Origin of the sequence: Paraburkholderia sp. OAS925 (assembly GCF_040543975.1) — a bacterium.
In the GTDB taxonomy this organism is placed as follows: Bacteria; Pseudomonadota; Gammaproteobacteria; order Burkholderiales; family Burkholderiaceae; genus Paraburkholderia; species Paraburkholderia graminis.
This window is the reverse complement of the sequence record NZ_JBEUNO010000002.1, coordinates 2,183,840-2,298,657: the sequence shown is the minus strand read 5'-3', so window position 1 is coordinate 2,298,657 and position 114,818 is coordinate 2,183,840. Positions and strand designations below refer to the sequence as shown.

The window sequence follows — 114,818 nt, the reverse complement described above, 5'->3', positions numbered from 1 at the left end:
GTGTAGGTGCCGGTGCCGATGTCGGCGGTTGAACTGGAGACGGTCACGCGTCCATCGCGCGTGAGCACCGCGCGCGCCGACGCTTCGTTTTGCATCGCGTCCCACGCGCCCGTCGCCATGCCCCAGCCGATCAGTTCGGTGCCCTCGCGCCGCGCGCGTGGCGCGAGCGGCCGCTTGTCCCAGCCGAAACGCGCCGCGCCTTCGCGATAGCAGTCGCGCAACGCCTTGCTGGAGAACGGCAGATTCTTGTTCGCATCGCGTTCGGCGTAGTTGATGAGGCGCAGTTGCAGCGGGTCCATCCGCAATGCTTCCGCGAGTTCGTCCATCGCGACTTCGAGCGGGAAAAGACCTTGCGCCGCGCCCGGCGCGCGCATGTCGGCGGGCGTCGGCACATCGAGCCGCGCAACCTTGTAGCCAAGCGTCACGTTCTCGCATCGATAAAGCTGGCCGGCCCAGTTCACCACGACGTCGCAGTAATCCTCGTACTGCGAGGTCTCGGATACCGCCTCGTGAATCACCGCCTGCAAGCGGCCGTCCGCATCAGCGCCGAGCGCCACGCGCTGAATGGATTGCGGCCGATGCGCGAACGTGAACATCTGCTGGCGCGTCAGCGTGACACGCACCGGCCGCTTCAATTCAAGCGCGGCCATGACCGCAAGCGCAAGGTGATACTGCGGCCTCAAACCCGAGCCGAATGCACCGCCGACGAATGGCGAGACGACCTGCAATTCATCATCTTTCAAACCGAATACGGCCGTCAGGTACGACTTCGTATTGACGACGCCCTGAGTCTTTTCATACACGGTCAAGTGCCCATGCTCGTCGGGCACCACCGTGCAACCATGCATTTCCATCGGATTGTGATATTCCGCGGGCGTGCTGTAGAACGCATCGACGCGCGCCGCGGCGTTCGCCAACGCGGCGTCGGCATCGCCGCGAGGTTCGGGCGGCGGATCGAAGCCGCCCTTCTCCGTGGATGGCGGCTCGGCGTTCATCAGCACTTCGCCCATCTCCGTTCGATGCGGCGCCGATTCATAACGCACGTCGACGAGCGATGCCGCGTGACGCGCGAGCTCGAGCGACTCGGCGAGCACCAGCGCGACAGGCTGGCCGCTGTACCACACGCGGTCGTCCCACAGCGGCCGGAGCGGGCTGCCGCCGGGCGCGACCATGTCCTTGTACGGCTTGTCCTCGCGCGGCAACTCGGGGCGGTTCTGCCAGGTCAGCACATGCAGCACGCCAGGCAACGCGAGTGCCGCCGATGAGTCGATCGACACGATGGTTCCCGCCGCGATCGTGCTCGATACGACGAAGCCATACGTCAGTCCGTTGGCGCTGAAGTCGGCCGCATACTGCGCGGCGCCGGTCACTTTCAGCCGGCCGTCGACGCGCTTGTGCGGCACACCGCTCGCACGCAACGCGGGCAAAGTCTCAATGCGGTTCATCGCGCGTGCTCCTCCAGTGAACGTTGCGCCGCCATCGCGAACGCACGCTCGATGGCGCGCGCCGTCAATTCGATCTTGAACGCGTTGCCGCGGCGGCCGCGCGCATCGCGCAGGATGTCGGTCGCGAAGTTGCGCACGGTGTCGGCATTCAGCGGCTTGCCGCTCAGCGATGCTTCGGCATCCGTATTACGCCACGGTTTGTGTGCAACGCCGCCGAGCGCGCAATGCGCATTGACGATGATGTCGCCGTCCAGCTCGAGCCCGAGTGCAACGGAGACCAGCGCGAACGCATACGAAGCCCTGTCACGCACTTTCACGTAAGCGTGATGTTCCGCGAAGCCCTGCTTCGGCAACTCGACGGCGGTGATCAGCTCGTCGTCGCGCATGTTGGTGTCGATGTGCGGCGTGTCGCCAGGCAAGCGGTGGAAGTCCCCGAACGGCAGCACGCGCGAACCGTCCGGCCCTGACAGATGAACCGTTGCATCGAGCGCGGCCAACGCGACGCACATGTCCGACGGATGCACGGCGATGCAATGCTCGCTTGCGCCAAGAATCGCATGCATGCGATTCACGCCTTCCATTGCGGGACAGCCGGTGCCGGGCTCGCGTTTGTTGCAGCGCGTGCCCGCGTCGTAGAAATAGAGGCAGCGCGTGCGTTGCAGCAGATTGCCGCCGACGCTCGCCACATTGCGAATCTGCGGCGACGCGCCCGCGAGAATCGCCTTCGAGAGCAACGGGTAGCGCGCGCTTATCGTCGCGTCGTAGGCGGCCGCGCTGTTGGTCACGAGCGCGCCGATCTTGAGTCCGCCCGCGGCGGTCGGCTCGATTTGCCGAAGCGGCAAACGGTTGATGTCGATCACGAGCTGCGGATGCGCGACGTTCTCGCGCCACAGGTCCACGAGATTCGTGCCGCCTGCGATAAACGCAGCCGCCCGGTTCGCGCGATGCTGGTCGATGGCTTGCGGCACTTCGCTCGCGCGTGTGTACGAGAAGCGGTTCATGGCCGCGCTCCTGCATCGCCGACTTCGGCTGCTTCCGCCGCTTCCGCCGGTTCGGACACATCGAGAATCGCGGCGACGATGTTGTTGTACGCGCCGCAGCGGCATAGGTTGCCGCTCATCAGTTCGCGCACGTCGTCGGCGGTTTTCGCGTGGCCTTCCTCGAGCATCGCGACGGCGGAGCAGATTTGCCCCGGCGTGCAGTAGCCGCACTGAAACGCATCGTGATCGATGAAAGCCTGTTGAAGGGGATGCAACTGCTCGCCGTTCGCGAGTCCTTCGATCGTGGTAATCGAAGCGCCGTCGTACACAACCGCGAGCGCAAGGCAGGTATTAATGCGCTGCCCGTTCACAATCGCGGTGCATGCGCCGCATTGCCCGTGGTCGCAGCCCTTCTTGGTGCCGGTCAAATGGCAATGTTCGCGCAGCAGATCGAGCAGCGACGTCCAGGCTTCGACGCCGAATGCATGCTGTTTGCCGTTGATGTCGAAGCTCACCGGCACGCGCTCGACGTCGCTCGGCGCGACATCCAGCGGCGTATCCGCAGTGGTTGTATTCATGGGGAGGTTCTCCTGACGAGGGTGACGCACAGCGAGCGCTAGGAAGAACTAGTGGTGCGCGCAAACGCCGTGCCCGGCAGGAAGGCGCGTGTCGAAATATCGGGGACGTTCTCGCGCGAACCGCTGTCTGCACTAGCGCACAAACTGCGGTTCGCTTGCGTCGAGATTCAATCAATATGCCTAAATAATCGGCGAGCCGCCCGTGACTGCAATGGTTGCGCCCGAAATGTAGCTCGCTTCGTCGGAGGCGAGCATCACGTAAGCGGGCGCGAGTTCGGCGGGTTGGCCTGGCCGCTTCATCGGCACTTGCTGGCCGAATTTTTCGACCTTCTCAGGCGGCATCGTCGATGGAATCAGTGGCGTCCAGATCGGCCCCGGCGCGACGCAATTCACGCGAATGCCCTTCTCCGCGAGCAGTTGCGCGAGCCCGCCGGTGAAGTTCTGAATCGCGCCCTTGGTCGTCGCATACGCAAGCAGGCCGGGGTTCGGATGGTCCGCGTTGATCGAGGTCGTGTTCACAATCGCGCCGCCCGGCTTCATATGCTTGACCGCCGCGCGCGAGATCCTGAACATCGCGCCGATGTTGGTATCGAAGGTCTTGTCCCACTCGTCGTCGGTGATCGCGTCGAGCGACGGATACGTCATCTGGTACGCGGCGTTGTTCACGAGCACGTCGAGCCGGCCGAATGCCTGCACGGCCTTGTCGACGATCGCATTGCAATGCGCGCGATCGGTGATGTCGCCCGGCACCAGCACCGCCTTGCGGCCCGCCTCTTCGACCCAGCGCGCGGTTTCGCGCGCGTCGTCGTCTTCGTTCAGATACGCGATCAGCACGTCCCCGCCTTCGCGCGCGAACGCAATGGCGACCGCGCGGCCAATGCCGCTGTCACCGCCCGTGATGATCGCCGCCTTGCCGGCGAGGCGGCCCGAGCCCTTATACGATTTCTCGCCGTGATCGGGCTGCGGCTGCATCGGCGCGGTGCGGCCCGGCGTTTGATCCTGCTGCTGTCCGTCGAACGGTGGCGTAGGACGTTCGTTGTCGCTCATACGATCCTCCAGATTGCTGATGAACATGCGCGGCGTGCGAGACGCACGGCGTTGCAACAGGGTGAGCAACCCGCGGGCCTGCATACATGCGGTTTTTTACGGCGCATGCGTGCGGCGGTAGAAGATGTTGGGAAAAGATGAGGACAACGCGTGGATGAAGTGTGACGCTCGCGCCGCGATCTGCGCGAATAGAGGGAATCGGCAAGCATATGCAGCGAAACGGCAATCGCAGTTTTTTCAAAGGCCGCGCACGCTTTACGGCGGCCCCGCCGCATGCAGCGCAGCAGCCGATTCGAGCACGCGCAAGAGCCGTTCCGGCGTCAACGGTTTCGCGCAATGCGCGTCGAAACCCACGGCGCGCGCGCGGGCGCGGTCGTCGCGCGAGGCGAACGCGGTGCACGCAACGAGCAGCATATGCGCCGTCGATGGATGCGCCCGCAAGCGCCGCGCAAGTTCGAGGCCGTCGATTCCCGGCATCTTGATGTCAAGCACAACCGCAAACGGTTGCCACTCCGACGCCATATCGCATACCGCGTGCGGGTCGTCCAGCGCGCGGCATTCGAATCCGTCCGCGTTCAGCAGCATCTGCAGCGCATCGGCTGCTTCACGATAGTCGTCCACCACCAGCACGCGACGGTGCGACGCCATCGCATACTGGATCGGCCGCCATACGACCACGTCTTCGCTGTCGTCGAATCGGTTATCGAGCGTCACCTTCTTCTCCTTGATCGTCGCGTGCGCCGCTATGCGGCACCCGGCGCACGGCCGCAAGATTCGCTCCCGCGCCGCGTTGTTGTTGCTTACATGGTGTGGCTTAGATGCTTGGTGAATGACTGCGGCGCTTATGCGGCCCGATCGTCGATGAAACCCTTGAGCATCGCGAGCGTATCGGCGTCGTCGATATGCTTGTCCGTGCGCCAGCGCAGCATGCGCGGGAAGCGCACGGCCACGCCGGATTTATGACGCGTACTCGCCTGTATGCCTTCAAAGCCGATTTCGAATACGAGTGTCGGCGTCACGCTGCGCACCGGTCCGAACTTCTCGATCGTAGTCTTGCGCACGATTGCGTCAACCTGGCGCATTTCCTCATCGGTAAGACCCGAATACGCCTTGGCGAACGGCACGAGCGTGCGCACGCCATTGGCTTCGTCCCACACTGCGAACGTGAAGTCGGTGTAGAGGCTCGCGCGTCGACCGTGTCCGCGCTGCGCGTAAACCAGTACGGCGTCCACCGCATACGGATCGATCTTCCATTTCCACCACGTACCCGAAGCCTTCGTGCGGCCGACGCCATACAGCGACTCGCGCTCCTTCAGCATGAAGCCTTCGACGCCGCGCGCGCGGCTTTCTTCACGCAGTGCAGCCAACGTCTGCCAATCCGCGGCCGATACGAGCGGCGATACGCGCAGCAGATCGCGCGCAAGCGTGGTGTCGAGCGATGCCGCCAGCGCGTCGAGACGCGCACGCCGTTCGACGAGCGGCGTCATGCGCAAATCTTTGCCGTCCGCTTCGAGCAGATCGTAAGCGAGCAATGCAGCGGGCGAATCGGCGAGAATTTTTTTCGTCAGCGTCTTGCGCGCGATGCGCGGTTTGCAAACGCGCGAACGGCAATGGCGCGATTGCGCCCGGCTCCCACGCAAGAATCTCGCCGTCTATCACGAAGCCGTCGGGCAAGGCCTCGCCCAACGCGGTGACTTCGGGAAAGCGATCGGTAATCAGGTCCTCGCCGCGCGACCACAACCACACGCGTCCCGCACGCTTGACGAGTTGCGCGCGTATGCCGTCCCACTTCCATTCGATCAGCCAGTGCGACGGATCGCCGAGCGTCTCGGGATCGGCCTGCAACGGATGCGCGAGAAAGAACGGATACGGCAGGCCGAGATCGCTGTCGTGCCGCTCTGTTGGATGCTGCGCATCGTCGCCGGCGAGCTCGGATGCCTCGGGCGCGATCAGCCGCAGATAGCGCGCGGCGTCCGGCTTCTGCCGCGAATCGGTCCATCCGACCATGCGTTGCGCGATCCGCTTATGGTCGACACCGGCCACTTCCGCGAGCGCTCGCACGACGAGTTGCCGCGCGACCCCGACACGAAAGCCCGCCGCCGATCAGCTTCGTGAGTAAAAAGCGGCCGCTCCAGTCGAGTTCATCCCAATAGCTGAAAAGACGCGTGCGCAATTCATCCGGCGGAAGACCGCGCAAGATCAGCACGCGCTGCTCGATCCACTGTGTGAGGCCGAGTTCGGAGCTGCGTTGCGCGGGCGGCAGGATATGCGCGATGGTCTCCGCCAGATCGCCCACTGCGTGATACGACTCTTCGAAAAGCCATGCGGGCAAGCCGGCGCGTTCGCGCGCGAACTCGGTCAGAAGGCGCGTGGGCACCGATTGCCGCGGCTTGCCGCCCGCCAGAAAATACGATGCCCACGCGGCATCTTCGGGCTCGGCCACGGAGAAATAACTCGTGAGCGCTTCGAGCTTGTCATGCGTGGACGTGGTCGCGTCGAGCGCGGTGTAGAGAGCGGCGAAGCGTTTCATGAACGGCTCGCGGTATCGTGGGCGTCGAATGCGGGCGCGCGGGCTTCGTCGCCCGGTGCATGTGTCACCGTGTCTTGCACGACCGTTTCGACGCTGCCCAACGCATCGGCTTCGACCGTGTCGTCGCCGTATTGAGTCGCGAAGGCTCCCGCTTCGAGCCCCTGCTCGCGCAGCCAGCGCACCATCGGTTCAACCGATCCATGCGTGACGATGACGCGCTGTGCGCCGCTCGCGTGAATCGCCGTTTGCAGCGCGGGCCAATCCGCATGATCGGACAGCACGAAGCCGCGGTCGACGCCGCGCCTGCGGCGCGCGCCGCGCAGGCGCATCCAGCCCGACGCGAAAGCGTCGCTATAGTCGCCGAAGCGTTTGAGCCACGCGCTGCCTTGCGCCGACGGCGGCGCGACGATCAGCGCCTGTTTGAACGTGGCCTTCTCTTTCGGCGGAATTTCGCTGACGAGCCGTACCGGCGGCAAGCGCACGCCGGCCTCGCGATACGCGCGGTTGAGCGGCTCGACCGCGCCATGACAGAAGATCGGCCCGATGCCCGCGTCGACGCTCGCCAGCACCCGCTGCGCCTTGCCGAACGAATAGCAGAACAACACCGACGCGCGCCCCTGGGCCGCGTTGTGACGCCACCATGAATCGATTCCGTCGAACACGGTTTGCGGCGTGTCCCACCGGTAGATCGGCAGACCGAAGGTGGATTCGGTGATGAATGTATCGCAACGCACGGGCTCGAATGCATCGCAGGTCGGGTCGGGGTCCAGCTTGTAGTCGCCCGATGCGACCCACACGCGGCCACCGTATTCGATGCGCAATTGCGCGGAACCGAGCACATGTCCCGCCGGATGCAGCGACACGGTCACGCCGTTGATGTCGAGCCGCTCGCCATACGCGAGCGTTTGCAGCGAGATGTCGGGCAGACGCGAGAGCAGCACGTTCGCGCCCGCGCGCGATGCGAGATAGTGCCGATGCCCGAAGCGCGCATGATCCGAATGCGCATGCGTGATGACGGCGCGCTCGACGGGCTGCCACGGATCGATATAAAAATCGCCCGGCGGACAATACAAACCCTCGGGCCGTGCGATGACGAGGTCCCCGGGGCCGGCATTGTCCGCTGCGATATTCGAGGTGGGTTCGGATGCCATGTCGCCCGTATCAAGCAAAGGTTATTCCCGGGTGGACTGTCATGAGCATGGCGGCTTTCTTGCTTATGTTTGCGATCAGGCGTGTCGGAATGCGCCGCTCATCGGCGGCACGAAACGCGCTTGTTGCGAGGACCCATGCACTTCATCATCGATCGACGCACGCTGTACGTCGCGAAACATCCGGGCCGGTTTACGCTCGACGCGCTCAAAGCATTTCGCGCGAACCAGGGACTGCTGCTCGCCGGCGCGGTCGCGTATTACGCGCTGCTTTCCATCGTGCCGCTGATGATACTCATCGTCATCGCACTGTCGCGCATCGTGCCGCAACACGTTTTGCTGTCAGCGCTCGGGCATCTTCTGCAGTGGCTCGTGCCCGGCCAGTCGAAGGCGCTCGTGCATGAGCTCGCCAATTTCCTCGCGCATCGCGCGGTGGTCGGCTGGGTGCTGTTCGTCACCATGCTGTTCTTCAGTTCGCTTGCGTTCACCGTGCTCGAGAATGCGATGTCGCTGATCTTCGTGCATCGCGTGGTCATACGGCGGCGGCATTTTTTGCTCTCGGCGCTGCTGCCTTATTGCTACATCCTGTTCCTCGGCGTCGGCGCGCTGATCGTCACCGTTGTGTCGAGTGGACTCGAAGCGGTCGGCGCCGCCGGCATCGATCTGTTCGGCACCTATGTTTCGTTGCAAGGTGCGTCGCGCGTGCTGCTGTATCTGCTGGGTCTCGCCGGTGAGATTTTTGTGCTGACGTCGATTTATATGGTGATGCCGGTAGGACGGCCTTCGCTAAAGCACGCGCTGTTCGGCGGCATTGTCGCGGCCGTGTTGTGGGAGATCACGCGGCATGTTCTCGTGTGGTACTTCGCGACGCTTTCGCAGGTCAGCGTGGTGTACGGCTCGCTCACGATGGCGATCGTGATTCTGTTCAGCCTGGAATGGCTGGCGACGCTGCTGCTGTTCGGTGCACAGGTGATCGCGCAATACGAGCGCTTCGGCCTCGAGCCGCAAGACGCGCCGAAGCAGCCGATCAAGACTGGCTGAGTGTGTTCCTGATGCACGGCGCGGCACGGCGCTGCCAAAACGCTGCGGTAACATTACGCGCATTCGCCGCTTCCATTCCGGCGCACTTACGGGATTCGATCATGAGCGCCGTTCAGCGCCACAAGATAAACCCCTGTCGATCCAGCAGCGCACCCTATGCTCGATGAAGCGCTGATCGAAAACAGTCTCGCCGCGCGCGGCATCGTTGCCGATGCGAGGCAACGCGAGGCCATCGCGGCGCTCGCCGAATTACTCCGCCCGGCTGCGCGCGATTTTCACTCACGATACCAGGGCGTGTATTGCCACGGACTGCCTGGACGCGGCAAAAGCCTCGTGGTCGATACCGTGTTCGAACTCGCGGATTGCCGCAAGCGGCGTCTGCATTTTCACGAGTTTCTGCGCGAGATGAACCGGCGCCTCGTGAACGAACCGCGTGGCGACGACCGGCTCGGCTCCGTGTCGAAGCAATGGCTCGATGGCATCGAGCTGTTGTGCTTCGACGAATTCCATGTGCACGACATTGCCGACGCGTTTCTGATGGGCCGCTTTCTCGACACGGCCATCGCGCTCGGCACGCGCATCATGCTGACGTCGAACTACGCGCCGGAGCATCTATTGTCCGACCCGGAGTTTCACGAGCGCTTCCTGCCGACCATCGGGCAGATCAGGCAGCACTTTCGCGTGATTCATTTCGACGGCGCGCGCGATTATCGTTTCGGCGGTCAGGCGCATCCGTCGCCGCGTTTCTTTTCTCCACTCGATGCCGCGACCGGCGACGCGCTGCGCGATGTTTTTCTGCGCTACGAAAGCAGCGGCGCACTCGACGCGACGAAGGTCAGCGCAGCAAGCCGCCCGCTGATTGCGCGCGCGGTCGGCGCGGCTCTTCTGTGGGCCGACTTCGAAGCGCTTTGCGTGGCGAGCCGTTCACACCTCGACTACCTCGATCTCGCCGAGCGTTGGCGTGGGCTCATCGTCGACAACGTGCGTACCGAATGGCTCACGAAAGCGCATACGCTGCAGCGGCTCGTATGGCTCGTCGACATTCTTTACGACCGCAAGCGCGCGCTGTTCATTGCATCGGATCAACCGATTCATGCCGCGTTGGGCGGCCTCGAAGGCGCGCATGATCTGTCGAGAACGCTGAGCCGGCTCGCGGAAATGCAATCGCGCGGCTATCGGAATGCGCTCGACGATGCGATGGACTGGCCCGCGTAAACGGCCGACGAACGCTGAGCCAGCACGCTTAAAAACCCGCATCCGCTCGATGCAGGAATGCACCGTGCTACCGCCGTTGAAGTTTCATTCTTCAGCGGATAAACACCCCGAGATGATCAAAGCCGTTTCGGTCGCCGCCGCACTGTGCGCGGCGTGCCTTTCTTCTGCCTGCGTGCATATCGGCCCCGCGCGCCTGAAGGCCGATCAGGTCGACTACGCCCGCGCACTCGGCGATGCAAAAAAGCGCGAGATTCTCGCGGCCGTGGTCGGCTTGCGCTATGGCGACGCACCGGCGTTTCTCACGGTCAGCAGCATCATCGCGGCCTATACGTTCGATGCCGGCGGCGGCGCGACCGCGAACGTGGGCTCGGGTAGTCAGCCGAACTATGCGCTTGCCACCGGCAGCGTGTCGTACTCGAATCACCCGACCTTCACGTTCACACCGACCACCGGCGAAGCCTTCGCCTCCGCTTATATCCGGCCGCTCGCGCCGGCGCTCGTGCTGCCGCTCGCCGAAGGCGGCGTTCCGATCGATCTGCTGTTGCGCATTACCGCGCAATCGGTGGGCGGCTTGCAGAACGGCAATGCGCTCGGCGGTGAAAACAGCGCCGGCGCGCCGGGCTTTTTCGAATTGCTGCGCGCGTTGCGGCGTCTGCAACTCGCGGGCGAGTTGAATGTGGAATCGCGCAACACGGGCGACAAGAACGAGCCGATGCGCGTCTTTCTCGTGATGGGCGCAACCACCAGCGGCGACTCGCCGCAAATCACCGCCGACGTCGCGCGTGTGCGCAAGCTGCTGCATCTTTCGTCGAATACGCGCAGCTACGAAATCGTTTACGGACCGTCGTCGGCATGGCGGAAGGCCGACAAGATTCCGATGGTGACACGTTCGGTGCTCGGCATCCTGACCGATCTCGGCGCGCAGGCACAGGTGCCCGCCGAGCGCATCAGCGACGGTTCGACGAAGCCGACCGTGGGTCTGATCGGCGGCGAGACGAGGCCGACCATCGTCATTCATTCGGGCAAGACCGCGCCCGAGAATGCCTACGTGATGATCCCGTATGGCGCGTCGTCGTATTGGGTGGACCGCAACGACTTCGACTCGAAATACGCGTTCACGGTCGTGCAGAATCTGATGGCGCTCGCCGAAGCCGATACCAGCAGCAAGGCGCCCGTCGTGACGATTCCTGCGAATTGAGTTGACGATAAAAAAACCGGCGGTTTTTACGCCGCCGGTTTTTAGCCCATTGCTTGCGCGTTCATCACTCCTGGCTGCGCTTGCTCTGCACTCTTTCAATCTGCTGCTTCGCCGCTTCATAAACATGCTCGGGCGTGAAGCCGAACTTCTTCTTCAGATCCGCAAGCGGCGCAGAAGCGCCGAACGTGTGCATCACGACTTGCGCGCCAAGCCTGCCGACGTAGCGGTCCCAACCGAGCGTCGCGGCCTGCTCGACTGCGACTCGCGCGTCGATGTCCGGCGGCAAGACCTCATCCTGATACGCCTCGTCCTGCCGCTCGAACAGATCCCATGAAGGCATCGACACCACGCGCGCCGCAATGCCCTCGGCCTTCAGCTTCTCGTAGGCGTCGACGCAGAGCGAAAGCTCACTGCCGGTGGCCATCAGAATGACTTGCGGCTTCTGTCCGTCGGGTGCATCGGCGAGCACATAGGCGCCCTTCTTCACGCCCTCGGCGGATGCATAGCGGCTGCGGTCCAAAGTAGGCAGCGCTTGCCGCGATACGACGATGCACGCAGGACGGCGCTTTTGCGTCAGCGCGACGCGCCATGCTTCGGCCACTTCGTTTGCATCGCCCGGACGCAGCACGGTCAGGCCGGGCACGCCACGCAGCGAGGCGAGTTGCTCGATCGGCTGATGCGTCGGGCCATCTTCGCCGACGCCGATCGAATCGTGCGTGAAGACATAAATCGCCTCGACTTCCATGATCGCCGACAGGCGAATCGGCGGCTTCATGTAGTCGCTGAAAATCAGGAACGTGGAGCCGAACGGCCGCAGGTTCGACAACGCCAGACCGTTGACCACCGCGCCCATGCCATGCTCGCGAATGCCGAAATGCAGATTGCGGCCGCCGTAGTTGTCGTGCTCGAAACTGCCCGCGCCCTCGAATTTCAGATTCGTTTTCGTGGATGGCGCGAGGTCGGCCGCGCCGCCGATCATCCACGGCACGCGCGCGGCAATCGCGTTCAGCACCTTGCCCGACGATTCGCGCGTGGCTATGCCTTTCGGGTCCGCGTCGAAGGTCGGAATGTCGTTGTCCCAACCCACTGGCAATTCATGCGCTTCGATCAACGCGAATTCGCGCGAGAGCTCGGGATACTGCTTGCTGTAGGCATCGTATTTCGCCTGCCATTCTTCGCGCGCCGCCTTGCCGCGCGCGCCGATGCCTGCGGCGAAACGCTCGTGAACGCCGTCGGGCACATAGAAGAATTTGTCTTCGGGCCAGCCGTAAAACTTCTTGGTGAGCGCGACTTCCTGCACGCCGAGCGCCTCGCCGTGCGCGGACGCGGTGTCCTGCTTGTTCGGTGCGCCCCAGCCGATGATGCTATTGACCACGATCAGCGTCGGCCTGTCGGTAATACTTTTTGCTTCGACGAACGCGGCTTCGAGCGCGGCGACGTCGTTCGCATCGTTCACATGCAGCGTGTGCCAGTTATAGCCGCGAAAACGGCTCTCCACGTCGTCGCTGTACGCGAGATCGGTGTGCCCTTCGATCGTCACGCGATTGCTGTCGTAGATCCAGATCAGGTTCGAGAGCTTCAGGTGGCCGGCGAGCGACGCCGCTTCGTGCGAGATGCCTTCCATCATGTCGCCGTCGCCGCACAGCGCGTAGACGCGGTAATCGAAGAGCGGCGCGTCGGGCTTGTTGAAGCGGTTCTCGTACCAGCGCGCGGCCATCGCCATGCCGACGCTGTTGCCGAGACCCTGGCCGAGCGGACCCGTGGTGGTCTCGACGCCCGTCGTCATCCGGTACTCGGGGTGGCCCGGCGTCTTGCTGTCGATCTGACGAAAACGTTCGATGTCCTCGAGCGACACCGCGGGACCGCCGGTCGGTTTGCCTTCTTCGTCGACGGCCTTCACGTTCGCGAGATGCAGCAGCGAATACAGCAGCATCGACGCATGCCCGACCGACAGCACGAAGCGGTCGCGGTTCGGCCACAGCGGCTCGTCCGGGTCGTAGCGCAAATGGTTCTGCCACAGATGATAGGCAACCGGCGCGAGCGCCATCGGCGTGCCTGGGTGGCCGGAATTGGCTTTCTGCACAGCGTCCATCGACAGCGTGCGGATCGTGTTGATGCACAGCTGATCGAGGGCGGGATCGTTTTGCATGGGACACTCCTTGTTCGGCCGTTGGGAGATTGCCCGCGCGCGCTGCCGCGACGTCGCAGGGGAGCGGTGTTCACACGCAACGCATGAACATCGCCCAGGCGTTGACGATGATGCGCCGATGCGCGCAAATGTGCACGCGGCGTGACATCGCGGGGCGTTTACGGGGGGCTTGCACACGCGCTTGCGGATTCGGACATCAGCCGCACTTCGCGCACCGCTGATATCCGGTGCACTGAACGCACTAGCGGCATTCAGCCGCGCCAAGCCAGTGCTCGCAAAGCGGGCCGTGCTTGCCGTCGACGGGGTCCATCGGCGGAAACGGCAATGCGTGCATCGCCGCGAGTTCCTGCGGCGTGAGCGCGTCGCGGCGAATGTCCCACTGCTGGCCCGCCGGATAGCCGGCCACGACACGAAAGTGTCCCTCGAACGATTGCAGGCAATGGCCGGTGCCGGCGGGCAGCAGCAAGACGTCGCCGGCAGAAATGCTCACCACTTTCCCGCCCGGTCCGCCGACGATCACTTCGGCCGAACCCTCGCTGACGCCGAGCACTTCGTGCGCGGTCGAGTGGAAATGATGGTAGTCGAAGATGCCGTCGCGCCACTGCGGCGGCCACTCGTTGCGGCCGAACAGCACTTCGAACGCGGCGGCAAGATCGCCGATGGCCGGATCGACCGCTTGCCGGTAAATCACGACCGGCAGCTTGCGGTTATTCGGCACCCAGTCGTGCGGTTCGAGCATGAAGGCTTCGTACTCGGTTTGCGCTGCATCGAACGCGTGTATCGAGTCTTGGTGCGAACCTTCGGGCGAGTTTATGTGCGAACTTCCGTGCGGGTTTCGGTCCATACATGGCTCCTGTGCGTAGCGTGGCCGGTCCGGCAATCGCATGCCGGACACGGACGATCTTGCACTGCCGCATAAAGCGCGCCCGCTCGCACGGCGCGTTCAACCGCCGCCGATGCCTTGCAGCACTTTCCCCGTGCCGCCGCACACCGTGCATTGCTTTCCTTCCACTTTGCCGGTGCCGTGACACGCGCGGCAGATGTCTTCGCCGACGCCGGGCGCGTCGGGGGGCGCTTCATCGCCGGGATTGAGGGGTTCGTTGTCCTGTTGCATGTGTCTCTCCGTTCGGTTTGACGCGATCAGTTCTTGTGCGACGCGCGCCCGCCGCCGCCCGCGGGCTCGCCGTGCGTGCCGGTGCCGAGCGGCACCTCGGCGGTTTGCTCGGGGTGCTCGTTCGAGCGCGGCGGATTCGTTTGCCGATCGACGCCCGTCTGCACGACCGGTTCGATGCCGAGCGGACTCGGCTCGACGTATTGCTCGCCGCTCGGCTTGTTGCGCTCTTTGACTTCCGGCGCGAGGTCGGCAGTGGCGGAATCGTCGCGGCGTGCGTCGAGTTGCGGGTCACGTTGTGAATCGGCTTGCGGATCGCGTTGCGGATCAGGTTGCGTGTCTTGCTGCGTGTTGGGCTGCATGGCGCTCTCCATTTTTATCGGCTACTCCGCTATGCCAGCAACATACGGACCCCATCACGCGAAGCCCGCGTTCTCTCGACACACCGCACGCATGCGCGCGCGGGTTGGGCACGGCCATTGCATCGAACAGGCTGAAGCTTCGGATTCATCTTTGTAAAAAGGAGCGCCTCATGACAGTCACCACCATTCGCGTGTCCGATACGGAAGTGCAAGTCGAGCGAACGCTTTACACGTTCTCGCAAAAGAGCGACGCGGACGCATTCGCGCAATGCGTAATAAACGATTCCATCGACGTGTGTTATCGCAGCCATCCGCCGCTGTCGGCGCGTCCCGTGGTCCCGGACGAACATCCCGACGATCCGAACCGCGGCAGCACGATCTCGCCTTCGTTAGGCGGAATGCCTTGACGAGTGCGAGCGCGCTGTCGTCACTTTTCCGGCGAAGCCCGGTCGGCAGCGACGATCTGCTTGCCGTACTCGATGGCGGCGCGGCGCGCCTGGTCCGCCGTCTCGTAGGGCCCGATCTCGGGAGCGCCGTCGAACGGAAAAAGAATTCTCCTGTCCGCTTTGCGGACAACCTTCAGTCCACCTACGTAACGGCCGTCGCCTGTTCCGTGATAGCTGGCGAAAATCTCGAACTCGCCGTCGGCGACGTCGGCCTTGTGTCGCGCCATGTGTATTTCCTTGTCCCTGTACCCGCTGCTCGGGGAGCAGCCCACGCTGTGCCGCGTCATGCTCCGCGCATGCCGCGTGACGGAACGGAGCAACGTCCGTTCCACGCGCGAAAGCCGCTACGCAAAAGGCGATGGAGGAATCAGAGAGGCGTGCGCATTGCGCGCAAAACACGAACGATGACGGAGGTCACGATGATTCTATGGGAGCCGCACGACGCAGCCACTTTTGTCATGCACACGCCGACGCCGCCCGAGGTAGACCCGGAAGCGCCGCCGCCGCCGAACATCGATCCCGATCCGCCGCCCGCGCCGGACGACGATCCAGGCGGCCCGCCGCCGGGCGCACCCGAAGGCGATCCGCCCGCGGCGCCACCGCCGCTGCATGCGCTGCGGCCTGGCGTGCGGCGGGCTTGAATTCGCTTCGCGGTTCGTGTGTTTTGTGTGTTTCGCGTGGACGCGCGGACGCACAGCGCAACGTGAAAGCGGCGCGCTAAAAATCGCGCGCCGCTAACCCACATAGCAAATCAGAACTGATGCAGCATGCCGACGTAAGCGCCGGTCTGCGATTCGCCGACGAGCGGGTTCGTGTTGTTCGCCGCATCGCGCGGCGAAGCCTGCAGCGAAAAGTTCGAGTTGCCGCTGTTGCGCACATAGCCCACGGTGCCGTAGACGAACGTGCGCTTCGACAGGTTATAGGTGGTGCCGAGCACGTACATCATCGCGTGGCCGGACGGATCGTGCGCGGCATCTCCGGTGCCGTCGCCGACCTTCACGTAGTAGCCGCCCGCGGTCACCGCCCAGCGCGGCTGGAAGTTGTAGGTCGCGCCGAGCCAGTAATGGTCGGCGGTGTCGGCCACGCCTGCGGGCGAATCGGGCGCCGAGTAATGCGTATAGGCGCCCTGAATCTTCACCGCGTCGAAATGCACGTTCGCGCCGACAAAGTACTCGCGCGAACTCTGGAAGATATTCGAGAACCGGCCATTGCTGTCGCGCAGTTCGTCGTAGATGCCGCGTACGTCGAAGAGCTGCGAATGATAGGTCAGCATGATGCCGTCCGAGCGGCCGAACTCGCCGCTCGCGCCGCTGTTGAACGCGCCCGGCTGATTGCCGAATGCGTACTGCGCCTGCACGTCGAAGCCCCAGAAATTCGGGCTGTGATATTCGACGTTATTGCTGGTTTGCTGCCAGTTGCGTCCGCGCACGAGCGACGCCGACGAAAACGCCTGCTGCACGAAGGGATCGAATTCCCACACGCCGTCGCTGTCGATGAAAAGATTGCGGCCCGCTTGCAGCGTGCCCCACGTCTGGCTGCTCAGGCCCGCGAATGCGCGCCGCGACCACAGGCGTCCGCCGCTCGTGGTGCCGTCCATCACCTGCAGACCGGTCTCGAGATTGAAGATCGCCTTGAGTCCGCCGCCCAGTTCCTCGCTGCCCTTCAGGCCGAGCATGCTGGTGCCCCAGTCGCCGCCTTCGCCGCGCCAACGGCTCGAATTTCCGCCCGCGCCGTTGTCGATGTGATTCATGTATTCGATGCCCGCATCGAGACGGCCATATAGCGTGACGCTCGTTTGACCATATGCAAGCGGGCTTGCGACCGCGAGTGCGGCCACCAGTTTTGTGTGTAATCTCATTGTCTCGCCGTGAGTTTTTATGATGCTTCTTGTGATGCTGTACTGGGCAACGCGGGGGCAAAGCAGAGGCAAAACCAGGATTAAAACGAAGACACAATTGCCGCCGAACTATAGGCGATGCAGCGCCCGTTCACTATCCGTTTTTCGCAATAGATTTTTGCGGCGCGCTCAATGGAGGGCGGCTTATTTGCTCACCGCCGGCTGCATCGTCGCAATGGGAATGAGGAATTCGGAGAAGCCGGTCAGCATGATCTGCACGCCGATGCACAACAGCAGGAACGACGACACGCGCATCGCCACCTTCGTGCCTTCCGTGCCGAGATACCTGGCGAAGACGTCGGAGCGGCTATAGACCACGTAGACGGTAAGCGCGACCGCGAGCGAGATCACCACCGAGGCGATACCCGACAGCACGAATTCCGAGAGCTTATGCGTGCGGTTCGCGGTGAGCGCAATGGCCGTGGCAATCGAGCCTGGCCCGGTTGTGAGCGGGATGGTCAGCGGGAAGAAGGCGCGCGCCTTCGCGTTCTCGGCGTCGACGCGCTTCACGCCCGGCTGTTCGGCGGGCTGGGTGTCGGGCGCATTGAGCATTTGCCAGCCGCCCACCGCGACGGCCAGCCCGCCGCCGATGCGCAGCGCCTCCATCGAAATGCCGAAGAAATGCAGAATCGGCGTACCGATGAAAAACGCCACCAGCAGCACGCACACCACATTGATCGCGATCTTTCTGGCGAGCACCCTGCGCTCTTCGGTCGTCAGCGAAGCGGTCCGGTCCAGAAAGACAAAGGCGACGCCGATCGGGTTGATGATGCTGATGAGCCCCGTGAAGCCAAACAGAATGTCCGAGATCAGGCTTTCGATCATATGCGATCCGTGTTGTGCGGCGGCCCGGCATGGCGGCTGCTCAGCCGGAATCATATCGCGGCGCGATATAAGTTCGCGGAAAATGCGCGGACGCGCGGCATGCCGATGCGGCCTTTGCTCAGGAGCCTGGCGCATTGCAACGCAACAAGCCGATCCGCCGAGCGTGAATCGATGCGCGCGCAACTTTCAGACAGCCTACATTTATTTTGAACTGCTTTACGCGACCAAAGCATCCGGCATACAGTCGCCAGCGAAGCCGCAGTTTCAACGAGATCTACTCACCGTTCGAGGAGTTGCCCCATGTTGCTTCGTGTACTCGCCGCGCTGCCGTTCATCGGCATTCTGCTCGGTGTTCCGTTTGTGAACCGCGTCGAGCCGCTGCTGCTCGGCATGCCGTTCGTGCTGGGATGGATCGTCGCGTGGGTGGTGCTGAGTTCGATCATCATGGCGATCATCTACCGCCTCGATCCGTCGAACCGGCAGATCGCGGCGGACAGCGAGGAGGTCCGCCCATGAGCGCACTCGTCATCATTGCAGCGATTACGCTGTTTGCGCTGTTTCTGGGCGTGCGCGCCAGGCATGGCCACGACATGAGCCTCGAGCAGTGGACCGTGGGCGGCCGCAGCTTCGGCACCGCCTTCGTGTTCCTGCTGATGGCCGGCGAGATCTATACGACGTTCACGTTTCTCGGCGGCAGCGGTTTTGCATACGGCAAGGGCGCGCCTGTCTACTACATTCTGGCGTACGGCACGCTCGCCTACATTCTTTCGTACTGGATGCTGCCGCCCATCTGGCGTTATGCGAAACAGCAGCGCCTCGTTTCGCAGCCGCATTTCTTCACGCGCAAATACGAGAGCCCCGCGCTCGGCACGCTCGTCGCGCTGGTCGGGGTGGCCGCGCTGATCCCCTACCTGGTGCTGCAACTGAAGGGTTTGGGCATCATCGTCGCGACCGCTTCGTATGGCGCGATTTCGTCGACGGCGGCGATCTGGATCGGCGCGGCCGTGGTCACCGTGTATGTGATCGTCTCGGGCGTGCGCGGCTCCGCGTGGAATTCGGTCGTGAAAGATCTGCTGATTCTCGCCATCGTGCTGTTCCTCGGCATTTATCTGCCGCTGCACTACTACGGCGGCCTCGGCGAGATGTTCCATGCCATCGACACCGCCCGCCCCGGCTTCCTGACCTTCCCGGCGAAGGGCTCGAGCGTGACCTGGTTCCAGTCGACCGTGCTGCTCACGGCGCTCGGCTTTTTCATGTGGCCGCACACGTTCGGCTCGATCTTCACCGCGAAAGACGAGCGCATTTTTCGCCGCAACGCGATGGTGCTGCCGCTGTATCAACTGATTCTGCTGTTCGTGTTCTTCGTGGGCTTCGCGGCGACGCTCAAGGTGCCGGGGCTGAAAGGCGGCGATATCGACCTGTCGCTGTTCCGTCTTTCGTTGCAGACCTTCGACCCGTGGTTCGTCGGCGTGATCGGCGCGGCCGGCATTCTGACCGCGCTGGTGCCGGGCTCGATGATTCTCACGTCGGCGTCCACGCTGCTTGCCAACGACGTCTATCGCGGCATGGTGAACCGCAATGCGTCCGACGCTACGGTCGCCAACCTCGCGCGCGTGCTGGTGCCGGTCGTCGCGCTGGTCGCGGTCGCCTTCACGCTGCATGGCGGCGAGACCATCGTGGCCTTGCTGCTGATGGGCTACAGTTTCGTCACGCAACTCTTTCCTGCGGTGATCTGCAGTCTCTTTCCGCGCAACCGGGCGACCAAGCAAGGCGCGTTCTGCGGCATTCTCGCGGGCGTGGCCGTGGTCGCGATCACCACGACGATGCACCTGACCATCGGGCAATTAATGCCTTTCCTGCCCGACGCGATGAAAGACGTGAACATCGGTTTCGTCGCGCTGGCGGTCAACGTGATCGTCTTCGTCATCGTGAGTGCGATGACGCAAAGCGGACGCGTCGAGCACACGCACGCATCGGCGCATTGATACGGACGGCGCACGCCGCCTGCGAAAGCCGTCGCCTCGCGCGACGGCTTTTTTTATTGCGCTCGACGAACGGACGTCAAAAGTACACGCGCGTGAAAAATCGGCGGGAGCGCGACCGCCCTAACCGCTGAAACATTCGCATCGACGCTGCCCGCGAAGAACGACGTACTGGGCACAGCGTTTGCTGTTTTATGGCCCTGTGTTTCCGCCGCACTGCACAAGTGCATATCGCGTCCTCTGGGGGCCACCTTGCCGCTTAACGTTCTACTTGTCGCTTCCGAAGCCGTGCCTCTGGCCAAATCCGGCGGACTCGGCGACATGGTCAGCGCCTATGCCGCCGCGTTGCGCGACGCGGGCGTCGACGTCTCTATCCTGATGCCCGCCTATCCGTCCGCGCTGGAACGCGCTGTCGACATCGCCCCAGTTGCGCGCATGACCGGCCTGCCCGGCGGCGACGCGCGCCTGCTGCGCGGGCGCATGCCCGACACGGGCGTGACGGTGCTGCTGCTGCAAATGGACCATCTGTTTGCACGCGAAGGCTTGTACCGCGATCCGCAAGGACGCGACTACCTCGACAACCTCACGCGCTTTGCGTCGCTCGCCGCCGCGGCGACGCGCGTGGCGCGCGGCGTTCGCAATCTGAGGCGCCCCGACATCGTGCACGCGCACGATTGGCATGCAGGTCTCACGCCGCTTTATATGCGCCTCGCGGGCGTGGCCGCGAAAAGCGTGTTCACGATTCACAACCTCGCATTCCAGGGCAACCATCCGCTCGCAATGGGCGGCTGGATCGGCGTGCCGCCCGAGTTACTCGTGCCCGCGTTGAGCGACGAGCGCAGCATCGAGTTTTACGGATCGCTCAGCATGATGAAGGCCGGCATCGTACACGCGGATCGCGTCACGACCGTGAGCCGGCGCTATGCGCGCGAAATCCTCACGCCCTGCTTCGGTCACGGAATGGAAGGTGTGTTGCAGGCGCAGGCGGCGAAGCTCAGCGGCATCGTCAATGGCATCGACATGTCGGTGTGGAATCCCGCTCGCGACGAGTACATTGCCCGCTCCTATTCGGTCGACGACACCGCCGGCAAGCAGGCGTGCAAGCGCGAACTGCAACAGGCATTCGGTTTGACGCGCGAGCCGTTTGCGCCGCTTGTGGCGATCGGCAGCCGTCTCACGGAACAGAAACTCGCCGATGTAGCGATTCGCGCGCTGCCCATGTTGCTCGAGCAGCATCCGCGTTTGCAGTTTGCGATCCTCGGCCAGGGCGAGCGCGCTTTCGAACACGCGATGCAGGAACTGGCCGCAGCGTGGCCGGGCCGCGTGGGCGTGCAGATCGATTACGACGAGCGGCGCGCGCATATGCTGCACGCGGGCGCGGACATGCTGCTGCACGGCAGCCGCTTCGAGCCTTGCGGACTCACGCAGCTCTATGCAATGCGTTACGGCACGATTCCGGTGGCCTCGCGCGTGGGCGGCCTCGCGGATACGATCGTCGATTACGCGCCGCACGAAGCGCGCGACGAAGATTGCGCGACCGGCTTTCTATTCGACGGCCAGCATCCGCACGACATCGTGCATGCGGTAGGCCGCGCGCTTGCCGCATTCGCGCAGCCGTCGTCGTGGCATGCGTTGCAGCGCAACGCGATGAGCCGCGACTCGAGCTGGGAAGTGTCGACGTCGAACTATCTCGCGTTGTATGCGGATCTCGTCGATGCACGTCCCGCAGTACACGACACGCGCGTTCGCAAGACGCCGGGCCGCGCGAGAACGGCGAACGCTGCCGGCGCGCGGCAGGTTCGCCGCGGCCGCGATGAAGCGTTCAATGCGGGCGTCGAGGAGATGGTGAGAAGCGCGTGATGTAAGGCACAGCGGTGAAGCGCAGCGTTGCCTCACTGCTCACGGCCGCGTGATGCGAACGCGTAACCGTCCTTGCCGCTGCGCTTGACCTGGTACATGGCTTCGTCGGCGGCAACCACGAGGCGGCGATAGTCGTCGACGAGATCGGGATAACTCGCGATGCCGATGCTCGCGCGAACCATGCCCATGCCCATCTGTTCGTCGGTGCGAACCACGCAGCCGATCAGCCGCTGCGCGATGTGGCGCAGCTCGTCCTGCTCGGAGAATTCGCGCACCAGCACCGCGAATTCATCGCCGCCGATGCGCGCGACGACATCGTCCTTGCGCACCGATTCGCGAAAGCGCTTGGAGACCTCGATGAGAAACTCGTCGCCGACGCGATGACCCAGCGAATCGTTGACCTTCTTGAAGCCGTCGAGATCCATATACAGCACGGCGATCTTGCGCAGCCTCGCGCCGGTCGACACCTGAGTGGCGGCCTGCTCCAACGCGGCAACCAGCTTGCGCCGGTTCGCGAGGCCCGTCATCGGGTCGTGCAGCGCCGCGTGTTCGAACTCGTGCGACTGCCCGGCCAACAGACGATTGCGCTTCGCATACATGCCGAGCGCCGTCAGCAGCATGCAGAAAAGCAGCGCCGCGACGGCGAGCAACATACGCGCGACGAGCGTGATCCGCTTGCGCATGTCGGCGCTTTCGGCATCGCGTCGCGCGTGCCAATACGACGACGCGTCGTGGAGCAACGTGTCCATCTGCGCGAGCGTGGTATCCGGCAACAGCACCGATGAAGGAATGCGCGGCGAGCCCGCCGGACTCGCATTCACCAGCGCGGCAAGCGACGCGAGGCGCCGCGTCAGTTCGGCGCGCGCGTCGCGATAACCCGCGGCCGCGGACTCATGCGCGCCGGGCACCTCGTCCCACACGCCGACGCGCGCGCGCGCCGTCTCGGCCCGCTCGACCGCTTCGAGCACGAGACTCGCGTATTCCTGTTTGACGTGATCGGAGAACACGGTCCTGATCTGCATGGCCAGATACAGCAGGCCGACCAGCAGGCACAGCAGCGACGCCACGGCGACGGTGGCGGGACCGAGCGTGAGCCGCCAGCCGTTGGCACGCGGCAGGCCCGGGCGCGACCCGAACAGCGGCTCAGGGATGGGAGTAGAGGTCTTGCTGGCTTCCGCTGCCATGTTGTCGATAGCTTATGCGTCGAAAGAACGAACCCATCTTGGTGAAGAGATTGCCTTTGCGCCGCGCGCCGTTTGCCGACGCGCGCCGTTCCTGCGGTGCGTATTTCGCTTCGCGCGCGGGACGGCTCGAGGCAAGCTCCGGCGCGGGCGCTTCGGCCGGGCCCGCGGTGGCTTGCATCGCGGGACGCGCAGCGCCTCGCGCAGCCGCCAACGTCGAGGGCAAATCGGCGCCGTCGTCCGCGAGCACCTCTTCGACCTCGTCTTGCTGCGGACGTATGATCTGGCCGGCCCACGTCGACGGCTTGCGATTGTCATCGGCAGTGGATGCGGACGCTTGCGCCGGCATTGCCGGCAAGTCGAGCAGTGCGATGGAGTCGGCGGGCGTGTTGGGTGCAACGGCGGGTGCAGTGACAGATGCGGTGGCGGGCGCAGAGCCGGGACTTCGCGCAGGTGCGCCGATCGCGGACGTCACGAACGGCGTGGTCGCGACCGATGCTGCCGAGGGCGTGGTCGTCGCTGATCGCGTATCCGGCGCATTGCCATTCACCTCCGACGATTTCGCCAGCACCGTTGCCGCGTTGCCCGGCGCCGGCATGCGCAACGCCTGGCGCGCGCGGGCGATGGCCTCCGCATAAGTCTGCTGATCGCTATTGAACCAGACGCTATAAGCGACCGTGCCGACGACGCCGAACGCCAGCGCGCTCGCTGCCGCCACGCACAGCGCAAGACGTCCGAAGCGGGGGGCCGTGCCCGTCACGTCCGCGGCGTCGCTCTCGCGCGCTGCATCGTCGTAGTCTCCGCGAACAGGAGGCAAGTCAGGATCGTTGTACATCGTAATACGCTCCGCAATTCTTCCGTCTGACGCTCCATCAGGCCTGGATCACACAATTCGCACGGTCGATGCAAACGCTGCTGGAAGAATGTAACTCTCTCGTCCGATAGCGACAACACGACGGGCTCTGCTTCGAACGTCTGTTCGGCAGATCGCATTCGAGCCTGGAAAAGCAGGTAAAACGTTCAACGCCGCATGCATATGCGACACACTTTAGTGCCTCGATGGGGGCAAGTCCCGCTGCGAAAGCCCGCCGCGCATGGCGATGAAACCAGCGGCGGATGCGGGGGCTCCCTTCCATGCAAAAATCGGGGCCGGTCATGGCCGATTTCGACGAACGCCGCGCGGACAGACTTCAACGCTTCGCGCCACGACGCGCACGGAAATGGTTGCGCCCTCCACCAAACCGAGAAATTTTCTCGCGACGTCGTGCGTGAGCGCAAGCAGGAGATGCTGGCTGCGATGATGCAACGTCAATGCGACGTCGTTTTTGCGCCTCTCGTCTGGCGCGGCCAAACGATGGCGCGTTTCGACGAGGTTTCGGCACAAAAGCGCTATGGCGAAAACGGCACGCCTCGCGGTTCATCGACACGAGTTCCCAGTTACTGAACGGTGATCGTCTCCTTCATGTTCGGATGAATGCCGCAAAACACGTTGTAGACGCCAGGCTTGTCGAAGCGAAACTGATACGTGTCGTTCTGATCGAGTGCCGCGGAGCGGAAGATGCCCGCGTCGTTGACGACCGTGTGCGGCTCGCCGTCGAGATTCTTCCAGGTGACGGTGGACCCGGCTTTGACGGTGAGCGACATCGGCGAAAACATGAAGTCTTTGATGACGATCTGGTTGGGCGTTTCCGCCCAGGCCGACAGTGCGCCGGCACTCGCGATGACCGCGACGAACGTGACAGATGCTGCGCCGGCAGCAAGCCGAAACCATCCGCGGCGAATGAAATTGTTCTGCATGACTGATCTCCAGGGAGCGGACTTTGCCGTTACGAGACGAGCGTCGCGTCGGCGAGCGTCGCGCTGAGCGGATGACGCGCGATGGTGACGCTCGTCACGCCGAGCATCCTGGGCAACTGGTCTTCGGCGACCTTCATCGGGCCGGGACCCGAGCCCTGGCCCGCAGCCGGCTGCGGATAAGCCGTGGATCGCGCGGTATGGAACGTGACGTTGCCCTCCACCTTCGACACGATCTGATGGATATGTCCGTTCAATACGGTCACCGAGCCGAAGCGTTTCAGATAGCTCAGCGCCTCGCCAGCGTCGCCGGTGCCCCAGCCCCACGGCTCGTAAATCGTCCACATCGGCATGTGCGCGAACACCACGATCGGCGTGCTGGACGAGCGCGCCTTCAGGTCGTTTTCGAGCCACTTCAATTGTTCGTCGCCGAAACTGCCCAGGCCGTTCGGCTTGAAGTGCATCACATTGACGAGACCCACGAAGTGCACGCCTTGATGGTCGAAACTGTAGTAACCCCTGTTATTCGACGCCTTGCCGAAGCGCTGGAAGTACTCAGCTCCGGGCCCGTCGGTGACGTCGTGCTCGCCGGGCACGGTATGCAGTTCGGTGACGGGCAGTCCCGACAGCAACTGCGCGGCCAGATCGAATTCGGACGCTTTCGAAAGATGCGTGATGTCGCCGGTATGAATGGCGAGCGCAGGTTTGACGGGCATCGCGTTAACGAACTCGATGGTCTGCTTCAGCGTGCCCGCCACATCGGGGTTGGCTTCCTTGTTGAAGCCGATATGCGTATCGCTGATCTGAAGAAAGAGCGGCACGCCGCTCGCCGCGGCCGGTTTGCCGTCGGCGGCGAGTGCGAGTTGAACCGGCGCCAGCACGCCGCCGGCAAGCACGAACAGCGTGCCCGCGCCGCCGAACGCGAGACATTTGAGCGCGCCGCGGCGCGATGGATCGAAGGGATGGGACGACATGTTGGCCTCACGATGACGGGCCACCGACAGAGCGCCGGCTTATCCAGCGTTCTTCGGGCCCGGTTCGTCAGGCATGACTGCGGCCGCGCGGAATTTATTCCCGGCGGCCGCGAATCTTCAACATTGTCTTCAACATTGCAGCGCTACCGTGCAGTGGCCGGCATCGCGCGAACGACGCCGGCCATGCTGCGGATCGGCTTACTCGCCTTGAGCCTTCTGGCGCAGCTTGCCCTGGTAACGGATCGTCGGACGCAGCGATTGCGTGGTCGGCGCCGGTGCCTTCAGCAACTGACGGGCAACCATCGCATTCGACGAACTGAGCGAGCCGATGCTCGATTCACGCGACGGGTCCGCGAGACCATGCGCGACGAGCAGCTTGGCTTCGAGTTGCAGGCTCGTCAGCAGCACCGGGTCCTTCAGCGCGCTGCTTTGTGCGAGCAACTGGCTCCACGCGTTGTTGCTGTAGTTCGTCACGTAGTAGTCCAGGCCGCTCGGATCGGCCAGCACTGCGGAACAGCCGTTCAGCCGCACTTGCGTTTGCAGGTCCTTCATCGCGACCGTCTTGCGCGAGGTGAGTCCGTCGCCATAAGCAAGCGTCAACGGAATCGTCCACTGCGTGCCGGGATACTGGTTCTGATTCGGGAACGGCGACTGTTTCAACGTGACGATGGTCTGGTTCGTCGTCAGATCGCATTGCGTGTCGAGCGAGATCAGCGGTACCCCGGTTTGCCGCACGAAGCTGTCGCCGATCGCGACCATCGGCTCGCCGCTCGCCTTCGCGAGTTCGTCCCACAGGCGCTTGGGCGTCACGTTGCCGAGCGAATAGTCCGCGAGATACTGCTGCAGACCCTTGCGCATCGTTTCCTCGCCGAGATAGTTCTCGATCGTCTTCAGAACATGGCCGCCCTTGTCGTACGTGAAGGCGCTTGCGCTCAGCACGAAGTCGTTGGACGCCCAGCCGTTGAAGTTCGGCTGCACGGGGAACGATGTCGACTTGAGATCGGCGTTGATGACCGCGTACTTGTTCTTCACGTCGTCGACCCAGCTAAAGCGGTCGGGGAAGAAACGGACCTTGGTCTTGTTCTCGAAGAACGTCGCGAACGATTCGTTGAGCCACACGTCGTCCCACCAGTCGAGCGTGACGAGATCGCCGAACCACTGATGCGCCGCTTCGTGCGTGAGCACCGTCACGCCGTAATCGGACATGGTGGTGCCCGGCGCGGGCAGAATGTCGTCGGCGAATTCCAGAATCGCGCCCCAGTTCTCCATGCCGCCGAAGTTCAGGTCCTTCTGCTCCTTGAACGCGTCGTTCGCGGCGACCGTGTCGAACTTCGTGAGCGGCAACGGGATGCCCGTGTAGCGATAGTAGTAATCGAGCGCCTGCTTGGTCTGCTGCATCGCGGGCTTGGCCCAGTCACGCATGCCGGGCGGCGTGAAGATGCGCAGATGCAAGCCCTTGCCGTCCGGCAGCGGACTCGTGAAATCGTCTTCGAGAATATCGAACTGACCGCCGCCGAAGAACAACAGATACGACGGCATCGGCGGCGTCTTTTCGAACGACACCAGCTTGTAGCCGCTATCCACGTTCACCGCGGGCTTTTCGGCAGCGTTCGACACGACGTTCCAGTTCTGCGGCACTTCGGCGCTCACCTCGTAGGTCGGCCGGAATGCCGGCTCGTCCCAGCCAGGGAACCATTGCCGCGCGAGATTCGACTCGCCTTGCGTGAGAATCGCGCCGCTCGTGGTGCCGTCGGTCGACTTCAGATCGACGCGGAACACGCCCTCGGCCGCCGAGCAGCCGGGATAGTGGTCGTCGCCGCAACTGCCGCCCGTTTTCGCCACCGGGTCGTCATAGCTCTTGAAGTTGATGATGCCGCTCCACTCCATGTGCAGCGAGTAGTTGCCCGCGGCGATCTGGCCGCTGACGGGCCGCAGCTGATAAAAATCGCCGTCGTCCTGCGGCGTGGCGATCAACGCGATGTTGCCCGGTTGAAGCGTGATCGTGCCGTTGGTGAACTTGACGCGATGGCCGGCAATCGTGATCGCGTTGACCGGCTTGAGCACCTTGATCTGCACGTCGGCGCGGCCGTCGAACGAGGAAAGCGCCGGGTTCGGCCTGAACCACAGCTTGTAGTTGATCGGCGTGACCGTGTTCGGCAATTCCACCGGCTGCACGGTCTTGTCGATCGATGTATTCGCCAGCACAGCGCTCGCCGGGGGCACTAGCGGAACGTCGGATGCGGCCGTTGGAGCTTGCGCGGATTTGCCCGTCAACGAAGCCGAGCCGTCGCCTCCTCCGCAGCCGGCCATTACCATTATTCCGGCTAACGCCAGGCACTGCACCTGTAATCGGAAATTAATACGCATTTTTAATCCTCGACTGACAATATCGGTATAAAGAAAGTGCGTTGAGTCACTTCAGCCGTGTTTCTTTTTCAGCGAAAAAGGTCTCCCGCACTAGCACCGAATTGCTAGCGAGAATATATGGACGTGTTATGTCCTCAGCACTAATGGCTGATTTTTAAAGCGGAAACTCGTTTATTACAAAACTTTCAGAAAGACGATTAAAGCCGCCCTTGCGGATCGACGGGTCAAGCGCAGCCCGCCTGCTCTTCCGGGTGCAATGCAATAAAACAGGATCAGTATTGACGACAGTGCGTAGCCTAGTTTGGCAAACGTTACCGTGTCAACTTCCTTTCACAATCTTTCTTCGATTGGCGCGCGCCGTATGCAAAGCGAATGCCTTAAGTAATCGGCCTGAGTTAATACTCTAAATAGCGGGATTTTCGCGCGGGACTACGGAAAATTTTTTATTTTCCGGGTGCGGGATGTGATAAGCGGAGCTGAGCCAGCCGATTGGAAAACCGGTGGCGAATTTGTACTAGCTATTGAGTCCAGCGGGCGGGTTCGGTGGAGAGCCGAGCCGCGCGCGATCGTCATAGGTCATGGCGACGATCGCGCGGCACATGCGTTTGCTCAGGCCGCTGCTGCCTCGGTCTGCCGTGAAGGAAACGGATTGCGCCACGCTTCCAGTTCATTCAGCCGATCGTGCCAGCGCACGACACTCGGAAACTCGCCGAGCGGCATCGCGGCGCTCGACGCATACGGCAACGTGACGGCGACCGAGAAGTCAGCAATGCTCATCGCGTCGCCGAGCAGCCACTTCCGGTTCTCGAGATGCCGGTCCAACACCGCTGCGTGCTTGCGAAACCAGCCTTGCGCTTCGGCGACCTTCGCGCTGTCGGGTCCGCCGAGTCCAATAGCGGGCTTGATCAGGTGCTCGAAGTAAAGCGTTCCGCCGTGGCGATAAAAATGCTGGCTATTCCAGCTCAGCCAGCGCAGCGCGTCTGTCTGCTGCTCGGCGTTTTGCGGCCACAACGGCGATCGCGCACGTTGCGCGAGATGGCAAATGATCGCGTCGGCTTCCCAGATGCTTCGCTCTCCGTCGACGAGGCACGGCACTTTGCCGTTCGGATTAATCGCCAGATAAGCGGGCGCGACGTGCTCGCCCTTGCCGAGGTCAACGAAAACATATTCGATTGGCAACCCTAAATAACGCGCAACTGTGCAAGCCTTGCGAGGGGCCAGCGTTTCTGAATAGTAAAGCTGCATGTGACGTCTCCGTGTGAGTTCACTCCATTCGATGTTGCCTCTTCAAGCGCTTCAAACTCCTGTGCCGCCGAGTTCCGCGATCAATGCATCGAGCTTCTCGAACGCGCCTTTCCAGCCTGCATCGTGACCGTCACGCGCGGCTTCATCGAAGAACTGCGAGTGCGTGAAATTCATTTCCGTGCCTTCGTCGACGGGACGAAACGTGATCGTCACGAGCGAGCGGCGCTCGGGCAGCGTCACCCACTGCCACGTGAACACGAGCTTGCGGTCGGCCTCGACTTCCTGATATTCGCCGCGGCAATCGTGCGTTTCGCCGTCGAGCGTCTGGAACACCACGCGAAAACGGCCGCCCACGCGCGGATCGGCTTCCGCGCTCAGCACCGGCCCGGCGTCGGGGCCCCACCAGCGCGCCATCAACTCCGGTCTCGTCCACGCGGCATAGACTTTCTGCGGCGGCGCCTTCAGGCGCCGTACGATCGTCAGGCTCGGCTTCTGCATATTCACTCCTCTCCTTCGACAAAATCGGCGAGCCGGTCGAGGCTCGCGGACCAGAAGCGCTCATAGCGTCTGAGCCACGCCATCGCCTCTTCCATTGGGCCGGCCACCAGGTCAACCGACACGGTCCGCCCATGCTTGGCACGTGTGATCAGCCCGGCGTCGCTCAGCACGTCGAGATGCTTCATGACGGCGGGCAGCTTGAGCGGCAATGGGCGTGCGATTTCCGTGACGGACAGGCCCGGCTCCCGCTCGAGGCGGGCGAGGATGGCCCTCCGCCGCGTGGGGTCCACCAGCGCGGAAAACGTACGATCGAGTTGACTGACAGGAGACTTCACCATGTGGTGAACTATAGAGACTCGGCGCGCGGTGTCAAGGTGTTCTATGTCTACTTTTTCTCGGAGCTTGAGACCGGGGAATTGGCGCGGCGCTGAGCAACGTATCCAACCTCGCCTGCGCCGCGAACCGCGATCAGCTCGTCAGCGCGTTGCGCTTGCTGGCGTGCACGCTGAAAGATCGTCCGCGCGCGCTGTTCGGCACGATTTGACGCGCTACGTGCGTAGCGGTCTGAAGAAGCTGCGGATCTCGGCGGCCAGCAGATCGGGCTTTTCCATCGCGGCGAAATGGCCGCCGCCCGGCATGTCCGTCCACTGCGCGACATTGAAGGTTCGTTCGAGCCAACTGCGCGGCGGATGGCTGATCTCTTTCGGAAAGCGCGCAAAGCCGACGGGCGGCACTATGCGCTGGCCTTCGGCAAAACGCATCGGTTGAAGGCGGTTCTCCCAATACATCTGTATGGCCGGCCCGATGCATTGCGTGTACCAGTAGAGCGAAATGTTGGTCAGCAACTCGTCCTTCGAAAACACGCGTTCGACGTCGCCTTCGCAATCGCTCCACGCGCGAAATTTTTCGGCGATCCAGGCGGCGAGTCCAACCGGCGAATCGTTCAGCGAAGCGGCGAGCGTCAGCGGCTTCGTCGCGTGCATGTGGGCATAGCCGCCTTCGAGTGCGGCCCAGTCGTTTTTCTCGCGCAAAAAGCGCTCTTCTTCCGAGGTCAACGGTCGTTGCGCCGCGCCGATTGCCGGCTCGTAGGAACTCGGCAGGAAGTTCAAATGAACGCCGTCGACGGCCTGCGGATGCCGCGCCGCCAGCGCAAGCGATACACCCGCGCCAAGGTCGCCGCCTTGCGCGCCGAAGCGCCGATAGCCAAGCCCGCTCATCAGCGACACCCAAAGATCCGCGACCTGAAACGCCGACGTGCCCGGTTGCGCGGGCGCCGGCGAAAACGCGAAGCCAGGCAGCGAAGGCACGACCACATCGAACGAATCCGCGGGATCTCCGCCGAACGCCGCGGGATCGCAGAGCCGTTCGAGCAGCGCCTCGAACTCGACAAACGAACCGGGCCAACCATGCGTGACGACGAGCGGATAAGGCGCGTGACCCACGCCGCGCCGATGAATGAAATGCACGCGCTGTCCATGCACATCGGCGATGAATTGCGGCTGCCGGTTCAGGCGCTGCTCGGCCGCGCGCCAGTCGAACTGGTTCGCCCAATAGTCGACGAACTCGCGCAGCCATGCCGGGTCGATGCCCTGCTGCCATGCGGGCGACGGCGTCGCGGGCGCCCAGCGCGTTGCACGAATACGTCGGCGAAGATCGTCCATGTCGGCATCAGGCACGGCGATATGAAACGGTTCGATCTGCATGGGCGTCATCCAGGTTGAAGTAGCCGATAGCGCACTGCCGAGCCGCGAGACTCGCGGCAATGCGCTCGCGCGAACCACGAAATTATCGGCATGGTACACAATGGCCGCATTTCCGTTTCGTGCGCTGGAGATCGACATGCTGGGAGCGCTCGCCGCCCTGCTTCTATTTCAATGCCTTGGAGAAGGCGTGTCTTACGTATTCCATTTGCCGGTGCCGGGCCCGGTGATCGGCATGCTGTTGCTGTTCGGCTTCATCATGATGCGCCCGCAAACGGCGGACGCAATCGAGCCGACCGCGCTCGAATTGCTGCGGCATCTGTCGCTGCTGTTCGTGCCTGCGGGCGTCGGCATCATGGTGTCGGCAAGCCGCATTCGCGGCGATGCCGTTGCGGTGATCGTCTCGATTGCCGTCAGCACGACGCTCGCGATTGCAGCGGCCGCGCTCGTCACGCGTGCGTTGATGCGCCGGCAGCAGCGCCGGCAACCGCACGATCGCGCCGATACGGAGGCCGCACAATGACCGCGTTACCCAAGCTCGGCGCGATCTGGGTCTATCTTGCGGCAAGCCCGCTGCTCGGCCTCACCATCACGTTGATCGCGTATCTGATCGCGCAGACGTTGTATGCGAAGGCGCGTTTCAATCCGCTCGCCAATCCGGTGTTGATCGCGGTCGCGCTGCTGGTCGCGGTGCTGGAGATCACGGGCACGCCGTACGCCACGTATTTCGAGGGCGCGCAGTTCGTGCACTTCCTGCTCGGTCCCGCGACGGTCGCGCTCGCGTTGCCGCTCTATCGTCAGTGGCCGAAGCTGCGGCGCTATGCGTTGCCGCTGTTAGGCGGGCTCGTCGCCGGCTCGTTGACCGCGATCGTTTCGGCGATCGGCGTGGCCGCGCTGTTCGGCGCATCGCATCAAACGCTCGCATCGCTCGCACCCAAGTCCGCGACGACGCCGATCGCGATGGCCGTCGCGTCGGAAATCGGCGGGATTCCGTCGCTGACCGCAGTGCTCGTTATATCGACGGGCGTCTTCGGAGCGGTCTTCGCGCGGGCCATCCTCAACGCGCTGAAGATCGCAGAACCCGAAGTGCGCGGTTTCGCACTCGGCATTGCGTCGCATGGCATCGGCACGGCGCGCGCCTTCCAGGTCAGCGAGCAGATGGGCGCGTTTGCAGGGCTCGGCATGGGGCTTAACGGCGTGTTCACCGCGTTCGTGGTTCCTGTGCTGATGCCGGTTGTTGCACGCTGGTTGGGTGCGTGAGCGAAGGTTTCTTTCATGCTTCAGAAACAGATTAGCCCGTGAATCAAGGGTTAATCTGAAACACGCCGGCGCGCTTAGCTCCGCATCGCGGACAGTAACGGCGTCGATTTAATCATTAACTAATTCGCCATCCGAACTAAACAAAGAGCGTGGCCAGCAAGCGCTCGCGACACCTCATCAGAACGCTGCCCGCCCATTCGTCCCGCATAGTTTGAAGCGCCGTCTGTTTTATGCCATGCTAGCCACGCCCCAAAAGGATCATCACGGCTAGTCATCAAAGAGAGGGCGTGAGAGGCGACCAATCCTGTTGTCCATTCCTCAGGAGGAGACATGATTGTGTCATCGCAAGCGCGCAGCATTCGCTGTGCCGGACGCGTGCCCGGCGTCGCCGGTTTCCCCGCTTTTTTATCGCAGCCTTCCCTTCCCGCCGCGCGGTTCAAGTACCTGCATCGCGCGGCCGCCGTGTCGAGCTTCGCTTTACTAATCGGACTGTCGTCCGTCTGTCACGCCGACACGCAGGTCGGCGGCACGTTGCCGCCCGCGCCGGACATACTCTATGGCGACCTGTTCGTGGCCGTGCAAACGGCGCAGATCTATCCGGACCAGAAGACCTTCGTCGATGCAACGCCGAATGCGGATCCCGCCGCAATCGTGCAGCTTTATCACCAGCAGAGGAGCAAGCCCGGCTTCTCGCTCGCGAACTTCGTGAACCAGTACTTCACGCCGCCGAGCGAGCCGGTCATCACGCCGCCCGCGAATCAGACGCTGCGTGAGCACATCAACTGGCTGTGGCCCGCGCTCACACGCACGACCATGAGCGCGCCGCCGAACAGCTCGCTGATTCCATTGCCGAAGCCGTACGTGGTGCCCGGCGGACGCTTTCGCGAAGGCTACTACTGGGACACCTACTTCACGATGCTGGGCCTTCAGGAAGCGGGCCGCGAAGATCTCGTCGACAACATGCTCGACAACTTCGCGTACATGATCGACACGTTCGGCCATATTCCCAACGGCAATCGCACGTACTATCTCGACCGTTCGCAGCCGCCCTTCTTCTCGCACATGGTGGAGCTCGCGGCCAAGGTGGAAGGACGCGGCGTCTATCAGAAGTACCTGCCGGCGCTGCGCAAGGAATACGGCTACTGGATGCAGGGCGAAAGCTCGACGCCGGCCGGCTCCGCGACGCGCAACGTGGTCGTGATGCCCGATCGGACGGTGCTGAACCGCTACTGGGACGAGCTCGACACGCCTCGCGACGAGTCCTATCTTGAGGACATTCAGACCGCGCAAAAGGCGACCGGGCGCAATCCTAACGACGTCTACCGCGAACTGCGCGCCACCGCCGAAAGCGGCTGGGATTTCAGCTCGCGCTGGTTCGGCGACAACATGACGCTCGCGACGGTGCGCACCACGTCGATCATTCCCGTCGATCTCAATAGCCTGATGTTCCACCTGGAGATCACCATCGCGAAGGGCTGCGGCGAGACGCGCGATTTCCGCTGTGTCGGCGAATTCGCGGGACGCGCGGCGAAGCGCGCGCTCGGCATCAATCGCTACTTGTGGAACGCGAACGGCTACTACGGCGACTATGACTGGCAACTCGCCAAACCGCGCGAAAACAAAACCGCGGCGATGGTGTTCCCGCTGTTCGTCGGCGCCGCGTGGCCGGATCGCGCGAAAAAGACCGCGCAGCAGGTGCAATCGACGTTGTTGCAGCCAGGCGGCCTCGTCACCACGACGTACAACACCACGCAGCAGTGGGATGCGCCGAACGGCTGGGCGCCGTTGCACTGGGTCGCGATCCAGGGCTTGAAGCGCTATGGTCAGGACGCGCTCGCGCAGCAGATCGGCACGCGCTTTCTCGCCGACGTGAAAGGTGTCTATGCGTCGGACAAGAAGCTGGTCGAGAAATACGTAGTGGAAGGCGCGGGCACGGGCGGTGGCGGCGGCGGCGAATATCCGCTGCAGGACGGCTTTGGCTGGACGAACGGCGTGACGCTGAAACTGCTGGACCTGTATAGCCCCGGCGAGTGAGTTCGCCGCGACGCGAGGAGACCAGAGGCTGGCGGCAGACTTCCGGGACCTGGAAACACTGTATAAAAACACAGTATAATGACAGGCATGAACCCGTCATTTCCTGGCCGGGGCCTGCGCGCCCGGCGTTGAATCATGGTGTCCCAGCAAGGCCTGTTTGCCCCCGAGCCCGTTACCCTGTTTAGCGACAACGAAGGCGGAATGCGTTATCTGCCCGACCTGGTCCCGCTTGCGCTCGCGCAGCAGTGGTTCGGCGAGGCGCTGAAGAACATCGGCTGGAGCAGCCATCAGCGGATGATGTACGAGCGCGAGGTGGCCGTGCCTCGGCTTATCGCCACGTTCCTGCGCGAATCGGCGGACTTGCCGGCGCCGCTTGGCGAGGCGTTCGAAGCGGTGCGCTCGCTCGTCGGCGCGCCGTTTAACCGCGTGGGTCTGAACCTGTATCGCGACGAACACGACAGCGTCGCGCCGCACAGCGACAAGACGGCGAACCTCGTGCGCGGCGAGCCGATCGCGATCGTATCGCTCGGCGCTGCCCGTCGCATGACGATCCGCCCGAAGAAAGGCCCCGGCCGCGCGGTGCATGTCGACCTCGAGCCGGGTAGCTGTCTGGTGATGAGCTACGCGTCGCAGTTCACGCACGACCACGGCATTCCAAAGCTCGGCGAGCGCGTCGGGCCGCGTATCAGCCTGGCATTTCGCTGCTACAACGGGCCACGGGAGTAGGCACGCCTGCGCGCGCGCAAGCCCCCGCCCGCATCCCCCGCCCAATCACACGGCAAAAACGTCCGGATTCTCGAGCAAGGGCACAAACTTACCGCTGCGGCCGTCGAGTGCAAGCATCACGCCGCTTTCAATCTGGAAGAGCCAGCCATGCAGTTGCAGCGTCTTGTTCGCGAGCCCGACCGCCACCGACGGATGCGTGCGGATATTAGCCAGTTGGGCCACCACGTTGTCCTTGACCAGCGCGTCGAGACGTTCCGCCGCCGACTCATAGGTGCGCGACGCATTGATCGCCTTCGCGGCATCGGCGTGACGCAGCCAGCCGGCCACCGCCGGCAGATGTTCGAGGTTCGTGTTGCTCGAGATCGCCGTCATCGCGCCGCAATTCGAGTGGCCGCATATCACGATGTCGCGTACGCCGAGCACCGCCACGGCATATTCGACGGTCGCCGACACGCCGCCCGGCTCGGGACCATACGACGGCACGATATTGCCCGCGTTGCGAATCACGAACAGCGCGCCGGGTTCCGACTGCGTCAGCAGTTCGGGCACCACGCGGCTGTCCGAGCACGTCACGAACAGCGCGCTCGGGCTTTGCGCGGCGGACAGGCGCTTGAACAAAGCGCTTTGCTGCGGAAACACGTCGCGTTGAAAGCGGATCAAGCCCTCGATGATTTCCTGCAAGATGTTCTCTCCGATAGTCGAAGGTTCGAAGTTGCGCGGCGCGCAGCGCACAGCCGCTACGGATTCGCGCGACTATACCGCGTTGCCGCGTTGCCGCGTTGCCACGCGATGGGCATGCGCCGCCGAGGCCGCCGCGCAACACGCCGCGCCAGTGCGACCCGGCGTGTCCTTGCCGCGTCGTCGCGCCGTCAAAGCCGGCGCATTGCCGGCCCAGCTACAACGACCTCACGGCCCCGTCTTGTCGAAATCGCGCGTTTCGAGTTCCACCGATTGCCCGCCGTTTTTTTCGAGCACCCGCTTGGTGGCGTTTTCGATCTGCGCGCGGTTCGCCTCGAACGTGCCCACGAGATCGTGCGCCGACGGCCCGCCGTTGCCGAAATGGTCGTTGAGCGCGTCGAGCGATACGCTGCACCAGACGTCCTTTCCGTCGACATTGGCTTCGAAGGCGACGCGCGCAGCCGCCACCACTTCACGGCGTCCGGTGAATTCGATCCTCATAATGATCCTCCATGTGTCGAAAGAATTGCGGGAGTCGCAAGCCTTGTGCCATGACGGCACGCACCGCTTCACTGCAGCACTACGCTGCGAAGATTCCCTGCAAGGTGCATACTCGCTTTCGGCCGCTCGAACGGCCACGCCGACGTCATAGCGCCGACCGTGCATCATGCATCAGCCAGGCACCGCCCGGCAGACGCACCCACTATTCTGATACCAACTTCGCCCCATGTCCCGCCATCCGCAATCGTCGCGTCCTTTGGTCATTGCCGCCGTCATGGCTTCGATGGCGATGGTCGCCATCGAAGCCACCATCGTATCCACCGCCATGCCGCAGATCGTCGCACAACTCGGCGATCTGCATCTGTATAGCTGGGTCTTCTCGTCGTTCCTGCTCGCTCAAACGGCGATGACCGTCGTGTTCGGCAAGCTGGCCGATCTCTACGGCCGCAAGCCGATCATGCTGGCGGGCATCGCGATCTTTCTGATCGGCTCCGTGCTCGCGGGCTTCGCGTGGTCGATGCCGGCCATGATCGCATTCCGGCTGATTCAGGGCGTCGGCGCGGGCGCGATCCAGCCGGTCACGCTGACCATCGTCGCGGACCTGTATCCGGCGCGCGAACGCGGCAAGGTGCAAGGTTATCTCGCGAGCGTGTGGGCGATTTCGGCAGTCGTCGGGCCGATGGTCGGCGGCTTCATCATTCACAACATGTCGTGGGCGTGGATCTTCTGGATGAACGTGCCGATCGGCCTCGCGTCGGCTGCGGGCTTCATCGCGTTCCTGCGCGAGGGTGAGCGGCACGCGCGCCCTTCCATCGACTTCGCGGGCGCAGCGCTCTTCATGGCCGCCATCGCCGCGTTGATGACGGCGCTCACCTACGCGGGCGACGACGACCTCGCGCATGCGTCGATGGCCGGCGCGGCGTTCGTCGTGTGCCTGCTGCTGTTCGTGCTGCAGGAGCGCCGCGCCAGGGAGCCGATGATCTCGTTCGCACTGTGGAGCCGCCGCCCGATTGCCGCGTGCAACGGAGCGACCTTGCTCTCCGGCATGATCCTGATGGGCTCGACCACGTTCCTGCCGATGTACGTGCAAGGCGTGCTGAACCGCTCGCCCGTGATCGCCGGCCTTGCACTGACGATGATGATGGTCGGCTGGCCCGTCGGCGCGACGCTCGCTGCCAAGGTGTTTCACCGCATCGGCCTGCGGCGCATGCTGATCGCCGGCAGTGCGTTCATTCCGGTCGGCGCGGTGCTGCTGCTGTTTCTCGCGCCGGGCGGCTCGCCGCTCGTCGCCGCGTTCGGCTCGCTCATCATGGGCTTCGGCATGGGCACGTCGAGCGTCAGTTGCCTCATCCTGATCCAGGAAATCGTCAAGATGGAGGAGCGCGGCAGCGCCACGGCGTCGAACCTGTTCTCGCGTAATCTCGGCAGCACGCTCGGCGCGACGCTGTTCGGCGCGGTGCTCAACTTCGGGCTGAGTCATTCGGGAGGCAGCGCCGCCGTCAGGTCCGATCAACTGAAAAGCCTGCTGCAAAATCAGGCGGCGAATTTCGGCGGCGGCGACGCGATCCGCATGGTGCTGCATCAATCGCTGCACCTCACGTTCATGTCGATCTTCGCGATTGCGATTTTTGTGGTCGTGCTGCTGACGCTGGTGCCGGCGATCCACATCGGCGCGGAGAAAAAGATGCCGCTGGAGGCGCTGGCGCCGCTGAAAGATTGAAGCTTTGCGATGCGAGCTGCGCGACGGCAAGCCAACGCCGCCGCTTCGCGCCGCCCATGCGCAACGCGTCAGCCCTTCGCGTACAGCGTCGAATCAGCAAACCCTTCCGCCGCCAGCACGTCGCCGACCAGAATCAACGCGGTGCGCTCGATCTGCGTCGACTGCACCTTGCCGAGAATATCGTCGAGCGTGCCGGTGATCTTCTCTTCGTCCGGCCAGCTCGCGCGATAGATCACCGCGATCGGACACGCGCCGCCGTAATGCGGCCGCAATTCGTCGACGATACGCGCAAGGTGCCGCACGCCCAGGTGAATCGCCATCGTCGCACGATGCCGCGCGAGATCGGCAAGTTGCTCGCCTTCGGGCATCGCGGTTTTCGTCGCGTAGCGCGTGAGAATGAGCGTCTGCGAAACGCCGGGCAACGTCAGCTCGCAACCGAGCGCGGCCGCGCTGGCAGCGGTCGCCGTCACGCCCGGCACGATCTCGTAGGGAATCGCGAGTTCGCGCAGTCTGCGAATCTGTTCGCCGATCGCGCCATACAACGACGGATCGCCCGAATGCACGCGCGCCACGTCCTGGCCTTTATCGTGTGCGCGTTTCAGCAAGGCCACGATCTGATCGAGATCGAGCTCGGCGGTGTTGACGACCTCGACCGCCGAATGTCCTTCCAGCACCGCAGCCGGCACCAGCGAACCCGCATACAGAATCACCGGACAACGACGCACGAGGCGCTGCCCTTTCACCGTGATTAGTTCGGGGTCCCCAGGACCCGCGCCGATAAAAAACACCGTCATTCAAAGCTCCATGATTGATGCAGACCATTCAGTGCGACCGAGGCAGCGCTTCGAGCAAACTGGCGGCGCTGTCAAACTCGCGATCCACCGCGGGCAATGACGGCCGGCGCAGCATCACAACCGGCAAGCGGCGCTCGCGTGCGACTTCGAGCTTCGCCTCGGTCGCGCTGCCGCCGCTATTCTTGCTGACGAGCACGTCGAAGCGTTGCAGCGCGAACAGCGCGCGTTCGCCTTCCAGCGTGAACGGTCCGCGCGCTGCGAGTACGCGGGCGCGTGCGGTATCGGCGTGCGAGTCCAGACAGCGCACGAACCAGAACTGATGCGCGGGAATCTCGTCGAGATGCGCGAGCGGTTCGCGTCCAAGCGTGAAGAGCGGCCGCGCGAATGGCGCCAGCGCCGCCGTGAGTTCGTCCCAGTCAGCGACCATGCGCCAGTCGTCGCCGGCTTGCGGCTGCCAGGCGGGCCGGCGCAGCGCCCAGCACGGCACGCGCGCGGACCTGGCCGCCTGCGCCGCGTTCGAGCTAATTTGCGCCGCGTACGGATGCGTCGCGTCGATCACGAGGCCGATCGCTTCCTGTTCGATATAGCGCTGCATCCCTTCACTGCCGCCGAAGCCGCCCACGCGCACTGCGCAGCACAGATCGTCGGGCACCTTGCCGAGTCCGGCAAGACTGTAGACGTCGTGCGCAGCAAGCTGCCGCGCGATGCGCAACGCGTCGCCGGTGCCGCCGAGCAGCAGAACCCGCGTCATCGCGCCGCTCCGATCAGATTGCCCTGGCGGTCGATCGCGAATGTCTCGACGCTCACCTGCGGCGGCACGATCTCGCGCGCCACGCGAAGCGCATGTTCGCAGACGATGTCGGCGAGCGGCACCTGTTGCGCATGCGCGAGCGCGACGGCCTGCTGACTCGTGTTGGCCGCGCGAATCGCGGCCTGCAACGCGTCGTTCGCGCCGTGTTCGGCGGCCCATGCGGCGAGCCGTTCGAGGTCGATGCTCGAGTTGCGGCTATGCAGATCGAGGTGGCCCGCCGCGAGCTTGCTCAGCTTGCCGAAGCCGCCGCAAATGCTCAGCCGCTCGACCGGCGCGCGCTTCATATGCTTGAGCACCGCGCCGACGAAATCGCCCATTTCGATCAACGCGATGTCGGGCAAGCCGTAATGCGCGCGCATCGCGTCTTCGCTCGCGTTGCCGGTGCAGGCGGCGACATGCGTATAGCCGTTCGCGCGCGCGACGTCGATGCCTTGATGAATCGACGCGATATACGCCGAGCACGAGAACGGGCGCACGATGCCGGTCGTGCCCAGAATCGACAGCCCGCCGAGAATGCCGAGCCGCGGGTTCATCGTCTTGAGCGCGAGCGCTTCGCCGCCCTCGACGCCGATCGTCACTTCGAAGCCGCCGCGATAGCCGTGCTCGGCGGCGAGTTCGGCGAGGTGCGCGGTCATCATCTGACGCGGCACGGGGTTGATCGCGGGCTCGCCGACCGCGAGCGTCAGTCCGGCGCGCGTGACGGTGCCCACGCCCGGTCCGGCGCGAAACACCACGCCCGCTTCCGCGACGAGGCGCACGCGCGCGAACACCACGGCGCCGTGCGTGACGTCGGGATCGTCGCCGGCGTCCTTGATCGTGCCGGCCTCGGCGCCGTCGTCGGTCAGGCGGCAGAACACGAGCGGCATCGGCACATGCTGGCCCTTCGGCAACACGATTTCGGCGATGTCGCTGACCACGCCCGCGAGCAGCAGACGCGCCGCCGCCAGCGACGTCGCGGTGGCGCAACTGCCTGTCGTGTAGCCGCTGCGCAGCGGCGCGGGTTGTTCGGCGGTCTCGTCGCGCATCGCGGTCAGGCGGAGCGTTCGGGCTCTGTGGGCGACTTGCAGCGCGCTCGGCGCTTGAAGACTTCACCACATCGAGCAAGGTGATCGGCAGCGCCTGCCGCCACGTATCGAATCCGCCGAGCGGTTGTGCATCGGCAAGCGCAATGCGCGTCAGCGTGCCGCCATGCTGTTCGCGCCATGCGGCAAGCGCCGCCTCGCCTTGCAACGTCACGGCGTTGGCGACCAGCCGGCCGCCGTCGCGCAGACTCGCCCAGCACGCGTCGAGTACACCCGGCACCGTCACGCCGCCGCCGATGAACACCGCATCCGGCGTCGGCAGCCCGTCGAGTGCTTCAGGCGCGCGGCCCGCGACGAGTTGCAGACCCGGCACGCCCAACGCGTCGCGATTGTGTTCGATAAAGCGCTGCCGCTCCGCGTGCGCTTCAATGGCAATCGCGCGGCAAGCCGGATGCGCGCGCATCCATTCGATGCCGATCGAGCCGCTGCCCGCGCCCACGTCCCACAGCAATTCGCCGGGCGTCGGGGCGAGGCGCGCGAGCGTGATCGCGCGCACATCGCGTTTGGTCAACTGGCCATCGTGGCGAAACGCGTCATCGGGCAAGCCGCAAGTGAGCGGCAGACGCGGCGCGCCATCCGTCGCGCGGCATTCGAGCGCGATCAGGTTCAGCGCGGCAACGTCGCGCGCGGACCACTGATCCGCGCGGCCGTCGATGCGCCGCTCCGCGTCGCCGCCGAGATGTTCGAGCACGGTCATGCGCGTCGCGCCGAAGCCGCGCGCGTTCAGCAGCGCGGCGAGCGCCGCGGGCGTGCCGCCGTCCGCGCTCAGCACGAACACGCGCGCGCCGTCACGCAGATGCGCATTCAGCGTCGGCAGCGGCCGGCCGACCAGCGACACGACGGCCGCATCCTGCAACGGCCAGCCAAGCCGGGCGGCGGCCAGCGATAACGACGAAGGTGCGGGCAGCACGCGCAACTCGTCGGCCGGCAACTGCCTGGCCAGCGTCGCGCCGACGCCGAACAGCATCGGATCGCCGCTCGCCAGCACGCAGACGGAGCGGCCGCGCTCGGCGAGCAACGGCGCGAGATCGAACGGACGCGGCCACGCGGCGCGGCGCGCGGCGAGCCGCGCCGGCAGCATCGACAGATGACGCTCGCCGCCGTAAATCGCCGACGCCTCCAGCAACGCACGCCGCGCGGGCCGTCCCAAACCGGCGAAGCCGTCGTCGCCGATGCCCACTACCGTCAGCCACGCCGGCATGCATCCTTCCTCATGATGTCTCTCAAAACAATGCGCTGCGCCACGCCGGTCAAAGCGTCCAGCCTCGTTGTGCTATCCGAAAAAAGGCATAATACAGCCGCCGGTGCCCTTCGGGGCCTAAGAGGGAACACAGCGGGGAAACCATCGCCGCTGCGGCTGCCCCCGCAACTGTATGCAGCGAGTCCGCCTGCGCTAAGCGCCACTGGTTCGACCGGGAAGGCCGCGGCGGACGACGACCTGCGAGCCAGGAGACCTGCCGGCGAGACTGTTCGTGCCAGCCAACATCGGGCGGGGTGTACCGATGCCGCAGCCAAGCCGCTTTATCGCTTGCTCGGGCCGTCGCGCGACGCTAACCGCGGTGTCCGTCTTGAATCGAGCTTCTCCCTCCTCCACTGTATTGCCTGACGCGGCTTTCGCGCTGCGGCCCTCGGCGTGTCCGGGGCTCCTGCGGATCGTCGCCGCGCGCGACGGCGGCATCTGCCGGATCAAGCTGCCGGGCGGCGAACTGAGCGCGGCTCAGGCCCACGCAATCGCGGATGCGAGCACGCGGCACGCGGCGGGCGTGATCGAGTTGACGAACCGCGCGAATCTGCAACTGCGCGGCGTTCGTGGCGGCGAGGAAGCGGCGTTGATTGCGGCGTTGGTCGATGCGGGGCTTGGGCCTTTGGCGGAGGCTTCTACTTCTTCTGAAGAAAAAGCCGACACCAGGTCTTCCGCCGCCCTCACCGCTTCAGCCGCCGACGACATCCGCAACGTGATGATCAGCCCTGCCGCAGGGCGCGACCCCTCCGCGCTTTTCGACACAAGGCCGCTTTGCACGACTTTGCTCGCGCTCTTGCAAAGCGACGCGCGTTTTGCGGCGCTGTCGCCGAAATTCGCACTGCTCGTCGACGGCGGCGAGCGTCTTGCGCGGCTCGATCATCCGCATGACGTGTGGCTCGCGGCATCGCAGGATGGTTCCGGCGAGATCCGCTTCGTGTTCGGCCTCGCCGGTTGTCCACCGGTTGCTGCGACGAATTCGGCGACGATTGATGCAGGCGCACTCGCCGCCGTGCTGCCGTCGCAAGTTCCGGCGCTGGTGCGGGCGCTGCTGCATACGTTTCTCGATCTCGCCGCCGACTCCGACACGACCCGCATGCGTCAGCTGCTCGCCGAACATTCCGCCGACGCAATCCTGCGACACGCGCAAACCTACGTCGATTTCCCGTTGGCACGCGACGCAGCGCTCGCCGAGTGGCAGCGCAGCACGCCCGCCGATGCCACGCTGCGCGTCGGCGCTCACGCGCAGCGTATCGCGGGAACGTGGCACGTCGGCGGTCAACCGCTGCTCGGCCGCATCGACGCAACCGCGCTGCATGGCCTCGCTTCGCTGGCGCGGCAACACGCGAACGGCGCGCTACGCATCACGCCGTGGCAAAGCGTTCTACTGCCCGACATCGCCACACATGCCGTGCCCGCCGTGCTTGCCGCGCTAAAAACGCTGGGCTTTGCATGCGATCGCAACGACCCCGCTTCACGCCTCATCGCGTGCGCCGGTTCCACCGGCTGTGCAAAAAGTCTCGCGGATACCAAAGCCGACGCGCTCGCGCTCGCGAAGCGCCTGCCCGCGGGCGTCGACGTACACCTGAGCGGCTGCCCGCGCTCCTGCGCCGCCGCGCATTGCGCGCCGTTCACGCTGCTTGCCGCGGCGCCCGGCCTCTACGATCTTTACCGGCGCGACGCACAGCCGGGTTTCGGCGAATGCGTCGCGCGCCGACTGACGATCGCACAAGCCGCCGACACCCTCGCGCAACTCGCCCAAGCCGGACAGACGCACGCCCAGGGCGCACGACCAGAATGCCCGACTCAAATGAGTGATACCGATGCTTGATTACATTCGCGACGGTCAGGAGATCTATCGCCAATCCTTCGCAACGATCCGCGCCGAAGCCGATCTGTCGCGCATCCCCGCCGACCTCGAAAAGCTCGCGGTGCGCGTGATCCACGCGTGCGGGATGGTCGACGTGATCGGCGATCTCGCGTTCTCGCCGAATGCCGGCACGGAGGGGCGTCTCGCGCTCGCGCAAGGTGCGCCGATTCTCTGCGACGCCGGCATGGTCGCGCAAGGCATCACGCGCGCGCGCCTGCCCGCGAACAACGACGTGATCTGCACGCTCACGCACGAAGCGGTGCCGGACCTCGCGCGCGAACTCGGCAACACGCGCTCGGCCGCCGCGCTCGAATTGTGGCGTCCGCGTCTTGCGGGCAGCGTCGTCGTGATCGGCAATGCGCCGACCGCGCTGTTTCATCTGCTCGACATGCTCGATGCCGGCGCGCCGAAACCCGCGCTGATTCTCGGCTTTCCGGTCGGCTTCGTCGGCGCGGCGGAATCGAAAGCCATGCTCGCGGGCGACAGCCGCGGCGTGCCGTATGTCGTCGTGCATGGCCGCCGCGGCGGCAGCGCGATGGCCGCCGCCGCGGTCAACGCGCTGGCGACGGAGGTCGAATGACCGCCGCGCCGCAACGTGCAGGGCGTCTCTTCGGACTCGGCGTGGGTCCGGGCGATCCCGAACTCATCACGCTCAAAGCACTGCGTCTCCTGAAGGCCGCGCCGGTGGTCGCGTACTTCGTCGCGAAGGGCAAGAAGGGCAACGCGTTCAGCATCATCGAGGCGCATTTGCACGACGCGCAGCAGCATCTGCCGCTCGTCTATCCGGTGACAACGGAGGCGCTCGAGCCGCCGCTTTCGTACGAAGCGATCATCGCGGATTTCTACGACACGGCCGCGCAGATCGTCGGCGGACATCTGGACGCGGGGCGCGACGTCGCGGTGATCTGCGAAGGCGATCCGTTTTTCTACGGCTCGTATATGTATCTGCACGACCGGCTCGCCGCGCGCTACGAGAGCGAGGTCGTGCCGGGCGTGTGCTCGATGCTCGGCGGCGCGGCCGTGCTCGGGGCGCCGCTCGTCTATCGCAACCAGAGCCTGTCGGTGCTGTCGGGCGTGCTGCCCGAAGACGAACTGCGCCGCCGTCTCGCCGATGCCGACGCCGCCGTTGTGATGAAACTCGGCCGCAACTTCGACAAGGTGCGGCGCGTGCTCGGCGATCTCGGCCTCGCGCATCGCGCGCTGTACGTCGAGCGCGCGACGATGGGCAATCAGCGCATCGTGCCGCTCGCCGAAGTCGATCCGATGGCGTCGCCGTATTTCTCGCTGCTCGTCGTGCCGGGGGAAAAATGGCAAGGATGATGCCGCCCGCCATCGTGATTCTGGGCGTGGGCGCGTTGGACACGGCGCGGCGCATTCAGGCGCTCACGGCCGGTTCGCAGGTGCATGCGCTGCAAGGACGCGTGCAGGCCGACGTCGCTTATAGCGAACTCGGCGCGCATCTGCGCGAGCTGTACGCGCGCGGCACGCCGATCATCGCGCTGTGCGCGGCCGGCATCGTGATTCGCTGCGTCGCGCCGCTCTTGTCGAACAAGGGCGCGGAGCCGCCGGTGCTGGCCGTCGCCGAAGACGGCAGCGCGGTCGTGCCGCTGCTCGGCGGCCTTGCCGGCGTCAACGTGATGGCGCGCGACATCGCGGCCGCGCTCGGTGTGTCGCCCGCCATCACGACGAGCGGAGAACTGAGGTTCGGCACCTGCGTGCTGAATCCGCCCGAAGGCTACGCGCTCGCCGATCCAGGCCAGGGCAAGCGCTTCGTGTCGGATCTGCTGGCGGGCGAAAGCACGCGCGTCGAAGGCGACGCGCCGTGGCTCGACGACGCGCAACTGCCGCGCTCCGCATCCGCGCGGCTCGCGATTCGCGTGACGCCGCACGCGTGGAATGGGCGCGAGGATGAGCTTGTGATTCATCCACGCAGCGTGGTGGCGGCGGTGGCGTTGGGAGAAGCGTCGGAGATTGTCGCTCGCGTGCGCGCTTCGCTTCAGGCGCACGGCCTCGCTCCGCTTTCGCTCGCGGCGCTGGTGGCGTCGTCGGAAGATATGGCGCACGCGGCGTTGGCCGAAGCCGCCGCAAGCCTGAACGTGCCGCTGCGTTTTGTCGAACCTCGTTCCGCAGACGACCGCTCATCGGCGAGCCTGCCACACAAGCTCTTAAACGCCGCATTGCGCATCCCTTACGAAACGCTCAACGACGACCACGCCCAAGGCGTCGCGCTCGCCCTATCGCCTTTGGCCATCGATCCCCACACGATAGGCCGTGCGCGCGGCCGCCTAACGGTGATCGGCCTCGGCCCCGGCAGCGCCGATCTCATGGTGCCCGCCGCCCGGGACGCGCTCGACGAAGCCACCGACATCCTCGGCTACGAGACCTACGTGAAAATGGCCGGCCCGCTGCGCGCCGACCAGCGTGTGCACGCGACCGACAACCGCGAGGAAATGCAGCGCGCGCGCCATGCATTCGAACTCGCGAGCGAGGGACGCTCGGTGGTGATGGTGTCGTCCGGCGACCCCGGCGTGTTCGCGATGGCCGCGGCCGTGCTCGAAGCGCTCGACGCGTCGGACAACAACGCGTGGGCCGCCGTCGAACTCAGCATCGTGCCGGGCGTATCGGCGGCGCTCGCCACCGCCGCGCAAGCGGGTGCGCCGCTCGGCCATGACTTCTGCATGCTGTCGCTGTCGGACAATCTGAAGCCGTGGAGCATCATCGAAAACCGCTTGCGGCATGCAGCGCAAGCGGACCTCGTGATGGCGTTCTACAACCCGATTTCGCGCGCCCGTCCGTGGCAACTCGACAAGGCGCTCGACATCGTGCGTGAATACCGCGCGGCCGATACGCCGGTCGTGCTCGGACGCGACATCGGCAGACCGGGCGGCACGCTGCGCACGGTCACGCTGGCCGAACTGCATTCCGCCGATGTCGACATGCGCACGATGGTGATCGTCGGCTCGTCAACGACGCGCCGCTTTAGCAAAGGCGCGCAATGGGTCTATACGCCGCGCTGGTATCAATGAGCGCGGCCTGTAGAGCGTGTAGGAGCAAAAGTCACGCCGCCGCCTTGATATCGTCGATCGCGCGCTGCCTCACGCCCAGGTCGTCCCACAACTCGGGGTGACAGGTGAACACGAGTATCTGATGCCGCGACGCCGCGTCGATCAACGCCCGCTTGATCGCGTCGCGGCGAGCGGCGTCGGTATGCACGGCGGCATCGTCGAGCATGAGCAGCGTCGGCCGGCCCGACGCCTTCAATAGATCCGCGTACGCGAGCCGCGTGAGAATGCCGAGCTGTTCGCGCGTGCCGAAGCTCAACGCGTCGAGCGTATCGGCGCGGCCATAGCGGTCGAGCGTCGCGGGACTCAGATCGTCGCCGAGCGCAATCGTCGATTGCGGGAAAATCCGCTTCAGATAATGGCCGAGGCGCTCGGTCAACGGCGCGCGCAGTTGCGCGACCGCCGCATCGCGTTCGGCGACGAGCACTTCATCGAGCAGACTCAAGGCACCGGCGCGCAAGCTCAATTCGTCCTTGCGGCGCGTGGCCTGCTCGATCTTTGCCTCGAGCGCGGCGAGCCGCTCGCCGAGTCCCGATGCACCGACGGTCTCCAACTGGCTGCGCAAATGCGCAATGCGCACTTGCCGCTCATGCTGCTCCTGACGCGCGAGCTGCGCAGACGCGCGATAACGCTGCGCCTCTGCGGCGGGATCGTCCAGACGCGCGGCCTCGAGTTCGCGCTCGCGTCCTTCGCGCTGCTTCGTCAGCGCTTCGACCTGCACGCGCTGTTCGACAATCTTCGCCTGCCATTGCGCGCGGTTGCTGCAAAACGCCGCGTCGCTCAACTGCGCTTCCTTGCGCTGCAATTGAAGCGCGAGCGATTCGGCCGTGGCAATGCCGGTCGAACGCTTTTCCGCGGCATCGTTCAACAGCTTGCGGGCGCTTTCCAACGCGGCGCGCGCAAGGTCGGCGTTGCGCCGCGCTTCGTCGAGCGGCAACGCCGACGAGACATCGGGCAAGCCCGCGAGCCGTTCGTTCGCGGCCTGCAAGCGCGCACTCGCCGAAGCCGACGCCGCGCGCAACGCGTCGATGCCGTGCGGCGCATGCGCGTCGAGCACTTTCGCGTGACTCGTCTGCTGCGCGACGAGCGCCTTCCACTGCTCATGCCTCTGTTCTGCTTGCGCGAGCGACGCCACGCCGAGCGCCTGCAACGACTGCGCGTGCTGCGCTTCGAGCGCCGCGAGTTCGGACAGTCGCGCGGGCAAATCGGAGACGCCGGGAATCACGCGCAACTCGCCGAGTTCGCCGAGACCAATGCGCTTTTCTTCTTCCAGACGCAGCACGCCCTCGCCGCCGATCCGCGCATCGCCCACCGTGATCGATCCGTTCAACCGGTATTCGATGCGAGTCATCGCCGCTTCGGTGCGCGCGCGCAGCACGGTCAACGACGCATCGAGCGAAGCCAGGCGTTTCAGTTTCGTCTCGTCGACTTCGAGCGCGGCCGCGGCGCGTGTCGCTTCGACAAGCGCTTCGTGCGCTTCGTTCGCCGCGCCGATCGCCGCTTCGAGCCGTTCGAGTTCGGCGCGATAAAGACCGATCTGGCTGCGCAAGTCCGCGGCGCTCACCGCTGCGTTGGCGAGTTCAAGCGCGCGGTTTGCATCGGCCGAGGCTTGCTCCAGTTGCACGACGCGGCTCGACGCCTGCCCATGTTCGGTCTCGACGGCGGACACATTGGCGCGCGCCGCGTCGAGTTGCTGACGATCGCGCGCGACGGCCGCCTCCAGTTCCACCGCGGCCTGTTCCTGCTGCAACGACAACGCGAGTTGCGCCTCGCCGACCTTCAGCGCCTGCACGAGATCCTGCACGCCGCGCTCCAGTTGCACGGCGGCATCGGCGCGCTGTTGCGCGAGCAGCGCCTTCTGCTCGTGAAGCTCCCAGGGCCGCTTGCGCTCGGCGTCGTCGAACGCTTCCTGCTGCGCGGCGAGACGCGCGATGTTTTCGTCGAACTGCTCGCGCTGCCGGACAAGATCGTCGCGTTCGGCGCTCAATGTGCTCAGCGCCGCTTCGGCTTCCGCGAGCGGACCGGTGGACTTCTGCGTGCGCGCGGTCAGCAATTGCCGAAGCTCGCGCTGCACGACGGCGATCAACGCGTCCTCTCCCGCCGATTCGCGGCTGCCCGACAATTGCGACAACGCATCGCGCAGATACTGCGCCGCGTGTCCCGTCGAGTCGCGCATTTCCTGCGTGCCGCCCTGCTGCACCCACAGCAAGCCGGGCACGCCCGCGTTCTCGGCCTTCAGCGGACCGCGCGCGGCGCGCGAAAAGCCGAGCAAGGCCGCGAGCTTGTCTTCCGCTTCGTCTTCGCCGTACACGCTTTGGCCGATCTTCAGTTCGCAGCGCTGACGCGTGACGAACTGCTTCGACAAGCGGCATGCAACGCCGTCCAGATCGAAGCTCACTTCGACGGAAGGCTGCCCGCTCGCCTTGCCCCACGGCAACAGATCCTTCAGATGCGAAGCCTTGTAACGTTCGAGGAACACCGCGCGCACGGCCTCGGCAATCGTGCTCTTACCCGCTTCGTTCGGTCCCACGAAAAGATTGAGTCCGGGCTGAAGGTCGTCGATAAAAAGCCGTCCGGTGAACTGCTTGAATTCCTGTATCGCGATGCTTTGTAGCTTCATGCGGACCTCGCCTCACGCGGCAGTTCACGTTGAAAACGCGCCAGCAGCAACAACGCCTCGGCCGCGCGCCGGACCTGTTGCGGATCGGATTGCGGGTCTTCCTGCAGGCCGCGCAGACGCGCGACCACTTTCGCCAGATAACCACTCTGCGCGCCGAGTTCGGCGAGATCTTCGGTGGTGGGCAGCACTTGCAACGCGCTCATGTCGACGCGCAATGCGCGCACGCGCGCGCGGGTTTCCTCGACGGCGACGTGGAGCGCTTCTGCATCGGCGAGCGCGGCCGTGCCGCTCACCGTGACGCGCAGCACGTCGCTGCCGCTCAGCGTGGCGAGGCGCGCCTTCAATGCGTCGACGTCGGTCGGCACGGAGATCGTTTCATCCCACCGATGCCACTGATACTGGCCGACCCGCACCGGCTCGACCACGGCTCGCGCGCTTGGCTCGCTCAGGCTCACATCGAGCACGAAGCCCGGATCGTTCGCGCGAAAACGGTCCTGCTCGTGCGTGCCCGCGTACCACGTGCGATCGTCGACGCGAAGGTGGCCATGCCAGTCGCCGAGCGCCAGATAGTCGAGCCGCGCGCTCGCGGCGCGCGTCGGCGAAATGGGATTGGACGAGTCGATGCCTTCCTGCAGGATGCCGCTCACGCTGCCATGCGCGAGGCCGACGCGGTGATAACCCGGCGGCGTTTCGACGTTATCGAAGAAGCCAGTGGTGTCGTCGTAAGTGATGCGTTGCGTGAGCGGCGCGCACAGGAGCGCGCAGCGGCATGCGTCGAGCAACACGACGCCAGGCTCGAGCACGATGCGCACGTTCGGCGGCACGCAGTTCAGTCGATGCGCGCGCGTCCATACGCTTTCGACGAGCGCCGCGTCGTGATTGCCCGGCAGCATGATCCACGGACCGGCGAACGCTTGCAGCGCGGCGAACAGACGCCGGATCACCGTGTCGGACACGGTTTGCAGATCGAATACGTCGCCGGCCACGAGCACGGCGTCGACCTTGCGCGCGGTGGCTTCGTCCGCGATGCGGCGCACCGTGTCGAAGCGCGCCTGCGCGAGATGCGCGGCCTCGTCCGGCTCGAACTGGCCGAACTGCGTGCCGATCTGCCAGTCCGCGGTGTGCAGAAACCTGATCACTGTGCCTCCATTGCATTCGATTGCGTTGCCGCATGGCGCGCGCGATTCGACTCGGCGCATCGCCGCGGCGGTTCAACCGTGCATGTTACCGCGCCGACGCGTCGAAAGAGCCGTATGTGCTTCCTATATCGCTTGGGCTTCGTCACCTCACTTCGCCTCGCATGGCCCCGCCCCGCCCCTCACGGCGCTAAACTCGCGTTTCCAGACCCGGGCTCTCTCGCCGATGAACAAAGCACTCGAACTGAAGAAAGCCAAACGCACGCCGTTGCTGCTGCTCGCGGCCGCGGCCTGCGTCTTCGTCGCGACCGCGTTGATGCCGCGCGGCTTGTGGATCGACGGTATCAAGGCGGTGGCCGAGGCCGCGATGGTCGGCGCACTCGCGGACTGGTTCGCGGTCGCCGCGCTGTTCCGACGCGTGCCGATTCCGCTGGTGTCGGCGCATACGGCGATCATTCCGCGCAACAAGCACAAGATCGCCGACAACCTCGCCGTCTTCGTGCAGGACAAATTTCTCGACGTGCCGTCGCTGGTCGGTCTGATCAGGAAGCACGACCCGGCGCAGAGCATCGCGCGTTGGCTCGCCGAGCCCGCCAACAGCGCGCGCCTCGGCGATTACGTGGTGAAACTGACGAGCGGCATGCTCGATCTCACCGACGACGTGCGCATTCAGGTCTTCATCAAGGACGCGCTGCGCGACGTGCTCGCGAAGGTCGACCTCTCGCAGTCGATGGGCTCGATCCTCGACACGCTCACGAAGGACGGCCGTCATCAGGAATTGCTCGACGCCGGCATCGAACAGGTCGTCGCGCTGCTGCGCGAACCGCAGGCGCGCGAGTTTATCGCGGAACGTATCGTCGATTGGGTGAAGAGCGAGTATCCGAAGATGGAGAAGATTCTGCCGTCCGCATGGCTCGGCGAAAAAGGCGCCGAGGCGCTGGCCAACGCGGTGAACCGCATGCTCGAACAGATCAGCGAGAACCCGACGCACGAACTGCGGCAGAAGTTCGACGGCGCGGCGCACAAGCTGATCGTCAAGCTCAAGAGCGACCCCGCGTTCCTGCAAAAAGGCGAGGAACTCAAGCGCTATCTCGTGGAAGGCGAAGCGCTCGCTTCGTATGTGAAGGACATGTGGGGCGAATTGCGCGCGTGGCTCAAGCGCGATCTGCATAGCAGCGACTCGGCGCTGCATGCGCGAGTCGTCGCGTCCGGTCAATGGGTGGGCCGCGAACTCGCGAACGATCCGGCGCTGCGCCAATCGCTGAACGATCACCTCGAAGAAGCCGCGCGCGCGATGGCGCCCGAGTTCGCGCGATTCCTCACACGGCATATCAGCGATACCGTGAAGAACTGGAACGCGCCGGAGATGTCGCGGCAAATCGAGTTGAACATCGGCCGGGATCTGCAATACATCCGCATCAACGGAACGGTGGTCGGCGGCTTTATCGGTTTGCTGCTTTATGTGAGCACGCAACTGTTCGGCTTGCTGCGCGTGCACATCGGCTGAGCGCGCGATATAGCGTCGCGCGACGCAAAGCGCCTACAATCCGGGCATAAGGTTTGCTCTCCCGCATGGGCCGCACACGGCCTATGCCGCCGCCGCGTCCATCGCGCCGGACCAGAAGCGACCGCGCCACTCAATCGGACAGTGTGCTCATGAAAATATCGTTGCCGCCGCCTGGGCGGCCCAATCGCGTTTATCCGCCTGGCGCACCAGGCCTGCACGGCCTTGCCTCGGTGATCACGGGCGTCGTGGTGGTATGCGCGCTTTACTTCGGCCGCGCGGTGCTGATCCCGATCACGCTCTCCGTGCTGCTCAGCTTTCTGCTCGCGCCGCTCGTGCAGATGCTGCGGCGTTTGCGCATGGGACAGTTGCCGTCCATCTTCATTGCGGTGCTGTTCGCGCTCGCCGCGCTGCTCGCTATCGGCGCGCTGATCGGCGCGCAGCTCGTGCAATTGGCCGGCGACTTGCCGCAGTATCAGGTGGCGATCGAGCAGAAGATCGAAACCGTGCAGGAGAAAACGATCGGCCGCGCCGATTCGCTGATGAGCCGCGCGGCCGCCACGCTGCAACGCGTGGCGCCCTCGAAGCCGCCGCCGCCGCGTCCGACCGGCCGCGCGGCGCGCAATGCGCCCGCGGTGCCTACGCCGGTCGAAGTGCACGAGCCGTCGCCTACGCCGATGCAGCTCGCGCAGCGCGCGTTGTCGCCGGCCATCGCGCCAATCGAAACCACGTTCATCGTGCTGGTGGTGACGATTTTTATCCTGCTGCAACGCGAGGATTTGCGTGACCGTTTGATCAGTCTGTTCGGCTCGCGCGACCTGCATCGCACGACGACCGCGATCAACGACGCCGCCGTGCGCCTGAGCCGCTACTTCGTCGCGCAACTCGGCGTAAACCTGAGCGCGGGCGGCGTGATTGCAATCGGTCTCGCGATCATCGGCGTGCCGGGCGCGCTGCTATTCGGCGTGATCGCGGCGCTGCTGCGCTTCGTGCCGTATATCGGCATCTGGATCGCGGCGATTCTCGCGGTGTTTCTCGCCGCCGCGATTCAGCCGCAATGGACGATGGCGGTGTACACGCTGATACTGTTCATCGTCGTGGATGTGGTCGCCGGGCAGATCGCGGAGCCGCTGCTGTATGGGCACCGTTCGGGGCTCTCGCCGCTCGCGGTCGTGGTCGCGGCGATTTTCTGGAGCTGGCTATGGGGGCCGATCGGCCTCGTGCTGTCCACGCCGCTCACGCTGTGCGTGGTCACGCTCGGGCGTTACGCCGACCGTCTGAACTTTCTCACGGTGCTGCTCGGCGATCAGCCGGCGCTCACGCCCGCGCAGAACTTCTATCAGCGGCTGCTCGCCGACGATCCGCACGAGGCGATCGTGCAGGCGGAGCGTCTGTTGCGCGAAATGTCGCTGATCGACTACTACGACAAGGTCGCGCTCGAAGGGCTCAAGCTCGCGCGCAACGACGCGATGCGCGGCGTGTTGATGCCCGACCAGTTGGCGAGCGTCAACGAAGCGCTGGTGGACATCGTGGAAAACCTCGAGATCGCGGACGGCTTGCCGGACCGCCTCGCGCGTCCCGAGCCGGGCGACGCGGCCGCGCTGCACGCGGCGTCATCGGCGGATCTGTCGGAGCGGCACGAGCAGACCCGCGAGCATTCGTCCGAACATCACGACGACGAAAAGACCGCCGTGCTATGCGTGCCGGGACGCGGCGCGTTCGACGAGGTCACGACCGCCATCGCCGTGCAACTGCTCGGGCGCGTCGGCTTCGCGCCGATCATGGCGACGCACTCGGGCTATCGCAGCGCGCGCGCCGACGAACCGAGCTATAAAAATGCGCCGATCATCTGCATCGTCACGCTCGACGCGCCCGATTCGCCGCCGTATCTGCGCAACATGCTGCGGCGCACGCGCGAATGGCGGCCGCGCGCGACGCTCGTGGTCGGCGTGGGCGGCAGCGCGGAAAACGGGCACGACATCGGCATGGGCTCGACTGCCGCGGCGCACTCGGCGCCCACCTTCCGCGCGATGATCGAAGAATGCCAGGTCGCCGCGTGGGCGTTGCAGGCGGGCCGGCATTCGCATGTCGCCGGTGGGGCGGATTGATCGTGGTCGATCCAACCCCCGCATAAAAGCACCCCGCGCCTGTACCCAAAATGAGGACAGGCGCGCACAAGCTCTCCTTCATACTTCGCTCATCGCTTTTCATTTCGCGCCGCTTCTAAAAGAACCGAACACGGGCGGCGGCCGCGAATGCAGCGAACATCGAGGAGACCCGCATGAGCCGCAGCTTCAAACCCTATCCATTTTCGCCGCGCCGTTACGGGGGCGCCGTGCCTCCACTCGTCGACGGACGCGATCCCGTGCGACGGTCCGTTGCGATTGTCGGCGGCGGGCCGGTCGGCATGACGCTCGCGCTGGCGCTCGCCCGCCAGGGCGTGCGCTCCGTTCTGATCGAAGCCGACGACAGCGTATGCACCGGCAGCCGCGCCATTTGCATCTCGCGGCGCAGCCTCGAAATACTCAAGCGCCTGGGCGCCGTTGAAGGCTTCTTGCAAAAAGGTCTGCCGTGGACGGGCGGCCGCAGCTTCTATCGCGATACCGAGGTGTTCCGCTTTTCGATGCATCAGGACGACGAGCAATCGCTGCCGCCGATGATCAACATCGCGCAGTATCAGATCGAACAGTTCCTGCTCGACGAACTGGAGCGGCACGCGGACCTGATCGAGATTCGCTGGCAAACGCGTGTGACCGCAATCGGGCAACGCGCTGCGTCGGACGCCTCGCGCGGCGCCACGCTCGATCTGCAGACCGGCGACACCGCGTGGCAAATGGAAGCCGACTGGGTCGTCGCGTGCGATGGCGGGCGCAGCACGATACGCGAGGCGCTCGGACTCAAACTGACCGGCACGACGTACGAAGGCCGCTACGTGATCGTCGATATCGAACTGCACAGCGATCGCGCGACCGAGCGGCTCGCCTATTTCGATCCGCCGTCCAATCCCGGCTCGACCGTTCTCGTGCACAAGCAGCCCGGACAACGTGTGGCGCATCGACTACCAGCTACGCGACGACGAAGACCCGCAGGCGGCCGTCGAACCCGGCAACGTGATGCCGCGCGTGCAAAGCGTGCTGGACGCGATGGGCGAAACGGGCGAATGGTCGCCGATCTGGATCACCGTCTATAAGGCCAATGCGCTGACGCTCGAACGCTATCGCCACGGCTCGGTGCTGTTCGCGGGCGACGCGGCGCATCTGGTGCCGATCTTCGGCGTGCGCGGCGCGAACTCGGGTATCGACGACGCCGACAATCTCGGCTGGAAACTCGGCTGCGTGGTGAACGGCATCGCGTCGCCCGACCTGCTCGACAGCTATAGCGACGAGCGCGTGTTCGCCGCGCGCGAAAATTTAAGCTACGGCATGAAGAGCACCGAATTCATGGCGCCGCCGACCTTCGCGTTCGAGCTGATGAGAAGCGCCGTGTTGGGCCTCGCCGAACGTCATGCCGCCGTGCGTCCGCTGATCAATCCGCGGCAGACGCATCCGATTGCTTATGTGCAATCGCCGCTCAATCGCGCGGCGGCTGAAGCAACGGAGAACCCGTTCACCAATGGCGCGGCGCCAGGCAGTGTGCTGCCGGAGTGCCGCCTCAAGTCCATTCGCGATGGCAAGCTGCTCGACATGCACCTCACCGATCTGCTTGCGCCCTGCTTCACCGCGCTGCGCTTTTCCGCCGATGCATCGCAAGAGAGCGCGTGGCGGGACATGCAAGAGGACCTGGCGAGCCGCGCGATTCCGTTCAACGTAATCACCGTGGTTCATGCAAGCGACGAGGCCAACGCTAACGGCATAACCGCAATCGATCACACCGGCCGTCTGCATCAAATGCTCGATGCGGCAAAGGGCACCGTCTACCTGATCCGCCCCGACGGCCATGTGCTCGCGCGCTGGCGCGAAGGCAGCGCGGCCGCCACGCAGCGCGCGCTGATGGCCGCACTGAACATGGAAAACAAGGAGAGCCAGTCATGACCGATAGCGATCTCGACCGCGTCTATACGGCGCTTTGTCATACGCTCACCGCCGAAGGCGAAGCCGATGCTCCGCTGTATCTCGCTCGCCTTGCGCTGCTGTGCATCACCGACCTCGACGATGCACAACGGGCTTTGTCCTTGATCGAAGCGGCGCGTTTGCCAAGGTCCGAAGCCGTCACGGCGACGGCTGTTTAGTTGGAATAGCCCTATAAAACAGGCATAAAAAAGCCGCCGCGAGAAAACCACGCGGCGGCTTTCTGCTTTAACGGGGCACTGCGTTCAATACAGACCCAGCGTGCTGGCATGCAAGCGCGCGAGACCGAGCAGCGCATCCGTATAAGGCGTCTTCACGCCGGTCAATTGCCCGAGTTCGCGGACCGCGCTCACGAGTGCATCCAGTTCGACCGCCTTGCGCGCCTGCACGTCTTGCAGCATCGACGTTTTCATCGCGCCGAGTTTCAGCGTGACCGCGTGCCGGTCCTCGGGCGCCTGATCGATCGGGAATGCCGAAACGCGCGCCGATTTCCTTCGCCTCGAGCATGATGCTCGTGACGAAGTTGCGCGCCAGTTCGTCGCCGAGAATGCGGTCGGTGGTGGCGCCCGTGATCGCGCTGATGGGGTTCATTGTCATGTTGCCCCACAGCTTGTACCAGACGTCGCGCTGAATCTGCTCCGACACCGACGCATTGAAACCCGCCGCGGCCAGCGTCTCGGCGAGTGCCTTCACGCGTTCGCTCGGACGCCCGAGAGCCTCGCCGATAATCAGCCCATTGCCTTGATGATGCCGGATCACGCCCGGCGCCTCGACGAGGCAACTCGCGTGCACCACGCAGCCCACTGTTTGCGCGCTTGGAATCGCGGCGGCGATTGCGCCGTCGGGATCGATTGACTTGAGCCGCTTGCCCACGAAGTCGCCATGCAGACCGTCGCAGAACCACCACGGCACACCGTTCATTGCGGTCAGCACGACGGTTTGCGCGCCGAGCAGCGGCGCGATGTGCGCGGCCACCGAGGCCATTGCCGGCCCTTTGACCGCGACCACGACGAGATCCTGTACGCCGAGCGCGACAGGATCTTCCGCGGCTTGCACGTTGACTGTTTGCGTGCTGCCGCCTTCGATCATCCGCAAGCCCTGCTCGCGCAACGCGGCCCGCGTCGCGCCACGCGCCACCACGCCGACCTCGTGACCCGCCTGCGCGAGCTTCACGCCGATCCATCCGCCGATGGCGCCCGCGCCGTAAATCGCTACTTTCATCGCTTCATTCCTTGTAACTCGCATCGATGCGCTCGACGCGCCGCACGAGCGCATCGAACACGTCCTGTCCCGCGCCGTGACGGGGATCGAATTGCAACGCGTCGCGCGAGCAGCGCATCGCGACGTCTTCGGGAACCGGCCGCGCCTTGCCCATCGAAAACGTCGCCATCTGAATCTCGCAGGCGCGGTTGAGCGTCCATAGAACCGCGAAAGTTTGCGGCAACGTGCGGCCCCATGCAAGCAACCCGTGATTGCGCAGAATCACAGCCTGCCTGTCGCCGATATGTTCGACGAGCCGCGGCCCTTCCTCCGCATGCACGGTGATGCCCTCGAAGTCGTGATACGCGATGCGCTCGTGCAATTGCGCGGTGTAGAAGTTGGTCTGCTGCAAACCGTCTTCGAGACACGCGACGGCGACGCCCGCCGTGGTATGCGTGTGCATCACGCAATGCGCGCCGGGCACGCCTTCGTGAATCGCCGCATGCACGACGAAACCAGCGGGATTCACCGGATAACGCGAGCCGTCGAGCACGCGCCCTTGCGCGTCGATCTTCACCAGGTTGCTCGCCGTGACTTCGCTGTAGTGCAAGCCGAACGGATTGATGAGGAACTGGCGCTCGCCGCCGCTCACGCTTTCCGGCACACGCAACGTGATGTGGTTGTAGATCATCTCGGTCCAGCCGAGCATGTCGAAGATGCGGTAGCACGCGGCCAGTTCAACGCGTGCCTGCCATTCGTCCGCATGCATGCCGGCTTTTTGCGGCGCGCTTGCCGGTGGCATATCAAGTGTCGTCATCGACGTCTCCAGGGTTATCTGTTGGCTGTGCGCGTTGCGTGCTCGTTCGCGTTGGCTGCGCTGCCGCGGTCGCTATGCGCCCGCGACCACCGCGGCAATCGACGACGCCACGTACTCCGCGTTGCGCGCATTCAAACCCGCCACGCACATGCGGCCCGAGCGCAGCACATACACCGCGTGTTCGCTGCGCAGGCGCTCGACCTGGCGCTCGCTCAGGCCCGTATAGGTAAACATGCCGCGCTGCGCGACGTAACGCGCGCGCATCACTTCATCGACACGGCCGGCGAGTCCCGCGTGAATCGTGCCGCGCATCGCGAGAATGCGCTCGCGCATGGTGGCGAGTTCCGCTTCCCACGAAGCGCGCAACGACGCATCGGACAGTACGTTCGCGACGAGACGCGCGCCATGCGTCGGCGGATTGCTGTAGTTCGCGCGCACCGTGGACATCAACTGGCCGAGCACGCGGCCCGCTTCATCGGCGCTCTTGCAGACCACGCTCAATGCGCCGCAACGCTCGCCGTACAGCGAGAAATTCTTCGAAAACGAATTGGCTGCGATCAGCGGTATGTCGGCTTCCGCGAGCATACGCACGCAAGCGGCGTCTTCTTCGAGGCCCGCGCCGAAGCCCTGATAAGCCATATCGACGAACGCAATCAGCTTGCGACGCTGCAATACCGGCACGAGCTCAGCCCATTGCTCGTTGCTCAGATCGACGCCCGTCGGATTGTGGCAGCACGCATGCAGCAGCACGATGCTGCGCTCGGGCAATTGGCCGATCGTCTCGATCATATCGGCGAAACGCAGGCCGCCTGTCGCTTCGTCGTAATACGGATAGGTGTTGACGGTTTGGCCCGCGCCCTCGAACACGACGCGATGATTTTCCCAACTCGGGTCGCTGATCCAGATTTGTGAAGCGGGAAAATAGCGCCGCAGGAAATCGGCGCCGACCTTCAGCGCGCCGGAGCCGCCAATGGTTTGCAGTGTCGCGATGCGGCCCGCCGCGCGCGCTTCGCTGCTCGCGCCGAAAACCAGCGTCTGCGCGGCTTCCCGGTAGAGCGGCAAGCCTGCCATCGGCAGATAGGAACGCGGGCCGATTGCGTCGAGCAACGCGGTTTCGGCGCGGCGCACGGCATCCATGACGGGCAGCTTGCCGGCGTCGTCGAAATAAATGCCGATGCTCAGATTGACTTTGTTCGGGCGCGGATCGAGCTGGAAATCTTCGTTCAGGCTGAGAATCGGGTCGCCGGGATAGGCGGGAATATGGTCGAACATGGCATTTCCTTGAAGGGAGCCTGGCGTGGCGCACGCATACGTCCACAGAGGCGAGGCGGAAAGTCTAAGCGCCTTTGTGTGCTTCCGTCGATTGGGACAAGTGTCGATGAACGCGCGGCAATCTACAATCAACCGATTTTGCACGATTCGTAAGTTTTTCTTTAGAATCGCAGCATGGCACTTACTCGCGTCACCATCCGTCAATACGAGGCGTTTCTCGCCATTGTCGATCTTCACAGCATCGGCGCGGCGGCCGAACGGCTGGGGCTGACTTCGTCCGCGGTGAGCCAATTGCTCGCGGAACTCGAAGCGGAACTCGGCTTTCGTCTTTTCGACAGGACCACGCGGCGCGTGAATCTCTCGAGCGCGGGTCAGGATTTCCTCGCATCGGCGGAATCGGTGCTGCGCCACGTGCGCGCCGCCGCCCAATCCGCCGACGATATTCGCAACCGCGCGGCCGGCATCGTGCGGATCGGCGCGCCGCTCGTGCTGGCGTCCACCGCGTTGCCCGCGGCGATTGCCGATTACGCGCGCGACAAACCGAAGGTCGTCGTGCGCATTTGCGATACCGTGGTGGAGCAACTGGTCGAGCGCGTGGAAAGCGCGGACGTCGATCTGGCAATCGGGCCGGACAGGCCAAGCGGTGCGCGTGTGCGCCGGGACGCGGCGTTCGCAAGTCCGTGGGTGATGTGGTGCTCGCCGTCGCATCCGCTCTCCGCGCGCAGACGTGTGCAATGGCAGCAGTTGCGCGACGTCCCTATCGTCGCGACCGGCCGCGATCACGAACGGGCGGTCGACCAGATGCTCGCCGATCTCCCCGTCGAGGCGCGCATCGTTCCCGCGGACGTGGTGGACAACGTGACCACCGCTTTCGGTATCGCATCGCGCGGCCTCGCGGTGACGCTCGCGCCGGCTTACGTGGCGCCGCTCGCACGCACCTTCGGTCTGGTGATGAAGCGGATTGTCGAACCGGAGACGATCCGCGAGGTCTGTTTGTACCGCTCGACCGAACGCGCGTTGTCGCCGCCCGCAGCGGGCTTCGCGGATTTTTTGCTGCCGTGGCTCAAGCGCTGGGATCGTGAGACGCAGGCGGATACGCGGGTGAAGCGCGGGTGAAACGCGGTTGGGGCGTGGTTGAAGCGTGGTTCAAGCGGGAAATCAGCCGCGCTGCGGCGTCACGCATAGCGCAAACAGTTGCCGCTGCCCCGAAATGCCGAGCCGCGCGTAAGCGCGCTTCTGATAGGTGACGACGCTCGCGGGCTTCACGCCCATTCGTTCCGCGATCTCAACGGCGCTTGCGCCTTCGAGCGTGCCGCGCAGCACGTCGAGTTCGCGCGGGGTGAGCGCCGGGCAGATTCGTCTGACGCGTGCGAGCATGGTTGCCGCCGGACTCTCTTCATGCTGCGTATGCAGCGCGTAATGCGTTTTTGCCGCCTGCGCGAAGAGCTGCGCGAGGCTTTCGACCCGCTGCAACTCGCTCGTCTCGAAGACGCCGTAAGCGCGATCGCGATACAGGTTGATCGACAGCCACACGCTTTCCATCGGTTGCACGAGCAACGACAGGCGATCCGACACATTGGGCTGCGCGTAACACGCCGCACGATACGCTTCGTTCCCGATCTCGTCGCTTTGCTGCTGATGCAAGACGAGCGCGTCGCGGGAGTGCGGGTTATCGACAATCGCGCGGTTGCCGTCGAGTGCATAAAAATGCGCGGCATAGCGATTCGCGACGTCGCGGAGAAAACGCCCGCCGCGATGGTCGGCGGCGGAAATGGTGCGCGGCCGTGCGTCGAATTCATACGCGAATACGGTGCACTGCGAAACCGGCATCATGTCGCCGACCGTTCTCAGCATGCTGGCGGCGAGCGCGTCGGCGTCGCCGTGCGAAATCGACATGACCAGATCGGCCGCGCGCGCGGTGCTGATCTGTTCGTTTCGGTGAGGCGGGGAAATGCGCCAGGAACGCATGATGGCTTCGGGCTCGCGCGGCATGGATGGGGTGCGTCAAGCGTAGCACAGCGCGTCGCGGCGTGCGTCGGCAGCGGTGTTCATAGCGCATGCCGTCGCGGCAAAAGCACTGCGCGGTTCGTCGCGCGCAGTTCGTCGCGCGCAGTTCGTCCCGATCACCTCCCCGAAAACGACCCGCGTTGCAGCGTGACCATTCGCGGCAACTCGATCGTGAACACCGTGCCGCCGCTTTCGTCCGATTTCACGTCGACCGTACCGCCGTGCATCCGCGCGATTTCATGGACGATATGCAAGCCGAGACCCAGTCCCTCGCGCGAACGCGAGCCGTTGTTGTTGGGCCCGAACGCCTTGAAGAGATGCGGAAAAACCTCGGGTGGAATCACGCCGCGATTCGCCACTTTCAGACGCACGAAATCCGCCGCTTCGCCGTCCACCTCCACGTTCACGTCGCCTGCCGCGCCGTGGTGCAGCGCATTGCTGACGAGATTGGACACCGCCTGCCACACGAGATCCGTATCCCACGCGCCCGCCGTATTGCCGCGGCTCGTGAACAGGATGCGCTTGCCGTTCTCGCGCGAAGCGAATTCGTCGATCACCGACCGGCATAGCGTTGCCAGTTCGATCGAACGAGGCTGCAACGGCAGACGTCCGCCTTGCAGACGCGCGAGGTTGAGCAACTGATCGACCATCCGCGCCATGCGCAGCGAACTGTTTTTAACGCGCGCCGCGACCGTTGCGGATTGCTGATCGGCTGCGGTTCGCATCAGATATTCCGCCGATGCAAGCACTGCCCCAAGCGGCGTGCGCAGATCGTGACTGAGCACCGCCATCAGCATCTCGTTGGCTTCGAGCATCTGACGCGTGGTGACGAGCTGCGCGGCAAGCTGGCGCTTTTGCTGCTCGAGCTGAACGAATACATCCACCTTCGATTGCAGAATGCGCGGATCGAACGGCTTGTAGAGAAAGTCCACAGCGCCCGCTTCGTAGCCGCGAAACGTGCGCGACGCATCCTGCGCGGTGGCCGTCAGGAAGATGATCGGCACATGCGATGTTCGCGGACTGCCGCGCATCAGCGCCGCCAGTTCGAAGCCGTTCATGCCGGGCATGTTGACGTCGAGAATCGCGAGCGCCACCTCGTGCTTGAGCAGCAGATCGAGCGCGGCCGTGCCCGAGTCGGCCACCAGCACGGCCACATCGGGACGCGTCAGCAACGCCTTGAGCGCGGTGATGTTATGGGCGATGTCGTCGACGATAAGAATATTGACGGGTGAGTTCGACATGGCATCGGGTCAGAGAGAGGCCGGCCATGCTGCGAGCCGCCGGGCCATGGTTTCGGGAGAATAGATGTAGTCGGCCGCGCCGCGTTCAATCGCGGTGCGCGGCATCTCGGACGACATGGCGGTGGCCGGGTCCTGCACCCACGCGACGCCGCCCAACGCACGCACGCGCTGCAAGCCATTCACGCCGTCGTCGTTCGCACCGGAGAGCAGCAGCGCCAGCAAATGCTCGCGATACACGTCGGCCGCGGACTCGAACAGCACGTCGATGGAAGGCCGCGAGAAACGCACGGCCGCATCGGTTGAAAGCGCAACGGTCCGGTCCACTTCGACCAGCATGTGATAGCCGGGCGGCGCGACATGCACGCGGCCCGGCATGATCTGCTCGCCCGCGTCCGGTTCGATCACGGGCAACCCGCAACGGTGCGCCAACGCATGCACGAGATAGCTCGGCGGGTCGGGCGGCAGATGCATGACGATCATCACAGCGGGTGCAAAGCTCGCCGGCAGCGCGGCGAGCAGCAAGTTGATGACCTCCATGCCGCCAGCCGAACCGCCGATCACGACGAGTTCGCACGCGCGCGCATCTTGTGCGTCACGCGCTGCGTCGACGTCAGGTTGAGTGATTGAGCGCGGCATCACGTTGGTCTCAGCGCTTCTGGTAAATACGCTCGCCTGGACGGAATTCGTCGAAGGCTTCGTAATGACGGGAAAACCGCAACGTCTCCTTGCTGCCGAGGCCGAGAAAACCGCGCCGTACCAGCGCGTTTTCGAATAGCCCCAACGCGCGGTCCTGCAAGCCGCGATCGAAATAGATCAGCACGTTTCGGCACGAGACGAGGTGTGCTTCGAGAAAGACTTCGTCGGTGGACAGACTGTGGTCGGCGAACACCACGCGGCCTTTGAGCGAGCCGGCGAAACGCGCGCCGCTATACGCCGCGTGGTAGTAGTCCGACAGCGAGCGCGTGCCGCCCGCCGCGAGATAGTTCTGCGTGAAGCCTTGAATGCGGTCCAGCGCGTAAATGCCGGCTTCGGCGCGCGCGAGCGCGTCGGGATTGATGTCGGTCGCGTAGAACAGCGTGCGTTCGGTCAAGCCCTCTTCGTCGAAGAGAATCTTCAGCGACCATAACTCTTCGCCCGTGCTGCAGCCGGCGACCCATACCTTGATCGACGGATACGTGCGAAGACGCGGCAACACATGTTCACGCAGCGCGAGAAAATAGGCAGGATCGCGAAACATATCGCTGACCTGCACGGTGAGATACTGGAACAGCCGCGAAAACTGCTCACTGTCGCGCATGATGCGGTCCTGCAATTGCGACAGCGTGCCGAGCCCGAACTCATCGAGTGCCTGCGACAGGCGGCGGCGCAGCGACGACATCGCGTAGTGGCGAAAATCGTGCTGGTACTTCAGGTAAATAGCCTCCAGCAGCAATTTCAACTCGATGTCGAAATCGCTCATGCGTTGCCGTGCGTCGAATTCTGGCTGGCTCATTCGTTCTTTCCGTGTCGCTATGCTGATCCGTTTGCGGCTAGCGCTGGCGCAGCCACACGCGGCACAGCGCGACGAGCTTGTCCACGTCGATCGGCTTGGACACGTAGTCGTCCGCGCCGGCTTCGAGGCAACGCAGACGATCGTTCGCCATGGCCTTCGCCGTCAGCGCAATGATCGGCAGATGCGCGAAACGCGGATTGCGCCGTATCTCGCCCATCGCGGTCAAGCCGTCCATCTCGGGCATCATGATGTCCATCAGGATCAGGTCTGCTTCAGGGCCGTTTTCCAACGCTTCGAGTGCTTCGCGGCCATTGCGCGCGATTTGCAGCTTCGCGCCGAGCGGCTCGATCACATGCGAAAGCGCAAAGATATTCCGCACGTCGTCTTCGGCAAGCAGGATCGTGCGCCCTTCGAATGCATTGTCGCGCTGCCGCACCGTGCGCAGCATGCGCTGCTGCTCGGGCGCAAGCGACGACTCCACGCTGTGCAGGAACAGCGTGACTTCGTCGAGCAGGCGCTCGGGCGACTTCGCACCCTTGATGATGATGGATTTCGAGTAGCGGCGCAGACGGTGCTCTTCTTCGTCCGACAGCATGCGCCCCGTGTAGACGATCACCGGCAGCGCGGCATGTTCGGCGTTTGCCGCGAGGCGTTCCAGCAAATCGTAGCCGGTGCCGTCCGGCAGCGCGAGGTCGGTCACCACGCAGTCGAACGACGACTTCTCGAGATACTGCAGCGCCTCGGACAACGTTGCAGCGGCAACGATCTCGGTGTTCTCGCTTTGCAGCAGCGCGCGGATGCTTTCGCGCATCGGCGCATCGTCTTCGATCACCAGTACGCGTTTCAGTTGCTGCTGCAAGCGTGCTTCGAGGCGGCGAATCGCGGCTTCCATCGTCGAGCGCGCGGTCGGCTTGAGCGTATAGCCGATTGCGCCGAGATGCAGCGCCTTGTCCGCGTGGTCGGTCGCCGACACGATATGAATCGGAATATGGCGCGTCAGCGGATCGTTCTTCAGCCACTCGAGCACGGTCAGTCCCGAACGGTCCGGCAAGCCGACGTCGAGCAATACCGCTGCGGGGCGCATGTCGCGCACGAGCGCGAGGCCGCTTGCCGCGTTGCTCGCATGCACGAAGTCGAAGTCGAGTTCGTGCACGAGATCGCGCAGGATTTCCGCGAACGCGAGATCGTCTTCGATCGCGACGATCAGACGGCCCGTGCGCGTGCGGTTGTCGCGGTCGTCGGCGATGGAAGCGATGGACACCACGCCGCCTTCTGGTGCGCTGACGTGCGCGGCGCTGGCGCCTGCACCATTGGCCCCATTCGCAGACATTGCCGGCATCAATCCGTTGGCGGGCGAGATCACCGCGGGCGCTGCGTCGCTCCACGCTGCACGCGCGAGCAGCGCGTCTTGCGCGTTGCCGTTCGACGCGGTCGCACTCGCGAGCGTTTGCGCAGCCGAGTCCGCGAGCGCGCTCTCGTTGCCCGCAGTGAGCGCCGCGCGGCCATCGAGCGGCAGCCACAACGTGAACACGCTGCCCTTGCCCACTTCGCTTGCAACGGTGATGCGGCCGCCCAGCAAGCGCGCGAACTCGCGCGAAATAGACAGGCCGAGCCCGCTGCCGCCGTACTGGCGACTCGTCGATCCATCGGCCTGCTGGAACGCTTCGAAGATCATCTCGAGCTTGTCGGCCGGAATGCCGATGCCGGAATCGCGCACGTCGATACGCAGCATGTCGTCGTCCGCCGGCGCGACCGACAGCGCGACCTCGCCATGCGCCGTGAACTTGACCGCATTCGACAGCAGATTGCGCAGGATCTGCGTGACACGCTGGCCGTCGCTGACCATCGTATCCGGCACGCCCGGCAAGCGGTCGAATACGAGACTCAGGTGCTTCGCGCCCGCCAATGGCTTGAAGAGTTCTTCGAGCGATTGCAGCGTTGCGTCTATGGAAACCGTCTCCAGTTCGACGTTCACCTGCCCCGCCTCCACCTTCGAAAGATCGAGGATGTCGTTGATCAACACCAGCAAGTCGCTATTCGATGCGTGGATCGTTTCCGCGTAACGCACCTGCTCTTCGGTCAGATTACCGGTGCGGTTCTGTTGCAGCAGCTTGGCAAGAATCAGCGAACTGTTTAGCGGCGTGCGCAGTTCATGCGACATGTTCGCGAGAAACTCGGACTTGTAGCGGCTCGACTGTTCGAGACGCTCCGCGTTTGCCGCAAGATCGTCCTGTGCGCGTAGCAGGTCCGCTTTCTGCCGCTCGAGCCGGTTCGCGTATTCCTCGAGTTGCACGTTGGTCTGTTCGAGTTCCGCTTGTTGCGCTTCGAGACGCGTTTGCGATTCGAGCAGCGCGCGGCCGCGCTCTTCAAGGCCTTCATTCGATACGCGCAGTTCTTCCTGCTGAACCTGCAACTCTTCGTTCAACTGTTGCGTTTCGATTAGCGCATCCTGCAAGCGCTCGCGATAAAGCGCGGCCTCGATGAAGTCGCCCATGCTGTTGCTGACGACTTCGATAAACTCCTGGTCACGCGGCGCGAGTGGCCGAATAAAGCCCAATTCGACCACGCCGTTGACCTCGCCCTCGCTCGCAACCGGCGCGATGATGAGATTCTTCGGCGCGCTTTTTCCGGTTCCCGAGACGACCTGTATGTAGTTCTCGGGCACCTCATGCAACACGACGATGCGACGCGAGAGCGCTGCCTCGCCGATCAGCGTGTCGGCTTCGCCCAGGTCGCGCGCGCTCGCCTGCTCGCTTTCGCGGCTAAAGCCGTAAGTTGCGATGCGGCGCAGCGTGCCTTGCCGCTTGTCGCGCACGTAGAGCGCGCCGACCGCCGCATCCAGGTATTGCGCGAGGCAATCGAGCATCGCGCGGCCGACGAGTTGCGGCGTGGCCTGGCCCACTACTCGCTCGGCAAGCAGGCGCTGCCCCGAGCGCAACCACACCTGTTTTTCCAGTACTTCCGTCTGCTCCTCCTGCTGGCGCAAAGCCTTGTCGTAGATGCCGGCGAGGTTCAGCAGTTCACGGCGGCCCAGCCACGCAAGCAGACCGTTCACGCCGATGCTGAAGAGCAGGAAGACGCTCACCAGTATTCCAGTGACGCGCCGCGACGCTTCGCTGCGCTCCTGGCGCAGGCGCAATTCGACGGCGAGAAAGTCGTCGAACTCTTTACGTATCTCGTCGAATTCCATCTTGCCGCGGCCGCTCGCCACAATGCTCGCGACGTCGCGCATTCTGCGCCGTGCATCGATCATGTCTTCGGCCACGCGGTTCCAGCGCTCCTGAATCGCGGCGACCTGTTTGAGCTTTTCGACTTGCGGCGGGTTGTCGGCGACGAGTGCCTGCAATTCGTCCATTTGCGCCTTGAACTGCGGTCCGCCGTTTTCGTATTGCGCGAGAAAATGCTCGTCGCCGGTGATGAGAAAACCGCGCATCGACGATTCGCGGTCTACTGCGAGACGCAGCATCTGGTTCGCCTTGCCAATCACGCGCTCCGAATGCTCGGCCAGACTCGTGGTGGAAACAAGGTACGCAATGAGCCCGACGAACACGGCTATCGTGATCAGTCCGACTAGCAAGGGCAACGCGATGTTGCGGCGAATGATGCCGCGAAAGTAGTGTTCGTCGACAGCCTGGGATGCGGTCATTTTTTCTATATTCGGCAAGGCGGATCATTGCGATCCGGAATATTTTTCAGGGCTCCGGCGAGATTCATGCGTGGCTATGCAAACGCTTAATCATACAGGACGGGTCTCGTTTTTTGCGTGCGTGAGCGCGCTCTGACTTACTTCGTGAAGACCGCAAGAAGCACGCAACTTTGCTGGACCGGCCGCGGTCAATGATGCGAACAATGCCCGCTTATTCATTCATGCGTTCCTTCTCCTGGCTCAGCCGATGACCGATAAAGCCTTCGCTTCCAACCGCCTTCGTTTGCGCAGCGCGCTCGTTGCAGCGTTCGTGCTGCATGCGTCTTTCGCGACTGCTGCTTTTGCTGCTTCTACTGCCGACGTTGCCCACACGGCGAACGGCATCACGCGCGTCGCGCTGCACGTCGAGCCGCCGTCGCAGGCATCGCCGGTTGTGCCCGTCCCGCCTTCCGGGCAATATCCCGAGCTTTATCGCGACGTCCAGCTCGCTCACCTCTTTCCGGACAGCAAGACGTTCGCCGATATGGTGCCGCTCGCGCCCCCAGAGCAGATCGCCGCCGACTACGCGAGCACGCGGCAGCAGCCCGGCTTCAATCTCGGCGACTTCGTGAAGCGCAATTTCACGCTGCCTGCAAGAGCATCGAAAAGCTACGTGTCCAATCCGAACGAGGACGTGGTGAGCCACATCGATACGCTCTGGCCGGTATTACGCCGCGAGCCGGACTCGACTGCAAGCCGCTGGTCGTCGCTGCTGCCGCTGCCCGATGCGTACATCGTGCCGGGCGACCGCTTCGACGAAATCTATTACTGGGACTCGTACTTCATCATGCTCGGTCTTGAGGCAAGCGGCCGGCATGCGTGGGTCGTCGACGAACTGAAAAATTTCGCAACCCTGATCAATCGCTACGGCCATATTCCAAACGGCAACCGCACTTACTATCTGAGCCGCTCGCAACCGCCTTTCTTCGCGCAGATGGTGCGGCTCGTGGCCGAGAAGGACGGCGACGCTGTCTACGCCCAATACCTGCCCGAGCTGCAACGCGAATACGCCTACTGGATGAACGGCAGCGAGGGCCTCGCCGCCGGCCATGCGAACCGCCATGTCGTGCGCCTCGCGGACGGCACGCTGCTCAACCGTTACTGGGACGAGCGCGCAGCGCCACGCGACGAGTCGTATCGCGAAGACGTCGCCACGTCGCAGCAAACGCCGCAACGCAACGCGGAGGACCTGTGGCGCAATCTGCGCGCGGGCGGCGAAACGGGCTGGGACTTCAGCTCGCGCTGGTTCGCCGACGGCAAGACGCTCGCTACCGTCGATGTCACTTCGCTTGTGCCCGTCGATCTGAACTGCCTGCTGGTCGATCTCGAACGCGCGCTTGCGAAGGCGTACCGGATGCGCGGCGACGTCACGCATGCGGAGAACATGGCGCAGCGCGCCGCGAGCCGCGCCGACACCATTCGACGCGTGCTGTGGGACCCGCAATTGCAGGCGTTCGGCGACTACGACTTCGTGCATCGCACGCTCACGCACAGGCTGACCGCGGCCACGGTGTATCCGCTTTATGCGGGCGTCGCGAGCCGGCAGCAGGCGAAGGCCGTCGCAGCGACCGTGCAGCGCCAGTTGCTGCGCCCCGGCGGCCTCGCTACTACACTGGTCGCGAGCGGTCAGCAATGGGATGCGCCAAACGGCTGGGCGCCTCTGCAATATCTCGCGGTGATCGGCCTGCGCCGTTACAGCGAACCCGCGCTCGCGCAAACCGTCGCGACGCGCTGGATCAAGACCAACGTCTCTTACTTTCAGCACACTGGAAAACTCGTCGAAAAATACGATGTGGAAGCGGCCTCGCCCGGCGTGTCCGCGGGTGGCGGCGAATATCCGTTGCAGGATGGATTCGGCTGGACCAACGGCGTATTGCGCGCGTTGCTCGCGCTCTATCCGCAGGCGGTCGGCAGTTCGCGTCCGAGCGATATTGCAGCCGGTCCCGCAGGCGTATCGGAAGCGGCGGCATCCGCCGCTGCAGCGTCGAAAAACACGCATCGGCTGCAAGCGGCGCCGCACGTGAATCCGTAACCGCGCTGGTTGCGTAACCGGTCCGGTTACGCTTCCTGTCGCTTGCACGTTTGTGCGTCACTCAAAACCGGTAGTTGATCGATATGTCCGCAACGCCATTGCCCTTGCGATGCGTGACCGGACTATTCCCCGCACTGCCGACGAGTTGCTGGAACGCGCCGTCGGCGGTAGCGAACCAGTGCTTGTCGAACAGCCACACAGCGCTGATACCGAAGCCCACCGACTTGAAGCCCGCACTCGCGTGATACTGCCGAAACTGCGAATGCGCCGCCTGTTGCTGATTCACGCCGAACCAGCTATTCATATAAGTCGAGTCCGCGAGCGTGACGTTCGGGCCGGCGAACCAGAAGAATTTCTTCGTGCTGCCGGGCATCGGCATATATGCGCCGAGATCGCCGATCCATCCATTCGATCCGCCGAAATAGCGGCGCACGTCCGCGCGCAAGACCAGCGGAAAGTCTTTGGATATGACGTATTCGCCGGACAGCTTGAGCCCCGGCGCGGCATTGATATTGCCCAGACCGTTCAGTTCCTGCGGATCGTCGTGTGCGCGACGGCCCAGGTCGTAGACCGCTGCGAGGCTCGCGCGCCAGTTCGGGCCTTGCACGAAGTTGACCCCGAAACCTTCGCCGCTCGATAAGAAGAACAGGTCTTTATAGCGCACGTCGATGCTCGGGCCGGCCATCAGGTGATAGCGGTCCGAGCCTTCGTAGCGCGGCTGAAACGACGCTGCAGCGCCAACGCGCAATTGCCAGTCGGGGATCGTCGGCTGCCACATCTTTTGCAGCGGAATGCCCACCGAGTACTGCCATTCGCCCAATGGCGAAGGCGTTTGCGCGAACGCCGTCCCCGGAAGAGCAGCAACGCCGCCGATGGCGACGGCTACCCCGCAAATTGCCGCGATGCCTGTTTGTTTATTGCGGACCTCGTTGATCCGTTTTCTACGGCTGTTCAACACCAATGCCTCCAATCTCGCGTATCGCGAAGAGGGTTACGTTTGCTCGCTCCAAGCCCAGCGCGTCGGGCGATGAACTCGGGCGACCGCCGCGTTGCTACGCGCGGCATGTAAGTTTTTCAGCAACAGGATGCGTTGCACGGCAAAACCGGTTACTGCGCCAGGTCCCTCTACCGCAATGCACAAGGCTTACTGCTACGGTATTCGTCGGAACAGACAGAGCGAAAGTTTTGCCGACGGACCTGCTAGTGCAAGATGCGGGCCTACGACGTGGAGGCGCGCCTCCAGCCGCCTCTCTTCACCGCGAGAGAAGCCAATAAAAAAGCGCTGCACGGGGCAGCGCTTTTTCTAAAGCCGATTCAAGGCTCATTAGGCCCATGACCGGACGACGCCGCGCGCCTCATTGCGCAGCCTGAACAAGCACGGGTTTGTCACTGTACAGATTGGGGAAAAGGCGCTTCAAACTGGCCACCTTCGGCAAATCGTAGAGCGCAATGTACCCCGAGTTCGGATGTTGCGTCAGGTAGTTCTGGTGATAGAACTCGGCCGGATAAAAGCCCTTGAACGGTTCCACCTTTGTCACGATGGGCGCCGCGAATGTGTGCGCTTTATCGAGTTGCGCGATATAGCTCTGCGCGACTCGCCGCTGCGCATCGTTCAATGGGAACACCGCCGATCGGTATTGCGTGCCGCTGTCCGGGCCCTGGCGATTCAATTGCGTCGGGTCGTGAATCACCGAGAAGTACACCTGCAATAACTGGCCGTAGGTGACTTGCGCGGGATCGAACGCGACTTGCACCGATTCAGCGTGGCCGGTCGCGCCGCCGCTCACCGTTTCGTAATGCGCCGTGTCGCGCTGGCCGCCCGAATAGCCGGACACCGCCTGCTTCACGCCGCGCACGTGCTGGAATACGCCCTGCACGCCCCAGAAGCAGCCGCCCGCGAAGACCGCGGTTTCTTCATGCGCCGACGCGGCGGAGACGGGCTCGTCAAGCGCAGGCGGCGCAATCGGCACCGCGTTTTCCGACGAAAGCGCCATGCGTTGCGCGAGCAGCAGTGCGAGCGCGCCGAAGCCGATGCCAACGGAAATTCTTGCCACGCGCGAGCGGGAGCGCTTGGTGTCGATACGTTTGTCGATGTTCATGATGTCTGTCCTGTCTGTCCTCATTGCACCTGCATAACGGCGATACCTTTCGGTTCACGCGCGGTTCACGCGGCCCGGCGCGTTTCGCGTGGCTCGAATGGCCCCGAGTATTAGTCGCGCGAGCGCCGCATTAATGACAACCTCCAATAGCATGCGCGTGTTTTTCGCTTCACGCCGGCGAACGCGAACCGTTACAGACGACGTCAAAGCGGAAAACGGGTGGTCGACAGAATTTCCTTGAGCACCATGAACGAGCGGATCTGCCGCACGCCGGGCAAATAGAGCAACTGCTCGGCATGCAGGCGATTGAAGCTGTCGCTGTCGCGCGTGCGGATGGTCATGAAGTAATCGAATTCGCCGGTCACGACATGGCACTCCATGCAGCCCGGCACTTTCTGCGCGGCCTTTTCGAAGTTCGCAAACGATTCGGGCGTGGAGCGATCGAGCACCACGCCGATGATCACGAGCATGCCCGCGCCCGCGGACTTCGGGTCGATCAACGCAACCACGCCGCGAATCAGGCCAGATTCCTTTAGACGTTCGACGCGCCGCAAGCAGGCCGGCGCGCTCAGCTTTACTTTTGCCGCCAGCGCAACGTTCGAGATGGACGCATCCGTTTGCAACTGGCGCAGGATCGCCCGGTCGATGCGATCAAGCGATTGCAGCGAGTCGCTGGGGGCATTGCCGGCGGCGGGCGCGGCTGAAGCAGCGCGAACTTTCGTTTTGTTCATTGGCTTTACGGCGAAATAAAATTAAACAGAAGCAGCATCGTCGGTCTCAAAGTTACGCCTGACGCATTTTCTTCGCAAGCTCATTTCCCGGCATTTTTCCTACCATGTGCTGAACGCGGCAACCGCTTGCCCGCGCCGGACCCATCGATCACGGAGATGCCATGAACCTGCAACGCTTCCCCCGCTACCCGCTCACTTTCGGGCCGACGCCCATCCAGCCGCTCAAGCGCCTGAGCGATCATCTGGGCGGCAAAGTGCATCTCTATGCGAAGCGCGAGGACTGCAACAGCGGCTTTGCGTTTGGCGGCAACAAGACGCGCAAGCTCGAGTACCTGATTCCCGAGGCGCTCGCGCAGGGCTGCGACACGCTCGTGTCGATCGGCGGCATTCAGTCGAATCAGACACGCCAGGTCGCCGCGGTTGCCGCGCATCTCGGCATGAAGTGCGTGCTGGTGCAAGAGAACTGGGTCAACTATTCGGACGCGGTGTACGACCGCGTCGGCAATATCCAGATGTCGCGCATACTCGGCGCCGACGTGCGTCTCGTGCCCGACGGCTTCGACATAGGCTTTCGCAAAAGCTGGGAAGATGCGCTGGAAAGCGTGCGCGCCGCCGGTGGCAAGCCGTATGCGATTCCGGCCGGCTGCTCGGACCATCCGCTCGGCGGCCTCGGCTTTGTCGGCTTCGCGGAAGAAGTCCGTCAGCAGGAAGCGGAACTCGGTTTTCGGTTCGACTATATCGTGGTGTGCTCGGTGACGGGCAGCACGCAAGCCGGCATGGTGGTGGGGTTCGCCGCCGACGGCCGCGCCGAGCGCGTCATCGGTATCGACGCATCGGCCAAGCCCGCGCAGACGCGCGAGCAGATCACGAGAATCGCCCGTCAAACAGCGGAGAAAGTGGACCTCGCGCGTGACATCACCGCTCAGGACGTGGTGCTCGACGAGCGCTTCGGCGGCCCGGAATATGGCTTGCCGAACGCTGGCACGCTGGAGGCAATCCGTTTGTGCGCGCGCCTCGAAGGTGTGCTGACCGATCCTGTGTATGAGGGCAAGTCGATGCACGGCATGATCGACATGGTGCGCAACGGCGAGTTTCCGGAAGGCTCGCGCGTGCTGTATGCGCACCTTGGCGGCGTGCCCGCATTGAACGGCTACAGCTTTATTTTCCGCGACGGCTGAGTGACGCCTGAGTGTCGATTGAATATTGAGTAATGCCGCGCCTGGCGTTCACGCCGTCAGGCGCTTCTTCAAATGCTTGCGCAGAAAGTCGACGAAAGCGCGAATCGTCAACGAACTCTGCCGATGTTGCGGATAGACCGCATACACGCCCGTCGGGCTCGGCAGAAATTCGTCGAGCACGGTGACGAGCTCGCCGCTTCGCAATGCGTCGGCGACAATGAAATCAGGAAGCCGAACTATTCCGAGGCCGGCCACGGCCGCATCGCGAATCAGATCGCCGTTGTTCGCGCGCAGCGGCCCCTGCACTTCGAAGCTTTTCAACGCGCCATCCACGGCGAACTCCCACGCCACGACACCGCCGTGCCCGTATAGCAGGCATGAATGGCGCGCGAGGTCGGCGGGCGCGGCCGGTGTCCCGCGACGGCGCAGATAGCGCGGACTGCAACACGCGACGAGATTCACGTCGAATAATTTCTGCGCAATCAGCGTCGAGTCCGGCAACACGCCGATCCGCACCGCCATGTCGAAGCCCTCGCCGACCACATCGACGGTACGGTCGCTCAACTCCATATCGAAACGCACGTCGCGATGCTCGCGCAGAAAGTCGGCGACGAGCGGCGACAAATGCATCATGCCGAACGACATCGGCGCACTCACCCGCAGCAGACCACGCGGCCCCGCGCGCCGCAGCGACATGGCCTGCTCGGCGTCCGCGACCTCGCCGAGAATGCGTTTGGCCCGCTCATAAAATTCCTGGCCCAACTCGGTGACAGCCAGTTTGCGCGTGTTGCGCACGAGCAGCGGCACGCCGAGCGCTTCTTCGAGCGCCATTACGCGGCGGCTGACAAACTGCTTCGACAGCGACAGGCGTTTCGCAGCGGCGGTGAAGTTATGCGCGTCGACAGTCGCGACGAAAATCCGCATGTCATCCAGTTGCATGGCTATTGTCCACTAGAACGAGACGGTGTTTCCGATTAACGGCCGATTATAGCCTCAAGAGTTGACCTACACTCCTGTTCATGGATCGCGGACAACACATCAGTCCCGATCGCCCGCAACGAAAGTTGCATGGACGACGATCACGACGCCAAAGCGTCGGCTCACAGGAGAAAGAGATGCTTGAAATCAGACACGCCAATCAACGCGGCCGCGCGGAGCACGGCTGGCTCAGTTCGCGTCACACCTTTTCGTTCGCGCACTATCACGATCCGAAGCAAAACGGCTTCTCCGACCTGCTCGTGATCAACGACGACCGCGTCGCGCCGGCCCAGGGTTTCGGCAAGCACCCGCATCGCGATATGGAGATTTTCTCGTACGTGCTCGAAGGCGCGCTCGAACATAAGGACACGATGGGCACCGGTTCGGTGATCGTGCCCGGCGACATCCAGTTGATGAGCGCGGGAACCGGCGTGGCGCACAGCGAATACAACCATTCGAAGACGGACCCGGTCCACTTCCTGCAAATCTGGATCGCACCGGCGCAAAAGGGCACCGCGCCGCGCTATCAGCAACAGCATTTCAGCGAGGAGGACAAGCGCGGCGTGCTGCGCCTCGTTATGTCGCCGGATGGTGCGGACGGTTCGCTGGTGTTGCAACAGGACGCTCGCGTGTATGCCGGCCTGTTCAACGGCGACGAAACGGCGCGGCTCGAACTCGCGAATAACCGCTACGCTTATGTGCACGTAGCGCGCGGCAGCGTGACGGTGAACGGCGTGGAACTCGGCGAAGGCGACGGCGTGCGCGTGCGCGGCGAGGAAGCGCTGAGCTTCACGCAAGGCCGCGACGCCGAAGTGCTGGTGTTCGATCTGCGCGACATCGAGACGTCGGCGTTGTGGGCCTAAGCGGTCTGACGCGCGACACTCGCTTGCGTCGTTGAGAGCCGCCCGGTTTGCGCCGGGCGGCTTTTTTGCGCCTGTTTTTCCGCGTGTTTTTACATGTTCAGCGCAGATGCAATAAAAACGGCGGCCCGCGGGCCGCCGTCATTCGCTACTTACTTGCCAGGCGCGATTATCAAACCGTCGCTTCGGCTTCCACCTCGCTAACCGCTTCGGTTTCCTCGCTGTTGCGGATCAGATGATCGAACGCGCTGAGCGATGCCTTCGCGCCCTCACCGACCGCAATCACGATCTGCTTGAACGGCACCGTGGTCACGTCGCCGGCTGCGAACACGCCCGGCACCGACGTCGCGCCGCGTGCATCGACGACGATCTCGCCATGCTTCGACAACTCGACCGTGCCCTTCAGCCATTCGGTGTTCGGCACGAGACCGATCTGCACGAACACGCCTTCCAGCTCAACCTTCTTCACTTCGCCCGAACGCAGATCCTTGTAGACGAGACCGTTGACCTTCTTGCCGTCGCCGGTGATTTCCGTGGTCTGCGCCTGGGTGACGATCGTCACGTTGGCGAGGCTGCGCAGCTTGCGTTGCAGCACTTCGTCGGCACGCAACGTAGCGCCGAATTCGAACAGCGTCACTTCGCGCACGATGCCCGCGAGGTCGATGGCCGCTTCCACGCCCGAGTTGCCGCCGCCGATCACCGCGACACGCTTGCCCTTGAAGAGCGGGCCATCGCAGTGCGGGCAGTACGCGACGCCGTGATTGCGGTACTCGCGCTCGCCCGGCACGTTGATTTCGCGCCAGCGCGCGCCCGTCGCGAGAATGATCGTTCTGGCCTTCAGCACCGCGCCATTCGCGAGACGCACTTCGTTGATGCGGCCGGGAATCAGCGCGTCGGCGCGCTGCACGTCCATGATGTCGACTTCATACGTCTTGACGTGCTGCTCGAGCGCGGTGGCGAACTTCGGTCCTTCGGTCTCGGTGACGGACACGAAGTTCTCAATCGCGAGCGTATCGAGCACCTGGCCGCCGAAGCGTTCCGCGACGACGCCCGTCGCGATGCCCTTGCGCGCCGAATAGATCGCCGCGGCCGCGCCAGCCGGCCCGCCGCCGACGATCAGCGTGTCGAACACCGGCTTGTTTTCCAGTTCCTTCGCTGCACGCGCGCCGGCATTCGTGTCGAGCTTCGCGAGGATTTCCTTCACGCCGCTGCGGCCCTGGCCGAACACTTCTCCGTTCAGGAACATGGTCGGCACAGCCATGATCTGGCGCGCTTCGACTTCGTTCTGGAACAGCGCGCCGTCGATCGCCACGTGGCGAATGCGCGGGTTGATCAACGCCATCACGTTCAGCGCCTGCACGACTTCCGGGCAGTTCTGGCATGACAGCGAGAAATACGTTTCGAATTGATAGTCGCCGTCGAGACTGCGGATCTGTTCGATCACCGCGTCGTCGAGTTTGACCGGATGGCCGCCGACCTGCAGCAACGCAAGCACGAGCGACGTGAATTCATGCCCCATCGGAATGCCCGCGAAACGGATGCCGATGTCCTTGCCCGGCTCGCCGATCGAGAACGACGGCTTGCGTTCGCTGTCGCCGCGGCGTTCGATGACGGTAACGCGTTCCGACAACGTCGCGATATCGTTCAGCAATGCCAGCAGCTCTTGCGATTTCGCGCTGTCGTCGAGCGACGCGACGATCTCGATAGGGTTACTAACCTTTTCGAGGTACGTTTTCAACTGAGTCTTGAGATTGGCATCAAGCATGGCTATTCGATTCCGTGACGATGGGTGTTGGATTCCCGGCGCCGCACGCATTCGTGTAAAACGCGTGCGGCCCGGGGACGCGCGAACTGCTGCATGAAGCGGTTCGCACGGTGATGCGCCGCGTGGGCGCGACTGCCTGAAGCTTTGAGGCTATGCGCAGCTTTGGAAGCTGCGAGACCTTAGATCTTGCCGATCAGGTCGAGCGACGGCGTGAGCGTTTCTGCGCCCGGCGTCCACTTGGCGGGGCAGACTTCACCCGGATGCGCCGCGATGTATTGCGCAGCCTGCACCTTGCGCAACAGTTCGCCTGCGTCACGGCCGATGCCGTTGTCGTGCACTTCGCACAGCTTGATCTCGCCTTCCGGGTTGATCACGAAGGTGCCGCGCAGAGCCAGACCTTCTTCTTCGATCAGCACGTCGAAGTTGCGCGAGATTGCCAGGGTCGGGTCGGCGATCATCGGGTACTTGATCTTCTGGATCGTGTCCGACGTGTCGTGCCAGGCCTTGTGCGTGAAGTGCGTATCGGTCGACACGCTGTAGATTTCAACGCCGAGCTTCTGGAAATCGGCGTAGCGATCGGCCAGGTCACCCAGTTCGGTCGGGCAAACAAACGTGAAGTCGGCCGGATAGAAAACGAAAACCGACCACTTGCCCTTCAGGCTTTCTTCAGTGACGGTCACGAATTCGCCGTTGTGATAAGCCTGTGCCTTGAACGGTTTGACTTGACTATTGATGATCGGCATTTGCTGAGTCCTCTTTCTGAGTGGTTGGAAAGTGGAGTCAGTATGTCAGACCACGCTTAATAGGTAAAGTGGATTGTTTTAATTCTTTCGATAGATTGATTCTATCTACTCCGGGGCTTCGGGCTATCATGCGTCGTCGGCTTTGAGCAGCCGCCAGAGTGTGGTGCGGCCTATGCCCAAGGCCCGGCTTGCCGCCGCGCGGTTGCCGCCGCACTGCTCGAGCGCCTTCGCGACGTCGTCGCGGGTCGGGGTGATCCGGGGCGCCGCTGGAGCGCTGGCGGCGTCGGCGGCGTGCGCGTTGGGAGCAATACGAAGCGCATCTTTGCCGTTTTCGCGCTGCATCCGGTCGAATTCCGGGAAAAGCGCCAGCAGATCGGGCCCGATGTCACGGTCGAGATCGCCTGCCGCGTCGCCGAGATAAATGGCCGCGCGCGTCAGCAAATTTTCCAGTTCGCGCACATTGCCCGGCCACGCGTAGCGCTCGAACAGCGGCGCCAGAAACTGCAGCACCCGCCCGATCGACGCCTCCGACAACCCATATTGGCGCGCCCCGCGGCTTAACAAGTGCCGGGCGAGCGGAACGACATCGGCGCGCCGCTCGCGCAGCGGCGGCAATTCTATCTGAAGCAGATTCAGACGAAAATACAGGTCCGCGCGAAACGCGCCCCGCTCGACGAGCGCATGCAGATCGCGATGCGTGGCGGCGATCACCCGCACGTCGATGGGCGTCGCGCGGCCCGAGCCGAGCTTCATCACCTCGCGTTCCTGCAGCACGCGCAGCAGCCGGCTTTGCAGCGCGGCGGGCATCTCGCCGATTTCGTCGAGGAAAATGGTCCCCGTGTGGGCGATCTCGAACAGCCCCGGCTTGCCGCCGCGCCGCGCGCCGGTGAACGCGCCCTCCTCGTGGCCGAACAGCTCGCTTTCGATCAAGCCTTCCGGCAGCGCCGCGCAATTGAACGCGACGAACGGATTGCCGCGCCGCCGGCTCGCGTTGTGGATGCCCTGCGCGACCAGCTCCTTGCCGGTGCCGCTTTCGCCGGTCAGCAGGACGGTCGCGTCGTGCGCCGCGCCTGCGCGCGCGAGCCGCCGCACGCGTTCGAGCGCCGCGGATTCGCCGACCAGATCGTCCAGCCGATGCCGCGCGACCAGATGCTTCGGCCGCTGGCTCGTGCGCAGCGACCGGTCGATCCGCTGCGCGACAAGCGCGTCCTGCACCGTGACCACGGAGCCGGAACGCGCGCCCTGCTCGAGGATCGGGACGCAATTGACGATCAGCGAACGTTCGCCGATCTGCTCGATGCGCTCGTCGGCGGCGTCGCCGCGCTCCGCTGCTTCGCGCAGCCACGGGCCGAGCGTGCGGGCGAGTTCGGCGGGCACATCGCGGTCGCGGTCGTTATCGCGGTGGCGGTCGCCGTGGCGGTCGCCGGTCAGGCCGAGCAGATCGAGCATCGCGGGATTGACGGCCTCAAGCTGGCCCGCGTCGTCGAAAGCGGCCACGCCGTCGCGCAGATGCGCGACGATCGTGTTCAGGCGCACGCGTTTCGATTCCTTCTGCCGGCTCACGCGCGCGAGTTCGACCGAACGCTCGAAGGCTTCCTCGACCGCGCCGAGCGAGTACAGAAACACGCTGTCCAGACCCGCCTGCTGCGCCAGATCGCAAGCCATGCCGGGACCGATGATGACGCGGCAGCCCTCGGCGGCCAGATCGTTGACGGCGGTCCGAACCTCATCGACCGAACGGTAGGCGCGCTGCGTCAGACGAACGTTCAGCCAGCCGCCGAGATCGGCGAGTTCGTGCGAGATGGTTTCGTGCAGCACAAGGCCGATCGGCGCGCCCGGCCGCGCGGCGGTGGCGCGGGTGATCGCGCTCAGCACGTCGAAGCCGTTGACCTTGACCATGACCACCGGCACGCTCAGGTTCTCGCGCAGATAGGCGCCGTTCGAGCCGGCGGCGAGCACGACATCGACGGAACCGGCATCGACGTGCGCCTGGAGCGCTGTGACCGCCGCGCCATAGCCTTCGCGGACGGAGAAAAATCGGGCGCGGCCGGCGTAGCGCGGCGCGATAGTCTCGCAAAGCGACTGCAGGCGGCTAATACTGACGAGGGCGATGCCGGGCCGGCCCGGGTCGGCGTTGACGAAAGTCGGCGTGAACGTTGACAACGGGATGCTCCGATTGCTGCGGCCAAAAGGCGGGATTATGAGCGTTCCGCGAAACGTTTCATGAAACGCCCAGCCATTTTGCCATGAAACGCTGCGTGAGCTGGTCTCACGTGCAAGCGCTTGATTCTGCGTGGAAAACCTGTGGCCCGCCGTCAATGGCATGCATCCTGCAATTCCCGAGTCACCTCAACACCTCAAACCTTTCCGGAGACACCTCTCATGACCACTTCCGCCACGCGCCGCGCCGCCTTCCGCGCCAAGGTCAACCAACGCCAGGGCCTGCTCGTGCCCGGCGCCTTCAATGCGATGAGCGCCCGCGTGATCGAGGACGCCGGCTTCGAGGCCATCTACATCACGGGCGCGGGCGTCACCAACATGTCGCTCGGCCTCCCCGATCTCGGCTTTATCGGACTCGCCGAAGTCGCCGAGCACACGGCGCGGATCCGCGACGCGGTCGCGCTGCCGCTGATCGTCGACGCGGACACCGGCTTCGGCAACGCGCTGAACGTGCGCCAGACCGTGCGCGTGCTGGAGCGCAGCGGCGCCGACGTGATCCAGTTCGAAGACCAGATCATGCCGAAGAAATGCGGGCACTTTGCGGGCAAGGAAGTGATCGGCGCGAGCGAAATGGCCGGCAAGATCCGCGCGGCCGTCGATGCCCGCGAGGACGGCAATCTGCAGATCATGGCGCGCACCGACGCGGCGGCCGTCCACGGTATCGAGGATGCGATCGAGCGCGGTCATCGCTTCATCGAGGCGGGCGCGGACATTCTCTTCATCGAGGCGACCGAATCGCTCGCGGACATCGAGCGGCTGCCGTCGCTCTTCGACGCGCCGCAGTTGATCAACATCGTGATCGGCGGCAAGACGCCGGTGCAGTCGCGCGAGGCGCTCGGCAAGCTCGGCTACGGCATCGTGCTGTACGCGAACGCGGCGCTGCAAGGCGCGGTGCTCGGCATGCAGCGCGCGCTCGGCAGCCTGCAAACGAATGGCCGCCTCGACGAGGACGCGACGCTGGTCGCGCCGTTCAGCGAGCGCCAGCGTCTCGTGAACAAGCCGTTGTATGACCGGCTGGATCGTGAGTATGCCGCGAAGGATTGAGCGGAGCGCGTCGAAACGTGTTCACCTAGCGTGGAGGGCGGCACGCGGGGTGCTGGGTGCTCGCACGCTCGGCGTTCGGCGCTCCCCTCGCGCGCCATCGCCGCAAGCACGCGCACCTTGCTGATGCGCCAGGCTCGATTGCGCTACGATTCAGGGCCGGCGTGCAAAGCCGCGCGAAGCGACGTCAGCGGACCGGCGAAATCGCGCCCACCCTGCTGCACAACCGCCAGCCGAGCAACCCGAGGCGGCCGCCGCGAGTCCGCCTCGCACCGGACGGAGCAAACGCGCGCAAACGCCCGCAAAACACGTATTCGCCAGCGAAAGGTAGTCAGAAAAATGAAGCCCATCACATCGCGCATAGCGTGCATAACGTACACGCGCCCGGCGCCCCGCATTCGCCGCACGCCTGACGAAGCATCCATGCCCACGCTGCCCGGAGCCTTCCAATGAGCGCAGCGAGCGCGCCGCACAAGCACGTCGGCTGGCTGCCGTACATCGTCGCCGCCACGTTTTTCATGGAGTATCTCGACACCACGGTCATCGCGACCGCGTTGCCGCAGATGGCGCACTCGTTCGGCGTCGGCCCTAACAGCGTCAGCCTCGGCATGACGGCCTACATGCTGGCGCTCGCCATCTTCATTCCGGCGAGCGGCTGGATTGCCGACCGCTGCGGCTCGCGCACCGTGTTCTTCAGCGCGATCGGCGTGTTCACCGTGGCGTCGGTGCTGTGCGGACTGTCGCAGAACGTCGCCGAATTCACCGCCGCGCGTCTGCTGCAAGGCATCGGCGGCGCGATGATGGTGCCGGTCGGCCGGCTCATCGTGGTTCGCAGCACCGAAAAAAGCCGCATGATGCAGGCCATTTCGACGATCACCTGGCCCGCTATCGCCGCGCCGGTGGTCGGTCCGCCGATAGGCGGTTTCATCACGACCTACGCGTCGTGGCGCTGGATTTTCCTGCTCAACGTACCGTTCGGCCTCGCGGCGATGGCCGTCGCGCTCGCGATGGTGCCGAACCTGCGCGGCAGCGAGCGCAAACCACTCGACCTGGTCGGCCTGCTGCTGAGCGGCACCGCGCTCACGGCAATCCTGTACGGCGCGGAAACTGGCGAGCCAGCCGGCCGAGAACCCGTGGATTGCCGGGGCGATCATCGTCGCCGGTTTGCTGGTCGGTGTCGTCGCGTTCCAGCATGCGAAGCGACATCCGCATCCGCTGATCGACGTGTCCACGCTGAAGATCCCGACCTTTTCCGTGACCGTCGTGACGGGCTCGTTCACGCGCATCGGCATTGGCGCCGTGCCTTATCTGATGCCGCTGCTGTTCCAGGTCGGCTTCGGCTTGTCCGCTTTCAAGTCGGGTCTGCTGCTGCTCGCGAGCGCGCTCGGCAATCTCGGCATGAAGGCGTTGACCACGCGCATCCTGCAGCGCTTCGGCTTTCGCATGGTGTCGATCGTCGACGTAACGGTGGCCGGCATCTTCATCATCGCGTGTGGATTGCTGACGCCCGAGGTGCCGCTCGCGCTCGTGCTGATCGTGGTGTTTGTGTATGGCGTCGCGCGCTCGATGCAGTTTTCGACGCTCGCAACGCTCGCCTACGCCGACGTCGCGCAGCCGCAAATGAGCGCGGCCAGCACGCTGTGGAGCGCGGCGGCGCAAATGACGATCGGGCTCGGCATCGCATTCGGCGCAGTGTCGCTGCGCGCAGCCGCGTTTTTCAATGGCGAGACCACGGGCCATGAGACCGCAGGCCTCGTCTTCACGCTCGACGATTTCCGCCTCGCGTTTCTGCTCGCGGGCGTGTTGACGCTGCTGTCGGTGATCGGCTACATGGGTCTTGCGCGCGATGCGGGCCAGAGCATCGGCGGCGGTTCGCGTGGAACGGAAGATCCCGCGAAGGGCTGATAAATTTCTGGAGCGTTCAGGAGACTACATGAGCACCGTCACCGATCTGCGAATTTCAAGCGACAAGAACGAACTCGACGTCGAGATGATCTACGCGTTTCTGTCGCAGGAAACGCCGTGGGCGAAGGGCATGCCGCGCGACACGCTCGAACGCGCGATTGCAGGGTCGCTGTGTTTCGGCGGATATCTCGGCGACGATTCTGGCGACTCTCCGAGCAGTAAACAGGTGGCGTTCGCGCGCGTCGTCACGGATCACGCGACTTTTGCGTACCTGTGCGACGTTTTCGTGCTGCCGGAGTATCGCGGCAAAGGTTATGCGCACGCGTTGCTCACGCAACTATTCGCGAGCGAGTCGTTGCAGGGACTGCGAAGAATCATGCTGGCGACGACGGACGCGCATCACGTGTATCGGCCGCATGGGTTCAGCGCTTTGTCGAACCCCGAGCTTTTCATGGAAGTGCATAACGCGGACGTTTACCGCAGCGCCTGATGAAGCGGAGGCGACGTGCCTCCGCAACCCTCGCACCAATCAAACATACGCCCGTTCGCGCATCCACTTCGTCATGATCCACTTGTCGCCGGCACGCACCGGCGCGCCGCCGTGCAAGGTCAGCGGATCGAGTTGACGTTGGCCGTTCATATAGCGGAAGTACACCGCGCCGCCCTGCTTCGCGGCCACCGACAAACCCGCTTCCGGAAAGATCGTTTCGCCGCCGTCAGGCACATCGTTCAGATAGATGACGAGCGTGGCTACGCGTTGTCCGCCGCGTGCCGTATGCACGGTGCTGCCAGGCTGATCGGGCGGGAAATAGTCGAAATGCGGCCGGTATTCGCCGGTTGGGCCATAGTGGAGAATCTGCAAGCCCTCGCCGTTTTCGACCGGCCAGTTCATCAGGCTCGCGATGCGCTGATCGAGCCGCTCGATGAACGCGTCTTCCCCGCGCTGATACCAGATGCCCTCGCTGGTGCGGTTGCGGATCACGTCTTCCTGGCCGGTCGCCGGATCGACGATGGTCGAGCGTTTCAGCCGATGCCGCGAACGCTCGATCACTTCATTGCATTCTTCCGGCGACAGCACGTTCGCGAACACGATCACCTGCGGACGCTCGCAGCGCATCAACACCTGCACATCGCGGTCGAACGCGCGGATTGTGTTGCCGCGCGCGACAGGTCCGTCGTCGTACGCATAAGCCGTACGCTGCCCGCCCGGCGCACTCGGCGCCGTTTGCGGCAACGCGGCTTCAATCCCGCCCGCCGCTACCGGCGAAGCCGCTGCACCCGACGCGACCACGCCGAACGCGCCACGCACGGCTTGTGCGGCTGCGTCGGCGGCAAAACCCGCCTGGACCATCGCCTCGATCATCGAATCGATCGTGCAGCCGCGCGCTGCATTCGTGCGCAGCCATTCCTGCCACGCGGCATCCACTACCGGCATACGCGCCTCCGCTGTCGGATAGAACAAGAATAATGCATCGGCGGAAGCCCGCGCTCAGGCGCCATGATCCTGGCGCCGGTAAATCGCGAGCCCTTTTCTCGCTCGCGCGCGGATCGAGCGATGCACGAGCGGCGACCATCCGAGCAGCGCGCCGCGTGCGCCCAATGCCTGGCGCATCCACGCCCACAAGTCGAAACTGTCGCGATGCTCGACGATGAGTCCATCGCGAAACGCAAAGCGCGCTTCGACATGATTCACCACCGGACGCCCCGTCTGACTGAAGACATAGCCCGCGGTCCAATGCGCGCGGCCGCTATGTTCGTCGGCTTCGATACTATCGAACGTCAGCGAAAAATCCTGAGCGCGCGTGACCAGCATGCGCCACATGTCGCGCACTTCGTCGCCGCGCAATTCGCCGAACGCCGGGTCGCTGAAGACGACGTCATCGGCATAGCAGGCAATCATGGTCGCGGCGTCGCGCCGCTGGAACGCCGTGTAGAAGCGCTCGATCAGTTCGGTGTTGGGATGGCTCATTTGTTGTGTACTTGAGTTGCCGGTATTAAAGCCCGTATTGAAGCCGATATGGAAGCCGATATGGAAGCCGGTTTGATTGTGCGGGATGCAACCGGCAATCGAACCGCACGCGCCGCACACGATCAGCCGAACTTCGCGGGATTGTATCGAATGATCGCGCCCGCGCTCGCATCCGCGATGCGCTAGCCCTCGTGCGCGTGAGCGCGAGCCCGGATTTCCGACAACGATACATCGACGAGCAGCTTGCCCGAATCGAACACCGTTTCCATCGCATCGTCCCAATCGGAGCCATCGGCGCGCGCGTCCCGATCCGGCGCGAGCGGCAGCGTCGCCGTGCGGTACTCGCCCGTTCGACGATTGACGAGCAGCGTGAGCCGTCCTTTCATCGAGCGTTTGGTGCTGTCCGTCACGGGGTCTTTCGATACGTCATGCCATGCGTCGCCGAGGCGAATTGCCGAGCATTTCATCGCAAAGCGCTGCGTGTCGCGGTTGATCTGCTGCAACAACGCGCCGCCCATGCCGAACACGATGTTGTCCGCTGCAAAACCCGCGTGGTCCATCGCCGCGAGAATCGCTTCGAGCGAGTCGGGATTCACGCCGTCGCCCTGAATCACGCGCACGTTGTTGAGCACGCGCCGGCCTTTGCTGTTCAGCACCGATCCAAACGACGCCTCCAGCGCGCGCAGCGTTTGCAACACGATGCTGCGCGGATCGCCGGAATCGGGGCGGACCACAAGCGTCGCGCCGGAGTCGAGCACCGCCTGCTTCAGCTCCGTGCCCCACACTTTCAGCGCGGCGAACAGATCGTAAGAGTCGGACACCACGGAAACAATTGCGCCCGGCCTCGCGAACTTCGCGATCATGTTGCGATACGCGTCGGTCTCGCGCTCGCGGCCCCACGCGGTGATTGTGCTGTGCTCGGCGGCCGGCACCGAAAACGCGGCCATGCTCTCGTTGTAGTAATGATTCGCCGCCACCACGCCGAGCACGGTATCCGAACCCATGAAGCTCACCAGATGCGCCGCGCCGCCAATCGCCGCCGATTCCGCGCTCGACACGCCGCGTGCGCCGAAGTCATGCAGCTTGAACGGCAGTTGCGTGACATCATTGCTGGTCTTCAGCAGATACTCGCGAATCGTCTTGCGCAGATGCCAGCTTTGCGTCGCGACCGTGACCGGATACCAGACGCGCAACAACATGGTTTCTATATACGACGCGAGCCAGAACACCTCGGGGTCGTCGCATTCGACGGTGACGAGCACGTTATGTGTGGGCACCACCGACCCTTCGGGCACCGCGCGAATGCGCACCGGCAGATAACCGCGATGACGTTCGACGATATGACGCCAGCCCGCTTCGTTGAACGGCTCGCCGTGCGCGCTGAAAAACGCCTTGGCCTCGTCGATCATGGGTGAGGTAATGGGGCTGCATAGATACTGCTTGATGAGCATCTGCAAGCCAAAGAAGAGCGTGCGGTCGTAGCGCCCGCCGCGCGATTCGATGTATGAAAACATCGCCGACGCTTCCGGCGGGTACTGGAGATAGTGCGACGCCTTGTATGAATCCGTGTTGAGGATCGGATTCGAGAAGATCGCGGAAGCGCCGCTAGGACCGCTGAATTCGTTCATCGTGGATGACGCCGCATTCGGCTCGCTGACGGTAGCTGGCTTTACATGATGCCACGGGCACGATGCGGGCGCGGGCTTCGGCTTCAGCTTCCGCGTTCATGCACCTTGCCCGTGCCGCCCGCTGTTGCGCAACGGTGTTCAGTCCAGATCGTCGTATTCGCGTCGGCGGATGTTCGCATCGCGGTCTGCGTTGCGCTCCTGCGAAACGGGCAATTCATAGGCATCGCGCAGTGCGGGGCGGTGAATCTCGGCCTGCTCGCGGCGCTTGATTGCGTCGGCGATCACGAGCGTCAGCAGATCGACTGGCGGCGCCGCAAACAACGCGCGTTGCATGCCGGCGCATGCCCGGTAACGAAGACGGACAACGCTGCCCGCAAATTGCGCAACTGATGGAGTAACAGAGCAAGTACCCGGCGTGGCCGGCTGATCGTGGCGCGGCGCGCGGGCCGGCCCGGAAACAGGTGCTTTCATGACATCCCCCGTGAGAATGACACACTGAAATGCGCTGACGGCTGCGTTGCAGCCTTCCAGGTCCGCCGTGCCCACGCGAAAGCGCGAACACGGCGCCCGGTCCACCTCGCTATGTGCCTCTCTTGTGGAGGCTGTGGCCTTCTCCCCGTTTCGTCGCGCCGGTTGGTCCAGACCGTACGCTGCCCCTTCCCTGTTATGCACGTCGGTCGCGCAAACGTTGCCGCGCGACGACCTGTCGTTATAGGCCCAACACTTGCACCTTCACAGACGAAAAAAACCGGCGAGGTCAGAGCGTTGCGTCGTCGGGTGACGAACGACCGCTTCGCATCGGTCGTTCGTCCCGTGTTGTTTGACGTCCGTCTGTCAGTGGCCCCGCCGCAGCCTCGTAGACGCAATGGCATTCCCCGGCCACGTCCACGAAGTCGTTTATTGTGCCGGTCGTTCCCTCTACTGACCGGCACAACAGATTCGCTGCGACTCCCTTAATGCAATAGCTATGCCATGTGCGCCCAGGTGCCGTCGCGCGGAGCGTCGCCGACGATGCAACGCTACCGTCCGCCCGATCGCCCAACTGAAAAACCGCCGGTGATTCGTATTCGAGACGCCTCCGGGCGCTCAGGCGGTCTGCAAGATGCGCATCTAACGCATCGAATACACGCTTCCGATAAGCACCATTCGCTGCCACGCCCGCGCGGCTTCGCGGTTTGTGTGCGAGCCCGGTCATTAATGCCGACGCCGAAACACATAAAAGCGACACGAAAATGGCCGAAAAGGCTTATGCGATTTTTGTTGCATGCATGAAACATCGCAAATGGATGTATGCCTACGCGTAAAGCGCATTCGTTCACGCGCTGTGTACTCCAGCGCGCATAACACGGCTTGACGTATCGCCGTCCGAACAGTATCGGATTAGCCGCGCGGCGCCTTGCAAAATCAGGCGACTGCCGAATAAGCGCACGTCAAATCGGGAAACTTTCTCGATACTGATTTGTTTGTATAGCATTCCAAAGCGCTTTCGCTTATGTTTGAGTCATGCGCCAGTCAGAGCGCCATAAAAAAAACGAACGAATTAAGAAACGGTATAAGTGATTCGGGGATGAACTACTCCGGCGGTTGCCAAGAGGCACCTTCCGTCGCCTGCCGCGATAATGCGGCGCCTCGCGGCTTGCGCCGCGCCCTGCTCGCTCCGCCGCAAACGTCGACTGTAGGCCGGCCACTACCGGTCTTCAATATCTCGCACAGCAGTCTTTCGAGCAGTAGGAATCGGGGGTAATGGAAATGACTTTCGCATCTGCGGACACCGGACGCACCGTTCTTTATGTGTCGAGCTCGCCCGATCAGAAACTCGCCGACTTCCTCGCCGCATCGGGCTGGCATGCCGTGCACGCGAAAAACGCGGCGGGCGCGGAACGCATGATCGAGCGCGACAACGTCAAGGTCGGTCTGGTCGAACTGCCGGAAGACTGCACGACACAGCAGTTGTCCGCGCTCGCTGCGTGCATGCGCCGCCCGGAAACCAACTGGGTCGCGCAGATCGCGCCGGGCCAGGCGGATAACGAACTGGTCAGCCGCTTTATCCTCGATTACTGCTTCGACTTCGTTACGCGGCCGTGGCTCAACGAGCGTCTCGTGTTCGCGCTCGGCCACGCGCATGGGCTGTCGTCGCTGAGGCATGGACATGTAGCGCCGGAACCGTCGCTCGGGCGGCATGGCATGGTCGGTCAATGCGAGGCGATGCAGCAGTTGTACCGGCGCATCGACAAATGCGGCGCGACCGAGGCGCCGGTGTTCATCGCCGGCGAATCGGGCACGGGCAAGGAGCTGACCGCGCTCGCAATTCACGAGCGCTCGCCGCGCACCGGCCGGCAGTTCGTCGCGATCAATTGCGCGGCGATTCCGCCGAGCCTGTTGCAGGCGGAACTGTTCGGTCACGAACGCGGCGCGTTCACCGGCGCGCTTCAGCGCAAGATCGGGCGGATCGAGAGCGCGCACGAAGGCACGCTCTTTCTGGATGAAATCGGCGACATGCCGCACGAATGCCAGGCGGTGCTGCTGCGCTTTCTGCAAGAAGGCACGATCGAGCGGCTCGGCGGCAACGGCCCGATTCACGTCGACGTCCGCGTTATTTCGGCGACGCACGTCGATCTCGACAAGGCAGTCGAAGACGGCCGCTTCCGCGCCGACCTGTATCACCGGCTATGCGTGCTGCGCCTCGTCGAGCCGCCGTTGCGCGAACGCGGCGGCGACATCAAGCTGCTCGCGAACTATGCACTCAGCATGTACAAGCAGGACGGCGCGCGCAAACTGCGCGGGCTGTCGAGCGACGCGATCGTCGCGATGTCTAACTATGCATGGCCCGGCAACGTGCGCGAGCTGATCAACTGCGTGCGGCGCGCCGTCGTGATGAGCGAGGGCCGTTTCATCACCGCGAACGACCTCGGCTTGCCGGCCACGGACAACGGGCCCGCCGTCACGCTTGCGGAAATTCGCAGCAAGGCCGAGAAAGACGCGATCGAACATGCGTTGCAGCGGCATGGCTATAAGTTGTCGGAGGCGGCGGTCGAACTGGGCATCTCGCGCGCCACGCTGTACCGGCTGATGCACGCGGACCGGCTGCATCCGGAGCCTTCGGGCGGCAACGGGTCGAACGGCGGCGCGGATGCGGACGGAGACAGCGAGGCCGAGCGGCGCGGGCATGGATTGGTGTCGACGGCTTCGGTTTAGGTTTAGGGTGGTTGTCGGTGTAGACGGCGGGCGGGCAGTTTAGGGTTGGTGGTCCGCCCTTGGCGCGGGTTGTTTTGCGGTTGCGGCGCTGGGTGTAAGGCTTCGGGTGTCGAGCCTGGTTGTGCCTAGCGTTGTTCTTGGCGTTGTTCTTGGCGTTGTGCCTGCCGTTGTTGCGTGCCGTTGTTGCGTGCCGTTGTTGCGTGCCGTTGTTGCGTGCCGTTGTTGCGTGCCGTTGTTGCGTGCCGTTGTTGCGTGCCGTTGTTGCGTGCCGTTGTGCCAGCCGTTGTTGCCTCGCGTTGCTGCCTCGGCGTTGCTGCCTCGGCGTTGTTCTTGGCGTTGCTGCCTCGCGTTGCTGCCTTAGCGTTGTCCTTGGCGTTATATCGCCTACTATCCGTTCACGGCATCTCGCCCCGTTGGCCGCTGAGCCACACGCAACGGAGTCCTTCCCTCTCCTTGCGCGGTCCCTCCAAAACCCACGGGCAAGCAACTTGCTACCGCATGTTGCCGACGCGTCGCCGACGCGCGCGTCTTCGCGAGCCCGGACGCCGCGTCGCGTCCCATAACGACGCAGCGGCCGCCGCCTCAGGAACTTGCGCGGCGAAACTCGTGTCGGTCAAGACCGGGGCCCAGGCCCAAAACAGCCAGACCGGCCGATGCGTCCTGCCGCCGTCCGCATTCCGCAGCCCGTCCCATACCTTATGCGCAAATTTCTACACGCCTGCTTCGTCGTTCTGCTCATTCTCGGCGCCCCGCCCGCTTTCGCCGCGGTGACGCCGGCCACTCCCGCCGCGGAGGCTTCCGGCACCGCCGTCACGCTGACGCCCGACCAGGCGCGCCAGGCGCTCTCGGTTCTCAACGACCCCAGGCGCCGCGCGCAGGTCGCCGATACCTTGCAGGCCATCGCCGCGGCCGGCGCGCTGAGTGCGCCGGCATCGGCACCGACGGCCGCCTCCGCGCCCGCTGCCGCGAGCGGCGCAGCGTCGCTCGTGCCCGCCGCGTTTAAATCGAACGGACTGGCCTCGCAGCTCGCCCGTCAGGGCGCGCATTGGGCGGTCCATCTCGGCGGATCGCTGCGCAATTCGGTGACGGCGCTGCTCGACGTCGCCTCGGTGCGCACGTGGTGGAACTGGCAATCGACCAGTCCGCAAGCGCGCTCGATCCTCGCGCACGTCGCCTGGTCACTGCTGGCCGCGTTGTTGCCGGCGCTCGTGCTCGAATGGCTCGCGCGGCGTGTGCTGCGCCGCGCGTATCGCACGCTGGCCGCGCGCCGCGAGCATGGCGATCCCGCCGACGCGCCGCGCACCGACTTGCCCGTCGACGTCGAACCACAGCCTGCCGACGCCGCGCATGCCGCGCCGCCCTTGCCCGCACCGCCGGTCGCCGAGGCGCAGGCCGAAGCACGGGCCCAAGCTGAATCGAAAGCCGAATCCACAACAACAGCCCGCGCACAAGCCGCCGCAGCGGCCAGTGCCGCAACGACGCCCGCAACGGGCCAACCTTCCGCGACGCCAACACTCACACCAACGCCCACGCCGTCCACAAGCGGCAAAGCCGCCGAAGCCAAAGGCAAGCAAAACGCCACGCATCACTGGACGCTCCTGCAACGCCTACCCCGCGCGCTGCTGATCACGGTGCTGCGCCTTCTGCCGCTCGCGGTATTCGTGGGCGCGGCGAGCGCCCTCATGTCGATCTTCACCGACGACGGCACGCCGCCAGACCGCGCGCTCGATTCGCTCGTCGACATTTATGTGCTGTGCCGCCTGATCGTGATCGTGAGCGGCTTCTTCCTGCAGCCGGCCGCGCCGCGTCTGCGCCTGTTGCGCATGAGCGATGCGTGGGCCGTGTTCGTGCATCGCTGGGTGATCCGCATTGTCAGCGTGGTCGGCGTCGGCTCGGCGATTGCGGAAAATCGGGCAATCGCTCGGCCTGAACGAAGCCGCGCATCTCGCGTTGATGAAGGTCGTCGCGCTCGCCGGCCACGTGATGCTCTCGATCCTGATCCTGCAATGCGCGAAGCCGGTCGGCGAACTGATCCGGCAGCGCGCCGCTACGCGGCCATCGCTCGAAATGTTCGGCAATGCGCTCGCCGATGCATGGGCGTGGCTCTCGGTGTTCGTCGTGATGGCGCTGTGGTTCGTCTGGGCGCTCGACGTGCGCAACGGCTATCACGCGCTGCTGCACCTCGGCGGCGCGTCGCTCGCGGTGCTGGTGGGCGCGCGCGTGCTCGCCATCGTGATCTTCGGCGGACTGGCGCGGCTCTTCAACGGACGCGAAGACGCCGACCGCTCGCTCGTGAACCGGCATGCGTACCGCTACTATCCGCTCGCCCGACGCGTGGTGGCGTGGATCATCGGCATCGTGACCGCGCTTGCGTTGCTCGCGGTATGGGGCGTCGATGTCGGCGAACTGTTCCGCGACGGCAGCGTCGGCCACCGGCTCGCGTCGGCCATCGTCACGATCGGCGTGGCGGCCGTGATCGCGCTGCTCGTGTGGGAAAGCGTGAACGTATCGGTCGAACGGCGGCTCGATCGCTGGACCACGACCGGCGACCTCGTGCGCGCCGCGCGCCTGCGCACGCTGCTGCCGATGCTGCGCACCGGCCTCTTCTGCGTGATCGCTCTCGTCGTCGTGCTGACCGGACTGAGCCAGCTCGGCGTGAACATCGGGCCGCTTCTTGCGGGCGCGAGCATCTTCGGCGTGGCGCTCGGCTTCGGCTCGCAAAAACTCGTGCAGGACTTCATCACAGGCATTTTTCTGTTGATGGAAAACGCGATGCAGGTCGGCGACTGGGTCACGCTCGCGGGCGTGTCCGGCACCGTCGAATATCTGTCGATCCGCACGGTGCGCCTGCGCGGCAGCGACGGCTCGCTCTATACCGTGCCGTTCAGTTCGGTATCGACGGTCAACAACACCAATCGCGGCATCGGCAATGCGGCGGTCCGCGTCAACATCGTATTCGGCCAGGACGTGGATCTCGCGATCGACACGCTCAAGGAAATCGGCGCCGGCCTGCGCGAGGAGGAGAAGTTCAAGGACGGCATTCTGTCCGACTTCAGCTTCTGGGGCGTCGACGCGGTGGACGGCTCGGCCGTCACACTGGCCGGCCAGATGCAATGCCGCGACTCGGCTCGCTGGGGCGTGCAGCGCGAATTCAACCGGCGCATTCTCGACCGCTTCCGCGAGCGCGGCATCGAGATCGCCAATCCGCAGCGCAACCTGCTGACGTGGGACCCGGAGAGCGTCGCGCCGCGCGTCGAAGCGGGCGAGCCGCCGAAGCAGGAACCGCAGCAGGAACCTTCGACGCATGCTTCCGGCGATGGTGCTTCGTCCGATGGCGCATCAAAGGGCGACGCGCCCGTCGAAGACCAGATCCCCGTCGACTCGAAGCCCGCGGGCGGACCGGGCACGCCCGCGAATCCGGGACCGACCTCGCCGCACGAGTGACGTACTGACTGACAGGGCGCCGGGCGCGCGCTATCTATTGAACCTGCCACCAGCGAGGCAACAGGCGGCGCACTTCGGGCCGCCTGTACCGGTCGTCGATCAGATGCACGACGCCCTCGTCGTGCTCGGTGCGAATCACGCGCCCCGCCGCCTGCACCACCTTTTGCAAACCGGGGTACAGGTACATGTATTCGTAGCCGCTGCCGAAGCGCGCCTCCATCGTGCGGCGCATCTGTTCGTTCACTTCGTTCATTTGCGGCAAGCCGAGCGTCGCGATGAATGCGCCGATCAACTGCTGACCGACCAGATCAACGCCCTCGGAAAACGCACCGCCCAGCACCGCGAAGCCGACGCCCTGGTCGGTGCCGCGAAAGCGCGCGAGAAATGCGTCGCGGGCGGCTTCGTCCATGCCCGGCTCCTGCGCCCAGACAGGCACGTCAGGATTGCGTTCGCGCATCAGCGCGACGACGCGTTGCAAATACTCGAAACTACTCAGGAACCCCAGGTAATTGCCGGGCTGCGCCGTGTACTGCCTCGCAATCAACTCGACGATAGGTTCCAGCGAACGGTCGCGATCGCGCCAGCGCGTCGACACGTTGCCCGCAACCCGCACTTGCAATTGCTCCGCGCGAAACGGCCCTTCGACGTCGAGCCATGACGTGTCCTCGGCGAGCCCCAACGTATCGCGGTAAAAATGATGCGGGCTGAGCGTGCCGGAGAACATGACCGTGGTGCGCGCGGCGGCGTAGCGCGGCGCGAGAAACGGCGCGGGAATCACATTGCGCACGCACAGCACGCAACTGGTTTTATCGCGCGGCGCGTGGCGGTCTGTCGTCAGCGTGATGTCGAAAATCGAATGCTCGCCGAACTGTTCGGCGAGCGCGACGAAATGCATCGCGTCGAAGAAGAAACGCAGCGACGTTTGATCGATGGAAAGCGGTGCTTCGGCAAGCTGATCCGTCACCGCGCCGATCAGATTCTGCGCGGCCGATAACAGCTTGCCCGGTACGTCGGCGTAGACCTCGTATGAAGCGGTCTGCGCGCGCTTGAGCGCATTCCATTCGCGTCGCAAGCGTTCGAGCGGCTTGCGCAACGTGGGCGGCGCCGTGTTGCGCGCAAGCCGCAACGCCGCCTGATCCAACGACGCCGTGTACATGCGGCGCGCGCGATCGAGCAGATTGTGCGCCTCGTCGACGAGCACGCCGACGCGCCACTGGTTGATCTGCGTGAGCGCGTAAAGCATCGCGCTGCTGTCGTAGTAATAGTTGTAGTCGCCGACTACGACGTCGGCCCAGCGCGCGAGTTCCTGCGCGAGGTAGTACGGACAGACGTCATGTGCGAGCGCCGCTTCGCGCACCGTGGCGCGATCGAGACGCGGCCCGGCAAGCGCCGCGCTGCGCGCCGCATCGAGCCGGTCATAAAAGCCGCGCGCGAGCGGACACGACTCGCCGTTGCACGCCTTGTCGGGATGCTCGCAGGCTTTGTCGCGCGCGACGAGTTCAAGCGTTCGCAGCGGCAACGGCGCAGCGCTCCGGCGCAGCGTTTCGATTGCATCGAGCGCGAGCGCACGGCCCGGCGTCTTCGCGGTCAGAAAGAACACGCGATCGATCTGCTCCGCCGCGCAGGCCTTCAGCAACGGAAAGATCGTAGCGAGCGTCTTGCCGATGCCCGTCGGCGCCTGTGCCATCAGCGGCTTGCCGTCGCGCGCCGCGCGATAGACGGACACCGCCAGTTCGCGCTGGCCGCTGCGAAACTGCGCGTGCGGAAACTGCAATGCGCCGAGCGCGGCATTGCGTGCCGCACGATGCGCTTCCTCCTGCACGGCCCAGTCGAGAAAGCGCTCGCATTGTTCGACGAAAAAAACCTCGAGCTCGCGCGCCGTATGCGTTTGCGTCAGCAACGTTTCCTTCTGACTGCCGACGTCGAAATAAACCAGCGCGACGGTCAATTGGCCAAGTCCGCGCGCGCGGCACAGCATATGTCCGTACACCAGCGCCTGCGCCCAATGCAGAGTGCGGTGATTCGCGGGCATGCGGTCGAGATCGCCGCGATGCGTCTTGATCTCTTCGAGACGATTGGCCGCCGGGTCGTAGCCGTCGGCGCGGCCTCGCACGGTCAGATTGCGATGCGTGGCAGTCAGCGTCATTTCGCTTTCGTAGCCGCTCGCGCGACGCCCCGCGACGGTCACGTGCCCCGCCATGCCTTCGAGCGAAGTCGGCGCGGGCGTGAACCGCAGATCGAGGTCGCCGCGTCTTGCGGTGAACTCGCACATCGCTCGCACGGCGACGATGTAGCTCATGCCGTGCGCTCCGCTGTGAATGTGGCGGGCGTGGCATTGCACTCGGCTTCGTCCGCCCAACGCACGTCGAGCACCCGCACCGGCATGCCGTGCTGTACACAATACGCGAGCCAGCGGATCTGGTTGTCCTGCAAGCGGTCGCCGGGTCCTTTCACTTCGATCAACTCGTAACGGCGCTCGGCGGGCCAGAAGCGGATCAGGTCGGGCAACCCCGAGCGATTGCCGCGCACATCGCGCAACAGACGTTCGAACCACGACCTCAGATGCGCGGCGGGCAGACAGTCGAGCGCCGTTGTCACGAGTTCGGGCGTGAGCAATCCCCAGAACACGAACGGCGATTGCACGCCGTCCTTCTCATGCAGATGCCGCAGAATCGTCTCGCGATACGCGCCGTTATCGAGTTGAGCCAGGCACGTGGCGAACTGCACGGCACGGCGCGCATGAAAATCCGGCGCGTGAAGATCGGCGGGACCGCGTTGAAACGGATGGAAAAACGCACCGGGCAACGCGGCGAATACTGGCTCCCAGCAGAGCAGGCCGAATAGCGAATTGATCAGCGCATTCTCGACGTAATGCACTGGCGCGGCGTCGCAAGTCAGATGATCGCGCACGACGTATTCGACGGCCTGCGGCGCTTGCGGCCTCGGCAACGTCAACGTGCTGCGCTCGGCCGCGCGCGCCGCCTGCACGCGAACCGCCGGCTCACCGAGCTTGCGCTGCAAACGCGGCAACATGCGTGCGATACGTTGCGCCTCTTCCTCGCTTTCCGGCGATGCCGCGGCCTGCGACGCGAGCGCGAGCGCCGCGTCGAAACGTTCGCTGCGCTCGAGCACGCGCATGCGCCGATGACGCGCGCCGGGCCACGCGCAACTCTCGTACACGGCGAGCGCCGATGGCCACATCTGCCGCCGTTCGCAATACTGGCCGATGCGAAACAGCAGCTTCGCGCGGCGCGTTTCGAGCCACGAATTAGACGTTTCGACTGCACGAACGCGCGCGACAAGGGCGTCGATCGCATCGCTGTACACTTCGTGATTAATCAGCGATCCGAACGATTCTATCGATTCAAGCTGATCGCGACATGCCTGCAACGCGAGATATACATCGACGTCCGCGCGCTGCTGAAATGCACGCGACGCCGGCCCGAACGCGACTTTCTCATACTGGAACACGCCAAGATCGGCGAGCACGAACTCGGACCAGTCCTGCTGCAGATTGCCGAAGAACATTAGCCGAAAGCGCTCGCAGAGCGGCGCAATGTCGACACGAAACACGCAATCGCTCGAATGCGCATGCCATGCGGACAACGGACGCGCGGCGCCGCCGCCATTCTCACGCTCATCTTCTTCCGCATAGAACGGACGCAATGCATCCAGCAACTCGGGCTTGCGTAGGCTGCGCGCGCCGGGAATCATCGCGAGCGCGTCCGCGAAAATATTCAGCAATTCGGCGCGCGTGGTGAGTGCAAAGAGATCGTCGAGCGTTAGATGCGGCGCCGCGTCCAGCCAGCCGAGCGCAGTAACAGGCGCGGCGGCGCGTAACGGGCAGCCGATTTCGTCGTAAGCCAGGCGGCTCGCGCGAAACAGCGTGCCCTTGCGCATCAGCATGCGGACCAGCAATGCGCGCGACGCTTGCGGCAATGACGCAAACGCGCCGAGAAAAGCGCGCTCGCCTGCATCGAGCAGATCGTCGTAACGTTGCGCGAGCCATGCAAGCGCACGCTCGAAGTTCAGCAGATAGTAAGGAGCGCCGGCGAGGGGATCCGGCGGAGCATCGGTTGCCACGGAGTTTGCAGGACCTGTACGTTTATACAGTGATGATAGCAAACTCCACTGCCGCTACGGCTTTGCCGCGAGCCACACCACCGTCAGCGAACGCACGCCCTGCGCGCCGCGAATCAGCACGCCTTCAATGTCCGCGGTCGCGGACGGCCCCGTGACAAGCGCCGCATAACGGGCATCGCGGAAGTCGTTGCGCCGGTAAACGTCCTGCAAACCGTCCACCAGTTGCGCCGGATCGAGCAGCACCACGAGATGCTGCACGATGTAACCCAACGCGTTGACCACGTACTCGCGTTCGCTGAACCACACCGAGCCCGTCTCCGCGACGCCGAAACGCGCGCGCACCACGCCGACGTCGATGTCCTGCAGCGATGCCGGTTCGGTGTCGGCGGTCAGCATGCGCGTGCCGGGCACTTCGGCTGTAGCCGATGCGATGGACACCGCCGCGCCGAACCGCTCGCGGATCAACGCGGCGACATCGGACGCGGCTTGCGCTTGCACGCATGTGCCGCCCATCATTTGCAATGCAGCCGCGAACCGCTCGCGCAGATCGCCGCCCATCGCGGGAAAGAGCGGCACATCGGGACGCGGACGCGCTGCCGGTTGCGCCTGCCGCACCTTCGCGAGAAAAGCCTCACGCGTTGCCATCGTCACCTCCGCGGTTTTTCCTGTACCAGGCGTGGAAGGTCTGCTTCGGCGCCTCGGGCAACTCGCGTTGCCTGCCCCAGATATTCAGCGGGTTATACAGCACGAAATTCGGCAGCCGCCGCAATGCGCCGCTCATCGACGCGACGGTCGCGCGATACAAGGTCGGACTCGCCAGCAGGCGCCCCGCCATCTTCAACACTTCCTGCTTCACGAACGGCACTTCATGACGCTCGGCGATTACCGTGCGCCATTTGTAGATCTGCTCGTGAATATTGATCTTCACCGGACACACGTTCGTGCAACTGCCGTTGAGCGTCGACGCAAACGGCAACGCGCTATAGCGCTTCAGATCGAAGGTCGGGTTGATGATCGCGCCGATCGGCCCGGAGTAAGTGCCGCCATACGACAGCCCGCCGCTGCGCCGGTAGACCGGGCACGTATTCATGCATGCGCCGCAGCGGATGCATTTGAGCGAGTACCAGAAGTCCTCCATCGCGAGCCGCTCCGAGCGGCCATGATCGACGAGGATGTAATGCATCTCCGTGCCCGGACGCGGCGCGCGGAAATGCGAGGTGTATTGCGTGATCGGCGAACCCAGCGCGCTGCGCGACAGCATGCGGATAAACACGCCGAGATCCGCGACCTTGGGAATCAGCTTCTCGATACCGATCGACGCGATATGCAACGGCGGCACATTCGCCGAAAGATCCGCGTTGCCTTCGTTTGTGCACACCACGACCGTGCCCGTCTCCGCGACGGCGAAATTGCAGCCCGTCATACCGGCCGTTTTTTCGCGCACGAAATAAGGCCGCGTATTCATGCGCTGGCTTTCCGCGAGATAGTGGATATCGCTATTGTTCGGGTCGGTGCCGATGGTTCGGCCGAACAGTTGCGCCACGTCCGCGCGCAACTTGTGGACCGCGGGCACGACCATATGGCTCGGGTCCTGATGATCGAGTTGCTGGATGCGCTCGCCGAGATCGGTTTCCATCACCGTAATGCCGCGCGGTTCGAGATACTCGCGCATCTTGCATTCGTCGGTGAGCATCGACTTACTTTTGACCAGCGTGGTCATGCCGCGCGCGGACATGATCTGATAGACGAGCGCGTTGTGCTCTTCCGCCGTGGACGCCCAATGCACCACGACCCCGTTCGCCTCCGCTGCCGCGGCAAACTGTTCGAGGTACTCGGACAAATTCGACAGCGTATGTTCCTTGATGCCCGAGGCGAGTTCGCGCAGCGTCTCCCATTCGGCAATGCCGTGCGCCTGCGCGTCGCGCTTCTCACGCAAATCCCACAGACGCTTGTCGTGAAACGCAACGTGTTCAGTCTTCCTGATGAACTCGCCGGCCGCCTTCGCGTGGTCGATGCGGCTCATGCGCGTGCCCCGTTCAGCACCTGAGCGATATGGATGAAGCGCGCGTCGGCCTTCATGCGTTCGGCGCAGCCTTGCTGATGCATCAGACACGACATGTCGCCCGATACGATGTATTGCGCGCCTGCGTTCAGATGATCGCGCACCTTGTCCTGCCCCATGCGCACGGAGACAGGCTCTTCAGTGACAGAGAAAGTGCCGCCAAAACCGCAGCATTCATCCGGTCTGGACGGTTTGACGAACTCGATGCCCTTCACGCCTTCGAGCAACGTGCGTGGTTTCGAAAACGGCTGCCCCGCGACTTCCGATACCGACGCTTCCTTCAGATGCCGCAACGCGCTGCAACTGTTATGCAAGCCGACGCGATACGGAAACTCAGCCCACGGAAATTCGCGCGCGCCGACCACGTCATGCAGAAACTCGACGAGTTCATAAGCACCTGCGCGCACGTTTCTGACTTTATCCGTCTGCTCGATCGCGGTCAGATGCTCCCGCACGTGATGGATACAGCTCGCCGAAGGTCCGACGATGTAGTCATAGCCCGCGAAGTTGCGCGCAAACACGCGCTCGGCGCCGGCCGCGTCCGCGTGCGCGCCGCTATTGGCCATCGGCTGGCCGCAACAGGTTTGCTCCTGCGGATAGTCGACCTCGATGCCGAAGCGCTCCAGCAATTCGAGTGTGGCGATGCCGACCTCGGGGTAGAACGCGTCGATAAAGCACGGAATAAAGAGGGCGACTTTCATGAGTTCATTGGACGGAACGCGGCAGGAGACAACGCCGGCGGTCATGTTGGCAAGGTTGGTCAGCTTGGTCTGACCAAAAATATAAGGAAGTCCCCGGTTCGTGTCAATCGGAAGATCGCGACGGGCGCTGAGCGACAGGCGCCCGCGACCGCCCATAAACGTCTACAGCTTCGCCGCGTCTTCCTGATAAATCTCGCGCACAAACGCGAGATGCCGTTCAGCGGCCTTACGCGCTTTTTGCGCGTCGCGCGCCATGACCGCGTCGTATATGGCCTGATGCTGGCTCATCAACTGCTTTTCCATCGCCTCGTCGTAATCGATCAGCCGATGGTACTGGCGCATGCCTTCGCGAATCAGCGTATGGATGCCGTGCATCACATGCGCAAGCGCGATGTTGTGCGTGGAGTCGGCAATGGCGAGGTGAAACGCGGCGTCCAGTTCCGCGAGATTGTCACGATCCTGCGATCGCGACGCCGCCTTCAACGCTTCAAACGCGGCCTTGATCTTGCGAAGATCGGCGGCTGTCGCGCGCTCGGCGGCATACACCGTCGAAATGGATTCGAGCCCCTGGCGCAATTCGAGAATATCGGCACTGGTACGCGGATTCTGCAAAAGCAGTTCGGCGAGCGGCCCCGAAATAAGCGGCGCGGTCAGTTCCACCACCGTAAAACCGCCCCGCCCTGACGTGGCGATATAACCGTCCGACTCGAGCCGGATCAGCGCCTCACGCAGCGAGGGCCGCGAGACCGCCAGTTGCGTGGCGAGATCGCGTTCCGCCGGCAAGCGGTCGCCCGGCATCAGCACGCCGTCCGAGATCAATTGCTTGATCTGATCGGCGACTACGTCGGAAAGCCGCTTGCGCGTGAAGGACTGAATCGGGCGAAAGTGCATAGGCGGCGGCTCGTAAAGCCGGATGGTTCAAGGTTCGTTGGCGAATGCAAGGCACTTGCAGGCATTCGCGGAATCGCGAATGAATTATACCGTCGCCACAAACGCCGCAATCCGCTTGCATGCCTCGGCAAGACGTGCCTCATCCACCACGAAGCCCAGGCGCACGAAGCCGTTAGCGGTCTCGCCAAACGCGCTTGCGTCGAGCACCGACACCCCTTGGGCACGGAACAGCCGCCACGTGAAATCCATCGTATCGAGACCTGTGCCGCTGACGTCGACCATCATGAACATGCCGGCTTCGGGAAGCAGGCAGCGCAAGCGCGGAATGCGGCTCAAATGTTCGAACACGACATCGCGGCGGCGCCGGTAAATCTCGCGCATTTCATCGACGATTCGCGCCTTCTCTTGCAGCGCCGTCAGCGCGGCCTGCTGGATGAAACCCGGCAAGCCGTACAGCATCGCGAGCGCGAGCCGCCCCATGTGTTCGATCAATTGCGTCGGCCCGATTGCCCAACCGACGCGCCAGCCGGCCATCGCATGCGATTTCGACAGACTGCCTAGCGTCACCGTGCGCTCCGCCATGCCCGGCAGCGACATGATGCTCATATGTTCGCGCTCGAACGTGAGGTCGGCATAGACTTCGTCGGACAGCACCCACAGATCGTGCTCGTAGGCGACGCGCGCAATCCGCTCGAGATCCGCGCGCGGCATGACGACGCCGGTCGGATTGCAGGGCGTCGCGAAGAAGATCGCCTTGGTGCGCGGGGTGACCGCTCTTTCGAGCGCGTCGCAGTCGAGGTGGAACGCACGCGCGGGGTCCACCGGCACCGGCACGAGCGTCGCGCCGGCCGCGCGCACGCAGGCTTCGTATGTGAGGTACATCGGCTCGGGAACGATGACTTCGTCGCCTGCTTCGAGCAGACACAGCGACGTGGCGAACACGCCGTTTTGCGCGCCCGCGGTGAGGATCACGTTGGCCGGCGCGACGGCGACGCCGCTCATGCGCGAGTGTTCGCTCGCAATCGCCGCACGCAACGGATCGCGGCCGGAGACCGCGCTGTAGTGCGTATCGCCGCCGCGCAACGCGTCGACGGCGCGCTCGACGATCGGCGCAGGCGTCGCGAAGTCGGGGTCTCCGACGCTGAGCACGATCACGTCCTCGCCCTTCGCGGCCGCCTGCTGCGCGACCCGATGAATTTCCCACGCCGACGTGCGCCTGCCTTGCAGACCTTCTACCCGACTCGAATACTTCATCGCGCTCACCCGTTTCCGATTTGACCCGCCAATGTAATGGGGCGTGCGCGAAACGTCCAGATACGAAAAAGCGCCACGCGGGCGGACAGTCTCGCGTGGCGCTTCAGTTTCGATCGAATCACCGCATGCAACAAGCGTCGAGCCGACTCAATTCGCGACTCGAACTCGCGGCTCAAACCTGGCGGCGCAACTCCGCCGGCGGCACTTTCATCAGATGACGATACTTCGCGACCGTGCGGCGCGCGACGAGCACGCCCTGATCGGCGAGCATCTTCGCAAGCGTCACATCGGACAGCGGATCGCGCGTGTTTTCCGCGGCGATCATTTCCTTGAGCAGCGCGCGCACCGCGGCGGCGGAACAGGTGCCGCCGCTTTCGGTGCCGAGTTCGCGCGGGAAGAAATGCTTGAATTCGAAAATGCCGCGGGGCGTGGCCATATATTTGTTGCCCGTCGCGCGCGAGATGGTCGATTCGTGAAGACCGAGTTCGTCGGCGACATCGCGCAGCACCATCGGCTTCAGCGCGATTTCGCCGTACTGGAAGAACGCCTTTTGATGCGCGACGATGCATTCGGCCACGCGTTGAATCGTATCGAAGCGTTGTTGCGCATTCCTGATCAACCAGCGGGCTTCCTGAAGCTGCTGCGCGAGCGGCGAACGGCTCGCGCCCGCGGACTGCGCGAACAGCTCGGCATACATGCGATGAATCCGCGCGCGCGGCTGCACGGCGGGGTTGATCGTCACGACCCACTTGTTACGCACCTGACGCACGATCACATCGGGCACGACGTAGTTGTCCTCGGTACGGCCATAGCAGTTGCCCGGCTTCGGGTCGAGCTTGCGCACGAGCGCGCAGGCCACGCGTAACTCTTCTGCGCTGCAGCCAATCTGCTTCTGCAATTCAGCCTGCTCGCGACGCGCGAGCCGTTCGAGATGATGCTCGACGATCTGCCGCGCCACGTCGCGCCCCGGCGTCTCCGCGGGCAACGCGTTGACCTGCAGCAGCAGGCATTCCGACAGCGAACGTGCGCCGAGACCCGGACGGTCGAGCGATTGCACGAGGCGCAGCGCCACCAGCAATTCTTCTTCGGTCAACTCGGGCTCGAGATCGACGCTGTCCGCGAGATCCGCGAGGTCCTGGCGTAGATAACCGTCGTCGTCGAGCGCCTCGATGATGAAGCGCGCGACGGCGCGATCGCGGTCGTCCAGCCGGTAAAGACGCAGCGCGTCATGCAACTGCTCGCGCAAGGTCGGCTGCGAGCGCGCCCATTCGGCCGGATCGCTGCCGTCGGAATCGCCGTTCTGGCGTGCGGAACTGCGGCTGCTGTAGTCGCCCGAGAAGTCGCCCGGCATGTCGTCCGGGCCGCCGCTGTCGAGCGTCTCGCTCGTCACCGCTTCGGCTGGCAATGCGTCGGGCTCGGCGGCCGCGACCGCATCGGTGGCGGGCAGCGCGCCGGCTTCGTCGGGGGTCGGCGTTGCGAGCGCGACGTCTTCCGTTTCCGACGAATCGTATTCGAGGAAGGGGTTCGTATCGAGCGCGGTTCGCAACTCCTGCTGGAACTCCAGAGACGATAGCTGCAACAGACGCACGGACTGCTGCAAGCGCGGCGTGAGTGCAAGAGACTGCCTTGTGCGAAGTTCAATTGAAGGCATCGTGTTGAGGTCCCATGAATAGCTGAAGTAAAGAGCAACCTGAACAGAGCAACTGCCGTACCAGCTTTTGCAACACGCTGTTTTTTCTAGCCTTTGCTTTTTCGGGCTTGCGAATTGCGGCCCCGCGCGGCGCCTTTTTTACAAGCGAGGCGGCAAATTCCGGGTTCACTTCTTATCTTTTGCTCCGCCCTTTCGTGGCGTGCTGAGCGCTTATTCATCAGCGGAAAAGCGCCGCTGCAATCGGGGCTCGACCGGCTTTGCACTGCGCGGACTGATCCGCGGGCACAGACTTTGCGACCCGGCTCTATGTGGACGGACGCGTGTCCTCGCATCCGGCGCTAATCGTTTAACGACTGAGGCGCAACGACTGCGAAGACCCGGCCGGTGTCGATAACGGGCCCTGACGGAACCGTAGCGGCAACGATCCCACGCGAGTCATCGGCGGCGCAGGCCGCGATCGACCGCAGGCAACAAGACCGCCATTTCATCAACACCCGAAGGAGGAACCATGAAGACCATCCATCTGTTGAAGACCGCAGGCAGCATCGCGTGTGTCGCATTCGCACTGAACGCTACCGCGCAAACCAGCGCCTCGGCGCCGCCCGCATCGTCGGAAAGCATCGGTCAGCATATCGACGACGGCACGATCACCACCAAGGTCAAGGCAGAACTGCTGGGCGCGAAGAACGTGAAGTCCACGCATATCCATGTGAAGACGCGCAAGGGCGTCGTGTGGCTCACGGGCACCGTGCCTTCCGCCGACGATAAACTCGCCGCCCAGGACGTCGTGGAAGGCGTGAAGGGTGTGACGAGCGTCAAGAACCGCCTGAAAATCGCAGCCGAGTAAATGCGGTTGCAGGGAGCCCGGCGCGTTTCATGAATTCCGCGCCGGGCAAAGAGAAAGCCGTCCGCATGCGGACGGCTTTTTTGCGTGAACGCGAGGCTTAGCCGTTAGCTCTTCGCCGCATACTGATCGCGCAGATCACGCACGCGGTCGTGGTTCTGCAGCACGCCCTGATATTGACGCTCAACGATCGCGCGCACATCCGCGGGCAATTCTTTTTCGAGCGCGTCGTGATAGCTCTTCTTCGCGACGTCCTCGCCCTTCTCGACCTCGACGAGTATCTGATGATCGCTGCGGTCCGTCACCGCCGACTTCATGTCGACCCAACCGCGGTGCAGCGCGCCGCTCACGCTGCCGCCCGTTTCCGGCTTGCCGCCCAAGCGCTGAACCACATCCTGCAGTTCGCGTGCGCCGCGGGCGCAGTCTTCGGCACGCGTGAGGAAGAGCGTCTTCAACTGCGTGTCGCGCGCATCTTCGGCTGCCTTGCGAAAGCCCTTTTCTCCATCCTTCGATGTTTCGACGAGATCGTTCAGCACGGAAACAACGTTCGTAGCCATTCAATACCTCCAAGGGGTTTCGTTAATCGCGGAATCCGTCGCGAGGGTTAGCGCGTGTGTTGCCATGCGCGTGCCCCTGCTTTGTCGTGAGTTGCTCATGAACTGCTCATGAATGCATACGCGACGGAGTTCACTCAACTACTCGCACGGCGCGTGCCTGGCGTGTCGAACGACGCATGCACAGCAAGCTGTTGGGATTGGCATGTGCGTTGCTCTCTTCATCTCGCCCGCACGATGTCATGCAGTGCACAAGAGTTGAAAAGAATTGCGGGCAGCAACGACAGGGAGAGCAACATCATGAAGATCAGCAGCGCAGAGCTTCTGGCCACCGTCGCAATCGTCACATCGGCGGGCGTGTTTCAGATTCGTCAGCATATGGAGCCGCCTACAGGCGTTACGGCAAGCACGCCCGAAAGCGTACGAACAGCGCCTTCGTCGTGCGGCACGTCGCGCAACGGCATCATTCCGGCTTCATGCGAGCCGGCGCGCGAGCAACCGCCGGCGGAGCATGCGCTGCCTTTGCCGCAGCGCGGCGCCGCACGCGTCTGGGTATAAACCGCAAGGGTCCAAGGCAAGCTGTACGCGTGTTCCGCGGTTTGCGGTCCGTAAAAGAAAAGGCCCGACATTAAGTTGTCGGGCCTACTCGCTGTTACGCAGCGCTCATACGAGCGTCCATCAAGCGCGCTTCTCGCTGTACTCGTTGAGCGGCACCGGCTGCTTCAACGGATCGAAGTCGGCCCAGCGCCCCTGCTGCCAACGGCCCGTTGCACGTTCGATCGACACACCGCCCGCTTCACGCAGCACGCGCGCCGCCTCGAGCTGATTGTCGGGCGATACGTGCACGGCGACGAGCACGCCCGAATCGCGCGCCTCCTGGTGAAACACCGCGCCGTTTCCTGCGTCGCCGTCCTTGCGTGTGCGCCACATCGCGCCGGCAAGCGAGCCGATATAGGCGCCGACGCCCGCCGCAATCACAGAGACAAGCAGCGGCGCCGAGAACGCCGCGAAGATGCCGACGCCGATGATCGCGCCCGCCACCGCGCCGACCGTCACGCCGAGACCGGCGCCCTTCGGCGCGCCTTTCGCACCGGCGTCGGTATGCACGTCGCCGTCAATCGGAAAACGCGCATGCTGACCGCGCGGATTGACGAAGAAAAGCGTGACGTCTTCTTCGACGAAGCCTGCATTAAAGAGTTTTTGCGCCGCTTCCTCAGCGGCGGGAAAAGTCGTAAAGCGTGCTGCGACGATGAGTGACATAAGGCCTCCTTGCATCGTGATGCGTTTTTACAGACGACGCTCGCGAACCGCGGTGCGCCTTGTGGCGAGGAGTTGACGAAGACCGGCGGCGAGCAGCGGAGCAGCGGCGCGATGGACTCAGGCAGCGTTGCCGCGATCGGGTTCCATGCCTTCCACCCGGAACAGTCCGCTATGCAAGATTACGCCTTCGCCGTTGTTCTGGTCGAGCGCTTCGGCGCATACCGAACGGATCCGGTTGCGGCCCTTGTCGAAGGCCTCCATCAAGGCGCTTTCGAGCGGCGACTGCGCGCCGAAGTGATCCTCGAGCGCCTCGACGGTAATCGCGCAGACAACCGGTTCGCCGTCCACGCGCGCCATGAAGCGAACCGTCAGGTTCGCGCCGTCGAAGGTCGGCTTGTCGTCGGGGAAAGTGATCTGCATAAGGGAGTCCTCATAGGCAGGCCGCGGCAGGATAGCGTTCATGATGAAGAACCCTTCATGGTGCCGGCGAGCTGCTTCGCCATCTCGAGATGATGCTTGATGATGGGCAGCGCGCGCGCCGCCGCAGCCTTCAGTTGCGAGTCGGTGCCGCTCTGGCTTTGCTGCTGGAACAGATCGACCGCTCGCTGATGCGCCTCGACCCCGACCTGCTCGACGTACGCTTCATCGAACTGCTGGCCCTTGAGCGTTTGCAGTTTGCCGACGAGTGCCGAATCGGCCGCACCCGCCGCCGGCAGCCGCTTCTTCGCGGCGAGCGCGGCCATGCTTTGCGAGAGCTTTGTATGATCGGTGATCATCTGCTGCGCGAACTTCTTCACACGCGGATCACGCGAATTCTTCAACGCGATCTTGCTCGCGGCGATTTCGGTGGCGTCGGATTGCGAAGCGTCCTGGATGAACTGCTGATCCGCGGGCGAGAGCTGCGTGCCGCCCGCGGGCGCATCGCTTGCAGGGGCGTCGCTTGCCTGCGCGTGGACCGCGCCGGCCGACGCCACGCCAAGACCGAGCGCGACAGTCATCACTTGTAGGGAATACCGTAGTTTCATGCTTTTTCTCCCTTGCTTACGGAGTCACCGGCGCTGCTCGCTCGCCGCATGCGCGAATCGCGTTGCGCCGCTCATGCCGCCTTGCGTTTGGACAGTTGCCCGATCAGCGCCTTGTTGAATGCGGGAATGTCATCGGGCTTGCGGCTCGAAATCAGGTTGTTGTCTTCCACCACTTCCTGATCGACCCATGTGCCGCCCGCGTTGCGAATGTCGTCCTGCTGACTCGGCCAACTCGTCACCGTTCGACCCTTGATGATTCCCGCCGATACGGGCAGCCACGTGCCGTGGCAAATCACCGCGATCGGCTTCTTCGCGCTGTCGGCGGCTTTGACGAAGGCCTGCGCCTGCGGCAGCAAACGAATCGCATCGCCGTTCACCACGCCGCCCGGTAATACGACTGCGTCGTAGTCGTCGGCGGTGGCTTTGTCGAAAGTCGAATCGACGTCGACCGTGTCGCCTTTGTCGACGTGCTTGAAGCCCTGGATCTTGCCCGGCTTCTGTGAAATCACATGCACGGTCGCGCCCGCTTCGGCAAGCGCGCGTTTCGGCTCGACCAGTTCCGCCTGTTCGAAACCGTCGACTGCGAGTACCGCTATCTTCAGACCGTCGAGGCTGTTAGCCATTGCGTTCTCTCCTTCAATTCCAGTGCGGGGCGGCACGCGTTCGACGCGGCGGCCTCCGTGATTTGCTACTCATTGACTATGCGGCAGCAAGGCATGTGCCTGCCGCCCGCGCGTGCCCGTTGATCTGGCTGCGCCGCCCGCTGGGCCGGCGTTGCGGCGCGTTGGGTGTGAACCGGACAGGTCGATTAAAGACCGGTGGGGTCCTCGTCGAGACCGTCGTCGCCGTCATCGGCTGCCGATGGCCGCACGATGTGATCGGGCTCGATATCGCGATCGGGATCGAGCGTCGAATCGCCGTCGGCTGCGGCGCGCTCCCCGGTGCCGGCGCGATCGGTGTCGCTGGCGAGTTCGGCTTCCCCGGTTTCGAGCGCGTGATTGTCCAGTTCAGTTTCGACGTCGAACTCGTGACGCTTCTCGCCGGCGACATCGCTGCCGCTATCGGACGAATCGCTCGGTCCCAACGTGCCCGTCGTGCCGGAGGTCTGCTTCACCACCTGTTGCGGCTCTTCATCGGGATTCAGCGTGCTGCTCATGGCGCTCTCCTTTTCGGTTGGGTTTGCGTTTGCGTTGCGCTTGCGCTTGCGTTTGCGTTTGCGTTGATACGTATGACGTTGTTCGCAAGGACCGTTCCGCCCGCACACTCGCAGCGTATGCGCCAGGCACCGGCCTTGCTCCGGGCCATCACTGGCGCAACGCGCTTCACGCTTGAAAGTTCTACCTGCGAAGATGGCTATGACGAACAGCACAACTCAAAACGGTCATGCATCGACCGACGACAGCGCGAAGCAGGCCGCGCCCGCCGCGATGCCGCCTGGTTTGCGCCACGCCGACGACAGCAAGCCTGGCTACACACGCAAGCGCGAGAAAGAAGGCTTCGCGTATTTCGACGTCGAAGGAAAACGCATTGAAGACGAAGCGGAAATCCAGCGCATCAACTCGCTTGCGATTCCGCCCGCCTATGAGGACGTATGGATTTGCCCCGATCCGCGCGGCCACATTCAGGCGACCGGACGCGACGTGCGCGGCCGCAAGCAATACCGTTATCACCCGCGCTGGCGCGAAACGCGCGACGCGGACAAGTACGAACGCATGGCGGAATTCGGCCGCGCGTTGCCAAGGATTCGCGCCCGCGTCGCGCGCGATCTCGAACTGCCGGGCATGCCTGCCGACAAGGTGTTCGCGGCCGTCGTGCGGCTGCTCGATACGACGCTCGTGCGCGTCGGCAGCGTCGAATATGCGCGCGAAAATCAGTCATACGGTTTGACGACGCTGCGCAAGAAACATGTGAAAGTCGAAGCGGGACAGTTGCGTTTCAGGTTTCGCGGCAAGAGCGGCATCGAGCACGACGTCACGGTCGACGACCCACGCGTGAAGCGCATCGTGCGGCGCTGTGCCGAACTGCCGGGGCACGACCTGTTCCAGTATCTCGACGAGGACGGCACGCGCCATACCGTCGGCTCCGCCGACATCAACGACTATCTGCGCCGTGCAAGCGGCGCCGACTTCACCGCGAAAGACTATCGGACATGGGCCGGCAGCGTGTATGCGCTCGCGACGCTGCGGCGCCTCGTGTGCGAGAGCGCCACGGAAGCGCGGCGCCATATCGTCGCGACCGTGAAGGAAGTCGCGGGCCTGCTGCGCAATACGCCCGCTGTCTGCCGGCGCTGCTATATCCATCCGGCCGTCATCAGCGCCTTCGAAGCCGACGAATTGCAGACCTTGCCGCCGGGCCAGTCGAGGCGCGGTCTGAAAGTGGACGAAGTGGCGTTTGCCGCGTTGCTCGCACATGCGGAAAAACGCGCGGCGAAACTCGCGCGTCAGGCGGGCGCGAAGGGCCGCAAGCTGCGCGAAGCACAAGCCGCCGACAGCATCAACGGCTCGATTTCGACGCTGCTTCAGAAGTCGCGTGTGATTCGCAAGGAAGCGAACAAGGCAGCAGCGAAAGCCGGCGCAAAAACCGGCCGGGCTGCCCGCGGGACGGTCAACGAGGAAGTCACCGGAAAGGCCAGCCGGAAAAACCGGCGCGCGAAGCGCGCGGCGAGCCGCAGGCGAGCGCGTCGGCTCGCCGCAGTCCGCGGGCAAACCCGCAGCGAGTTGAATCGGCTCACTTCGGATCAGCGCTGCGCTGCATGATTGCACCGCGTACACCGCGCAATTAGTTCGGGTAACGAATCACATTTTCTCCTCGAACGCGGCCATCACGAGCCACACGTCGCGCTCGCCGTCGCGGATTTCCGCGGCCAACGCATAAGGATCGCGCGGATCGCAAATCTGCGCGAGCGCTTCATGCGCGATCTCGCCGTTGGGGAACACGCGCTCGGTCAAGGGCCGGACTTCCTGCTTGCCTTCGAACATGCGCTGATCCCTGCGATACACGAGCGTCTGCGATTTCCAGTCGCGAAAGCATTCGAGTACATGCGCGAAATCGCCGCCGCAGATGTTCGACTGATAGTGAATTCGGTTGTTCATGATGAGGTCTCCCACAGATGCGTAGATTCACGATGCTCACCATGAATCGAGCAATCGACATGCCGAGCGCATTCTTTACAACGCGTTCGAAAGCACGGCAGCGGCGCAGGAATTTCAATGGGGCGCGCATCATTTACGCGGACCGCGCGAGCGCGTGGCAAACGCTTGGCGAAAGCGGACGAGGAACGCGCGTTGCTGCACTCGTCATCACCCCCAAACCTGCGAAGGAGACAGATCATGGTCATGCAAAGTCAGACGCAAGGCACGCAAGGCGCACGCATCGTCGGTAAAGGCAGCGCGACGGCGGAAGGCCCGGGCCCGGACGTAATGGCGGCAGACACACTCGACGACAACAGAGTGCTCAGCAGCGACGGCGAGGATATCGGCAAGATCAAGGACATCATGCTCGACGTGCGCTCAGGGCGTATCGCGTATGCAGTGCTTTCGAGCGGCGGCTTCCTCGGCATCGGCGACAAACTGCTCGCCATTCCGTGGCACGCGCTCACGCTCGACACCGAGCAGAAATGCTTCGTGCTGAACATGCCGGCCGAGCGCGTGAAAAACGCGCCGGGGTTCGACAAGGACCATTGGCCGTCGATGGCGGACGCGACATGGGCCACGTCCGTGCACCAGTACTACGGCAGCGAGCCGTACTGGAGCCGCGACCGCTTCGACATGCGCGATGACGCCGGCGTCGGCGATATTCCGGCAGGCTCGTCGGACGCGCCGGAAGCCGGTGGCGTGAAGCTGTAATCAGCGAGGCACGCGAAACCGCGCGGTTCGCTGCGCGGTTTATAGACTACGCGCCGGCATGCCGCCGTTGCGGCGGCCGGCGCTTTTAATTTCGAACGAGAGAACGGCGTCGCGAATAGCGCATCACGAATCGCGCATCACGCATGCAAAGCGAGTACGACCCGCAAACAGCACCAGACATCTGGCAAAGGAGGCGGCTCCGATGGCCACCAGCAAGACCACCCGCAAGACGAAGCGCCCGAAGGCGCGAAGCCGGTCCGGACGTCCGCCGCGGCAACGTCACGCGCAGGCTCATGCGGCGCAGCACAAGAAGGCGTCGCGCGCGAACGGCGGCAAGAGCCCGCACAAGTGGTCGCATCACGTGATGGAAACGAGCGACGCGATGGACCTCCAGCGGGACATCTTCAAGAACGGCAACGCGGACGAAATCGCGCAGTCGCTCAAACAGTCGTCGACGAAAAGCCGCCGCCGCAAAGGCACACCGTTTCAATCGGCGATGTCGATGCTCAACTTCTACATCAACCGCGCGGGCCGAAACCTGCCGAAAACTCGCCGCGCAACGCTGGAGCAAGCCAAGCGCAAGTTGCGCGAAGCGTTTGGACGCGCGCCCTGAAGCCGCTTTCGTCCGCATCCATTCGCCTTTCACCGCATTCATGCGCGCTCTGACGCATCACATGCGCTGCCATGCCCTCATGTGCGCGTGACGCATCAAGGCTTGCGCCCTTCCACCCCGGCCGGCACGCGCCGTTTGCATGCCGGCCTTGACTGGATGCTCATGCACGAAACTTTGTGGTTTCTCATCGTCGGCTCCGTGCTCGTTTTCATGGGCGTGGCCGCGACGACGCTGCGCCGCCTGCCCGTCAGCGCGGCGATGGTGTATGTCGCGATCGGCTACGCGCTCGGGCCGCCGGGCGTCGGACTGCTGCATCTCGACATGGCCGCCGACGCGCACTTGCTGCGCATGCTCACCGAAGTCGCGCTGCTGGTGTCGCTCTTCGCGATCGGGTTGCGCCTGCGCGTCGGCGTGCTCGACAAACTGTGGATGGTGCCGCTGCGTCTCGGCTTTCTTGCGATGCTCGCCACCGTGCCGCTGCTCGCCCTCTTCTGCGTGTACGTGCTTCATCTCGGCTGGGGGCCCGCGATTCTGCTGGCCGCGATTCTCGCGCCGACGGACCCGGTGCTTGCCCACGACGTGCAGGTGCATAACCCCGGCGATCACGATCTGTTGCGATTCGCGCTCTCCGGCGAAGGCGGTCTGAACGACGGCATCGCGTTGCCTTTCGCGATGATCGGCCCTCGCGTTTTGCGCGATGCACGGCGCGGGCGCGGGCGACGTGCTCAACCTCAAACTCGCCGCGTCCGCCGTGTGGGGCGTGCTCGGCGCCATAGCGATCGGCGCGCTGCTCGGCTGGGTGACGACCCATGCGGTCGCCTGGCTGCGCACGCGCTTTGCGCATGCGCTCGGCCTCGAAGGTTTCTTCGCGCTCGGGCTGATCGGCCTGTCGTTCGGCGCGGCGCAGCTCGCGCACACCTACGGTTTTCTCGCGGTGTTCGCGGCGGGCGTGTCGATGCGCCGCGTCGAATATCGCGCGAGCGGCGGCACGTCGCCGCGCGAAACGATCGGCACCGTCGATTCCGCCGACGTCGAAGCGACCGCGTCCGATCCCGACAAGGCGCACGCGTTCATGACCGAGTCGGTGCTCGGCTTCACGATCGAACTGGAACGTATCGCCGAAGTGATCATCATGGCGATGGTCGGCAACGTGCTCGCCACACTCGCCGCGCCGCTCTTCACGTGGCAGGCGCTCGCGCTCGTCATTGCGCTCTTCATGTTCGTGCGGCCGGCGTCGGTCGCGTTGTCGTTGATCGGCTCGGCCGCTTCGCCGACGCAGCGCCGCCTGATGAGCTGGTTCGGGATTCGCGGCGTGGGCTCGTTCTACTACCTCGCGTATTCGCTCGAACACGGGCCGGCCGCCGACATCAAGCCGCTCGTGCCGCTCGCGCTCGCGGTGGTGACTGCGTCGGTGGTGATTCACGGCGTGTCGGCGACGCCGCTGATGAACCGTTATCGCCGGCTGCGTCGTAGCGAAAGCTAGAATACGGGCGGGCTCTTGCCGCTCGCGTACCTTTCGTTTTCACCAGCCTTTGCTACCTCGCCCGCCGATGACTCCTTCCGATCACCCAGCACGAACGAAACGCGCAAGCGCCGGCGAGTCGCTGTTCGCCTTCCTCAAATCGCTGCCGTTCGGCGAGCGGCTCGTCGAAGGCAGTTTGATGGCATTGCAGGCGGTGACGGGCGCGAGCCTCGCGTTCGGCATCGGCCAGGCGCTCCACACCGAGCAGGCGTTCTGGGCCGCGATCACCGCCATTGCCGTGAGCCAGCACAGCTATATCGACACGCGTAAGCTGTCGCGCGACCAGTTCATCGGCGCGATGGTCGGCGGGCTGTGCGGGCTCGCGGGCGCGAC

97 protein-coding genes, 6 pseudogenes and 1 riboswitch (2 of these 104 running past the window's edge) are annotated in these 114,818 nt (G+C 64.1%); of the genes and pseudogenes, 37 read left to right on the top strand and 66 right to left on the bottom strand.

The genetic code is table 11. The features are described from left to right. The 7 genes and pseudogenes from ABIE53_RS29075 to ABIE53_RS29045 all read right to left on the bottom strand — a co-directional run. Positions 1-1,445 carry the 5' portion of a xanthine dehydrogenase family protein molybdopterin-binding subunit gene (locus ABIE53_RS29075; protein WP_192698994.1) on the bottom strand. It extends 805 nt beyond the left edge of the window, so only the first 1,445 of its 2,250 coding nucleotides appear in the window; it begins with the start codon at positions 1,443-1,445; its stop codon lies off the left edge, out of view. Next, on the bottom strand, positions 1,442-2,446 hold the full coding sequence (locus ABIE53_RS29070) for an FAD binding domain-containing protein (RefSeq protein WP_192698995.1): 1,005 nt from the start codon (positions 2,444-2,446) through the stop codon (positions 1,442-1,444). Before ABIE53_RS29070 ends, ABIE53_RS29075 begins: the two co-directional genes overlap by 4 nt. Next, the gene (locus ABIE53_RS29065; protein ID WP_192698996.1) at positions 2,443-3,003 is read right to left on the bottom strand and encodes a (2Fe-2S)-binding protein; all 561 of its coding nucleotides are present in this window, start codon (positions 3,001-3,003) and stop codon (positions 2,443-2,445) included. The genes ABIE53_RS29070 and ABIE53_RS29065 overlap by 4 nt, the downstream gene beginning before the upstream one ends. A gap of 180 nt (positions 3,004-3,183) precedes the next feature. Then, positions 3,184-4,050 carry an SDR family oxidoreductase gene (locus ABIE53_RS29060; RefSeq protein WP_192698997.1) on the bottom strand — a complete coding sequence of 289 codons (867 nt, stop codon included), beginning with the start codon at positions 4,048-4,050 and terminating at the stop codon, positions 3,184-3,186. 255 nt (positions 4,051-4,305) lie between these two features. After that, positions 4,306-4,764, bottom strand: coding sequence for a response regulator (locus ABIE53_RS29055; RefSeq protein WP_006047054.1), 459 nt, complete (start codon positions 4,762-4,764; stop codon positions 4,306-4,308). Positions 4,765-4,892: 128 nt separating this feature from the next. Then, positions 4,893-6,580, bottom strand: a pseudogene (locus tag ABIE53_RS29050) (ATP-dependent DNA ligase). Further along, the gene (locus tag ABIE53_RS29045) at positions 6,577-7,731 is read right to left on the bottom strand and encodes a ligase-associated DNA damage response exonuclease (protein WP_192698998.1); all 1,155 of its coding nucleotides are present in this window, start codon (positions 7,729-7,731) and stop codon (positions 6,577-6,579) included. The pseudogene ABIE53_RS29050 and the gene ABIE53_RS29045 overlap by 4 nt, the downstream one beginning before the upstream one ends. A gap of 135 nt (positions 7,732-7,866) precedes the next feature. Between ABIE53_RS29045 and ABIE53_RS29040 the strand changes: the two genes are divergently transcribed. The 3 genes from ABIE53_RS29040 to ABIE53_RS29030 all read left to right on the top strand — a co-directional run bounded on the left by ABIE53_RS29040 (position 7,867) and on the right by ABIE53_RS29030 (position 11,182). Further along, positions 7,867-8,769 carry a YihY/virulence factor BrkB family protein gene (locus tag ABIE53_RS29040; protein ID WP_006047051.1) on the top strand — a complete coding sequence of 301 codons (903 nt, stop codon included), beginning with the start codon at positions 7,867-7,869 and terminating at the stop codon, positions 8,767-8,769. A gap of 156 nt (positions 8,770-8,925) precedes the next feature. Further along, on the top strand, positions 8,926-9,984 hold the full coding sequence (zapE, locus tag ABIE53_RS29035) for a cell division protein ZapE (protein ID WP_192698999.1): 1,059 nt from the start codon (positions 8,926-8,928) through the stop codon (positions 9,982-9,984). Positions 9,985-10,096: 112 nt separating this feature from the next. Next, positions 10,097-11,182: a hypothetical protein gene (locus ABIE53_RS29030; protein ID WP_192699000.1), complete on the top strand. Its 1,086-nt coding sequence runs from the start codon at positions 10,097-10,099 to the stop codon at positions 11,180-11,182. 64 nt (positions 11,183-11,246) lie between these two features. On the opposite strand, the gene tkt is transcribed toward ABIE53_RS29030, so the two are convergent. From tkt to ABIE53_RS29010, 4 genes are all read right to left on the bottom strand, one after another. Continuing rightward, entirely contained in the window at positions 11,247-13,331 is a 2,085-nt protein-coding gene (gene tkt / locus ABIE53_RS29025; RefSeq protein WP_192699001.1) for a transketolase, read from the bottom strand. A 241-nt stretch (positions 13,332-13,572) separates the two neighbouring features. Then, positions 13,573-14,175, bottom strand: a complete 603-nt coding sequence (locus tag ABIE53_RS29020; RefSeq protein ID WP_374710211.1) for a cupin domain-containing protein — start codon at positions 14,173-14,175, stop codon at positions 13,573-13,575. 99 nt (positions 14,176-14,274) lie between these two features. Further along, positions 14,275-14,445 (bottom strand): hypothetical protein, encoded by a 171-nt coding sequence (locus ABIE53_RS29015; protein ID WP_006047046.1) that lies wholly within the window; start codon positions 14,443-14,445, stop codon positions 14,275-14,277. A 26-nt stretch (positions 14,446-14,471) separates the two neighbouring features. Continuing rightward, entirely contained in the window at positions 14,472-14,804 is a 333-nt protein-coding gene (locus tag ABIE53_RS29010; RefSeq protein ID WP_006047045.1) for a hypothetical protein, read from the bottom strand. A gap of 170 nt (positions 14,805-14,974) precedes the next feature. On the opposite strand from ABIE53_RS29010, the gene ABIE53_RS29005 reads away from it, so the two are divergent. Then, positions 14,975-15,211, top strand: a complete 237-nt coding sequence (locus tag ABIE53_RS29005) for a hypothetical protein (RefSeq protein ID WP_006047044.1) — start codon at positions 14,975-14,977, stop codon at positions 15,209-15,211. Between the two features lie 20 nt (positions 15,212-15,231). On the opposite strand, the gene ABIE53_RS29000 is transcribed toward ABIE53_RS29005, so the two are convergent. Beyond that, on the bottom strand, positions 15,232-15,477 hold the full coding sequence (locus tag ABIE53_RS29000; RefSeq protein WP_006047043.1) for a DUF6723 family protein: 246 nt from the start codon (positions 15,475-15,477) through the stop codon (positions 15,232-15,234). Between the two features lie 192 nt (positions 15,478-15,669). Here ABIE53_RS29000 and ABIE53_RS28995 point away from each other — a divergent pair, with 192 nt between their 5' ends. Further along, positions 15,670-15,891, top strand: a complete 222-nt coding sequence (locus ABIE53_RS28995; protein WP_192699002.1) for a hypothetical protein — start codon at positions 15,670-15,672, stop codon at positions 15,889-15,891. 110 nt (positions 15,892-16,001) lie between these two features. Here the strand turns inward: ABIE53_RS28995 and ABIE53_RS28990 are convergent, their stop codons facing one another. Continuing rightward, positions 16,002-17,108 carry a porin gene (locus ABIE53_RS28990; RefSeq protein WP_006047041.1) on the bottom strand — a complete coding sequence of 369 codons (1,107 nt, stop codon included), beginning with the start codon at positions 17,106-17,108 and terminating at the stop codon, positions 16,002-16,004. A gap of 183 nt (positions 17,109-17,291) precedes the next feature. Then, positions 17,292-17,972: a MarC family protein gene (locus ABIE53_RS28985; protein ID WP_006047039.1), complete on the bottom strand. Its 681-nt coding sequence runs from the start codon at positions 17,970-17,972 to the stop codon at positions 17,292-17,294. 300 nt (positions 17,973-18,272) lie between these two features. Here ABIE53_RS28985 and ABIE53_RS28980 point away from each other — a divergent pair, with 300 nt between their 5' ends. From ABIE53_RS28980 to glgA, 3 genes are all read left to right on the top strand, one after another. Continuing rightward, entirely contained in the window at positions 18,273-18,488 is a 216-nt protein-coding gene (locus ABIE53_RS28980; RefSeq protein WP_006047038.1) for a DUF3311 domain-containing protein, read from the top strand. Continuing rightward, positions 18,485-19,957 carry a sodium:solute symporter family protein gene (locus tag ABIE53_RS28975; RefSeq protein ID WP_006047037.1) on the top strand — a complete coding sequence of 491 codons (1,473 nt, stop codon included), beginning with the start codon at positions 18,485-18,487 and terminating at the stop codon, positions 19,955-19,957. Before ABIE53_RS28980 ends, ABIE53_RS28975 begins: the two co-directional genes overlap by 4 nt. A 249-nt stretch (positions 19,958-20,206) precedes the next feature. Then, positions 20,207-21,814, top strand: coding sequence for a glycogen synthase GlgA (gene glgA / locus ABIE53_RS28970; protein ID WP_044020104.1), 1,608 nt, complete (start codon positions 20,207-20,209; stop codon positions 21,812-21,814). A 32-nt stretch (positions 21,815-21,846) separates the two neighbouring features. On the opposite strand, the gene ABIE53_RS28965 is transcribed toward glgA, so the two are convergent. From ABIE53_RS28965 to ABIE53_RS28925, 9 genes are all read right to left on the bottom strand, one after another. Then, complete coding sequence (locus ABIE53_RS28965; RefSeq protein ID WP_006047035.1) at positions 21,847-22,998, bottom strand: GGDEF domain-containing protein; 1,152 nt, start codon at positions 22,996-22,998, stop codon at positions 21,847-21,849. Further along, positions 22,958-23,830 (bottom strand): hypothetical protein, encoded by an 873-nt coding sequence (locus ABIE53_RS28960; RefSeq protein ID WP_006047034.1) that lies wholly within the window; start codon positions 23,828-23,830, stop codon positions 22,958-22,960. The genes ABIE53_RS28965 and ABIE53_RS28960 overlap by 41 nt, the downstream gene beginning before the upstream one ends. Positions 23,831-24,432: 602 nt before the next feature. Beyond that, a complete protein-coding gene (locus ABIE53_RS28955; protein WP_006047033.1) occupies positions 24,433-24,792 on the bottom strand; it encodes a cupredoxin domain-containing protein in 360 nt (119 codons plus the stop codon). 29 nt (positions 24,793-24,821) lie between these two features. Beyond that, positions 24,822-25,763 (bottom strand): metallophosphoesterase family protein, encoded by a 942-nt coding sequence (locus ABIE53_RS28950; protein WP_006047032.1) that lies wholly within the window; start codon positions 25,761-25,763, stop codon positions 24,822-24,824. A gap of 198 nt (positions 25,764-25,961) precedes the next feature. After that, complete coding sequence (locus ABIE53_RS28945) at positions 25,962-28,130, bottom strand: M1 family metallopeptidase (RefSeq protein ID WP_006047031.1); 2,169 nt, start codon at positions 28,128-28,130, stop codon at positions 25,962-25,964. A gap of 609 nt (positions 28,131-28,739) precedes the next feature. Continuing rightward, positions 28,740-29,375: a glutathione S-transferase family protein gene (locus tag ABIE53_RS28940; RefSeq protein ID WP_006047030.1), complete on the bottom strand. Its 636-nt coding sequence runs from the start codon at positions 29,373-29,375 to the stop codon at positions 28,740-28,742. Between the two features lie 51 nt (positions 29,376-29,426). After that, on the bottom strand, positions 29,427-29,873 hold the full coding sequence (locus tag ABIE53_RS28935; RefSeq protein WP_006047029.1) for an SRPBCC family protein: 447 nt from the start codon (positions 29,871-29,873) through the stop codon (positions 29,427-29,429). 2 nt (positions 29,874-29,875) lie between these two features. Next, entirely contained in the window at positions 29,876-30,211 is a 336-nt protein-coding gene (locus ABIE53_RS28930; protein WP_376916505.1) for an ArsR/SmtB family transcription factor, read from the bottom strand. Positions 30,212-30,421: 210 nt separating this feature from the next. Continuing rightward, positions 30,422-31,576, bottom strand: a complete 1,155-nt coding sequence (locus ABIE53_RS28925; protein ID WP_006047026.1) for an epoxide hydrolase family protein — start codon at positions 31,574-31,576, stop codon at positions 30,422-30,424. A 136-nt stretch (positions 31,577-31,712) separates the two neighbouring features. On the opposite strand from ABIE53_RS28925, the gene ABIE53_RS28920 reads away from it, so the two are divergent. From ABIE53_RS28920 to ABIE53_RS28905, 4 genes are all read left to right on the top strand, one after another. Continuing rightward, positions 31,713-32,096, top strand: a complete 384-nt coding sequence (locus ABIE53_RS28920; RefSeq protein ID WP_006047025.1) for a CidA/LrgA family protein — start codon at positions 31,713-31,715, stop codon at positions 32,094-32,096. After that, positions 32,093-32,833, top strand: coding sequence for an LrgB family protein (locus tag ABIE53_RS28915; protein ID WP_006047024.1), 741 nt, complete (start codon positions 32,093-32,095; stop codon positions 32,831-32,833). The genes ABIE53_RS28920 and ABIE53_RS28915 overlap by 4 nt, the downstream gene beginning before the upstream one ends. A gap of 330 nt (positions 32,834-33,163) precedes the next feature. Continuing rightward, positions 33,164-34,867, top strand: coding sequence for an alpha,alpha-trehalase TreA (gene treA / locus ABIE53_RS28910; RefSeq protein ID WP_006047023.1), 1,704 nt, complete (start codon positions 33,164-33,166; stop codon positions 34,865-34,867). A gap of 135 nt (positions 34,868-35,002) precedes the next feature. Beyond that, positions 35,003-35,593, top strand: coding sequence for an alpha-ketoglutarate-dependent dioxygenase AlkB (locus ABIE53_RS28905; RefSeq protein WP_006047022.1), 591 nt, complete (start codon positions 35,003-35,005; stop codon positions 35,591-35,593). A gap of 45 nt (positions 35,594-35,638) precedes the next feature. On the opposite strand, the gene ABIE53_RS28900 is transcribed toward ABIE53_RS28905, so the two are convergent. Next, on the bottom strand, positions 35,639-36,274 hold the full coding sequence (locus tag ABIE53_RS28900) for a carbonic anhydrase (protein ID WP_006047021.1): 636 nt from the start codon (positions 36,272-36,274) through the stop codon (positions 35,639-35,641). Positions 36,275-36,499: 225 nt separating this feature from the next. Next, complete coding sequence (locus ABIE53_RS28895; RefSeq protein WP_006047020.1) at positions 36,500-36,772, bottom strand: DUF1488 family protein; 273 nt, start codon at positions 36,770-36,772, stop codon at positions 36,500-36,502. 226 nt (positions 36,773-36,998) lie between these two features. Between ABIE53_RS28895 and ABIE53_RS28890 the strand changes: the two genes are divergently transcribed. After that, positions 36,999-38,492: an MDR family MFS transporter gene (locus ABIE53_RS28890; protein ID WP_192699004.1), complete on the top strand. Its 1,494-nt coding sequence runs from the start codon at positions 36,999-37,001 to the stop codon at positions 38,490-38,492. 68 nt (positions 38,493-38,560) lie between these two features. On the opposite strand, the gene cobM is transcribed toward ABIE53_RS28890, so the two are convergent. The 4 genes and pseudogenes from cobM to cbiE all read right to left on the bottom strand — a co-directional run. Continuing rightward, positions 38,561-39,286: a precorrin-4 C(11)-methyltransferase gene (gene cobM / locus ABIE53_RS28885; RefSeq protein ID WP_192699005.1), complete on the bottom strand. Its 726-nt coding sequence runs from the start codon at positions 39,284-39,286 to the stop codon at positions 38,561-38,563. A 28-nt stretch (positions 39,287-39,314) separates the two neighbouring features. Next, the gene (locus ABIE53_RS28880; RefSeq protein ID WP_192699006.1) at positions 39,315-40,037 is read right to left on the bottom strand and encodes a cobalt-precorrin-6A reductase; all 723 of its coding nucleotides are present in this window, start codon (positions 40,035-40,037) and stop codon (positions 39,315-39,317) included. Next, on the bottom strand, positions 40,034-41,122 hold the full coding sequence (locus ABIE53_RS28875) for a cobalt-precorrin-5B (C(1))-methyltransferase (RefSeq protein WP_192699007.1): 1,089 nt from the start codon (positions 41,120-41,122) through the stop codon (positions 40,034-40,036). Before ABIE53_RS28875 ends, ABIE53_RS28880 begins: the two co-directional genes overlap by 4 nt. A gap of 40 nt (positions 41,123-41,162) precedes the next feature. After that, positions 41,163-42,380, bottom strand: a pseudogene (gene cbiE, locus ABIE53_RS28870) (precorrin-6y C5,15-methyltransferase (decarboxylating) subunit CbiE); the annotation flags it as partial. Between the two features lie 84 nt (positions 42,381-42,464). Then, a riboswitch (cobalamin riboswitch) is annotated at positions 42,465-42,655 on the top strand. An 83-nt stretch (positions 42,656-42,738) separates the two neighbouring features. On the opposite strand from cbiE, the gene cobG reads away from it, so the two are divergent. The 4 genes from cobG to cobJ are packed head-to-tail and all read left to right on the top strand — an operon-like array spanning position 42,739 to position 47,315. Continuing rightward, entirely contained in the window at positions 42,739-44,250 is a 1,512-nt protein-coding gene (cobG, locus tag ABIE53_RS28865) for a precorrin-3B synthase (RefSeq protein WP_310075077.1), read from the top strand. Then, on the top strand, positions 44,243-44,869 hold the full coding sequence (locus ABIE53_RS28860; protein ID WP_006047013.1) for a precorrin-8X methylmutase: 627 nt from the start codon (positions 44,243-44,245) through the stop codon (positions 44,867-44,869). Before cobG ends, ABIE53_RS28860 begins: the two co-directional genes overlap by 8 nt. Then, positions 44,866-45,609, top strand: coding sequence for a precorrin-2 C(20)-methyltransferase (locus tag ABIE53_RS28855; protein ID WP_029970557.1), 744 nt, complete (start codon positions 44,866-44,868; stop codon positions 45,607-45,609). The genes ABIE53_RS28860 and ABIE53_RS28855 overlap by 4 nt, the downstream gene beginning before the upstream one ends. Beyond that, positions 45,606-47,315, top strand: coding sequence for a precorrin-3B C(17)-methyltransferase (gene cobJ / locus ABIE53_RS28850; RefSeq protein WP_083803793.1), 1,710 nt, complete (start codon positions 45,606-45,608; stop codon positions 47,313-47,315). Before ABIE53_RS28855 ends, cobJ begins: the two co-directional genes overlap by 4 nt. Before the next feature lie 31 nt (positions 47,316-47,346). On the opposite strand, the gene ABIE53_RS28845 is transcribed toward cobJ, so the two are convergent. Together ABIE53_RS28845 and ABIE53_RS28840 are read right to left on the bottom strand one after the other, a co-directional pair. Continuing rightward, positions 47,347-49,971 carry an AAA family ATPase gene (locus ABIE53_RS28845; RefSeq protein ID WP_192699010.1) on the bottom strand — a complete coding sequence of 875 codons (2,625 nt, stop codon included), beginning with the start codon at positions 49,969-49,971 and terminating at the stop codon, positions 47,347-47,349. After that, positions 49,968-51,110 (bottom strand): metallophosphoesterase family protein, encoded by a 1,143-nt coding sequence (locus tag ABIE53_RS28840; protein WP_192699011.1) that lies wholly within the window; start codon positions 51,108-51,110, stop codon positions 49,968-49,970. Before ABIE53_RS28840 ends, ABIE53_RS28845 begins: the two co-directional genes overlap by 4 nt. A gap of 223 nt (positions 51,111-51,333) precedes the next feature. Here ABIE53_RS28840 and ABIE53_RS28835 point away from each other — a divergent pair, with 223 nt between their 5' ends. From ABIE53_RS28835 to ABIE53_RS28820, 4 genes and pseudogenes are all read left to right on the top strand, one after another. Next, positions 51,334-52,614 carry a DUF445 domain-containing protein gene (locus ABIE53_RS28835; protein ID WP_029970553.1) on the top strand — a complete coding sequence of 427 codons (1,281 nt, stop codon included), beginning with the start codon at positions 51,334-51,336 and terminating at the stop codon, positions 52,612-52,614. Positions 52,615-52,763: 149 nt separating this feature from the next. Continuing rightward, the gene (locus tag ABIE53_RS28830) at positions 52,764-54,719 is read left to right on the top strand and encodes an AI-2E family transporter (protein WP_006047007.1); all 1,956 of its coding nucleotides are present in this window, start codon (positions 52,764-52,766) and stop codon (positions 54,717-54,719) included. A gap of 173 nt (positions 54,720-54,892) precedes the next feature. Then, positions 54,893-56,642 (top strand): annotated as a pseudogene (locus tag ABIE53_RS28825) (FAD-dependent oxidoreductase). After that, positions 56,639-56,839, top strand: coding sequence for a hypothetical protein (locus ABIE53_RS28820; protein WP_192699013.1), 201 nt, complete (start codon positions 56,639-56,641; stop codon positions 56,837-56,839). The pseudogene ABIE53_RS28825 and the gene ABIE53_RS28820 overlap by 4 nt, the downstream one beginning before the upstream one ends. A gap of 67 nt (positions 56,840-56,906) precedes the next feature. On the opposite strand, the gene ABIE53_RS28815 is transcribed toward ABIE53_RS28820, so the two are convergent. From ABIE53_RS28815 to ABIE53_RS28805, 3 genes are all read right to left on the bottom strand, one after another. Next, positions 56,907-57,899: a 2-dehydropantoate 2-reductase gene (locus ABIE53_RS28815; protein WP_502922743.1), complete on the bottom strand. Its 993-nt coding sequence runs from the start codon at positions 57,897-57,899 to the stop codon at positions 56,907-56,909. A 4-nt stretch (positions 57,900-57,903) separates the two neighbouring features. After that, a complete protein-coding gene (locus tag ABIE53_RS28810) occupies positions 57,904-58,695 on the bottom strand; it encodes a class II aldolase/adducin family protein (protein ID WP_107709858.1) in 792 nt (263 codons plus the stop codon). A 72-nt stretch (positions 58,696-58,767) separates the two neighbouring features. Next, on the bottom strand, positions 58,768-59,967 hold the full coding sequence (locus ABIE53_RS28805; protein WP_107709861.1) for an amino acid aminotransferase: 1,200 nt from the start codon (positions 59,965-59,967) through the stop codon (positions 58,768-58,770). A 174-nt stretch (positions 59,968-60,141) separates the two neighbouring features. Between ABIE53_RS28805 and ABIE53_RS28800 the strand changes: the two genes are divergently transcribed. Further along, positions 60,142-61,083 (top strand): LysR family transcriptional regulator, encoded by a 942-nt coding sequence (locus ABIE53_RS28800; RefSeq protein ID WP_029970546.1) that lies wholly within the window; start codon positions 60,142-60,144, stop codon positions 61,081-61,083. Positions 61,084-61,125: 42 nt separating this feature from the next. Here ABIE53_RS28800 and ABIE53_RS28795 read toward each other — a convergent pair whose 3' ends face one another. From ABIE53_RS28795 to ABIE53_RS28775, 5 genes are all read right to left on the bottom strand, one after another. Further along, positions 61,126-61,935, bottom strand: a complete 810-nt coding sequence (locus tag ABIE53_RS28795) for a helix-turn-helix transcriptional regulator (protein ID WP_044020182.1) — start codon at positions 61,933-61,935, stop codon at positions 61,126-61,128. A 155-nt stretch (positions 61,936-62,090) separates the two neighbouring features. Next, positions 62,091-63,215 (bottom strand): hybrid sensor histidine kinase/response regulator, encoded by a 1,125-nt coding sequence (locus ABIE53_RS28790; protein WP_006046997.1) that lies wholly within the window; start codon positions 63,213-63,215, stop codon positions 62,091-62,093. 9 nt (positions 63,216-63,224) lie between these two features. Next, on the bottom strand, positions 63,225-63,851 hold the full coding sequence (locus ABIE53_RS28785; RefSeq protein WP_006046996.1) for a chemotaxis protein CheB: 627 nt from the start codon (positions 63,849-63,851) through the stop codon (positions 63,225-63,227). 10 nt (positions 63,852-63,861) lie between these two features. Then, positions 63,862-64,707: a CheR family methyltransferase gene (locus ABIE53_RS28780; protein WP_006046995.1), complete on the bottom strand. Its 846-nt coding sequence runs from the start codon at positions 64,705-64,707 to the stop codon at positions 63,862-63,864. A 37-nt stretch (positions 64,708-64,744) separates the two neighbouring features. Next, positions 64,745-68,353: a response regulator gene (locus ABIE53_RS28775; RefSeq protein WP_192699014.1), complete on the bottom strand. Its 3,609-nt coding sequence runs from the start codon at positions 68,351-68,353 to the stop codon at positions 64,745-64,747. Between the two features lie 247 nt (positions 68,354-68,600). Between ABIE53_RS28775 and treF the strand changes: the two genes are divergently transcribed. Further along, the gene (treF, locus tag ABIE53_RS28770) at positions 68,601-70,424 is read left to right on the top strand and encodes an alpha,alpha-trehalase TreF (RefSeq protein ID WP_107709863.1); all 1,824 of its coding nucleotides are present in this window, start codon (positions 68,601-68,603) and stop codon (positions 70,422-70,424) included. 61 nt (positions 70,425-70,485) lie between these two features. Here the strand turns inward: treF and ABIE53_RS28765 are convergent, their stop codons facing one another. The 3 genes from ABIE53_RS28765 to ABIE53_RS28755 all read right to left on the bottom strand — a co-directional run bounded on the left by ABIE53_RS28765 (position 70,486) and on the right by ABIE53_RS28755 (position 73,254). Then, on the bottom strand, positions 70,486-71,382 hold the full coding sequence (locus tag ABIE53_RS28765) for a MipA/OmpV family protein (protein WP_006046992.1): 897 nt from the start codon (positions 71,380-71,382) through the stop codon (positions 70,486-70,488). A 397-nt stretch (positions 71,383-71,779) separates the two neighbouring features. Then, the gene (msrA, locus tag ABIE53_RS28760; protein WP_192699015.1) at positions 71,780-72,523 is read right to left on the bottom strand and encodes a peptide-methionine (S)-S-oxide reductase MsrA; all 744 of its coding nucleotides are present in this window, start codon (positions 72,521-72,523) and stop codon (positions 71,780-71,782) included. A gap of 203 nt (positions 72,524-72,726) precedes the next feature. Next, entirely contained in the window at positions 72,727-73,254 is a 528-nt protein-coding gene (locus ABIE53_RS28755) for an Lrp/AsnC family transcriptional regulator (protein WP_006046989.1), read from the bottom strand. A 161-nt stretch (positions 73,255-73,415) separates the two neighbouring features. On the opposite strand from ABIE53_RS28755, the gene ABIE53_RS28750 reads away from it, so the two are divergent. Next, a complete protein-coding gene (locus ABIE53_RS28750; RefSeq protein WP_192699016.1) occupies positions 73,416-74,432 on the top strand; it encodes a 1-aminocyclopropane-1-carboxylate deaminase in 1,017 nt (338 codons plus the stop codon). Positions 74,433-74,480: 48 nt separating this feature from the next. Here the strand turns inward: ABIE53_RS28750 and ABIE53_RS28745 are convergent, their stop codons facing one another. Continuing rightward, positions 74,481-75,371 (bottom strand): LysR family transcriptional regulator, encoded by an 891-nt coding sequence (locus ABIE53_RS28745; protein WP_192699017.1) that lies wholly within the window; start codon positions 75,369-75,371, stop codon positions 74,481-74,483. 176 nt (positions 75,372-75,547) lie between these two features. Here ABIE53_RS28745 and ABIE53_RS28740 point away from each other — a divergent pair, with 176 nt between their 5' ends. Beyond that, a complete protein-coding gene (locus tag ABIE53_RS28740) occupies positions 75,548-76,273 on the top strand; it encodes a pirin family protein (RefSeq protein ID WP_192699018.1) in 726 nt (241 codons plus the stop codon). A 169-nt stretch (positions 76,274-76,442) separates the two neighbouring features. Here the strand turns inward: ABIE53_RS28740 and ahpF are convergent, their stop codons facing one another. From ahpF to prpR, 3 genes are all read right to left on the bottom strand, one after another. Then, complete coding sequence (ahpF, locus tag ABIE53_RS28735; RefSeq protein WP_114157223.1) at positions 76,443-78,035, bottom strand: alkyl hydroperoxide reductase subunit F; 1,593 nt, start codon at positions 78,033-78,035, stop codon at positions 76,443-76,445. Between the two features lie 179 nt (positions 78,036-78,214). Beyond that, entirely contained in the window at positions 78,215-78,778 is a 564-nt protein-coding gene (gene ahpC, locus ABIE53_RS28730) for an alkyl hydroperoxide reductase subunit C (RefSeq protein WP_006046984.1), read from the bottom strand. Between the two features lie 126 nt (positions 78,779-78,904). Next, positions 78,905-80,941: a propionate catabolism operon regulatory protein PrpR gene (gene prpR, locus ABIE53_RS28725; RefSeq protein WP_192699019.1), complete on the bottom strand. Its 2,037-nt coding sequence runs from the start codon at positions 80,939-80,941 to the stop codon at positions 78,905-78,907. 219 nt (positions 80,942-81,160) lie between these two features. Between prpR and ABIE53_RS28720 the strand changes: the two genes are divergently transcribed. The 3 genes and pseudogenes from ABIE53_RS28720 (at position 81,161) to ABIE53_RS28710 (ending at position 84,434) form a co-directional block, all read left to right on the top strand. Then, complete coding sequence (locus ABIE53_RS28720) at positions 81,161-82,042, top strand: isocitrate lyase/PEP mutase family protein (RefSeq protein ID WP_107709873.1); 882 nt, start codon at positions 81,161-81,163, stop codon at positions 82,040-82,042. Positions 82,043-82,488: 446 nt separating this feature from the next. Next, positions 82,489-83,944: pseudogene (locus ABIE53_RS28715) on the top strand (MFS transporter). A 28-nt stretch (positions 83,945-83,972) separates the two neighbouring features. Next, positions 83,973-84,434, top strand: coding sequence for a GNAT family N-acetyltransferase (locus ABIE53_RS28710; RefSeq protein ID WP_192699021.1), 462 nt, complete (start codon positions 83,973-83,975; stop codon positions 84,432-84,434). A 39-nt stretch (positions 84,435-84,473) separates the two neighbouring features. Here the strand turns inward: ABIE53_RS28710 and ABIE53_RS28705 are convergent, their stop codons facing one another. The 4 genes from ABIE53_RS28705 to ABIE53_RS28690 form a co-directional block, all read right to left on the bottom strand. Continuing rightward, positions 84,474-85,379 carry a 2OG-Fe(II) oxygenase gene (locus ABIE53_RS28705; protein ID WP_192699022.1) on the bottom strand — a complete coding sequence of 302 codons (906 nt, stop codon included), beginning with the start codon at positions 85,377-85,379 and terminating at the stop codon, positions 84,474-84,476. 54 nt (positions 85,380-85,433) lie between these two features. After that, positions 85,434-85,913, bottom strand: a complete 480-nt coding sequence (locus ABIE53_RS28700; RefSeq protein ID WP_006046978.1) for a nuclear transport factor 2 family protein — start codon at positions 85,911-85,913, stop codon at positions 85,434-85,436. Positions 85,914-86,095: 182 nt separating this feature from the next. Further along, positions 86,096-87,541 carry a nicotinate phosphoribosyltransferase gene (locus ABIE53_RS28695; protein WP_192699023.1) on the bottom strand — a complete coding sequence of 482 codons (1,446 nt, stop codon included), beginning with the start codon at positions 87,539-87,541 and terminating at the stop codon, positions 86,096-86,098. A gap of 138 nt (positions 87,542-87,679) precedes the next feature. Then, entirely contained in the window at positions 87,680-87,874 is a 195-nt protein-coding gene (locus ABIE53_RS28690) for a hypothetical protein (protein ID WP_310075046.1), read from the bottom strand. A gap of 1,410 nt (positions 87,875-89,284) precedes the next feature. On the opposite strand from ABIE53_RS28690, the gene ABIE53_RS28685 reads away from it, so the two are divergent. Next, complete coding sequence (locus ABIE53_RS28685; RefSeq protein WP_053859177.1) at positions 89,285-90,736, top strand: sigma-54-dependent transcriptional regulator; 1,452 nt, start codon at positions 89,285-89,287, stop codon at positions 90,734-90,736. A gap of 698 nt (positions 90,737-91,434) precedes the next feature. Then, a pseudogene (locus tag ABIE53_RS28680) lies at positions 91,435-94,180 on the top strand (mechanosensitive ion channel family protein). Positions 94,181-94,214: 34 nt separating this feature from the next. On the opposite strand, the gene ABIE53_RS28675 reads toward ABIE53_RS28680, so the two are convergent. The 9 genes from ABIE53_RS28675 to ABIE53_RS28635 all read right to left on the bottom strand — a co-directional run bounded on the left by ABIE53_RS28675 (position 94,215) and on the right by ABIE53_RS28635 (position 104,991). Continuing rightward, positions 94,215-96,479: an ATP-dependent DNA helicase gene (locus tag ABIE53_RS28675; RefSeq protein ID WP_192699026.1), complete on the bottom strand. Its 2,265-nt coding sequence runs from the start codon at positions 96,477-96,479 to the stop codon at positions 94,215-94,217. Continuing rightward, the gene (locus ABIE53_RS28670) at positions 96,476-98,263 is read right to left on the bottom strand and encodes a VRR-NUC domain-containing protein (protein WP_192699027.1); all 1,788 of its coding nucleotides are present in this window, start codon (positions 98,261-98,263) and stop codon (positions 96,476-96,478) included. Before ABIE53_RS28670 ends, ABIE53_RS28675 begins: the two co-directional genes overlap by 4 nt. A gap of 54 nt (positions 98,264-98,317) precedes the next feature. Next, positions 98,318-98,908 carry a LutC/YkgG family protein gene (locus ABIE53_RS28665; RefSeq protein WP_006046971.1) on the bottom strand — a complete coding sequence of 197 codons (591 nt, stop codon included), beginning with the start codon at positions 98,906-98,908 and terminating at the stop codon, positions 98,318-98,320. Then, positions 98,895-100,286 carry a lactate utilization protein B gene (locus ABIE53_RS28660; protein WP_192699028.1) on the bottom strand — a complete coding sequence of 464 codons (1,392 nt, stop codon included), beginning with the start codon at positions 100,284-100,286 and terminating at the stop codon, positions 98,895-98,897. The genes ABIE53_RS28665 and ABIE53_RS28660 overlap by 14 nt, the downstream gene beginning before the upstream one ends. After that, complete coding sequence (locus ABIE53_RS28655; protein ID WP_192699029.1) at positions 100,283-101,026, bottom strand: (Fe-S)-binding protein; 744 nt, start codon at positions 101,024-101,026, stop codon at positions 100,283-100,285. The genes ABIE53_RS28660 and ABIE53_RS28655 overlap by 4 nt, the downstream gene beginning before the upstream one ends. 162 nt (positions 101,027-101,188) lie before the next feature. Next, positions 101,189-101,917 carry a FadR/GntR family transcriptional regulator gene (locus ABIE53_RS28650; protein ID WP_029970512.1) on the bottom strand — a complete coding sequence of 243 codons (729 nt, stop codon included), beginning with the start codon at positions 101,915-101,917 and terminating at the stop codon, positions 101,189-101,191. A gap of 84 nt (positions 101,918-102,001) precedes the next feature. Further along, entirely contained in the window at positions 102,002-103,171 is a 1,170-nt protein-coding gene (locus tag ABIE53_RS28645; RefSeq protein WP_192699030.1) for a pyridoxal phosphate-dependent aminotransferase, read from the bottom strand. 172 nt (positions 103,172-103,343) lie between these two features. Further along, positions 103,344-104,822 carry an RNA polymerase factor sigma-54 gene (locus ABIE53_RS28640; protein WP_006046966.1) on the bottom strand — a complete coding sequence of 493 codons (1,479 nt, stop codon included), beginning with the start codon at positions 104,820-104,822 and terminating at the stop codon, positions 103,344-103,346. Next, complete coding sequence (locus ABIE53_RS28635) at positions 104,809-104,991, bottom strand: hypothetical protein (RefSeq protein WP_132384603.1); 183 nt, start codon at positions 104,989-104,991, stop codon at positions 104,809-104,811. Before ABIE53_RS28635 ends, ABIE53_RS28640 begins: the two co-directional genes overlap by 14 nt. A gap of 339 nt (positions 104,992-105,330) precedes the next feature. On the opposite strand from ABIE53_RS28635, the gene ABIE53_RS28630 reads away from it, so the two are divergent. Continuing rightward, positions 105,331-105,669, top strand: coding sequence for a BON domain-containing protein (locus ABIE53_RS28630; RefSeq protein ID WP_006046965.1), 339 nt, complete (start codon positions 105,331-105,333; stop codon positions 105,667-105,669). A 104-nt stretch (positions 105,670-105,773) separates the two neighbouring features. Here the strand turns inward: ABIE53_RS28630 and ABIE53_RS28625 are convergent, their stop codons facing one another. Continuing rightward, a complete protein-coding gene (locus tag ABIE53_RS28625) occupies positions 105,774-106,223 on the bottom strand; it encodes a ferritin-like domain-containing protein (protein WP_006046964.1) in 450 nt (149 codons plus the stop codon). 297 nt (positions 106,224-106,520) lie between these two features. Here ABIE53_RS28625 and ABIE53_RS28620 point away from each other — a divergent pair, with 297 nt between their 5' ends. Next, a complete protein-coding gene (locus ABIE53_RS28620; RefSeq protein WP_006046963.1) occupies positions 106,521-106,778 on the top strand; it encodes a hypothetical protein in 258 nt (85 codons plus the stop codon). A gap of 120 nt (positions 106,779-106,898) precedes the next feature. Here the strand turns inward: ABIE53_RS28620 and ABIE53_RS28615 are convergent, their stop codons facing one another. The 5 genes from ABIE53_RS28615 to ABIE53_RS28595 all read right to left on the bottom strand — a co-directional run bounded on the left by ABIE53_RS28615 (position 106,899) and on the right by ABIE53_RS28595 (position 109,661). Continuing rightward, positions 106,899-107,480 carry a hypothetical protein gene (locus ABIE53_RS28615; RefSeq protein ID WP_192699031.1) on the bottom strand — a complete coding sequence of 194 codons (582 nt, stop codon included), beginning with the start codon at positions 107,478-107,480 and terminating at the stop codon, positions 106,899-106,901. Between the two features lie 117 nt (positions 107,481-107,597). Continuing rightward, positions 107,598-107,942, bottom strand: coding sequence for a DUF1488 family protein (locus ABIE53_RS28610; RefSeq protein ID WP_029965663.1), 345 nt, complete (start codon positions 107,940-107,942; stop codon positions 107,598-107,600). Next, a complete protein-coding gene (locus ABIE53_RS28605; RefSeq protein WP_192699032.1) occupies positions 107,939-108,505 on the bottom strand; it encodes a DUF4142 domain-containing protein in 567 nt (188 codons plus the stop codon). Before ABIE53_RS28605 ends, ABIE53_RS28610 begins: the two co-directional genes overlap by 4 nt. Before the next feature lie 71 nt (positions 108,506-108,576). After that, a complete protein-coding gene (locus ABIE53_RS28600) occupies positions 108,577-109,128 on the bottom strand; it encodes a type 1 glutamine amidotransferase domain-containing protein (protein WP_192699033.1) in 552 nt (183 codons plus the stop codon). 185 nt (positions 109,129-109,313) lie between these two features. Continuing rightward, entirely contained in the window at positions 109,314-109,661 is a 348-nt protein-coding gene (locus ABIE53_RS28595) for a hypothetical protein (RefSeq protein ID WP_006046956.1), read from the bottom strand. A 193-nt stretch (positions 109,662-109,854) separates the two neighbouring features. Here ABIE53_RS28595 and ABIE53_RS28590 point away from each other — a divergent pair, with 193 nt between their 5' ends. After that, positions 109,855-111,261: a DNA topoisomerase IB gene (locus tag ABIE53_RS28590; protein ID WP_376916747.1), complete on the top strand. Its 1,407-nt coding sequence runs from the start codon at positions 109,855-109,857 to the stop codon at positions 111,259-111,261. 39 nt (positions 111,262-111,300) lie between these two features. On the opposite strand, the gene ABIE53_RS28585 is transcribed toward ABIE53_RS28590, so the two are convergent. Next, positions 111,301-111,597 (bottom strand): hypothetical protein, encoded by a 297-nt coding sequence (locus tag ABIE53_RS28585; protein WP_006046954.1) that lies wholly within the window; start codon positions 111,595-111,597, stop codon positions 111,301-111,303. Between the two features lie 237 nt (positions 111,598-111,834). On the opposite strand from ABIE53_RS28585, the gene ABIE53_RS28580 reads away from it, so the two are divergent. The 4 genes and pseudogenes from ABIE53_RS28580 to ABIE53_RS28565 all read left to right on the top strand — a co-directional run. Continuing rightward, a complete protein-coding gene (locus tag ABIE53_RS28580; protein ID WP_006046953.1) occupies positions 111,835-112,350 on the top strand; it encodes a PRC-barrel domain-containing protein in 516 nt (171 codons plus the stop codon). 202 nt (positions 112,351-112,552) lie between these two features. Continuing rightward, positions 112,553-112,963, top strand: coding sequence for a DUF3175 domain-containing protein (locus ABIE53_RS28575; RefSeq protein ID WP_006046952.1), 411 nt, complete (start codon positions 112,553-112,555; stop codon positions 112,961-112,963). A 162-nt stretch (positions 112,964-113,125) separates the two neighbouring features. Further along, a pseudogene (locus tag ABIE53_RS28570) lies at positions 113,126-114,446 on the top strand (cation:proton antiporter). Positions 114,447-114,513: 67 nt separating this feature from the next. Further along, positions 114,514-114,818 carry the 5' portion of an FUSC family protein gene (locus ABIE53_RS28565; RefSeq protein WP_006046949.1) on the top strand. Its footprint extends 268 nt past the window's final position, so only the first 305 of its 573 coding nucleotides appear in the window; its start codon is at positions 114,514-114,516; its stop codon lies off the right edge, out of view.

Bases quoted from the DNA above. Each gene is read 5' to 3' on its own strand.
- ABIE53_RS29070 (WP_192698995.1), bottom strand. From the start codon at position 2,446: ATGAACCGCTTCTCGTACACACGCGCGAGCGAAGTGCCGCAAGCCATC.
- ABIE53_RS29065 (WP_192698996.1), bottom strand. From the start codon at position 3,003: ATGAATACAACCACTGCGGATACGCCGCTGGATGTCGCGCCGAGCGAC.
- ABIE53_RS29060 (WP_192698997.1), bottom strand. From the start codon at position 4,050: ATGAGCGACAACGAACGTCCTACGCCACCGTTCGACGGACAGCAGCAG.
- ABIE53_RS29045 (WP_192698998.1), bottom strand. From the start codon at position 7,731: ATGGCATCCGAACCCACCTCGAATATCGCAGCGGACAATGCCGGCCCC.
- ABIE53_RS29040 (WP_006047051.1), top strand. From the start codon at position 7,867: ATGCACTTCATCATCGATCGACGCACGCTGTACGTCGCGAAACATCCG.
- zapE (WP_192698999.1), top strand. From the start codon at position 8,926: ATGCTCGATGAAGCGCTGATCGAAAACAGTCTCGCCGCGCGCGGCATC.
- ABIE53_RS29030 (WP_192699000.1), top strand. From the start codon at position 10,097: ATGATCAAAGCCGTTTCGGTCGCCGCCGCACTGTGCGCGGCGTGCCTT.
- tkt (WP_192699001.1), bottom strand. From the start codon at position 13,331: ATGCAAAACGATCCCGCCCTCGATCAGCTGTGCATCAACACGATCCGC.
- ABIE53_RS29020 (WP_374710211.1), bottom strand. From the start codon at position 14,175: ATGGACCGAAACCCGCACGGAAGTTCGCACATAAACTCGCCCGAAGGT.
- ABIE53_RS29015 (WP_006047046.1), bottom strand. From the start codon at position 14,445: ATGCAACAGGACAACGAACCCCTCAATCCCGGCGATGAAGCGCCCCCC.
- ABIE53_RS29010 (WP_006047045.1), bottom strand. From the start codon at position 14,804: ATGCAGCCCAACACGCAGCAAGACACGCAACCTGATCCGCAACGCGAT.
- ABIE53_RS29005 (WP_006047044.1), top strand. From the start codon at position 14,975: ATGACAGTCACCACCATTCGCGTGTCCGATACGGAAGTGCAAGTCGAG.
- ABIE53_RS29000 (WP_006047043.1), bottom strand. From the start codon at position 15,477: ATGGCGCGACACAAGGCCGACGTCGCCGACGGCGAGTTCGAGATTTTC.
- ABIE53_RS28995 (WP_192699002.1), top strand. From the start codon at position 15,670: ATGATTCTATGGGAGCCGCACGACGCAGCCACTTTTGTCATGCACACG.
- ABIE53_RS28990 (WP_006047041.1), bottom strand. From the start codon at position 17,108: ATGAGATTACACACAAAACTGGTGGCCGCACTCGCGGTCGCAAGCCCG.
- ABIE53_RS28985 (WP_006047039.1), bottom strand. From the start codon at position 17,972: ATGATCGAAAGCCTGATCTCGGACATTCTGTTTGGCTTCACGGGGCTC.
- ABIE53_RS28980 (WP_006047038.1), top strand. From the start codon at position 18,273: ATGTTGCTTCGTGTACTCGCCGCGCTGCCGTTCATCGGCATTCTGCTC.
- ABIE53_RS28975 (WP_006047037.1), top strand. From the start codon at position 18,485: ATGAGCGCACTCGTCATCATTGCAGCGATTACGCTGTTTGCGCTGTTT.
- ABIE53_RS28965 (WP_006047035.1), bottom strand. From the start codon at position 22,998: ATGGCAGCGGAAGCCAGCAAGACCTCTACTCCCATCCCTGAGCCGCTG.
- ABIE53_RS28960 (WP_006047034.1), bottom strand. From the start codon at position 23,830: ATGTACAACGATCCTGACTTGCCTCCTGTTCGCGGAGACTACGACGAT.
- ABIE53_RS28955 (WP_006047033.1), bottom strand. From the start codon at position 24,792: ATGCAGAACAATTTCATTCGCCGCGGATGGTTTCGGCTTGCTGCCGGC.
- ABIE53_RS28950 (WP_006047032.1), bottom strand. From the start codon at position 25,763: ATGTCGTCCCATCCCTTCGATCCATCGCGCCGCGGCGCGCTCAAATGT.
- ABIE53_RS28945 (WP_006047031.1), bottom strand. From the start codon at position 28,130: ATGCGTATTAATTTCCGATTACAGGTGCAGTGCCTGGCGTTAGCCGGA.
- ABIE53_RS28940 (WP_006047030.1), bottom strand. From the start codon at position 29,375: ATGCAGCTTTACTATTCAGAAACGCTGGCCCCTCGCAAGGCTTGCACA.
- ABIE53_RS28935 (WP_006047029.1), bottom strand. From the start codon at position 29,873: ATGCAGAAGCCGAGCCTGACGATCGTACGGCGCCTGAAGGCGCCGCCG.
- ABIE53_RS28930 (WP_376916505.1), bottom strand. From the start codon at position 30,211: ATGGTGAAGTCTCCTGTCAGTCAACTCGATCGTACGTTTTCCGCGCTG.
- ABIE53_RS28925 (WP_006047026.1), bottom strand. From the start codon at position 31,576: ATGCAGATCGAACCGTTTCATATCGCCGTGCCTGATGCCGACATGGAC.
- ABIE53_RS28920 (WP_006047025.1), top strand. From the start codon at position 31,713: ATGCTGGGAGCGCTCGCCGCCCTGCTTCTATTTCAATGCCTTGGAGAA.
- ABIE53_RS28915 (WP_006047024.1), top strand. From the start codon at position 32,093: ATGACCGCGTTACCCAAGCTCGGCGCGATCTGGGTCTATCTTGCGGCA.
- treA (WP_006047023.1), top strand. From the start codon at position 33,164: ATGATTGTGTCATCGCAAGCGCGCAGCATTCGCTGTGCCGGACGCGTG.
- ABIE53_RS28905 (WP_006047022.1), top strand. From the start codon at position 35,003: ATGGTGTCCCAGCAAGGCCTGTTTGCCCCCGAGCCCGTTACCCTGTTT.
- ABIE53_RS28895 (WP_006047020.1), bottom strand. From the start codon at position 36,772: ATGAGGATCGAATTCACCGGACGCCGTGAAGTGGTGGCGGCTGCGCGC.
- ABIE53_RS28890 (WP_192699004.1), top strand. From the start codon at position 36,999: ATGTCCCGCCATCCGCAATCGTCGCGTCCTTTGGTCATTGCCGCCGTC.
- cobM (WP_192699005.1), bottom strand. From the start codon at position 39,286: ATGACGGTGTTTTTTATCGGCGCGGGTCCTGGGGACCCCGAACTAATC.
- ABIE53_RS28880 (WP_192699006.1), bottom strand. From the start codon at position 40,037: ATGACGCGGGTTCTGCTGCTCGGCGGCACCGGCGACGCGTTGCGCATC.
- ABIE53_RS28875 (WP_192699007.1), bottom strand. From the start codon at position 41,122: ATGCGCGACGAGACCGCCGAACAACCCGCGCCGCTGCGCAGCGGCTAC.
- ABIE53_RS28860 (WP_006047013.1), top strand. From the start codon at position 44,243: ATGCTTGATTACATTCGCGACGGTCAGGAGATCTATCGCCAATCCTTC.
- ABIE53_RS28855 (WP_029970557.1), top strand. From the start codon at position 44,866: ATGACCGCCGCGCCGCAACGTGCAGGGCGTCTCTTCGGACTCGGCGTG.
- cobJ (WP_083803793.1), top strand. From the start codon at position 45,606: ATGATGCCGCCCGCCATCGTGATTCTGGGCGTGGGCGCGTTGGACACG.
- ABIE53_RS28845 (WP_192699010.1), bottom strand. From the start codon at position 49,971: ATGAAGCTACAAAGCATCGCGATACAGGAATTCAAGCAGTTCACCGGA.
- ABIE53_RS28835 (WP_029970553.1), top strand. From the start codon at position 51,334: ATGAACAAAGCACTCGAACTGAAGAAAGCCAAACGCACGCCGTTGCTG.
- ABIE53_RS28830 (WP_006047007.1), top strand. From the start codon at position 52,764: ATGAAAATATCGTTGCCGCCGCCTGGGCGGCCCAATCGCGTTTATCCG.
- ABIE53_RS28820 (WP_192699013.1), top strand. From the start codon at position 56,639: ATGACCGATAGCGATCTCGACCGCGTCTATACGGCGCTTTGTCATACG.
- ABIE53_RS28815 (WP_502922743.1), bottom strand. From the start codon at position 57,899: ATGAAAGTAGCGATTTACGGCGCGGGCGCCATCGGCGGATGGATCGGC.
- ABIE53_RS28810 (WP_107709858.1), bottom strand. From the start codon at position 58,695: ATGACGACACTTGATATGCCACCGGCAAGCGCGCCGCAAAAAGCCGGC.
- ABIE53_RS28805 (WP_107709861.1), bottom strand. From the start codon at position 59,967: ATGTTCGACCATATTCCCGCCTATCCCGGCGACCCGATTCTCAGCCTG.
- ABIE53_RS28800 (WP_029970546.1), top strand. From the start codon at position 60,142: ATGGCACTTACTCGCGTCACCATCCGTCAATACGAGGCGTTTCTCGCC.
- ABIE53_RS28795 (WP_044020182.1), bottom strand. From the start codon at position 61,935: ATGCGTTCCTGGCGCATTTCCCCGCCTCACCGAAACGAACAGATCAGC.
- ABIE53_RS28790 (WP_006046997.1), bottom strand. From the start codon at position 63,215: ATGTCGAACTCACCCGTCAATATTCTTATCGTCGACGACATCGCCCAT.
- ABIE53_RS28785 (WP_006046996.1), bottom strand. From the start codon at position 63,851: ATGCCGCGCTCAATCACTCAACCTGACGTCGACGCAGCGCGTGACGCA.
- ABIE53_RS28780 (WP_006046995.1), bottom strand. From the start codon at position 64,707: ATGAGCCAGCCAGAATTCGACGCACGGCAACGCATGAGCGATTTCGAC.
- ABIE53_RS28775 (WP_192699014.1), bottom strand. From the start codon at position 68,353: ATGACCGCATCCCAGGCTGTCGACGAACACTACTTTCGCGGCATCATT.
- treF (WP_107709863.1), top strand. From the start codon at position 68,601: ATGACCGATAAAGCCTTCGCTTCCAACCGCCTTCGTTTGCGCAGCGCG.
- msrA (WP_192699015.1), bottom strand. From the start codon at position 72,523: ATGAACATCGACAAACGTATCGACACCAAGCGCTCCCGCTCGCGCGTG.
- ABIE53_RS28755 (WP_006046989.1), bottom strand. From the start codon at position 73,254: ATGAACAAAACGAAAGTTCGCGCTGCTTCAGCCGCGCCCGCCGCCGGC.
- ABIE53_RS28750 (WP_192699016.1), top strand. From the start codon at position 73,416: ATGAACCTGCAACGCTTCCCCCGCTACCCGCTCACTTTCGGGCCGACG.
- ABIE53_RS28745 (WP_192699017.1), bottom strand. From the start codon at position 75,371: ATGCAACTGGATGACATGCGGATTTTCGTCGCGACTGTCGACGCGCAT.
- ABIE53_RS28740 (WP_192699018.1), top strand. From the start codon at position 75,548: ATGCTTGAAATCAGACACGCCAATCAACGCGGCCGCGCGGAGCACGGC.
- ahpF (WP_114157223.1), bottom strand. From the start codon at position 78,035: ATGCTTGATGCCAATCTCAAGACTCAGTTGAAAACGTACCTCGAAAAG.
- ahpC (WP_006046984.1), bottom strand. From the start codon at position 78,778: ATGCCGATCATCAATAGTCAAGTCAAACCGTTCAAGGCACAGGCTTAT.
- ABIE53_RS28720 (WP_107709873.1), top strand. From the start codon at position 81,161: ATGACCACTTCCGCCACGCGCCGCGCCGCCTTCCGCGCCAAGGTCAAC.
- ABIE53_RS28710 (WP_192699021.1), top strand. From the start codon at position 83,973: ATGAGCACCGTCACCGATCTGCGAATTTCAAGCGACAAGAACGAACTC.
- ABIE53_RS28705 (WP_192699022.1), bottom strand. From the start codon at position 85,379: ATGCCGGTAGTGGATGCCGCGTGGCAGGAATGGCTGCGCACGAATGCA.
- ABIE53_RS28700 (WP_006046978.1), bottom strand. From the start codon at position 85,913: ATGAGCCATCCCAACACCGAACTGATCGAGCGCTTCTACACGGCGTTC.
- ABIE53_RS28695 (WP_192699023.1), bottom strand. From the start codon at position 87,541: ATGAACGAATTCAGCGGTCCTAGCGGCGCTTCCGCGATCTTCTCGAAT.
- ABIE53_RS28690 (WP_310075046.1), bottom strand. From the start codon at position 87,874: ATGCAACGCGCGTTGTTTGCGGCGCCGCCAGTCGATCTGCTGACGCTC.
- ABIE53_RS28685 (WP_053859177.1), top strand. From the start codon at position 89,285: ATGGAAATGACTTTCGCATCTGCGGACACCGGACGCACCGTTCTTTAT.
- ABIE53_RS28675 (WP_192699026.1), bottom strand. From the start codon at position 96,479: ATGAGCTACATCGTCGCCGTGCGAGCGATGTGCGAGTTCACCGCAAGA.
- ABIE53_RS28665 (WP_006046971.1), bottom strand. From the start codon at position 98,908: ATGGCAACGCGTGAGGCTTTTCTCGCGAAGGTGCGGCAGGCGCAACCG.
- ABIE53_RS28660 (WP_192699028.1), bottom strand. From the start codon at position 100,286: ATGAGCCGCATCGACCACGCGAAGGCGGCCGGCGAGTTCATCAGGAAG.
- ABIE53_RS28655 (WP_192699029.1), bottom strand. From the start codon at position 101,026: ATGAAAGTCGCCCTCTTTATTCCGTGCTTTATCGACGCGTTCTACCCC.
- ABIE53_RS28650 (WP_029970512.1), bottom strand. From the start codon at position 101,917: ATGCACTTTCGCCCGATTCAGTCCTTCACGCGCAAGCGGCTTTCCGAC.
- ABIE53_RS28645 (WP_192699030.1), bottom strand. From the start codon at position 103,171: ATGAAGTATTCGAGTCGGGTAGAAGGTCTGCAAGGCAGGCGCACGTCG.
- ABIE53_RS28640 (WP_006046966.1), bottom strand. From the start codon at position 104,822: ATGCCTTCAATTGAACTTCGCACAAGGCAGTCTCTTGCACTCACGCCG.
- ABIE53_RS28630 (WP_006046965.1), top strand. From the start codon at position 105,331: ATGAAGACCATCCATCTGTTGAAGACCGCAGGCAGCATCGCGTGTGTC.
- ABIE53_RS28625 (WP_006046964.1), bottom strand. From the start codon at position 106,223: ATGGCTACGAACGTTGTTTCCGTGCTGAACGATCTCGTCGAAACATCG.
- ABIE53_RS28620 (WP_006046963.1), top strand. From the start codon at position 106,521: ATGAAGATCAGCAGCGCAGAGCTTCTGGCCACCGTCGCAATCGTCACA.
- ABIE53_RS28615 (WP_192699031.1), bottom strand. From the start codon at position 107,480: ATGTCACTCATCGTCGCAGCACGCTTTACGACTTTTCCCGCCGCTGAG.
- ABIE53_RS28610 (WP_029965663.1), bottom strand. From the start codon at position 107,942: ATGAACGCTATCCTGCCGCGGCCTGCCTATGAGGACTCCCTTATGCAG.
- ABIE53_RS28605 (WP_192699032.1), bottom strand. From the start codon at position 108,505: ATGAAACTACGGTATTCCCTACAAGTGATGACTGTCGCGCTCGGTCTT.
- ABIE53_RS28600 (WP_192699033.1), bottom strand. From the start codon at position 109,128: ATGGCTAACAGCCTCGACGGTCTGAAGATAGCGGTACTCGCAGTCGAC.
- ABIE53_RS28595 (WP_006046956.1), bottom strand. From the start codon at position 109,661: ATGAGCAGCACGCTGAATCCCGATGAAGAGCCGCAACAGGTGGTGAAG.
- ABIE53_RS28590 (WP_376916747.1), top strand. From the start codon at position 109,855: ATGGCTATGACGAACAGCACAACTCAAAACGGTCATGCATCGACCGAC.
- ABIE53_RS28585 (WP_006046954.1), bottom strand. From the start codon at position 111,597: ATGAACAACCGAATTCACTATCAGTCGAACATCTGCGGCGGCGATTTC.
- ABIE53_RS28580 (WP_006046953.1), top strand. From the start codon at position 111,835: ATGGTCATGCAAAGTCAGACGCAAGGCACGCAAGGCGCACGCATCGTC.
- ABIE53_RS28575 (WP_006046952.1), top strand. From the start codon at position 112,553: ATGGCCACCAGCAAGACCACCCGCAAGACGAAGCGCCCGAAGGCGCGA.